General features: G+C 68.1%; 105 protein-coding genes, 1 tRNA gene, 1 pseudogene and 1 riboswitch (1 of these 108 running past the window's edge). Of the genes and pseudogenes, 41 read left to right on the forward strand and 66 right to left on the reverse strand.

The genetic code is table 11. The features are described from left to right. Positions 1-138: 138 nt before the first annotated feature. On the reverse strand, positions 139-273 hold the full coding sequence (locus tag ACWF0M_RS08620) for a hypothetical protein (protein ID WP_452235221.1): 135 nt from the start codon (positions 271-273) through the stop codon (positions 139-141). Positions 274-287: 14 nt separating this feature from the next. Between ACWF0M_RS08620 and ACWF0M_RS08625 the strand changes: the two are divergent. Beyond that, a pseudogene (locus ACWF0M_RS08625) lies at positions 288-617 on the forward strand (pyrophosphohydrolase domain-containing protein); the annotation flags it as partial. Here the strand turns inward: ACWF0M_RS08625 and ACWF0M_RS08630 are convergent. From ACWF0M_RS08630 to ACWF0M_RS08655, 6 genes are all read right to left on the reverse strand, one after another. Continuing rightward, positions 582-1337 (reverse strand): hypothetical protein, encoded by a 756-nt coding sequence (locus ACWF0M_RS08630; RefSeq protein ID WP_452234993.1) that lies wholly within the window; start codon positions 1335-1337, stop codon positions 582-584. The pseudogene ACWF0M_RS08625 and the gene ACWF0M_RS08630 overlap by 36 nt on opposite strands. A 92-nt stretch (positions 1338-1429) precedes the next feature. After that, complete coding sequence (locus ACWF0M_RS08635; RefSeq protein WP_452234994.1) at positions 1430-2962, reverse strand: AAA family ATPase; 1533 nt, start codon at positions 2960-2962, stop codon at positions 1430-1432. Between the two features lie 833 nt (positions 2963-3795). After that, positions 3796-4644, reverse strand: coding sequence for a phosphotransferase family protein (locus ACWF0M_RS08640; protein WP_452234995.1), 849 nt, complete (start codon positions 4642-4644; stop codon positions 3796-3798). Positions 4645-4652: 8 nt separating this feature from the next. Beyond that, the gene (locus tag ACWF0M_RS08645) at positions 4653-5519 is read right to left on the reverse strand and encodes a class I SAM-dependent methyltransferase (protein WP_452234996.1); all 867 of its coding nucleotides are present in this window, start codon (positions 5517-5519) and stop codon (positions 4653-4655) included. 69 nt (positions 5520-5588) lie between these two features. Then, the gene (locus tag ACWF0M_RS08650; protein ID WP_452234997.1) at positions 5589-6245 is read right to left on the reverse strand and encodes a response regulator; all 657 of its coding nucleotides are present in this window, start codon (positions 6243-6245) and stop codon (positions 5589-5591) included. Then, positions 6242-7030 carry a sensor histidine kinase gene (locus ACWF0M_RS08655; protein ID WP_452235215.1) on the reverse strand — a complete coding sequence of 263 codons (789 nt, stop codon included), beginning with the start codon at positions 7028-7030 and terminating at the stop codon, positions 6242-6244. Before ACWF0M_RS08655 ends, ACWF0M_RS08650 begins: the two co-directional genes overlap by 4 nt. Positions 7031-7173: 143 nt before the next feature. Here ACWF0M_RS08655 and ACWF0M_RS08660 point away from each other — a divergent pair, with 143 nt between their 5' ends. The 3 genes from ACWF0M_RS08660 to ACWF0M_RS08670 are packed head-to-tail and all read left to right on the forward strand — an operon-like array spanning position 7174 to position 10982. After that, the gene (locus tag ACWF0M_RS08660; RefSeq protein WP_452234998.1) at positions 7174-7875 is read left to right on the forward strand and encodes an ABC transporter ATP-binding protein; all 702 of its coding nucleotides are present in this window, start codon (positions 7174-7176) and stop codon (positions 7873-7875) included. After that, positions 7872-10187 carry an ABC transporter permease gene (locus tag ACWF0M_RS08665; protein ID WP_452234999.1) on the forward strand — a complete coding sequence of 772 codons (2316 nt, stop codon included), beginning with the start codon at positions 7872-7874 and terminating at the stop codon, positions 10185-10187. The genes ACWF0M_RS08660 and ACWF0M_RS08665 overlap by 4 nt, the downstream gene beginning before the upstream one ends. Before the next feature lie 42 nt (positions 10188-10229). Then, positions 10230-10982, forward strand: coding sequence for a class I SAM-dependent methyltransferase (locus tag ACWF0M_RS08670; RefSeq protein ID WP_452235000.1), 753 nt, complete (start codon positions 10230-10232; stop codon positions 10980-10982). Here the strand turns inward: ACWF0M_RS08670 and ACWF0M_RS08675 are convergent. The 6 genes from ACWF0M_RS08675 to ACWF0M_RS08700 form a co-directional block, all read right to left on the reverse strand. Then, a complete protein-coding gene (locus ACWF0M_RS08675) occupies positions 10979-12472 on the reverse strand; it encodes a S8 family serine peptidase (protein WP_452235001.1) in 1494 nt (497 codons plus the stop codon). The genes ACWF0M_RS08670 and ACWF0M_RS08675 overlap by 4 nt on opposite strands. A gap of 122 nt (positions 12473-12594) precedes the next feature. Further along, on the reverse strand, positions 12595-13431 hold the full coding sequence (locus ACWF0M_RS08680) for a nitroreductase/quinone reductase family protein (protein ID WP_452235216.1): 837 nt from the start codon (positions 13429-13431) through the stop codon (positions 12595-12597). Positions 13432-13798: 367 nt separating this feature from the next. Further along, entirely contained in the window at positions 13799-14692 is an 894-nt protein-coding gene (locus ACWF0M_RS08685) for a carbohydrate ABC transporter permease (protein ID WP_452235002.1), read from the reverse strand. Further along, positions 14685-15623 (reverse strand): carbohydrate ABC transporter permease, encoded by a 939-nt coding sequence (locus ACWF0M_RS08690; RefSeq protein WP_452235003.1) that lies wholly within the window; start codon positions 15621-15623, stop codon positions 14685-14687. Before ACWF0M_RS08690 ends, ACWF0M_RS08685 begins: the two co-directional genes overlap by 8 nt. Then, entirely contained in the window at positions 15620-16894 is a 1275-nt protein-coding gene (locus ACWF0M_RS08695) for an extracellular solute-binding protein (RefSeq protein WP_452235004.1), read from the reverse strand. Before ACWF0M_RS08695 ends, ACWF0M_RS08690 begins: the two co-directional genes overlap by 4 nt. 113 nt (positions 16895-17007) lie before the next feature. Further along, entirely contained in the window at positions 17008-18090 is a 1083-nt protein-coding gene (locus ACWF0M_RS08700; RefSeq protein WP_452235005.1) for a substrate-binding domain-containing protein, read from the reverse strand. 76 nt (positions 18091-18166) lie between these two features. Here ACWF0M_RS08700 and ACWF0M_RS08705 point away from each other — a divergent pair, with 76 nt between their 5' ends. After that, on the forward strand, positions 18167-18784 hold the full coding sequence (locus tag ACWF0M_RS08705; RefSeq protein ID WP_452235006.1) for a DUF624 domain-containing protein: 618 nt from the start codon (positions 18167-18169) through the stop codon (positions 18782-18784). A gap of 60 nt (positions 18785-18844) precedes the next feature. Next, positions 18845-20332 (forward strand): DHA2 family efflux MFS transporter permease subunit, encoded by a 1488-nt coding sequence (locus ACWF0M_RS08710; protein ID WP_452235007.1) that lies wholly within the window; start codon positions 18845-18847, stop codon positions 20330-20332. A 134-nt stretch (positions 20333-20466) separates the two neighbouring features. On the opposite strand, the gene ACWF0M_RS08715 is transcribed toward ACWF0M_RS08710, so the two are convergent. Next, positions 20467-20853, reverse strand: coding sequence for a hypothetical protein (locus ACWF0M_RS08715; RefSeq protein WP_452235008.1), 387 nt, complete (start codon positions 20851-20853; stop codon positions 20467-20469). A gap of 147 nt (positions 20854-21000) precedes the next feature. Here ACWF0M_RS08715 and ACWF0M_RS08720 point away from each other — a divergent pair, with 147 nt between their 5' ends. After that, on the forward strand, positions 21001-23541 hold the full coding sequence (locus ACWF0M_RS08720; protein WP_452235009.1) for a Tex family protein: 2541 nt from the start codon (positions 21001-21003) through the stop codon (positions 23539-23541). 785 nt (positions 23542-24326) lie between these two features. Here the strand turns inward: ACWF0M_RS08720 and ACWF0M_RS08725 are convergent. From ACWF0M_RS08725 to ACWF0M_RS08735, 3 genes are all read right to left on the reverse strand, one after another. Beyond that, positions 24327-26468, reverse strand: a complete 2142-nt coding sequence (locus ACWF0M_RS08725) for a DUF222 domain-containing protein (protein ID WP_452235010.1) — start codon at positions 26466-26468, stop codon at positions 24327-24329. Between the two features lie 496 nt (positions 26469-26964). Beyond that, a complete protein-coding gene (locus ACWF0M_RS08730; RefSeq protein WP_452235011.1) occupies positions 26965-27741 on the reverse strand; it encodes a GNAT family N-acetyltransferase in 777 nt (258 codons plus the stop codon). A gap of 42 nt (positions 27742-27783) precedes the next feature. Beyond that, a complete protein-coding gene (locus ACWF0M_RS08735; protein WP_452235012.1) occupies positions 27784-28188 on the reverse strand; it encodes a helix-turn-helix domain-containing protein in 405 nt (134 codons plus the stop codon). Between the two features lie 62 nt (positions 28189-28250). On the opposite strand from ACWF0M_RS08735, the gene ACWF0M_RS08740 reads away from it, so the two are divergent. Further along, positions 28251-29429: an MFS transporter gene (locus ACWF0M_RS08740; protein ID WP_452235013.1), complete on the forward strand. Its 1179-nt coding sequence runs from the start codon at positions 28251-28253 to the stop codon at positions 29427-29429. Here the strand turns inward: ACWF0M_RS08740 and ACWF0M_RS08745 are convergent. Continuing rightward, positions 29410-29829, reverse strand: a complete 420-nt coding sequence (locus tag ACWF0M_RS08745; protein WP_452235014.1) for a winged helix-turn-helix transcriptional regulator — start codon at positions 29827-29829, stop codon at positions 29410-29412. The two genes, ACWF0M_RS08740 and ACWF0M_RS08745, sit on opposite strands and share 20 nt — an antisense overlap. Positions 29830-29893: 64 nt before the next feature. Between ACWF0M_RS08745 and ACWF0M_RS08750 the strand changes: the two genes are divergently transcribed. From ACWF0M_RS08750 to ACWF0M_RS08760, 3 genes are all read left to right on the forward strand, one after another. After that, a complete protein-coding gene (locus ACWF0M_RS08750) occupies positions 29894-31264 on the forward strand; it encodes an MFS transporter (protein WP_452235015.1) in 1371 nt (456 codons plus the stop codon). Between the two features lie 276 nt (positions 31265-31540). Then, complete coding sequence (locus ACWF0M_RS08755; RefSeq protein WP_130386859.1) at positions 31541-31723, forward strand: hypothetical protein; 183 nt, start codon at positions 31541-31543, stop codon at positions 31721-31723. Further along, positions 31720-32043 carry a hypothetical protein gene (locus ACWF0M_RS08760; RefSeq protein ID WP_452235016.1) on the forward strand — a complete coding sequence of 108 codons (324 nt, stop codon included), beginning with the start codon at positions 31720-31722 and terminating at the stop codon, positions 32041-32043. Before ACWF0M_RS08755 ends, ACWF0M_RS08760 begins: the two co-directional genes overlap by 4 nt. 157 nt (positions 32044-32200) lie before the next feature. On the opposite strand, the gene ACWF0M_RS08765 is transcribed toward ACWF0M_RS08760, so the two are convergent. Further along, complete coding sequence (locus tag ACWF0M_RS08765; RefSeq protein WP_452235017.1) at positions 32201-32953, reverse strand: hypothetical protein; 753 nt, start codon at positions 32951-32953, stop codon at positions 32201-32203. A 424-nt stretch (positions 32954-33377) separates the two neighbouring features. Beyond that, positions 33378-34178, reverse strand: coding sequence for a methyltransferase domain-containing protein (locus tag ACWF0M_RS08770; protein ID WP_452235018.1), 801 nt, complete (start codon positions 34176-34178; stop codon positions 33378-33380). An 88-nt stretch (positions 34179-34266) separates the two neighbouring features. Between ACWF0M_RS08770 and ACWF0M_RS08775 the strand changes: the two genes are divergently transcribed. Further along, positions 34267-35124 carry an aminoglycoside phosphotransferase family protein gene (locus ACWF0M_RS08775; protein ID WP_452235019.1) on the forward strand — a complete coding sequence of 286 codons (858 nt, stop codon included), beginning with the start codon at positions 34267-34269 and terminating at the stop codon, positions 35122-35124. 273 nt (positions 35125-35397) lie between these two features. Here the strand turns inward: ACWF0M_RS08775 and ACWF0M_RS08780 are convergent, their stop codons facing one another. Together ACWF0M_RS08780 and ACWF0M_RS08785 are read right to left on the reverse strand one after the other, a co-directional pair. Further along, the gene (locus tag ACWF0M_RS08780) at positions 35398-35661 is read right to left on the reverse strand and encodes an alpha/beta hydrolase (protein ID WP_452235217.1); all 264 of its coding nucleotides are present in this window, start codon (positions 35659-35661) and stop codon (positions 35398-35400) included. A 16-nt stretch (positions 35662-35677) separates the two neighbouring features. Beyond that, complete coding sequence (locus ACWF0M_RS08785) at positions 35678-36040, reverse strand: nuclear transport factor 2 family protein (RefSeq protein WP_452235020.1); 363 nt, start codon at positions 36038-36040, stop codon at positions 35678-35680. 113 nt (positions 36041-36153) lie between these two features. Between ACWF0M_RS08785 and ACWF0M_RS08790 the strand changes: the two genes are divergently transcribed. Further along, on the forward strand, positions 36154-36957 hold the full coding sequence (locus tag ACWF0M_RS08790) for an MmyB family transcriptional regulator (RefSeq protein WP_452235021.1): 804 nt from the start codon (positions 36154-36156) through the stop codon (positions 36955-36957). Between the two features lie 34 nt (positions 36958-36991). Here the strand turns inward: ACWF0M_RS08790 and ACWF0M_RS08795 are convergent, their stop codons facing one another. Further along, positions 36992-38041 (reverse strand): hypothetical protein, encoded by a 1050-nt coding sequence (locus ACWF0M_RS08795; protein WP_452235022.1) that lies wholly within the window; start codon positions 38039-38041, stop codon positions 36992-36994. After that, a complete protein-coding gene (locus ACWF0M_RS08800) occupies positions 38041-38556 on the reverse strand; it encodes a SigE family RNA polymerase sigma factor (protein WP_452235023.1) in 516 nt (171 codons plus the stop codon). Before ACWF0M_RS08800 ends, ACWF0M_RS08795 begins: the two co-directional genes overlap by 1 nt. Before the next feature lie 154 nt (positions 38557-38710). On the opposite strand from ACWF0M_RS08800, the gene ACWF0M_RS08805 reads away from it, so the two are divergent. After that, positions 38711-39910, forward strand: a complete 1200-nt coding sequence (locus ACWF0M_RS08805) for a hypothetical protein (RefSeq protein WP_452235024.1) — start codon at positions 38711-38713, stop codon at positions 39908-39910. 104 nt (positions 39911-40014) lie between these two features. Then, complete coding sequence (locus tag ACWF0M_RS08810; RefSeq protein WP_452235025.1) at positions 40015-40554, forward strand: hypothetical protein; 540 nt, start codon at positions 40015-40017, stop codon at positions 40552-40554. A gap of 52 nt (positions 40555-40606) precedes the next feature. On the opposite strand, the gene ACWF0M_RS08815 is transcribed toward ACWF0M_RS08810, so the two are convergent. The 5 genes from ACWF0M_RS08815 to ACWF0M_RS08835 form a co-directional block, all read right to left on the reverse strand. Further along, complete coding sequence (locus ACWF0M_RS08815; protein ID WP_452235026.1) at positions 40607-41047, reverse strand: hypothetical protein; 441 nt, start codon at positions 41045-41047, stop codon at positions 40607-40609. Then, positions 41044-41568, reverse strand: coding sequence for a SigE family RNA polymerase sigma factor (locus ACWF0M_RS08820; RefSeq protein WP_452235027.1), 525 nt, complete (start codon positions 41566-41568; stop codon positions 41044-41046). Before ACWF0M_RS08820 ends, ACWF0M_RS08815 begins: the two co-directional genes overlap by 4 nt. Before the next feature lie 21 nt (positions 41569-41589). Then, positions 41590-42906 carry a diguanylate cyclase gene (locus ACWF0M_RS08825; RefSeq protein ID WP_452235028.1) on the reverse strand — a complete coding sequence of 439 codons (1317 nt, stop codon included), beginning with the start codon at positions 42904-42906 and terminating at the stop codon, positions 41590-41592. A gap of 160 nt (positions 42907-43066) precedes the next feature. Beyond that, positions 43067-44611, reverse strand: a complete 1545-nt coding sequence (locus tag ACWF0M_RS08830; protein ID WP_452235029.1) for a helicase HerA-like domain-containing protein — start codon at positions 44609-44611, stop codon at positions 43067-43069. Between the two features lie 58 nt (positions 44612-44669). Continuing rightward, positions 44670-45374 (reverse strand): L,D-transpeptidase family protein, encoded by a 705-nt coding sequence (locus ACWF0M_RS08835; RefSeq protein ID WP_452235030.1) that lies wholly within the window; start codon positions 45372-45374, stop codon positions 44670-44672. A gap of 159 nt (positions 45375-45533) precedes the next feature. Here ACWF0M_RS08835 and ACWF0M_RS08840 point away from each other — a divergent pair, with 159 nt between their 5' ends. Continuing rightward, positions 45534-45827, forward strand: coding sequence for a type II toxin-antitoxin system VapB family antitoxin (locus ACWF0M_RS08840; protein ID WP_133786633.1), 294 nt, complete (start codon positions 45534-45536; stop codon positions 45825-45827). 32 nt (positions 45828-45859) lie between these two features. Continuing rightward, positions 45860-46423 (forward strand): LytR C-terminal domain-containing protein, encoded by a 564-nt coding sequence (locus ACWF0M_RS08845; RefSeq protein ID WP_452235031.1) that lies wholly within the window; start codon positions 45860-45862, stop codon positions 46421-46423. Here ACWF0M_RS08845 and ACWF0M_RS08850 read toward each other — a convergent pair. The 7 genes from ACWF0M_RS08850 to ACWF0M_RS08880 all read right to left on the reverse strand — a co-directional run bounded on the left by ACWF0M_RS08850 (position 46420) and on the right by ACWF0M_RS08880 (position 50195). Further along, positions 46420-46560 carry a hypothetical protein gene (locus ACWF0M_RS08850; protein WP_452235032.1) on the reverse strand — a complete coding sequence of 47 codons (141 nt, stop codon included), beginning with the start codon at positions 46558-46560 and terminating at the stop codon, positions 46420-46422. The two genes, ACWF0M_RS08845 and ACWF0M_RS08850, sit on opposite strands and share 4 nt — an antisense overlap. Before the next feature lie 200 nt (positions 46561-46760). After that, positions 46761-47243 carry a hypothetical protein gene (locus ACWF0M_RS08855; protein ID WP_452235033.1) on the reverse strand — a complete coding sequence of 161 codons (483 nt, stop codon included), beginning with the start codon at positions 47241-47243 and terminating at the stop codon, positions 46761-46763. 44 nt (positions 47244-47287) lie between these two features. Beyond that, positions 47288-48799, reverse strand: a complete 1512-nt coding sequence (locus ACWF0M_RS08860; protein WP_452235034.1) for a potassium/proton antiporter — start codon at positions 48797-48799, stop codon at positions 47288-47290. Between the two features lie 106 nt (positions 48800-48905). Next, positions 48906-48996 (reverse strand) — tRNA-Ser (locus tag ACWF0M_RS08865). A 13-nt stretch (positions 48997-49009) separates the two neighbouring features. Continuing rightward, on the reverse strand, positions 49010-49438 hold the full coding sequence (locus tag ACWF0M_RS08870; protein ID WP_452235218.1) for a nucleoside deaminase: 429 nt from the start codon (positions 49436-49438) through the stop codon (positions 49010-49012). A 31-nt stretch (positions 49439-49469) separates the two neighbouring features. Then, a complete protein-coding gene (locus ACWF0M_RS08875) occupies positions 49470-49955 on the reverse strand; it encodes a tRNA adenosine deaminase-associated protein (RefSeq protein WP_452235035.1) in 486 nt (161 codons plus the stop codon). Between the two features lie 78 nt (positions 49956-50033). Beyond that, positions 50034-50195: a hypothetical protein gene (locus ACWF0M_RS08880; RefSeq protein WP_452235036.1), complete on the reverse strand. Its 162-nt coding sequence runs from the start codon at positions 50193-50195 to the stop codon at positions 50034-50036. A 105-nt stretch (positions 50196-50300) separates the two neighbouring features. Here ACWF0M_RS08880 and upp point away from each other — a divergent pair, with 105 nt between their 5' ends. After that, complete coding sequence (gene upp, locus ACWF0M_RS08885) at positions 50301-50942, forward strand: uracil phosphoribosyltransferase (RefSeq protein WP_452235037.1); 642 nt, start codon at positions 50301-50303, stop codon at positions 50940-50942. 8 nt (positions 50943-50950) lie between these two features. Here upp and ACWF0M_RS08890 read toward each other — a convergent pair whose 3' ends face one another. Both ACWF0M_RS08890 and ACWF0M_RS08895 read right to left on the reverse strand, forming a co-directional pair. Beyond that, positions 50951-53449 carry a right-handed parallel beta-helix repeat-containing protein gene (locus ACWF0M_RS08890; protein ID WP_452235038.1) on the reverse strand — a complete coding sequence of 833 codons (2499 nt, stop codon included), beginning with the start codon at positions 53447-53449 and terminating at the stop codon, positions 50951-50953. Beyond that, positions 53446-62247: an actin cross-linking domain-containing toxin gene (locus tag ACWF0M_RS08895; RefSeq protein ID WP_452235039.1), complete on the reverse strand. Its 8802-nt coding sequence runs from the start codon at positions 62245-62247 to the stop codon at positions 53446-53448. Before ACWF0M_RS08895 ends, ACWF0M_RS08890 begins: the two co-directional genes overlap by 4 nt. Before the next feature lie 145 nt (positions 62248-62392). Between ACWF0M_RS08895 and ACWF0M_RS08900 the strand changes: the two genes are divergently transcribed. Together ACWF0M_RS08900 and ACWF0M_RS08905 are read left to right on the forward strand one after the other, a co-directional pair. Then, a complete protein-coding gene (locus tag ACWF0M_RS08900) occupies positions 62393-63220 on the forward strand; it encodes a hypothetical protein (RefSeq protein WP_452235040.1) in 828 nt (275 codons plus the stop codon). 15 nt (positions 63221-63235) lie between these two features. Beyond that, positions 63236-63556 (forward strand): hypothetical protein, encoded by a 321-nt coding sequence (locus ACWF0M_RS08905; RefSeq protein ID WP_209697058.1) that lies wholly within the window; start codon positions 63236-63238, stop codon positions 63554-63556. Between the two features lie 62 nt (positions 63557-63618). Here the strand turns inward: ACWF0M_RS08905 and ACWF0M_RS08910 are convergent, their stop codons facing one another. Genes ACWF0M_RS08910 through ACWF0M_RS08920 form a run of 3 tightly spaced genes read right to left on the reverse strand, consistent with a single transcriptional unit; the run spans position 63619 to position 69658 of the window. Further along, complete coding sequence (locus tag ACWF0M_RS08910) at positions 63619-68100, reverse strand: FtsK/SpoIIIE domain-containing protein (RefSeq protein WP_452235041.1); 4482 nt, start codon at positions 68098-68100, stop codon at positions 63619-63621. Next, on the reverse strand, positions 68091-69128 hold the full coding sequence (locus ACWF0M_RS08915) for a hypothetical protein (RefSeq protein WP_452235042.1): 1038 nt from the start codon (positions 69126-69128) through the stop codon (positions 68091-68093). Before ACWF0M_RS08915 ends, ACWF0M_RS08910 begins: the two co-directional genes overlap by 10 nt. Next, a complete protein-coding gene (locus tag ACWF0M_RS08920; protein ID WP_452235043.1) occupies positions 69125-69658 on the reverse strand; it encodes a sigma-70 family RNA polymerase sigma factor in 534 nt (177 codons plus the stop codon). Before ACWF0M_RS08920 ends, ACWF0M_RS08915 begins: the two co-directional genes overlap by 4 nt. A 224-nt stretch (positions 69659-69882) precedes the next feature. Here ACWF0M_RS08920 and ACWF0M_RS08925 point away from each other — a divergent pair, with 224 nt between their 5' ends. Further along, the gene (locus ACWF0M_RS08925; RefSeq protein ID WP_452235044.1) at positions 69883-70809 is read left to right on the forward strand and encodes a ricin-type beta-trefoil lectin domain protein; all 927 of its coding nucleotides are present in this window, start codon (positions 69883-69885) and stop codon (positions 70807-70809) included. A 3-nt stretch (positions 70810-70812) separates the two neighbouring features. On the opposite strand, the gene ACWF0M_RS08930 is transcribed toward ACWF0M_RS08925, so the two are convergent. Together ACWF0M_RS08930 and ACWF0M_RS08935 are read right to left on the reverse strand one after the other, a co-directional pair. Continuing rightward, on the reverse strand, positions 70813-71715 hold the full coding sequence (locus ACWF0M_RS08930) for a 1,4-dihydroxy-2-naphthoyl-CoA synthase (protein WP_452235045.1): 903 nt from the start codon (positions 71713-71715) through the stop codon (positions 70813-70815). Positions 71716-71729: 14 nt separating this feature from the next. Beyond that, a complete protein-coding gene (locus ACWF0M_RS08935) occupies positions 71730-72743 on the reverse strand; it encodes a LacI family DNA-binding transcriptional regulator (RefSeq protein WP_452235046.1) in 1014 nt (337 codons plus the stop codon). A gap of 146 nt (positions 72744-72889) precedes the next feature. Between ACWF0M_RS08935 and ACWF0M_RS08940 the strand changes: the two genes are divergently transcribed. After that, the gene (locus ACWF0M_RS08940; protein ID WP_452235047.1) at positions 72890-74821 is read left to right on the forward strand and encodes a Xaa-Pro dipeptidyl-peptidase; all 1932 of its coding nucleotides are present in this window, start codon (positions 72890-72892) and stop codon (positions 74819-74821) included. Between the two features lie 149 nt (positions 74822-74970). Then, positions 74971-75834: a hypothetical protein gene (locus ACWF0M_RS08945; protein WP_452235048.1), complete on the forward strand. Its 864-nt coding sequence runs from the start codon at positions 74971-74973 to the stop codon at positions 75832-75834. Positions 75835-75847: 13 nt separating this feature from the next. Here ACWF0M_RS08945 and ACWF0M_RS08950 read toward each other — a convergent pair whose 3' ends face one another. Beyond that, a complete protein-coding gene (locus ACWF0M_RS08950; RefSeq protein WP_452235049.1) occupies positions 75848-76774 on the reverse strand; it encodes a helix-turn-helix domain-containing protein in 927 nt (308 codons plus the stop codon). A 133-nt stretch (positions 76775-76907) separates the two neighbouring features. Here ACWF0M_RS08950 and ACWF0M_RS08955 point away from each other — a divergent pair, with 133 nt between their 5' ends. Next, positions 76908-77234 (forward strand): PadR family transcriptional regulator, encoded by a 327-nt coding sequence (locus tag ACWF0M_RS08955; protein ID WP_131295191.1) that lies wholly within the window; start codon positions 76908-76910, stop codon positions 77232-77234. Further along, entirely contained in the window at positions 77231-78457 is a 1227-nt protein-coding gene (locus ACWF0M_RS08960; RefSeq protein ID WP_452235050.1) for an HAAS signaling domain-containing protein, read from the forward strand. Before ACWF0M_RS08955 ends, ACWF0M_RS08960 begins: the two co-directional genes overlap by 4 nt. A 318-nt stretch (positions 78458-78775) precedes the next feature. Here ACWF0M_RS08960 and ACWF0M_RS08965 read toward each other — a convergent pair whose 3' ends face one another. Genes ACWF0M_RS08965 through ACWF0M_RS08985 form a run of 5 tightly spaced genes read right to left on the reverse strand, consistent with a single transcriptional unit; the run spans position 78776 to position 84023 of the window. Further along, entirely contained in the window at positions 78776-79750 is a 975-nt protein-coding gene (locus ACWF0M_RS08965; RefSeq protein WP_452235051.1) for an adenylate/guanylate cyclase domain-containing protein, read from the reverse strand. Further along, positions 79740-80138 (reverse strand): cyclic nucleotide-binding domain-containing protein, encoded by a 399-nt coding sequence (locus tag ACWF0M_RS08970; protein ID WP_410788783.1) that lies wholly within the window; start codon positions 80136-80138, stop codon positions 79740-79742. Before ACWF0M_RS08970 ends, ACWF0M_RS08965 begins: the two co-directional genes overlap by 11 nt. A gap of 54 nt (positions 80139-80192) precedes the next feature. Further along, entirely contained in the window at positions 80193-81542 is a 1350-nt protein-coding gene (locus tag ACWF0M_RS08975) for a threonine/serine ThrE exporter family protein (RefSeq protein ID WP_452235052.1), read from the reverse strand. Continuing rightward, on the reverse strand, positions 81532-82509 hold the full coding sequence (locus ACWF0M_RS08980; protein WP_452235053.1) for a sugar-binding transcriptional regulator: 978 nt from the start codon (positions 82507-82509) through the stop codon (positions 81532-81534). The genes ACWF0M_RS08975 and ACWF0M_RS08980 overlap by 11 nt, the downstream gene beginning before the upstream one ends. Before the next feature lie 32 nt (positions 82510-82541). Next, the gene (locus ACWF0M_RS08985; protein WP_452235054.1) at positions 82542-84023 is read right to left on the reverse strand and encodes an apiosidase-like domain-containing protein; all 1482 of its coding nucleotides are present in this window, start codon (positions 84021-84023) and stop codon (positions 82542-82544) included. A 47-nt stretch (positions 84024-84070) separates the two neighbouring features. After that, positions 84071-84238, forward strand: a riboswitch (FMN riboswitch). A gap of 84 nt (positions 84239-84322) precedes the next feature. Here ACWF0M_RS08985 and ribB point away from each other — a divergent pair. Next, a complete protein-coding gene (gene ribB / locus ACWF0M_RS08990) occupies positions 84323-84937 on the forward strand; it encodes a 3,4-dihydroxy-2-butanone-4-phosphate synthase (protein ID WP_452235055.1) in 615 nt (204 codons plus the stop codon). A gap of 55 nt (positions 84938-84992) precedes the next feature. On the opposite strand, the gene ACWF0M_RS08995 is transcribed toward ribB, so the two are convergent. The 7 genes from ACWF0M_RS08995 to ACWF0M_RS09025 are packed head-to-tail and all read right to left on the reverse strand — an operon-like array spanning position 84993 to position 91805. Beyond that, the gene (locus ACWF0M_RS08995) at positions 84993-85952 is read right to left on the reverse strand and encodes a transketolase family protein (RefSeq protein ID WP_452235056.1); all 960 of its coding nucleotides are present in this window, start codon (positions 85950-85952) and stop codon (positions 84993-84995) included. After that, complete coding sequence (locus ACWF0M_RS09000) at positions 85949-86827, reverse strand: transketolase (RefSeq protein WP_452235057.1); 879 nt, start codon at positions 86825-86827, stop codon at positions 85949-85951. The genes ACWF0M_RS08995 and ACWF0M_RS09000 overlap by 4 nt, the downstream gene beginning before the upstream one ends. After that, positions 86824-87819 carry a sugar phosphate isomerase/epimerase family protein gene (locus tag ACWF0M_RS09005; RefSeq protein ID WP_452235058.1) on the reverse strand — a complete coding sequence of 332 codons (996 nt, stop codon included), beginning with the start codon at positions 87817-87819 and terminating at the stop codon, positions 86824-86826. Before ACWF0M_RS09005 ends, ACWF0M_RS09000 begins: the two co-directional genes overlap by 4 nt. 8 nt (positions 87820-87827) lie before the next feature. Next, the gene (locus ACWF0M_RS09010) at positions 87828-88724 is read right to left on the reverse strand and encodes a carbohydrate ABC transporter permease (protein ID WP_452235059.1); all 897 of its coding nucleotides are present in this window, start codon (positions 88722-88724) and stop codon (positions 87828-87830) included. Continuing rightward, complete coding sequence (locus tag ACWF0M_RS09015; RefSeq protein ID WP_452235060.1) at positions 88721-89620, reverse strand: carbohydrate ABC transporter permease; 900 nt, start codon at positions 89618-89620, stop codon at positions 88721-88723. Before ACWF0M_RS09015 ends, ACWF0M_RS09010 begins: the two co-directional genes overlap by 4 nt. 2 nt (positions 89621-89622) lie before the next feature. After that, complete coding sequence (locus ACWF0M_RS09020) at positions 89623-90915, reverse strand: ABC transporter substrate-binding protein (RefSeq protein ID WP_452235061.1); 1293 nt, start codon at positions 90913-90915, stop codon at positions 89623-89625. Beyond that, on the reverse strand, positions 90912-91805 hold the full coding sequence (locus ACWF0M_RS09025; RefSeq protein WP_452235062.1) for a nucleoside hydrolase: 894 nt from the start codon (positions 91803-91805) through the stop codon (positions 90912-90914). The genes ACWF0M_RS09020 and ACWF0M_RS09025 overlap by 4 nt, the downstream gene beginning before the upstream one ends. Before the next feature lie 118 nt (positions 91806-91923). Here ACWF0M_RS09025 and ACWF0M_RS09030 point away from each other — a divergent pair, with 118 nt between their 5' ends. The 6 genes from ACWF0M_RS09030 (at position 91924) to ACWF0M_RS09055 (ending at position 98916) form a co-directional block, all read left to right on the forward strand. Then, positions 91924-93330: an FGGY family carbohydrate kinase gene (locus tag ACWF0M_RS09030; RefSeq protein ID WP_452235063.1), complete on the forward strand. Its 1407-nt coding sequence runs from the start codon at positions 91924-91926 to the stop codon at positions 93328-93330. 128 nt (positions 93331-93458) lie between these two features. Further along, positions 93459-94622, forward strand: coding sequence for a Gfo/Idh/MocA family protein (locus tag ACWF0M_RS09035; RefSeq protein WP_452235064.1), 1164 nt, complete (start codon positions 93459-93461; stop codon positions 94620-94622). Further along, positions 94619-95815, forward strand: coding sequence for a dihydrodipicolinate synthase family protein (locus tag ACWF0M_RS09040; protein ID WP_452235065.1), 1197 nt, complete (start codon positions 94619-94621; stop codon positions 95813-95815). The genes ACWF0M_RS09035 and ACWF0M_RS09040 overlap by 4 nt, the downstream gene beginning before the upstream one ends. Beyond that, on the forward strand, positions 95812-96627 hold the full coding sequence (locus tag ACWF0M_RS09045; RefSeq protein ID WP_452235066.1) for a sugar phosphate isomerase/epimerase family protein: 816 nt from the start codon (positions 95812-95814) through the stop codon (positions 96625-96627). The genes ACWF0M_RS09040 and ACWF0M_RS09045 overlap by 4 nt, the downstream gene beginning before the upstream one ends. A gap of 12 nt (positions 96628-96639) precedes the next feature. Continuing rightward, a complete protein-coding gene (locus tag ACWF0M_RS09050; protein WP_452235067.1) occupies positions 96640-97395 on the forward strand; it encodes a sugar phosphate isomerase/epimerase family protein in 756 nt (251 codons plus the stop codon). 81 nt (positions 97396-97476) lie between these two features. After that, the gene (locus tag ACWF0M_RS09055; protein WP_452235068.1) at positions 97477-98916 is read left to right on the forward strand and encodes a diguanylate cyclase domain-containing protein; all 1440 of its coding nucleotides are present in this window, start codon (positions 97477-97479) and stop codon (positions 98914-98916) included. Positions 98917-99410: 494 nt separating this feature from the next. Here the strand turns inward: ACWF0M_RS09055 and ACWF0M_RS09060 are convergent, their stop codons facing one another. The 3 genes from ACWF0M_RS09060 to ACWF0M_RS09070 are packed head-to-tail and all read right to left on the reverse strand — an operon-like array spanning position 99411 to position 100958. After that, entirely contained in the window at positions 99411-99893 is a 483-nt protein-coding gene (locus tag ACWF0M_RS09060; RefSeq protein WP_452235069.1) for an N-acetyltransferase family protein, read from the reverse strand. 19 nt (positions 99894-99912) lie between these two features. Continuing rightward, a complete protein-coding gene (locus ACWF0M_RS09065) occupies positions 99913-100731 on the reverse strand; it encodes a Fic/DOC family protein (protein WP_452235070.1) in 819 nt (272 codons plus the stop codon). After that, complete coding sequence (locus ACWF0M_RS09070) at positions 100728-100958, reverse strand: antitoxin VbhA family protein (protein ID WP_131295164.1); 231 nt, start codon at positions 100956-100958, stop codon at positions 100728-100730. Before ACWF0M_RS09070 ends, ACWF0M_RS09065 begins: the two co-directional genes overlap by 4 nt. Before the next feature lie 219 nt (positions 100959-101177). Between ACWF0M_RS09070 and ACWF0M_RS09075 the strand changes: the two genes are divergently transcribed. The 5 genes from ACWF0M_RS09075 to ACWF0M_RS09095 all read left to right on the forward strand — a co-directional run bounded on the left by ACWF0M_RS09075 (position 101178) and on the right by ACWF0M_RS09095 (position 104973). Further along, on the forward strand, positions 101178-102053 hold the full coding sequence (locus ACWF0M_RS09075) for an aldo/keto reductase (protein WP_452235071.1): 876 nt from the start codon (positions 101178-101180) through the stop codon (positions 102051-102053). 51 nt (positions 102054-102104) lie between these two features. Further along, a complete protein-coding gene (locus ACWF0M_RS09080) occupies positions 102105-102440 on the forward strand; it encodes a tetratricopeptide repeat protein (RefSeq protein ID WP_452235072.1) in 336 nt (111 codons plus the stop codon). A 208-nt stretch (positions 102441-102648) separates the two neighbouring features. After that, positions 102649-103788: an LLM class flavin-dependent oxidoreductase gene (locus ACWF0M_RS09085; RefSeq protein WP_452235073.1), complete on the forward strand. Its 1140-nt coding sequence runs from the start codon at positions 102649-102651 to the stop codon at positions 103786-103788. After that, on the forward strand, positions 103785-104387 hold the full coding sequence (locus ACWF0M_RS09090) for an FMN reductase (RefSeq protein WP_452235074.1): 603 nt from the start codon (positions 103785-103787) through the stop codon (positions 104385-104387). Before ACWF0M_RS09085 ends, ACWF0M_RS09090 begins: the two co-directional genes overlap by 4 nt. Before the next feature lie 40 nt (positions 104388-104427). Continuing rightward, on the forward strand, positions 104428-104973 hold the full coding sequence (locus tag ACWF0M_RS09095) for a hypothetical protein (RefSeq protein WP_452235075.1): 546 nt from the start codon (positions 104428-104430) through the stop codon (positions 104971-104973). Here ACWF0M_RS09095 and ACWF0M_RS09100 read toward each other — a convergent pair. Then, positions 104939-105709 carry a TetR/AcrR family transcriptional regulator gene (locus tag ACWF0M_RS09100; RefSeq protein ID WP_452235076.1) on the reverse strand — a complete coding sequence of 257 codons (771 nt, stop codon included), beginning with the start codon at positions 105707-105709 and terminating at the stop codon, positions 104939-104941. The two genes, ACWF0M_RS09095 and ACWF0M_RS09100, sit on opposite strands and share 35 nt — an antisense overlap. A gap of 96 nt (positions 105710-105805) precedes the next feature. On the opposite strand from ACWF0M_RS09100, the gene ACWF0M_RS09105 reads away from it, so the two are divergent. Next, complete coding sequence (locus ACWF0M_RS09105) at positions 105806-106744, forward strand: ATP-binding cassette domain-containing protein (protein ID WP_452235077.1); 939 nt, start codon at positions 105806-105808, stop codon at positions 106742-106744. Next, positions 106741-107535, forward strand: coding sequence for an ABC transporter permease (locus ACWF0M_RS09110; protein WP_452235078.1), 795 nt, complete (start codon positions 106741-106743; stop codon positions 107533-107535). Before ACWF0M_RS09105 ends, ACWF0M_RS09110 begins: the two co-directional genes overlap by 4 nt. 3 nt (positions 107536-107538) lie before the next feature. On the opposite strand, the gene ACWF0M_RS09115 is transcribed toward ACWF0M_RS09110, so the two are convergent. Together ACWF0M_RS09115 and ACWF0M_RS09120 are read right to left on the reverse strand one after the other, a co-directional pair. Next, a complete protein-coding gene (locus ACWF0M_RS09115; RefSeq protein WP_452235079.1) occupies positions 107539-107862 on the reverse strand; it encodes a hypothetical protein in 324 nt (107 codons plus the stop codon). A 236-nt stretch (positions 107863-108098) separates the two neighbouring features. After that, a complete protein-coding gene (locus ACWF0M_RS09120) occupies positions 108099-108866 on the reverse strand; it encodes an SDR family NAD(P)-dependent oxidoreductase (protein WP_452235080.1) in 768 nt (255 codons plus the stop codon). A 17-nt stretch (positions 108867-108883) separates the two neighbouring features. Here ACWF0M_RS09120 and ACWF0M_RS09125 point away from each other — a divergent pair, with 17 nt between their 5' ends. Beyond that, positions 108884-109039, forward strand: coding sequence for a hypothetical protein (locus tag ACWF0M_RS09125; protein ID WP_452235081.1), 156 nt, complete (start codon positions 108884-108886; stop codon positions 109037-109039). Between the two features lie 50 nt (positions 109040-109089). Further along, positions 109090-109629 (forward strand): GNAT family N-acetyltransferase, encoded by a 540-nt coding sequence (locus ACWF0M_RS09130; RefSeq protein ID WP_452235082.1) that lies wholly within the window; start codon positions 109090-109092, stop codon positions 109627-109629. An 83-nt stretch (positions 109630-109712) separates the two neighbouring features. Here ACWF0M_RS09130 and ACWF0M_RS09135 read toward each other — a convergent pair whose 3' ends face one another. The 4 genes in view from ACWF0M_RS09135 to gcl are tightly spaced (each overlapping or abutting the next) and all read right to left on the reverse strand, a layout consistent with a single transcriptional unit that may run on beyond the window. Then, the gene (locus tag ACWF0M_RS09135) at positions 109713-110528 is read right to left on the reverse strand and encodes a bifunctional allantoicase/(S)-ureidoglycine aminohydrolase (RefSeq protein WP_452235083.1); all 816 of its coding nucleotides are present in this window, start codon (positions 110526-110528) and stop codon (positions 109713-109715) included. After that, positions 110525-111865 (reverse strand): allantoinase AllB, encoded by a 1341-nt coding sequence (gene allB / locus ACWF0M_RS09140; protein ID WP_452235084.1) that lies wholly within the window; start codon positions 111863-111865, stop codon positions 110525-110527. The genes ACWF0M_RS09135 and allB overlap by 4 nt, the downstream gene beginning before the upstream one ends. Beyond that, positions 111862-112992 carry a glycerate kinase gene (locus tag ACWF0M_RS09145; RefSeq protein ID WP_452235085.1) on the reverse strand — a complete coding sequence of 377 codons (1131 nt, stop codon included), beginning with the start codon at positions 112990-112992 and terminating at the stop codon, positions 111862-111864. Before ACWF0M_RS09145 ends, allB begins: the two co-directional genes overlap by 4 nt. Then, positions 112992-113510 carry the final stretch of a glyoxylate carboligase gene (gene gcl, locus ACWF0M_RS09150; protein WP_452235086.1) on the reverse strand. It continues 1257 nt past the right edge of the window, so the window shows 519 of its 1776 coding nt (coding positions 1258-1776); the start codon falls outside the window, past its right edge; its stop codon occupies positions 112992-112994. Before gcl ends, ACWF0M_RS09145 begins: the two co-directional genes overlap by 1 nt.

Below are 113510 nucleotides of genomic sequence, written 5' to 3' on the forward strand. Positions count from 1 at the left end.
AGTCACCCGCCATAAATAACCCCCCGTTCAGGGCGCTGTGCGGGACTCTTGCGCCACCACCTCCTGGGGGGCCGGACGCTGAGCGTCCGGCCCCTCTTCATGTCCCAGGGTCTCAACGAGGGTCTCAACGGCCCCCTCTCAGGCGGGTACTGGCAGCCCTTCCGGACCATCGTCACGACGGCCCTTCTTCCGCTTCTTGCGCTTCGACTTCTTCCCGGCCTTGGCCTTCGGCTCCGCCCAGAGCAGGCCACCGACCCGTTCGGCAATGTCCATACGAACCGGCGGAAGCAGCTCGGGGTGGCGACCTGGTCGAAATCGCTCACGAGCTGGCGGACGTCGTGTACGCGACGTACGGAACGGCGATCAGCTATGGAATCGACCTTGACGCCGTTCTCGTCGAGATCCACAAAGCCAATATGACAAAGCTTGACGCCGACGGCCGACCGATCGAGCGAGACGGAAAGGTACAGAAGAGCGACCAGTACCGCCCGCCGAACGTCGCGAACGTGATCGCCGGTCAAGGCGCGTCGACGGCGGTCGGCGAAGACGGCCGACGGCACCAGATGCAAGCGACAGGATCGCTAGGTCAGCCAACCACCCGAGCAGAACCAGACTGACGAAGCCATAGCCGAATAGGTCGCAGACTGCCAGCTATTGGAGTGATGCTGGCTGCGACTAGTTGCCTGCCTGCTGAGGTGTGCCTGCATATCTTCGGGCGTGGCTCCAGCCTTCAATATTAGCGTCAAGTCGTACCGAATATTTGCAAATTCCTGAGCTGCTTGAACCGAATACAGCTCAGCGAGTCCGAAGAATCGGAAATGGTGGCTCACTCGGTCACATAAAACCGAACTCCAATTCGCCGGGCGACCCGCGAAGAACTCGAATGCGACAGGGTCCAACTCAGCCACCGTCGCATGGAGCCAAACCTCATTCCCCACGTCGTCAAAATACGGGTTCAAAGTCTGCTGCTCAGCAGTTGCTGGCACAAAGGACCCTTTGCGAATGTTGCACTCGCCACAGGCGGGAATCAAATCGAGTGCCGCAACAGCCAGAGCCGCATAGCGCGCCCGCGGTAGGTGATGATCGAGAGTGCTCACGTCACGATGACCACACAGCGGACAGCGACCAAACCTGGGAGCCAGTTTGATCTCATCATAGATCCTTCTGCCGGCGGAGCCTTTCGCGGCAAACTTGAGCTCATAGAGTTTAGACATTTCAGTCCTAGTGACGCCGGTCAGGTCGAAGTCCGCATCAGTCAGCAAATAGACCGCGGCGACGTTAGCGGCGGCCGCGTAGGCAGCACTCGCTGGCGCTATTTCGTGCACAACAGACAACATCCGACGACGGAGGCCATCATCTCGTATCCGGCGGATACACAACTTGAACACTTCGGTTGGATCTAGGTGGGCTGGCGGCACCAATTTTTGCACTAACTATTCCCCCTCCGACTTACCACCATTGCCTGAATTATCGCCTCTGCCTCACTTCCCAGCGCTCCGCCAAATCTCTGGCGTATTTCGGGAGCACTCAAACCTTGACTGACAAGGTCAGACAACATTCGATGGAATCCAGATCGAGTGACCTCCAAGCCAAAGACTTCACGAGTGAGCGTACCGACATTCTCCCCAAATGTTTCAATATCCGGCTCATCGACCGACACTTGGTACCCGGACCGATGCAGCTTGAATACACAGGTTCTAGGCACCTCCTGAAGCACGACCGGCGAGTGCGTTGCCACGATGGCCGCACCATTTCGATTGATCAATAAGTCAGAGAGCGCTCGAATGAATGCCGAAAGTAGCGGCGGATGCAGGTGCGCTTCAGGTTCATCCAGCAAAACGAGCGAACCCTCGTCCACGTGCTCGATGAGCTTTGTGATCGTCAATAGTACGATCTTGTGCCCTGAGCTAAGGCTCTTATACAACTCGCGGCCACGAACTCTCAACTCGTCTTCATCATCTATGGCCTGCTCGGCGAGGCTTGAGACATCTGCATCGCTGAATATCGGGTCCGATTCGAGTATCTGAAGAGCTCGTCTCCACCGAGGCTTCCGAGCCCCCTGCAAGCAGACGCGGAGGCTTAGTCCAAACTCTCGCGCTAATGCAGTTGGCGCCTTGGGCGGTAGAGCCTTGTCGTCATTGGTGGTACGAACCGGCTTCAAGCCAACATAGACGTAGTCCATGCCACCTGACTTGTTCCTATGCGAAGGTAGAGGTTCAAACAAGTCGAAAGCACTGAAGCTCACCGACACAAGATTGGCGAATGGATTCTTCCGCGCGACCCCCTCGGATGAGAAGTAGCCAACCTCCGTAACTCTGCTTTCAGCGTCAACGGCTGCTCGCGTCATGCATTCCAATAGTCGCGTTTTTCCTACGCCATTCCGCCCTACCAGAACATGGATATTCGTCGGCGGATCTGAGTTCGGCTCCACATTGAATGAGAGCGTCGGTCCCCATGGACGGCCATCCCCAACTGGCGGCATGGTAAATCGGAAGTAGTAAGGCGACAGACGCGCACCCCCGGTGGCGAGGCGCTTAAACTGTCCCTCAACCGTCGCTCTGGTGACCGATCGCAGCAGGGATATACCCGTGACATCTTCGTCAAGTGCGCGCCCAAACAATGATTCATCCGCGGCGATGTCATTGAGGGCAGCCATGATTTCTTGCCCAATATCACCCAGCTCGTCAATGGTTTCGTAGTAGCTGGCATCCTGCCCCACCGAGAAGAAATCCGGCGACAGATCGGAAAACCTCGATGGAATAAGCGGGCGCGGGTCGTTTTCATTCATCCCAAATCGACCGATCTTGACTTGCCCGATCTCGTGCCGCTGCCCCTGACTGTCATCATATACAAGATAGAACTGGGTCTTATATTTGTAATCGTCCCAATTGTCTGAGACCAAGATGCATTCATTAGGGCGGATCTGCGCGTACTGCCTGGGCGGAGTGACTGTGAACCACATTAGGAAATCACATCGCCATCGGGCCGACTGTTGCGTTCGATCATGCCGAACAGGATCGCGCACAGCTGGCGATATGACCACCGGTTGACGTAACCAGTCGGCATGTCCTTGCGGCGAGCCTGGGCCGAGGGACCAAGCCCTGGTCAGGTGCGGCTTCCATGACCGAAGGCCCCACATCACGACAGTCACGGTTACCGAAGCAGCTCACCAGATCGCTTTCGAGTCCAGCGACTGGTTCAGCCTCACCAGGCACCGGCGACGGCCGTACTCGACCGGTCGGGCTCGTCCGGCAACTGCGCCGCTCCCCATGCTTCGAGCCCCTATCGAACTGAAAAGCGGAAGGTCGGCGGTTCGAGATGCCCATCGGGCTGACGGCCCCCCAGCCGTCTCCGATTCGTGTTCCCAAGCTGCGGCTGTCCCAGGTGTCCCACTGTCCCAGTTCTCGCGTTGACCTGCGCAAACGCCTGGGACAGCGCGCCTTGTCCGATGTCCCAGGTGTCCCACCAGGGTTCGGCTGCTGCCAACTCAGCCGGACCCGAACTGCCCCTATGTTCCAGCAGAAGAGCGGCTGAAACATAGGGGCATGGCGACCGCGAAAGGGTCTCAAAGTGGGTCTCATCCGCCATCGTCCAACACCGTCCGCGACAGTCCGCCGGGCAGGAACTCCACGCCTGAACGAGGGCAAGCGATCACCGCCGAATCTCGGATGACGGTCTTGGAAAGCGTGTTGGGGGCAACCCCTCACGAGTTCGAATCTCGTATCCTCCGCCAGTCTCCGGGGCGGCTTCCTGACATGGGAGCCGCCCGGCGTCGTCTTCTGGTGGGTCACCGGCTCATGGCAGGTGGGTGAGGGCCTGGGTTAGGAACTCGTCTCGGCGGGTGGTGGCCCAGTCTGCCAGGGTGGTTGGGGTGTTGAGGGCTGCTACGGCGTCCCAGTAGGCGACGTGGTCGGCCGTGCGGCCGGTGGCCTGTTGCCAGCCGGTGAGGACGTGGGCGGGTGCGTCCGGGCCGAACGTGATGGCTACTTGCTTGCGGAGCTCGGACAGGTCTACGCCGGGGGCGCCTACTCCGGCGGTCTTCCAGTCGATGAGGGCTGCGACGCCATCGCCGTCCCAGACGAGGTTGCCGGGCCAGACGTCGCCGTGGAGGTAGACGGTGTCCTCAGCTGGCAGGCCGTAGGTGGTCACGAGGTCGTCGGCCTTCTGGAGGAGAGGGGTTGTCGGCATACGGCCTGTACGGCGGTCGGCGGCGAAGTCGTCTACGGCTATGGGGCGCGGGCGGAAGGGCAGGTGCTCCTGCGGAGGCATGGCGACAGCATGTAGGCGGGCCAGCGCGGCGCCGGCGGCTCGGAGGCTGGCTGGTGTTCCGACAGGCCAGGCGGTGGTGCCGGAGACGAGGGTCTCGAGAGACGCAGGTACGCCGGCCTTCTCGCCTGAGAGATCCGCGGCGACCAGATGCGGAGCGGGCAGGCTGTGCTTCTCAGCCACCAGTAGTGCGCTGGCGCCGGTGGCGATCATGGGTGCGTCGACGCGCGGTGTGGGCGCGCGTAAGACGTACTGCTCGGGCCGACCAGCGACGTCGAGACGCCACGGGCCTTGGTCGGCGTGTAGTGGGTGGGCTTTGTGGAGTTGTCGGCCGATCGTGGCGGTGGCCCAGGCGAGCAGTTGGTTGTTTTCCTTCACAACCGAGGTTACTTGACCGCTATGACTCGCATGGAGCCGCTGGTGACGCGGATTCGGCGCTTGTTCAGGGCGGGGAGGCGCTCGACGGGTGGGATCAGACGGGACAGCGGGTGCAAGAGTTCACGCACGCGGGTGGCGACGAACGGGAGTGCGTAGTACTGGTAGGCGCTGTCGACGGCGTGGACGGCGAAGCCTGTGCGGTTCAGTAGGTCGGTGATCGTGCGCGGGTCGTAGTAGCTGACGTGTTCGGGGATCTTGTACGACACCCAGCGTCGGCCGGACGCTCGCGACAGCAGGCTTCCGATGTTGGGTGTCACCAGGACGATCACGCCGCCCGGCCGGAGCAGGCGGCCGGCGCGCTCGAGGAATGCGCCCGGTTCGACGAGGTGCTCGATCAGGTGCGATCCGAAGATCACGTCGTACTGCTGCTCCTGGATCTCCGGCACCTCCTCCAGCAAGCCGCAGAAGACCCGGTCCGGCATGCGCTCCGACGCCCACTTGACCGCGGAGGGTGAGAGGTCGATGCCGTAGGCGTCGTACCCGGCCTCCAGCGCGCACTGCAGGAAGTAGCCGTACCCGCAGCCCACCTCCAGCACCTTCCCGGTCGGGACGAACTCGGCGATGCGCCGGATGTCCTCGCGGAAGGTCGCGAGGTACTCCGGCTCCTGGCTCTCGTACTCCGAGTAGCCGGAACCCACGCCGCCGAAGTACGCATCCGTCTCGTACAGGGCGCGGAGGGTTTCCGGAGTCGGCGTGGGCTGGAGTTGCACCAGTCCGCAGGTCAGGCACTCCGCGATGCCGTAGCTTTCCTTGCTGAAGCGACGGCGGAGGGATCCGCGCGCCGCACACAGAATGCATTCAGCTTCATCACGCATGGCGACCCGATTTCGGTGGCTGAGAAAGTCCGGTGAATCTAGTTGATTCGGAAGCCACCCGGCAACCGTTCACCGATCGCCGGGGGTCACCAGGCCGGTTTCGTAGGCGAGGACGACGGCTTGGGAGCGGTCTCGGAGAGACAGTTTGGCGAAGATTCGGGCGGCGTGGGTTTTGACGGTGGCTTCGCTGAGGGTGAGGGCGGTGGCTATTTCGGCGTTGGAGAGGCCTTGGCCCATGAGGGTGAGGACTTCCAGTTCGCGGGGTGTGAGGTTGGAGAGGTCGCGGTGGATGGCGGGTTGGGCGGCTGCGGGGGTGGCGAAGCGTTCGACAAGGCGGCGGGTGATGGAGGGGGCCAGGAGGGCGTCGCCGGTGGTGACCAGGTGGACGGCTGCGGCCAGGTGTTCGGGCGTCACGTCCTTGAGGAGGAAGCCGCTGGCGCCGGCGGCCAGGGCGGCGTACACGTAGCGGTCCAGGTCGAACGTGGTGAGGATCAGGACGCGGCAGTCGGTCGGGGTGGCCAGGATGCGGCGGGTGGCTTCCAGGCCGTCCATGGTGGGCATGCGGATGTCCATCAGGACGACGTCCGGGTGCAGGCGTCGTACGGCGTCCACTGCTTCGGCGCCGTCTGCGGCCTCGCCGACGACCTCGATGCCGCGGGCGGTGAGGATCATTCGGAAGCCGGTGCGTACCAGGGCCTGGTCGTCCGCGATCACCACGCGCGTCACGGGCGTTCCAGCGGGAGCTTGGCGCGGACGCGGAAGCCCCCGCCGAGGCGCCGGCGGGCGTCGAGTTGGCCGCCGTACACGGCAACGCGTTGCTTGAGGCCGAGGAGCCCGCGCCCTTCGCCGTCAGGGACCGCCGAGCGACCACTGCCAGTCAGGACGCTCGGGCCGGAGTTGAGGATCTCGACCCGCAGTGCGTGAGGCGCGTAGCGGACGGTCACGTTGGCCGTGACGCCGTCGCCGTGTTTGAGGGCGTTGGTGAGCGCCTCTTGGATGATGCGGTACGCCGTGACGTCGACGCCGCCCGGTAGCGGGTAGGGGTCTCCGGAGATCCGTACCTCGACAGGTAGACCAGCAAACGCGATGCGGTCGATGAGCTCGCTCAGACGAGTCAGACTCGGCTGCGGCGCCAGGGCGTCGTCGTCGTCACCCGAGGCCTTCGGTGCGAGTAACCCGAGCAGATGGCGCAGCTCAGCCATGGTGTCGCGACCTGCGGCTTCTACTGCGAGTAGAGCAGCCTCAGCCTGCTCTGGCTCGGTTGCCAGCACCTGCCGGGCCGCACCGGTCTGGATGACCATGACACTGACGTTGTGGCTCACGATGTCGTGCAGGTCGTGCGCTATCCGCGCCCGCTCGGCGTCGACCGCGGTGCGCGTCGCCGTCTCGCGTTCCCGCTCCAGCAACCACCCGCGCTCTTCTAGCGCGCGACCATAAACACGCCGAGCCCGGACATAGGCGAGCGCGAGTACACCGGCGACCACCGCCAGCAGCACCACAAGGAACCACATCACGAGACCCACTGTCCCAAAGCCGTTCCCCAAACCGCATCATCCGCCAGGCGCACCGCCGTACATCTCCAGGATGACGCGCCACCGACATTAGCCCGGCAGGCTGACGTCACCACACACTCACCGGCCCTAGCGTGAGCAGCATGACGGAGGACAACGGACAGGCGGTCGTACAGCTCACCGCCGTACGCAAGGAGTACGGCGAATCCGCCGCACTCGACGGAGTGTCGCTGGAGATCCACGCCGGTGAGGCGGTCGCGGTGATGGGACCGTCCGGTAGCGGCAAGTCGACACTGCTCAGCATGGTCGCCGGGCTGGACCGGCCGACGTCAGGGTCCGTCGTGGTGCACGGCGACGACCTGGGCGCGCTGGACGAGAAAGGGCTGGCGCTGTTCCGGCGGCGACGGATCGGGATGATCTTCCAGTTCTTCAACCTGCTGGACGACTTGTCGGCGCTCGACAACGTCGCACTGGCCGCACAGCTCACTGGTACGTCGGCCGCGCACGCACGGACGCGCGCGCTCGAGCTGTTCGAGGAGCTCGGCATAGCCGGTCGCCGCAACACCTACCCCTCGCAGCTGAGTGGTGGTGAACGGCAACGAGTCGCAGTGGCCCGTGCGCTCATGAACCGTCCAGCCATCCTCCTCGCCGACGAACCGACAGGTGCGCTCGACACCCGTGCCGGCGAGCAGGTGATGGACCTGCTCTTGGACCTCAACCAGATCGGCCAGACGCTCCTGCTGGTGACACACGACCAGCAGCTCGCGACACGCTGCGCCAGCAGGGTCATCGACTTCGTCGACGGGCAGATCGACGGCGAACGCAGCCTGGAGCGTACGGCGTGAGCGCCGTGTGGCCTGTAGCGCGTGCAGCCGTACGACGGCGCCGCGTGCAGACCGTGGTGATCGCTGTGGTCGTGCTGCTCTCCACGACGATGATCGTCGTCGCACTGGGCCTGCTGGCTGCGTCGAGTGGTCCGTTCGACCGGGCGTACGCGAAACAGAGCGGTTCGCAGCTGACTGCGTCGTACGACCGCAGCAAGGTGACTGATGCGCAGCTGACAGAGGCGGCGCGCAGTGCGGCGGCTGTGGGCGGACCGTTCCCGCAGGCGACGCTCGAGCTCGCTCAGTCCCAGATGATGGGGTCACTGGTGACTGTGGGGCGTGCGGATCCCGGCGGCTCCGTCGACCGGCTCAACGTGTGGAAGGGCCGCTGGGCGACCAAGCCCCGCGAGATCGTGCTCAACCGGAACCCGACCGAGTCCAGTGGTCGCGGTACGCCGCAGCTGGACGGAACGGTGACCGCCGCCGGTCAGACGCTCACCATCGTCGGGTTCGCGTACAGCGTGAGTCAGTCGGCCGACGCGTGGGTCACGCCGGAACAAATGAACGCACTGCACCCGACGTCGACGCAGATGCTGTACCGCTTCGCCCACGCCGCCACCAACGCGGAGGTCACGGCTGGGCAGAAGGCTGTGACAGCAGGACTGCCCAGCGACGCCCTTCTCGGTACGCAGTCGTACCTGGCATTGCGGGCGCTGACAGCGGGTCAGCCGAACACGTTCGTGCCGTTCCTGATGGTGTTCGGCTGGCTAGGGCTCGCTGTCGCCGTACTGATCGTGGCGAACGTAGTCAGCGGTGCAGTGGTCGCAGGGTTCAAGCACATCGGTGTGCTGAAGTCACTGGGGTTCACGCCGACACAGGTGATGATGGTGTACCTCGGGATGATTTCGATCCCCGCTGTCGTCGGGTGCGCCGGTGGTGTTGTCCTAGGCAACGTACTCGCCACATCCCTTCTGACAAGGGCTTTCGAGAACTACGGCGCCGGCGGAACCAGTGTCCCGATCTGGGTCGACATAGCCACGCTGCTCGGCGTACCTGCGCTCGTTGCGCTCTCCGCATTCCTGCCGGCACTGAAGGCCCGGAGCCTGTCGGCAGCGCAGGCGATCAGTGCTGGGAGCGCACCGCGAGCCGGGAGAGGTCTGCGGGTGCAGCGGTGGCTGGGCGGGACCCGGCTGCCTAGGCCGGTCAGTCTGGGTCTGGGCCTGCCGTTCGCTCGTCCTGGGCGTACGGCGTTGACGCTGGCAGCTGTGGTGCTCGGAGTCACCAGCGTGACGCTGGCGGTGGGGCTGGGGAAGTCGCTGACGACGTACCAGACCGCTGCGAGTCGAGCGGGTGCTACTGATCTGACGATCTTCGCTGGTCCGAACGGCTCCGGGCCAGAGGGACCAGGTGCGCCACCAGGTGCGAAGCTGACCGATGCCGAGGACGAGGCCGTACTACGTTCTGCGCCTGGCGTCACGTCGGTGGCGGCGATGGCCAACCTGGAGATGCGGCTCGCAGGTACGCAGACAGACCTCCACGTGTCGTTCTACCGCGGGGACTTCGATCAGATCGGCTACCGGATGCTCGCCGGGCGCTGGTTCGACGGCCCGGGACAGGTGGTCGTGTCGGAACGCTTCCTGCGGCAGCGCGGTCTGGCGGTCGGCGACACGATCACGCTGCAGTCGAACGGCAAGAGCGTACGGGCGCAGATTGTCGGGAAGGCGATGTACAACTCCGGCGACGAGGTGCTGTCCAACTGGGCGACGCTCGCGCTGATCGCACCCGAGCTGCGGGCGAACATCTACGAGATCAACGTGAAGCCCGGGACGGACCTGAATGCGGTAGTCAAAGCTGTGCAGGCGAAGGATTCCGGGCTGCAGGAGACGGAGGGGCAGGACGCCGGCACGTTCGTGGCCGTCGTACTCGCGACCGTCGTACTGCTCACGCTGATGCTCGGGACCGTTGCGGCGCTCGGTGTGTTCAACACCGTCGTACTCAACACCCGCGAACGCCGCCGCGACCTGGGCATGCTCAAGTCGATCGGTATGACGCCCGCACAGGTCACCTTGATGGTCGTGACCTCGATGATCGCGCTAGGAGCCGTCGGAGGCCTGCTGGGCATCCCCATCGGGATCCTCGCCCACCGCCTGGTCGTCCCCGCCATGGCCAACGGAGCCCAGATAGAACTCCCGGACTTCATGCTCCACGTCTACCCCGCCGGACTCCTCGCGCTCCTGGTCCTCGCTGGCATCCTCATCTCCGCCGCCGGCGCCTACTTCCCCGCCCGCAGAGCCGCCCGCACCACCATCGCCGAAGTCCTCCACAACGAGTGAAATGCGCTTGCTCGAAGTCGGTCTGTCGGGCTGACTATGGGTATGGATGAGGTGGTGGCGGGTAATCGGGCCGCGTGGGAGCAGGCTTCCACGAAGCATGTTCGGGAGTACGACGTACTGCTTGAGGAGGCTCGTGGCGACGGCAGGTTGTTCGCGCGGGAGCAGGAGTTGTTGGCACCTGTGCTGGCCGACGGACCGGTGGTGGTGCACTTCCAGAGCGGACATGGGCTGGATGACGTCGCACTGGTGAAGGCAGGTGCCAGGAGCGTCGTGGGCGTGGACTACAGCTCCGTGGCGGCCGGTGCCGCGCAGCGGCGGGCGCAGGATGTGGGTGTCGCCTGTCGGTACGTCGTGGCCGAGGTTCCCGGCGTACCGCTGCGGGACGCGTCCGTCGACCTCGTCTACACCGGCAAGGGCGCACTGATCTGGATGCGTGACATCGCCGCCTGGGCGCGGGACGTCGCGCGGGTACTGCGGCCGGGTGGCCACCTGTTCGTGTACGAGTCCCACCCGGCCGTCCCGTTGTGGACCTGGGACGAGGACGAGCCGCGGATCCGGCCGGACCGCAGCTACTTCGCCGAGTCACACGTCAACGACACGTTCCCCGGCAACGGTGCCCGCGAATGGCAATGGAACCTAGGCCACATCGTCACCGCGATCACCGCCGCCGGGCTGCACCTGCAAGTTCTCGAGGAGTACGCCGAACCCTTCTGGCGCCCGCAGGACGGCACCAACGCGGCAGCCTGGTCCGGCCGCCTGCCGAACTCGTTCGCTCTCCTGGCCCAGCGGTACTAACTCACAGCCTTCAGTGCGTCGACCTCACCGGAGCCGTACCAGCTGTTGTGGCCGCTGCCTCCCTGGCAGGTCTGCGGTGCGCCGCTGTTCTGCGGGAACGGGGCGTAGATGGACAGATCGGTCGGGCAGCTGAGTGCGTTGGTCGACCGTTGCAGTGATGCGGACAGCGCACCCGGCGGCATGTCACCGTGGGCACTCAGCAGCAGCGCCGCTACACCGACTGCATGAGGTCCGGCCATCGACGTACCTTGCAGGTAGCAGTACTTCGCGCCGTTCTCCACCACCGTCAGGCTCGCAGCACAGATCGTGCCGACACTGGAGAACGTCGAGAGCACGCGCCCACCTCCAGGCTGGAGGATCTGCAGCCTCCGGTCGCCGCCCGGTGCGGCCACGTCGGCGGTCGAGGTGCCGTACGACGAGTAGTAGGACTTGAGCCGTTTGCTGCCAGTGGCTGTCACTCCGACGACACCGGGCACCTCGACAGGCACCACTGCGCACGCGTTGGTGATGTTGCGCTCGACCTCGGAGTTCGGCGGGAAGTCCGGGCTGATGACGTCGGTGGTCGGGTGGGACAGGTCCGTCGCGTCGTTGCCCTCCGACGCGACCACGGTGACCCCCTGGGACTGCGCGTAGCCGATGGCCCGGCGTTCCGCGTTCCAGATGGCCCGCTGACCGGCGTCGTTGCGGCAGTTGAACAGCCACGGGTCGGCGAAGTAGCTGTTGTTGGTGACGTCGACGCCGTGCGTCGCGGCCCAGACGAACGAGCAGATCACCATCTCCGGGAAGAAGAACCCGTCGTCGTTGCTGGACTTGATCCCGGCGATCCGCACGTTCGGCGCGACGCCGACGACGCCGGTACCGTTGGCCGCGGCCGCGATGATGCCGGCCGTGTGGGTCCCGTGCCCGCTCCTGTCATTGCCCACAGCAAGGTTCTGCGGTGCGCCACTGGAACAGTCGGTGCTGTTCGCCGCGTCGAAGTTCGGCGCCAGGTCGGGATGGGTGAAGTCCAGGCCGGTATCGATGTCACCGACGAGGACCGTCCGGCTGCCCGTGGTGATCGCGTGTGCCTGGGGCACGTTGATCTGACGCATGTTCCACTGCGCACCGGACAACGAGTCGCCCCACGCAGCGAGCGGGGTCGGCCCCGCCGCGTCGCCGGCCGAGATGTCGGGAGCCTTGATGCCGAAGCCGCTGGTGACCGCAGCGCTCTCGACTCCCTTGGTACGACTCATCGCAGCCGCGAACCCGCTCTGCGAGGACCTCGCGATGACGACGCCGATCGCCGCGTAACTGGCGACGAGCGTACCGCCCGCGGACGCGACGGCCTTGTCGGCGCCGACGGTCTTCGCGCCGGCTGAGTAGACGACGACGTACGTCGATTGGACTCCGGTGTCGGCCGATGCCGGTGGCAGCGCTGTCAGGCTACCTGCAGCGACAACCAAGAGACTGGCGGCGACGAAACCCTTTCTGCGTAAGACGTAACGGCTCACGGTTCCTCCCCTGGATCGATCTTGTGGACCTCCGTGTGCCGCGGGCAGGCTCCCCCCAGAAAGCCACGCTGGCGGTGGCCGGATCATGTTCCCGCGACCACCCCCAGCGCAAGGGCCCGGCCTCAGAGATAGGGCAGGAGTTCGGCTTCCTCGCGGTCCAGGTGGGCGTTGAGCTGGGCGATCAGCTCGTCCACCTGGTCCAGGACGTCTGTGCCGGCCAACTTCTCGAGCTCAGCGAGCAGTACTGCGATCTGGTCGTGTTCCTCCTGCAGTACTGCGATCACATCCGTCAGTTCCGGATGCTGCTGGAGCAGTGCCGGGAACAACCCGGTTGATTCGCCGGTGTGGTGGTAGTGCAGGCCCTGGCACATGGTCAGGCAGTTGATCCGGAGCTGTGCCCCCAGCGAGGCGGACGTTGCGATCTCGTGCCGGATCAGCGCCAACTCGCGCCGGAACGCGGAGTGGATGGTCTTCAGTACCTCAGCGAAAGAGCCACCACCGTGCGCGGGTGGCCCCGGCTGTTGCACGAGCGCGACGACCGGAATCTTCCGGGTCGTGCCCTTCTGGTACTCGCCCCACCCGGCGTCGGCCTCGACGAGTCGGGCGAAGACCTCGTCGCGCTCGGCGCCACGCAGTACGACTGCCGTTGCCGGATAGTCGAAGAGACCGAGGTCGATGCTGACCTTCGGGTTCGCGAGCAGGTTGTGGTACCAGTCCGGGTGTTTCGGACTGCCGCCGGCGGAGCCGACGACGAGGACCCGGTCACCGTCCGGGTAGTACCCGAGGATCGCGGTGCGCGACTGCCCGGTCCGCGCGCCGGTGGTTGTCAGGAGCAACAACCTGGAGTTCTCGAAGGGACCGCCGACGCGGCCGTCGTTCGCCGTGAACTCCGCAATGAGTTGTGCAGTGAAATCGTTCAGGATTCGCTTCTCTCTGGTGTCGTGAAAGGGTTTTCGCAGACATCAGAGATGCGGGCGGGGCCCGCGCGGCGCTCAGAACGCAGCCGGGGACCCAACTCGGTAATGGCTAGAAGCCGACCCGGCAGTCACGTCGGAGATGTTACCCCATGCACTGAGTGTGCACGAGCCGTCGCAATACGTCGCACTTCCTGCTGTCTTCGGGAAATCATTGCGAGAACCGGCGAAAAACCCTCACGAATGCTGTAACGGGCGGCACACTCCGCCGATAAACGGGTGAACGAACCAGCAGGGGGGACCTAGTGGGGAGTTCCGGTGTTTCTTCGGGACCACCGCATGTGGAGGGGGCCTCGCAGGTGCTCACCCGGGGCGGGGTGAGCACCTGTTCGAGGATCTGCCCCCGGATCCGCTAGCCCTTGATCCCCACGTTCGCCATTCCTTCGACGAACCGCTTCTGGGCGAACACGAACAGCACGATCATCGGCAGCGTCGCGAGCGCCGTACCGGCCATCAGGTACGGCCACTGGATCTCCGCCGGGTTCTGGGAGAAGATCGCCAGCCCGAGCTGCAGCGGCCGCAGGCTGTCCGACGTGGTGATCATCAACGGCCAGAGGAATCCGTTCCAGGCGGCCTCGATCTGGAAGACCGCGATCGTGATCAGCGCCGGCTTGATCAGCGGGGTCATGATCCGCCAGAAGATCCCGAATTCGCCGAGCCCGTCGACCCGGGCCGCCTGCGCCAGCTGCTCCGGCAGCGAGACGTAGAACTGCCGCGCCAGGAACGTGAACAGCGGCGCCGCGCCGAGCGGGATGATCAGGCCCCACCACGAGTTCAGCCAGCCGATCCCGCCCTGGCCGAGGATGTTGTTGCCGCCGAACAACGGGATCGACTTCACGATCAGGAACAGCGGCACCAGGATGATCTGGAACGGCACCAGCAGCAGCACGATGAAGTAGTTCAGCAGCGTCTTGCCGCCGCGGATCGGCAGCTTCGCCAACGCGTAGCCGGCCGTCGTGCAGACCGCCAGCGTGAACGCGGTCTCGCCGATCGCGATGAACAGGCTGTTGCGGAAGTACGTGAGGAACGGCGCGGTCTGCATCGCCTCGACGAAGTTCCGCCAGCGCAGCTCCCCCGGCAGCCAGCCGAATTTCGCAATCTCCAGGTTGCTCTTGAACGCGGTCAGCAGCATCCACACGAACGGCGTGATCATCAGCAGCGCGCCGACCGTGAGGACGACGTACAGCAGGATGCGGCCGGGCCGGAGTACCGGCGGCTTCGAAACCGCGACGGTCAAGCTAGTCATTGGCATCCGCCTTCTGGAGCAGGCGTCCGACGCCGATGAAGAGCGCGATCACGATCATCATGATCACGGTCTCGGCGGACGCGTAGCCGAGTTTCAGGTCCTGGAACGCGTTCTGATAGATGTCCATCACCAGTACGCGCGTCTCCGAGCCGGGGCCGCCCTGCGTCATCACGTACACCAGGTCGAACACCTGGAAGGTGCCGACGATCGACGTGATCAAGACGAAGAACTGGACCGGGCCGATGGCCGGCCAGGTGACGTTGACGAACCGCTGCCAGCGGCCCGCGCCGTCCAGCTCGGCCGACTCGACCAGATCCCGCGAGACGCCCTGGAGCGCGGCCAGATAGATGATGATCTTGGTCCCGAGGCCCTGCCAGATACCGACCACCATCAGCGACGGCAGCGCGGTCGCCGGGTCCGCGAGCCAGCGGTTCGGCGCGAACCCGAACAGGCTGAGGAAGCCGTTCGCCAGCCCGGAGCCCGGGTTGTAGATCCACAGCCAGATGGTCGCCACGGCAACCGTCGCCGTCACGGTCGGGATGTAGAACGCGGTCCGGAAGAAACCCAGGCCGCGCATCTTCTGGTTCAGCCCGACCGCGACCGCGAGCGAGATCGCCATCGAGATCGGGATCACCACGAGCGCGTACAGCACGGTGTGCCACAGCGACGCCAGGAAGTCGACGTCGCGGAACAGGTCGGCGTAGTTGCCGAACCCGACCCAGGCCCAAGTGTCGCCGAAGCTGTAGTCGGTCAGGCTGAGCACGAGGACCGCGATCACCGGGATCACGATGAACACCGCGGAGTGCAGCAACGCGGGCGCGAGGAGGGCCCAGCCGGCCCGCGCCTGACTGCGGATCAGGGTCCGGCCGTCCTTGGACGAGGTCACCTTGCGGGGCGTGGCGAGCGCGGGACGTTCAAGAGTTGTACTCATCGGGACTGTCCTGCCAGGTTGTGCAGCACCTTGGCGGGATCCTTCTGTCCGAGGACCGCCTGGGTGAGCTGGATGTCGAAGTTGCCGCGCATCTCGAGCCAGTTGGCCGGCACTTCGTTCTCGTTGACCGCGTGGACCAGGCCGTCGGCGACGAACTGGCTGAGCGGGTTCGACTTCGCCTGCGGCGAGTTGCTCGCGTCCTTGTAGGCCGGGACCTTCTTGTTCAGCTTGGCCAGGGCGTCCAGCGTCGTCGGTTTGGTCAGCGATTGGATGAAGGACCAGGCCGCGTCCTTGTGCCGGCTCCGGGAGCCGATCGAGGCCAGGTCGCCGCCGACGTACTCGATCTCCTTGCCGCTGTTGAAGCGGAAGAACTTCAGGTCGTCACAGTTCTTCTGCCCGATGCCGTCCGCGGAGCAGTCCACGCCGCCGTTGACGATGCCCATCGCGGCCTCACCAGTCAGCACCAGAGGTTGCTGCGCCGCGTTGGTCTGTCCGTACGGCTGCACGTTGTTGATCATCGACTTGATCCACAGCAGCGTGTCCAGGCCGGCCTTGTTGTCGAAGTTCGGTTCGCCCTTGACGTAGAGCGGCGTACCGGTCGAGGCCAGGAACGTGGTGAAGGACTGGCGGAAGCCGGTCGCCGACGCGAGGTCGAAACCGCTGCGGGTGATGTTGCCGTTCTTGTCCCGCTTGGTGAGTTTCTCGGCCGCGACCTTGAGCTCGGCCAGTGACGCCGGCGGCTTGTCCGGGTCGAGTCCGGCCTCGATGAAGGCGCTCTTACGCAGCGCGACGGCGCGGGCGTCGGCGATCAGCGGGTACGCGTACAGCTTGCCGTCGTACGTCACCGCCGGGATCAGCGCCGGGGTGCTCTTCTGCTTGATCACGTCCGGCGTCACGCCGTAGTTGCCGAGATCCTCGAAGATCCGCTTCGACGCGAACGGCTGCACCCAGCCGACACCGGTGACCATCACGTCGTACGGGATGCCGGCTGCGATCGAGGTCGACATCTTCTCGTTGAGGTTCTTGTACGTCGCGAAGTCCGGCTCGACCTTCATCTTCGGATAGGCCTGATGGAAATCGTCGACGACCTTCTGGAACGCCTCTCGCCCCTTCGTACTGGGCGGGAACGACGGGAGCAGCACCCGCAACGTCCCGGTCGCCTCGGCCGGGGGTACGCCGTCGGTGCTCTTGTCGATCACCCCGTTGCCACAACTGCTGACCAGCACGCTGAGCGCTGCGGCCAGCAGGGTCAGTCCCACTCCACGTCTCACAGGGGAACTCCTTCGCTGACTTGTTCAGCCGGGGCCCGCGGCCCCAAGTGCAGCGAAAGTATGGGAAAGGGCTTTCCTCGTCAATACCTCGGCGCTCGAATGATCACATTCGATCAGAACCGGAACACGGAGAGGTTCTGTTCCGTCGTCGCGGTTCCGCAGGAGGTGCGGATTTTGAGCTTGGGGAGGAGGCTGAGGTGCTGTACGGGCATCCCCGGCGACTGGAGTTTGCGGAGCAACAGGTCGCAGGCGGTCTCGCCGAGAGCACGCCGCGGCGGGCAGACCGCCGTGAGCGGTACGACGGCCAGCGCGGCGGTGACGTCGTTGTAGGCGATGACCGCCAGGTCCTCGGGAACGCGGAGGCCGAGCTCCATCGCGCGTTCGACCAGGCGGGCGCCGTGCTCGTCGGAGTGGACCAGCACGGCGCGACTCCCGAACGACTCGCATTCGGCGAGGAACGCGTCGAGCTGTGCGACCGCGCCGGGGTCGTCGCCGCGCATCGGCAGGTCGACCGGCGAGAGGAACACCTCGACACCGAGCGCCTTCGCGGCCGACTCGATCCCCCGGCGCAGCCAGTACGCCGTGACCGTGGCCTGCAGGTTGATCGCGATCCGGCGATGCCCGAGCGCCACGAAATGCCGCAGTGCCAGCATCGCGCCGTACGCGTGATCGGTGCGGACGTGGTCGTACTCGCGCGCCACCTGCGGGAACCCGAACGCGCGCTCCATCAGCACGACCGGTACGTCGATGTCGTCCAGCCGGGTGTCGAGCCGGTCCGCGTCGCCGTCGCCCAGCGCAGTACTGATCAGCAGGCCAGCGACCCCAATCCCGAGCACCTTGTCGAGCCGTTCACGCTCGGTCGCCACGTCGTACCCGGAGACGCCGAGGACCAGGCGCGCGCCGTACCGGTTCGCCATCGCCTCCGCGCCGCGGATCACGTCGGAGTAGTACGCCGTCGCGCTCGGTACGACGATGCCGATCGTCAGGCGGCTCCCGTGCGTCCCCTGGTCGGCGGTTCCGGTACCGATCGCGCCGCCGTGCACCCGGCGCAGCAGCCCGGCCGAGTCCAGTTCGGCCAGGTCCCGGCGTACTGTGATCGCGGAGACGCCCAGCTCGGCGACCAGGTCGGCCACCCGGAGCCGGCCGTGCCGGCGCAGGCTACGCAGGATCAGCTCGTGGCGCTCCTGTGCAAGCATGCAGTCCCCTGGTCTCTACGTGATTGTTCGTGATCATACGATCAGGACCCGCCCGTACGGAACGAGGAGACGATCGGTGGAGAAGGCCAACCGGACGAGCAGCGTGCTGTCGAAGGTCTCGGTCGTCGGCGACCTGCTGATGCTGCAACTCGTCTTCGTGGTGATCAGCCTGGGCATCCTGACGCTGTTCCCGGCCGCGTTCGCGATGCAGCGGGTGGTGCCGGACGCGATCAGCCAGGAGAGGCCGAAGCTGCTGCGGCGGTTCTTCAAGGAGTTCCGCTGGGCGATGAAGCAGTTCTGGCTGCCCGCGTTCGGTCTGTGGGTCGGCGGAGTGCTGCTGGCGTTCGGCATCTCCTTCTGGGCGAACGCGCACGGTCCGATGCGGATCTTCGCGCTCGCCATCCTGATCCCGCTCACCGGGATGATCCTCGGGCTGTACCTGAGCGGTCTGGCGATCCTGCCGGCGGCGCCGGAGACCTCCACGGTCAAGTCGCTGTTCCGGTCCGCCAACCTGTTTCTGCTGCGCCGCCCGATCCCGGTGGCCGGTGGGGTCGTCGTACTGCTCACCTGGTTCGCGCTGGCGTCAGTGGTGCCGACACTGCTCCTTGTCGGGTCCGGACTGGTCCCGGCACTCACGGCGTACACGCTGTCTTGGTCGCGTCGCGAAAAAACTTCTGACGACGTGTCAATCTGACCCCTCCTGGTTCGACGTAGAGGTGTAAGGCCACTACATCGAACTGCAAGGAGAACCGGAATGTACGCGACGACCGACACCCTGGCGACTGCGCCGGCTGCGCAGGGCGGCCGCTCGCGCCGGCTGGCGCTCTACACCCTCTGCGCGGGCATGTTGATGATCGTGCTCGACGTGACCGTGGTGAACGTGGCTCTGCCGGCCATTCAGGACGACCTGGGCTTCACGAGCTCCTCCCTCGCATGGGTGGTGAACGCGTACCTGATCGCGTTCGGCGGCCTCCTGCTGCTGGCCGGCCGGCTCGGCGACCTCCTCGGTCGGCGGAACGTCTTCACCGCCGGTCTGGTCGTTTTCACCGCCGCCTCTGTGCTCTGCGGTCTGGCTGAGTCGCAGGAGGTGCTGGTCATCGCCCGGTTCGTCCAGGGTGTTGGCGGCGCACTGACCTCCGCAGTGATCCTGGGCATGATCGTGACGCTGTTCCCCGAGCCGCGGGAGCAGGCCAAGGCGATCGGCATGTACGCGTTCGTCGCATCCGCCGGCGGGTCGATCGGCCTGCTGGCAGGCGGCGTACTGACGCAGGCGATCAGCTGGCACTGGATCTTCTTCGTGAACCTGCCGATCGGCGTGCTGACCGTCGTACTGGCCCTGAAGTTCATCGAGAAGGACAAGGGACTGGGGATCGGCAAGGGCACCGACGTACCGGGTGCGGTGCTGATCACCGCAGCACTGATGGTCGGCGTATTCACCATCGTCAAGCCGGCCGCTGAGCTCGGCTGGACCGCTCCGCGGACGCTGGTGCTGACTGCGGTGACGCTGGTACTGCTGGCCGGCTTCATCGCCCGCGAGGCGACCGCCGCCAACCCGCTGGTGCCGCTGCGGATCTTCCGCTCCCGCACCCTGACCGGCGCGAACCTGGTCCAGGCGCTGTCCAGCTCCGGGATGTTCGGCATCTTCTTCCTCGGCTCGCTGTACCTGCAGCGCGTACTCGGGTACGACGCTCTGGAGATCGGACTGGCCTTCCTGCCGACCACCGCGATCATGGGGCTGCTGTCGGTGAAGTACTCCGAGAAGCTGGTGATGCGCTTCGGCCCCCGCCGCCCGCTGATCGCCGGACTGTCACTGATCGTCGTCGGACTGGCCCTGTTCACGCAGGCCCCGGTCGGTGGCAACTACTTCGTCCACGTCCTGCCGGTGCTGGCCCTGCTGGGTCTGGGCGGCGGCATCTGCTTCCCGGCTCTGATGGGCCTGTCGATGTCGGACGTGAAGCCCGAGGACGCCGGTCTGGCTTCCGGCCTCATCGGCACCATGGGCGAGGTCGGCGCCGCCCTCGGCCTGGCCGTCCTGGCGACACTGTCCGCGACCCGTACCGCCTCGGTTGCGGCGACCAAGCCCGCCCTGGACGCCCTGACCGACGGCTACCACCTGTCCTTCGCCATCGCCGCCGTAATCGTCGCCGCCGCGGTAGCCATCGCCGTCACCGTAATGCGCCCCGCCAAGCAGCCGACCGAGGTCACCTCGGAGCCCGAAGAACTCCTCTGCGAAGCCGCCTGACCATTCTGTACGACGAACTCCCCGCGACTGGTCACGGGGAGTTCGTCGTACCCGCGGAGTACCACTTCCACCAGGCCAGCCCGCGCCGCCCCCCAACCACGTAGGCCCCCGCCCCGGCCAGTCGACGTTACCGCTCATCGTGTGGTGCGGGTGCGGGTGCGTTGGCGGACGGCGGCGATGGCAGTGAGTACGGCGCTGGCCGGCGCGGCGACGTACAGGCTGGTGGTGCGGCTCATGAACTCGGAGAGCAGGACGAAGAGCACGCAGAGCATGAGCAAGAACATGAATGCGGCGCTCAGTACCAGGTGTCTGTCCAACGCCGCGAGGCGGGCGCGGTATGCCTTTGGCGCGATACCGGACGGCAAGAACAGCACCGTGGCAAACGCGGCGGTCAGGATGTCTTCGAGGTGGCGGCTGTCGACCGCCTGCACGATCAAGGCGATCGGCGCGATCAGACAGAAGACCCGCATCAGCCTGGGCGGCGGGTCGGCCCTCTCGACGTACTGCTTGAACTGCCCCATGTGGTTCCTCCCCACAGGGATGATCGCACGGGTTGTCCACAGGTGCGGGTGGGACGGGTTTCAGGGTGGGGGGTGGGATGGGGAAGGATGTGGGACCTGGCCGGGGCAGAATGCTCGGTGGTTGTTGGGCGATGAGGGGAACGGACAGTGGTGGTGCAGTCGGTCGAGCAGCGGATCGCCGAAGAGCTTGAGGTCGGAGAGAACCAGGTGCGGGCAGCGGTAGCGCTGCTGGACGAGGGATCGACGGTCCCGTTCATCGCGCGGTACCGCAAAGAGGTTACCGGGATGCTGGACGATGCCCAGTTGCGCACCCTCGAGGAGCGCCTGCGGTACCTGCGGGAGCTCGAGGAGCGTCGGCAGACCGTGCTCGACTCGATCGAGAGCCAGGGCAAGCTCGACGACGCGCTGAAGGCGTCGATCCTGGAGGCCGACACCAAGTCGCGGCTGGAGGACATCTACCTCCCGTTCAAGCCGAAACGCCGTACCAAGGCGATGATCGCCCGCGAGAACGGCCTCGAGCCGCTCGCCGACGGGCTGATGGCCGACCCGGATGTCGAGCCGTTCGCCGCCGCCGCGGTGTTCGTGAACGCCGAAGTACCCGACCCGCAGGCCGCGCTCGACGGCGCCCGGGCGATTCTCGTCGAGCGGTTCGCCGAGGACGCCGACCTGATCGGCTCGTTGCGGGAGCGACTGTGGGAGCAGGGCCGACTGGCCTCCGCGGTCCGTGAGGGCAAGGAGACGGACGGCGCGAAGTTCTCGGACTACTTCGAGTTCGACGAGCCGTTCACGAAGATGCCGTCGCACCGGATCCTCGCGCTGTTCCGCGGCGAGAAGGAAGACGTGCTGACGGTCACCGTTGAGCCCCTGCCTGCGGGCGTGGAGGTGGACGGTCCGACGGAGTACGAAACGACCATCGCCCGCAAGGTCGGCGTCGACAACCTGGGCCGCCCAGCCGACAAGTGGCTGGTGGAGACGGTCCGCTGGGCGTGGCGGACGAAGATCCTCGTGCACCTCGGCATCGACCTGCGGATGCGCTTGCGGCAGGTCGCCGAGGACGAGGCGATCCGGGTGTTCGCGGCCAACCTGCGCGACCTTCTGCTGGCCGCGCCGGCCGGCACGCGCGCCACGATGGGCCTCGACCCGGGTTTCCGCACCGGCGTGAAGGTCGCCGTCGTGGACGCGACCGGCAAGGTCGTCAACACCGGCGTCATCTATCCGCACGTCCCGCAGAACCAGTGGGATAAGTCGATCGCCACCTTGGCCGCACTGGCGGCAGCACACGACGTACAACTGATTGCTATCGGCAACGGTACGGCGTCGCGCGAGACGGACAAGCTGGCGGCCGAGCTGATCGCCAAGCACCCGGAGCTCAAGCTCACCAAGGCCGTCGTGTCCGAGGCCGGCGCATCCGTCTACTCCGCGTCGGCGTTCGCGTCCCAGGAGCTGCCCGACATGGACGTCTCGCTGCGCGGCGCGGTCTCGATCGCGCGCCGGCTGCAGGACCCGCTGGCCGAGCTGGTAAAGATCGACCCGAAGTCGATCGGCGTCGGCCAGTACCAGCACGATCTGCCCGAGAACTCCCTGTCCCGCTCGCTCGACGCAGTCGTCGAGGACTGCGTGAACGCGGTCGGCGTCGACCTGAACACGGCGTCCGCGCCGCTGCTCACCCGGGTCTCCGGCATCACGCCCGGCCTGGCGGACAACATCGTCCAGCACCGCGACGTCAACGGCCCGTTCACGTCACGTACGGCGCTGAAGGACGTCGCCCGCCTCGGACCGAAGGCGTTCGAGCAGGCAGCCGGGTTCCTCCGGATCCCCGACGGCGACGACCCCCTCGACGCGTCCAGCGTGCACCCGGAGTCCTACCCCGTCGTACGGCGGATCCTCGACGCGACCGGCTCCGATGTAAAGGCGCTGATCGGGTCGGCTGAGCTGAAGCGGCTGAAAGCGGCGGACTTCGTCGACGACATGTTCGGTCTGCCGACCGTCACGGACATCCTGGCCGAGCTGGAGAAGCCGGGGCGGGACCCGCGGCCGGCGTTCAAGACCGCGGTGTTCGCCGAGGGTGTGGACAAGATCGCGGACCTGAAGCCGGGGATGAAGCTGGAGGGGCAGGTCACGAACGTGGCCGCGTTCGGCGCGTTCATCGACATCGGCGTGCACCAGGACGGGCTTGCGCACGTGTCGGCGCTGTCGAAGAACTTTGTGAAGGACCCGCGCGAGGTGGTCAAGCCGGGCGACATCGTGATGGTGAAGGTACTCGAGGTCGACATCCCCCGACAGCGGATCTCCCTCACCCTCCGCCTGGACGACGAGGTCGGCTCTCCTGGCCGCCAGCCGGGCGGCCAGGGCCGTAGCCAGGCCGGCAGCCCTGGTGGCGGTCAGGGCGGCGGTCGGGGGCGTGGTCCCGGTGGATCAGGCGGCCAGGGCCGTGGGCCTGGCGGATCCGGGAGTCAGGGCCGTGGTCCGGGCGGCTCGGGTGGCTCCGGCGGTCAGGGCCGTGGTCCGGGCGCTTCCGGTGGTCAGGGCGGTCAGGGTCGCGGGGCTGGTGGCTCGGGTGGCCAAGGTGGTCAGGGCGGGCGTGGCGGCAACCGGGGATCCGGTGGTCGTGGCAACCAGCCCGAGACCCCGATGGACGAGACCTCCCTCGCCGACGCGTTCCGCAAAGCCGGCTTCACCGTCCGCTGACGCCGAGGGGTGACGACCAGCTCCGACGCACCAGGCGAATCCAGCGAGGAGGACCCTGATACACGACCTGCTCGTCACCCAGCACATCACCGTCACCGGCGCGATCGAGCAGACGCGGCTACTGGCGGGCGATCGCTAGGAGGTGCTCGAGATGTGCCGTTCACCTACCGAAGCACCGTCGTAGCCGGTGCCGGCGTACCGAAGCGCGCAACCCGCGCCGCGCCGGGACCGCAGCATCGAGCGAGCCGCCCGTCGCCGATCCGCCTGGCACAGAAGCCATCGCCGCTGATCCACCCGGCGTGAAACGCCGCACCACCGCGTCAGGCGCGCACCCTGCCCCGCTCCACCTCGCGCCACCTCGCGTCACGCCGCGTCCTGACGGCAGCATCGAGCGAGTTGCCCGTCGCCGATCCGCCTGGCGCGGAAGCCATCCCGCTGATCCACCTGGCGCAGCGATCCGCTGCATGGCAGAGCCGCCTGGCGCGAAGCCACCGTGACTGATCCACCTGGCGCGGACGCCCGATCGCGGCCGGATCGGCGTCGGCGCACGAGGCGACGTCGGGCTTGCTGAATTGGCCCCGTGATCTCCTGAGCGGGCTGAGACTGGGAACAAACCCGGCCGATAGGACTCGACTGCGCCCCGCGAGCAGGGGCAGCAACTGGTCGTGATCGCCCTCTCATCTAGGTCTGTGCGGCAACTCGGCTGGTCTGCACGCCTGACCCCTAGGGCGTGCGCGCTGGCTCGACTCGAGCGCGGCGAAACTCAACGGGACCCAGCCGTCGGCTCACGGGTCGACGCGGTGGGTGCCGTCGGGGTCGACGTGGAAGGTGAACCCGTGGGGCGTGGTCCACTCGAGTGTCTTGTAGTCGATCCGGCGCACGTTCCAGCCGCGGGCATGGGTCTTCACCCGGTGCCCGAACCTGCCCAGCGGCGCGAGATTCGTCGTACTGGTCTGGCCGGTGGGTCCGTGCGGGTCGTAGGGCTCGATGTGATCGAGGTCGATGGTGCTGGTGGTCTCTCGGTTGCCGTACGGAAACAGCTCGACCGGGTAGGTGAACCTGACGCGGTCACGGATCCGGGTCGGAATCTCATACGCATCGACACTCACCGCATCGTTCAGATCGATCACCGGCTTCACCGTGTACGGCCCATACCCGATTACTTCGGCCAGTTGCGCCGCAAGCAACGGCCCGATGGTCTCGGCACGCAACACACCGCTCCCGGTAGCCAGCGTGTGGTCGGTGAGATGCACGACCACCTCGGTCTGTCCTGGACGTACCTGTCCCTTGGTCCCGCCGTCCGGTCGGGCCGGCGCACTCGGGTGCGTCAACTCACCTGGACCACCTGGACCATCTGGGTCGCGCGGACCGCCGAGGTTGGCGGGGTGGGTCGGGTAGCTCGGGTTGGCGTAGGCGTCCTGCTTGATCTGCGCGAGCCGCGCGCGGAGTGCCCGCAACGCGGCAGCATCCATCGCCGAACCCTGGTCGGGTTCGTTGCACACGTCCGCGGCCTGGGCTGATGTTCGCCGGTCGAAGGGGTCGGACGGCGGGTCGGGGTCGTAGGGCGCGGCGGCTTCGAGCCACGGATCGTCCGGCGGACCCGCCGGCTCCATCAGATCGAGCGGCTCGGGCAGTTCGAGCGACCCTGACGGCTCGAGGCGGTCCGATCGCCCGGGCGGGTTTGGCAGTTCGACAGACTCCGGCGGTTCGAGCGAGTCGTGGGGTTTGAGCAGGTCATCGGGTTTGAGCGAGCCCGGTGGCTCAGGCGGGTCTGACAGGCGGCGGGCGCCGGGCAGCGGCTGGCCCAGGGGGCCGGCGTGCGGCCCGCCCTCTCTACTCTCACCAACCGGTGCCACCGCATCGCCCGGCAGCACCACGTCGTCCTGCACCACGTCGTCGCCCTGCACCACGTCGTTCTGCACCACCGGGCCGTCCTGCACCGCCGGGTCGTTCGGCGTTGCCGGGTCTTGCCGCGTCACCGGACTGTCCTGTGCCGTCGCGTTGCCCTGCGCCGGCGGGTTGTTCGGCGTCGCTGGGTTGTTTGGTGTCGCTGGGTTGTCGGGGGTTGTGTGGTCGTGGGGTTCGTGGTGGGTGGGTGGCTTGGGGTTGGTGGGGCTGGGTGGTGGGGTGGGCGGGAGGGCTGTTTCGATGTGGGTGCGGGCTTGGGCGAGGAGTTCTTGGGTGTAGCGGGGGTCGGCGTTGATCTCGAGGGCGTCGGCGCGGCGGTGCTGGATGGGGCGGGTGTCGCCGAGGGCTTTGAGGGCTTCGGCGATGTCGGTGATGGTCGCGTTCCAGCGGTTGACGGTGGCGGCGGCGGCTTTGATGTAGATGGTTTTGTTGCCGTGGGCGTCGCCGCGGCTGATGTAGACGCCGCGTTCGTCGGCGGCCTCGGTGGTTTCGTCGGCGGCGTGGGTGGGGTCGGCGTGGTTGCGGGCGGCGCGGGCGATCTTCTCGAGCCGGTGGGGGGAGATGGTGTCGATCACGGCGGCGACCTTGCGGTCGACGTAGGCGGCGGCGAGGCGGTCGAGTTTGGTGCAGGCGCGGACGATCTGGCGGGCCTTCCACGGGGTGGCCTGCCCGGCCTGGATCGCGGTCCAGGTGCGGGGGAAGCGGTGGCGGAGGGCGAGGGCGTCGGCGAGCAGGTCGCGGCCGACCCCGGCCGAGACGCCGAGGACGAGGGCGAGTTCGGCGATCGCGAACTCGGCGATTTCGGGGCAGCCGTCGCCGCCGAGGATGACGGCGCGTTCGCGGCCGTCGACGGCGCGGCGGGTGGGGCGGGTCGGGCAGATGGAGGGGTGGTGGCGGTCGGCGTAGATCTGGGCGCATCCGAGCAGTCGGGCGTCGGCCTGGCTGGCGATGGCGCGGCATTCCGCGGCGTTTTCCAGCAGGTCGCGGGTGGGGAGCGACTCCAGATCTTCCTCGAACATGTGTTTGATTCTACGGCATTTGAGTGGGGGATCCAAGCCTCAGGATGCATGGATTCCCTTATCCACAAGGGGAAACGTCACAGGTCCGGCGTACAGGAAAACGTGTAGGTGGGGTAGGCGGCGACTAGAGCGGGGGCGCTGATCGCGAAGATGCGGTCGGCATGCGTGGCGAGGTCGGGGCGGCAGCCCGAGTCGGGGCCGTGCGTTTCGGGGCTATACGTTTCGGGCGGTGCGCCTCAGGGCCGTGCGCCACGGGGCCGTGCGCCTCAGGGCCGTGCGCCACGGGGCCGTGCGCCTCGGGGCCGTGCGCCTCGGGGCCGTGCGCCTCGGGGCCGTGCGCCTCGGGGCCGTGCGCTTCGGGGTCGTGGGGGGTTGGGCTGCGGGTGCAGGGGTGTTTAGGAAGGCTTGGTGGTCGGCTTGTGGGGAGTGGCGTAGTTCGGCTAGAGGCTCCGCTCGGACCGTCGGCTCAGTCGACCATGCCGTGGCCGTGGCATGGTTAGCGTAGGTCGGATAGGTGGTCGCCGGGGTCGCCGAGGTGGATGGCGGTTGCCTTAGGCCCGTATCCGAGTCGCCGGTACACGCGGTCCGCACCGTCGTCCCCCGGCGTCAGCCAAGCGAGCGTCACGCCGCCGAGCTCGAAGGCCTTCAACGTCGCGTACGCCGTCGCGATGCCACCGAATCCGCGCCGTCGATGACTGTGAACCGTTCCGACCCCGGCAACCTCGGACACCTCGTCCGCGACCGCGGTCCACGCAGCAGTCGCGACTGGTACGTCGTCGGCGTACACGAGAACTGCTCCGCCATCGGCGGGATCCGGCTTGAAGGCGAAGCCGGTGCCGTCCATCTCGTATGCCTCCGCTGCCACCGTGTTCGCCACCTCCTGGTCCTCGTCCGAGGCCACGACCCGCACGGTCACGCCGGCCGGGAACTCGGGAAGGATCAACTCGGCCGGTGAGACGACGAGGAGGGGCAGGCGAGAGACGAGCGTCATCCCGTTCGCGGCGAGGGCCTCGGCCAGGCCGGGGTTCGCCTCTTCGACGAGTTCTGCGCTGAGCCATCGCCCTTCGGCCGCGAAGGCTTGGCGGATCGTGTCGAGCGCCCACGGGAGGTCGTCCGGCGAGAACGGCTGGCCGGGCTCGGCCGCGAGCAGGCCGGACAGGTACCAGTCGTCCTTGTCGTGCAGCAGACCGGCGAGGGGCCCGGCGATCACCTGTCGTTTCGATCGCGCGGCTCCGGTCAGTTGAGCCGCGGCGATCCGCGCACCGATCTCCATGCCAAGGACCCTACGCGCGACCGAGATCACCGTGCGGTCGGGTCAGGCGAGCTGGAGGAGGTCGAGGAGGCGGCTCAGGTCGGCGGGGCCCGGGGGACGGCCCAGGACTACGGCGAGGGCGTCGAGCGTCGCGATCAACTCGCGGCGGGTGGCGGCTCGCGACCTTCCGCCGGCGACAGCGGCGAGCACCGTGTCGACCCGGTCGGAGCCCGCGACGAGGCCGGCGCCGATGGACGGCGACGGCACCGGTTCCTCGTCGCCGATGCGTACGTCGAGCCGCGCGCCGAGCGCCGTGGCGAGCCGGTCGAGTGCGGCGATCGTGGGGTTGCCGCGCCCGTTCTCCAGGTTCGCGATGTACGGCACGGACAGGCCGGCGTCGACGGCGACCGACGCGATCGTCCGCCCGGTCGCCTTCCGCCGGTCGCGCAGGACGTCACCAAGCTCCATGCGATCTATCTTCACAGAACACTCTTGCCGTTGTCTATCTCGACAAGATAGATTCCGGCGCCGTGAGGGACTTTCGGAGGCTCTGGTTCAGCGGCGCGATCTCAGGGATCGGGTCATGGCTCCTCGTGGTCGCGATTCCGTTCCACGTGTTCGCGTTGACCGGATCGGCGGTCGCCACCGGGCTGACCTTGGCGCTGGAGGCTCTTCCGGCGCTCCTCATCGGCCCGTGGGCCGGCGTACTGCTGGACCGCTGGAACCTGGCGCGAGCGATGTGGATCGCCGATCTGGTCAGCGCGGCGGCCGTCGGGCTGATCCTGTTCGCCGACCGCGACCACATCTGGCCGATCTACCTCGCGATCCTGCTCGAGAACACCGCAACAACCGTGTTCCGTCCGGCCGCCCGCGCACTGCTGCCGACCGTCGTCGGAACCGGCAAAGAACTGGCCAGAGCGAACGCGATCAACGCCGTTACCAGCAGCGCGATCCGCCTCGCCGCACCGCCGCTCGGCGCACTGCTGCTCGCCGGCCCCGGCATCAAGTTCGTGCTCGCCGTCGACATCGTCAGCTACTTGTTGTCAGCAGCAACCATCGCGACCGTCCGCACCCGCCGGCACGCGACTGCGAGCGCCCCACCAAGGCCACTCGAAGGACTCCACGCCGCGATCCGGCACCGCGCCCTGCGCGGCGTCCTGATCGGCCAAACGGTCTTCCTCACGGCCAACGCCGGCCTGACGGCGCTCCTCGTACCGTTCACCGTCAACCGCCTACATGCGCCCGGGTACGTCGTGGGCTACCTGATCTCCGGCCTCGGCGCCGGGTACCTGATCGGCGCCGCCCTGAGCACGAAAGCCGCCCGCCTCCTCGGAATCCGCGAACTCCTCGCCCTGACCCAACTCGCCACAGCCGCAGCGTTCTTCGGACTCTTCAACGCCCCGAACATCCCAGTGGCGATCGTCGCCGCGGCCCTCATCGGCCTGCCTGGCAGCATCCTGCTCATCACCGCCGAGACCACGATCCAGCGCACCGCACCACGGGAAGCCCTCGCGAGCGTGGGCGCGATCTTCTTCGCCGCCGACTCACTCGCCCTGTTGATCGGTGCACTGGCTGCACCTGCGGCGACGATTGCGCTCGGCCTACCGATCACGCTCAACGTCATCGCAGCACTCGCCGTCTGCGCCGCGGGCCTGACGTTGCTCGTCGTACCGAAGCACCCGGCGAGCTTCACCCGAGGCCGGAGCTGACCGCATCGTATCGAGCTCGCGCAGTAGCAATCTCCACCTGATGAGTCTCCGTCCAGGTGACGAGCGACTGGATCGTCGCGTGCAGCGTGACGCCGAGCGGGGTGAGCTCGTAGTCGACGCGCGGCGGCACGACCGGGTGGACAGTACGGCGGACCAAGCCGTCCCGCTCCAACTGGCGCAGGGTGACCGTGAGCATCCGCTGACTGATCCCGTCGATCGTCTTCTTCAGCTCGGTGAACCGCATGCACCGGTTGTCCAGCAGCGCGATCACCAGCAGGGACCACTTGTCGCCGATGCGGTCCAGGATCTGGCGTACGTCGCAGTCCTCGCGCGTGTCCCACTGGAACGCCTCCTCGGTACAGCAGGAGTGCCCCGGTTCCTTTGAAGTGCCTTCTTCCACAACTCCCGATGGTTCCTGATGATGGGGTCAGTTACAAGAGGTAACCATGAAAGGGAGTCCCTACGTGTCAACAACAGTCAGGCTGACCGGCCGCGCCTGGGCCGTTCTGTTCGTCCTCTGCGGCGCGATCTTCCTGGAAGGCATCGACGTCTCGATGATGGGCGTCGCGCTGCCGTCCATCCGGGCCGAGCTCGGCCTGACCACCGGCGAGCTGCAATGGATCGTCAGCGCCTACGCGCTCAGTTACGGCGGGTTCGTGCTGCTCGGCGGACGCGCCGCGGACCTGCTGGGCCGGCGGCGGATGTTCGTCGGCTGGCTGGTGGTGTTCCTGCTGTTCAGCGGTCTCGGCGGGTTCGCCACCGAGGGCTGGGTACTGATCCTGGCCCGCTTCGTCACCGGGATCGCGGCCGCGTTCATGACCCCGGCCGGCTTGTCGATCATCACGACGACGTACCCCGAGGGACCACAACGCAACAAGGCCTTGCTGGTGTACGCCGGAACCGCGGCCGGCGGATTCTCCTTGGGCATGGTCACGGGCGGACTGCTCACCGCGATCGACTGGCGATGGGTGTTCTTCGCGCCGGTGATCGTCTCGGCCATCATCCTGGCGGGCGCCGTCGCGCTGATTCCCCGTGACACCGTGCGGGCCGAACGAGAAGGCGGGTTCGATCTGACCGGGGCCCTCACGCTGACCGGCTCGATGTTGTTGCTGGTGGCAACCGTCGTGCGGGCGCCCGACGTACCGACGGCACAGACAGTGGCAGGTGCTGCTGCCGGACTGGTGTTACTCGGGGCCTTCGTGATGATCGAGCGGCGCGTGGACGCGCCCTTGATCAGGCTCGGACTATTGCGGAACACCGCGCTGATCCGGGCGAATCTCGGCGCGATCCTGCTGGTCGGATCGTTCGTCGGATTCCAGTTCATCGCGGTGCTTTACCTGCAGGAATTGCGCGGCTGGTCCGAACTGGAGACCGGACTCGCCCTGATGGTGATCGGCATCGACGCCGTACTCGCCCCGACCCTCACGCCCTGGCTGGTGACCCGGTTCGGCAACGGCCGCGTGGTGCTCGGCGGATTCGTACTCGCGGCCTTCGCCTACACGGCATTCCTGCCGCTGGGGGCGAACTTCGCGGGCATGCTTCCGGCGTTCCTGCTGCTCGGGCTCGCGTTCGCGCTCGCGTATGGGCCGTTGACGATCGCGGCGACCGAGCGGGTCGCCGAGGACGAGCAGGGGCTGGCGAGCGGCGTACTGACGACGTCGTTCCAGTTCGGATCCGCGCTCGGGTTGGCGGCCGTTGCGGCAGTCCTGGCGGCGGGCGACGAACTCACCGCGGGCGGATTCCGCACCGGGCTCGCAGTACCTCTGGCGGCCGCCGTGCTCGGTGTCGTGGTGGCTTGCATTCCGGTGCGTGAGCGAGCTGATGCAAACAGTTAGTAGGACGCTCAAATATCTCTGCCGGTCGCACAATTCGCGACGCCGAATCGTTACTTGCAAATAGCTGCAAACATTCTTGACAGGGTTTCAGTTCCGCCTGACGATCCGGCTGAGAGGGCGTTGACCTGCGCGTTCGTAGGGTTTCCCTACTCTGCGTTAGGCCTCTGTAAAGGTCCCTACCAAAGTGTTCCGAAGGTACCCACCAATGAGGTGTTCTTTATCTCAACGCCGGACAAAGCCGTCCGGGGTAGGACCGAGACTGCCGAAGGAACCGCGATGACCGAGACGCTGGAGACCCCCACAACGCACCGTCGCGTGCGGGTCTGGTTCGGCGCTCACCCGATCGCGGACCACACCGCCATGGCGGAGCAGGCAGTGCAGTACGAGGAAGCCATGCGCCGCCGGTTCGCGTCCCTCCGGGTGACGAGCGAGCCGGTGCTGGTGGACGCAGAGCGATGACCACCCGGCCGACGCTGCTCGGGTACGTACGGGCCGACGCGCTGAGTTGCGCGGAGGAGCTGGCCGCGGCGACGGATTCCCTCGTCGCCTTCGCCAGCGCCGAGGGATTCACCCTCGGGACCGTCTACACCGAGCGCGATTCGGCCGAGTCCGCGGCCTTCCACGCACTGCTCGACGAGGTGAAGCGGTCCGACGTACACGCTGTCGTCGTACCGACCATGAACCACCTCGGGCTCGGCAGCCCCGGCGGCTCTCCGGCCGCGACGCGGCAGCACCTCGAGTTCCACCAGGCGCACGTCTGGGCGGCCGACTCGAGATAACTCCACACAGGCAAGCGGAGCTGACGTCTTGACCCCTGCATCGGCGTCGGTTCCGCTCTCCACCTCCACAGCTGCACCGGGGATGCCCGGGCGGTAGTGGACCACCAAGGCCCCACCGGCTGCTACCGGTGGGGCCTTGTCCATGCTCAGGACATGCTCAGGCCACGATCGTGTAGCCGTAGCGCTTCATCGCAGTGGCCACGGAGGTGTTGAAGATCCCGGTCACCTCGAGCTTGAAGTGCAGCTGCACCTTCCGGATCACCCGCTGGAAATGCAGGTGCCAAGGTACGCCGGCCGGCGGCACGGTCTCGGCCTTCGTGATCGCACCGACCCGCGGGTGCGCCGCCCAGGCGATCACCCGGGCCCGGTCCGCGCCCCACACGCCGGTCATCGCGTCATGTGTCCGCGCGTACTCCATCGCAGCCAGCGAGATCGTCGAGTCCGGCACCGGGTCCTTCGCCGGGTGTGCCTTCAAGTACGCCTCCCAGGTCATCCCGTAGTACCCGGGAGGGCCATCGTCCTTGCCCCGATCGGCCAGCCCGTTGCGCTTGCGGTGGTACTCCGCCACCTGATGCGCGGCGCCGCGGGACAGGTCCTTGTCGCCGACCGCGATCGCGTGCACGTGGTACGGCCAGTTGCCCTGCGCGGGCGTCCGCAACCAGGCGGCGAACCCGACCTGCCGGAGCGCCTTCACCACGGCGACCCGCTGCGCGGCGCTCTTCGTCCGTACGTCGACGTCGACCGCGCCGCCGCCGTCATGGGTCCCGGCCGACGCTTCCACGCCGCCGGCGTTGTACGACCCCTGCAGGATCGCGAACTTCGACTGGTACAGCTGCTCCGCGACCTCGACCATCGCCACGGTGCGCTTGTTCATCGTGACGCCGCGCCAGGAAATCCTTGCCTCAGGCATCTTTCCCACCGGCCTCTACCCCGAGGATCCGCTCCGCATCCTCAGCCGCCCCGAGCGCCTCCAGTTCGTCCAGCTGCTCTTCGGTCAACTCGTCGTCGAACACTTCCGGCATAGCTGTTCCTTCCCCCTTGGTGTCCGCGCACCGACCCCTGGTGCACGAAAATCGCCAACCAGCCTAGGCCGCTGTCAGGTCAGGTACTACCCGGTTAGGTTTGAGGAATGTGAAGTTTTCCGACCGGATCGCGTGCCGGGGTGTGTGCGGATCCGGGATCTGGGGTACCTGTAGGTGGTCCCGCGGTTCGGTCAGTGCCATTCGGGCATGGGTGGTGTTCACCGAGCCGCGAGTTCTCCCACTGAGGGGCGGGAGAACGACCGGCCCGGCGGGTGTGTCTCTCCCAGGACGCACCCGCCGAGGTCGAACACCTCAGAGCGCCGACGCGACGAACAAGTACCTGTTCAGGCTGAAGAAGTACCCCGTGCCGAGACCGCGCAGATCGTCCGCCCAGGCGCGCGCCTCCTCGTGCGTCACGTCGGCGTGACCGGGGACGAAGTCCGACACGATGTCGATCAGGCCGCCGCTGTACGTGCGTTGGTCGTACGCCGTGTTGAGGATCGGCACCACCTGCTGATGGGTCGGCGTGAAACCGGTCTTCACCAGTACGTCGGCCAGCGTCCGCGGCAGATGCGGATCCGCCAGGTGATCCTCGAACGCGGTCAGCACCCGCCGCATCCGCTCGTCGTCGCTCGATCGCCACACCACCGATCCCCAGTCGGTGTCGAGCAGTACGACGCGACCCGCCGGCCGGAGCACCCGTCGTACCTCCTCCAGCGCGTCCGCGACGGCGTCGACGTACTCGAAGACCTGGGTCGAGACCACCACGTCGAAGCTCTCCGCCGGGTGCGGGATCCGCGCGACCGAACCGAGTTCGAGCTCGAGGCCCGGTCCGCCGGGTATGTCGGCGCGGGTGCGGGCGATCGCCAGCATGCTCTCGCTGATGTCGATCCCGCAGATCCGCCCGCTCGGCCCCACCTCGCCGGCCATTTCCGCAGCCAGCAAACCTGGCCCGAAACCGACGTCCAGCACCCGGTCCCCCGGCCGCAACGCCAACGCCGCCCGCACTGCCCGCCGCTGCTCGACCACGTCCGGCGTCGTGTACACCGCCTCGATCTGCCGGGACACCTCCGCGTCGAACTGCAACCCGTCCTCGTCAACCTCTCCGCCCATCCCAACATCATGGTCCCCGATCCCGCCGCCGGGGAGGGCATTTGCAAATCGGATGAATGCCCCGGGTTGCCCCGGATACGGTGACCGCGTGATCGAGTTGCCCGAGGAGTTCCTGCGGATGCCGCGGTGGTGGACCGAGGGCGCGGACTGGCTCCGGGACCTGCCGATGGCGGTTGAGCGGCAGTGCCGGCAGTGGGATCTGACGGTGGTGGGAGCGGTTGCACACGGGTCGAACGCGGTCGTCGTACCGGTTCGGCGGGGTGACGAGGAGTTCGTACTGCGGATGTCGCCGCCCGGAGCGCAAGTCGCCGAACAGACCTGGGCGCTCCGTTGGTGGGCAGGGCGGGGCATGGCCCAGCTGTACGACGTGGACGTCGGGGCCGGTGCGATGTTGCTGGAGCGGTTGTCGACGCCGTTGACGAGCCGTCCCGTCGACGAGGCGGTCGCCGTACTCGGGCAGCTGATGCGCAGACTCGCCGTACCCGGACCGGAGGATGCGCTGTCGACCGGGGACATCGTGACGACTCGATCAGCTGAGCTGGAGCCGCAGTGGGAGCGGCTCGGCCGGCCGTTCGACGCCGCGATCCTGCGTGAGGCGCTCGACATCGCTCCGACCGAGACCACGTCGACCGCTGCGGTCAACGGCGACTTCCACTCCGGCCAGGTCCTCGCGGGACACCGGGAGGCATGGCTGACCGTCGACCCGGCGCTGTACCGCGGCGACATCGAGTTCGACCTCGGTCGTGTCCTGTGGTGGGACCTCGACAAGATGACCGAGATCGTCCCGTACTTCGATCTCGCGGTCCGCGAAGCCGGTCTGGACCGGGACCGCGCCCGCGACTGGGTGATCTGGCGGACCGTCGACTACTGGCTGTGGGGCTTAGCGGCCGGCCTGACCGAGGACCCGGTCCGCTGCGCACGGCTGATCACAGCGCTCTCCAGGTGAAGCGGCTGCGCATCATCCGCGGCACGTCGGCTGGACAGCCCCGGAACTGCCGGCGGGGCTGCCCGGCAAGTGACGGTGGGCTTGGCCGGGTGGGGGGCTCGCGTCGATCGACCGGAAGGCTGGGAAACTAATCGCCACCTGCTGACCATTTCTTTCCCATCCTGAGGGTCGGTGCGGTCGGCTGGTGCTGATCGATACCTGGAGCAGGCCGTTGAGTCTCATCCGGGGCATGACGATCCCATGTCCCCCCGACGGACTTACGGCGCTGACCACTTAGTAGCTCGTGGTCGGCAGCCTGCCCACCAGCAGGTAGTCGGCGATCCGGTCCCGCGCACAGGTTGAGTTGAAGTACGCCGTGTGTCCGTAGGCGTCGGCGGTCAGCAGTCGGCTGCTGTCGATCTGCCGTGCCAGGCTGCGGGCGCCGGTGATCGGCGTCGATCCAGGTCCCGCGCGGGTCGAAGCTGACGAGGTGATCCTTCGCCGGGACCTTGGCGACGTACACGTTCGTCGTCGGCCGGCCGGTTTCGACCAGTCCAGTGCTGTGCCCGAAGGTTCAGTGCGCTGGGGCGAAGTCGTGGAATCCGATCAGCTGCTGGATCTTCCCGTCCGCGTCGAGGACGACGATGTCGGTGCCGCCGGCGACCGGCTCCTGCCCCTCGGCCTTCAGGTGCCAGGTCCAGCGCAGGTAGTTGTGGTGCTCGTCGATGTCGCCGATGCGGACGAACGACAGCCCGGGGAACATCTGCTGCGCGGCGCCGACCAGCTTGTTCAGCTCGTCGTGGCCGGCGGTCTCGAAGCTCGGGTCCTGGAAGGTCGCGTCGTCGGCCCAGGTCCCGGCGATGAGCTCGGCCCGGCGGTCCGCGTCGGCGGCGTTCCATGTGGCGAAGTACTGGTCGGCGAGAGTCGTTGCGTTCATAGCGTTTCCTCCTCGATCGGTTGCGATGACCAGAACCTTGCCGTGCGGTCCGGCGTACCGTCGATGACGTCAGAGGTAATGGAGATGTCTACGCCACCCGCTACGGTCGGAGCATGGCAGCGACGATCGAGGAGACGTTCCAGCGCCCCGTGGGTGAGCTTCTGCGCGATTGGCGGGAGCGCCGGCGGCTCAGTCAGCTCGAGCTGGCGAACCGGGTCGAGGTGTCCACGCGGCATGTGAGTTTCGTGGAGACCGGGCGGTCGAAGCCGAGTCGCGAGATGGTGATGCGGCTGGCCGAGCATCTCGACGTACCGCTGCGGGACCGCAACCAGCTGCTGCTCGCCGGCGGGTTCGCACCGGTGTACAGCGAGGCGTCGCTGCACTCGCCGTCGATGCTCGCGATCCGTACGACGCTGCGCCGCCTTCTGAAGGCCCACGAGCCGTACCCAGCACTGGTCGTCGACCGCTGGTGGAACATCGTCGAGGCGAACGCCGGGATCGCGATCTTCACCGCGGACGTCGACGAGAAGTTGCTCCAGGCACCGATCAACGCACTGCGCCTGACCCTGCACCCGGACGGCCTGGCACGGCGGATCGCCAACATCGCCGAGGTCCGCTCAGCCGCGCTCGCGAGCCTGCAACGCCAGGTCGCCGGCACCGCGGATCCTGAACTCCAGGACCTGTACGACGAACTTCGCGGGTACGCCGCCAACGACAACCCGGCACCACCCGGGCCGGCCGAGGTCGTCGTACCGTTCAACCTCACCCACGACGGGCGGGAACTGTCTTTGCTGACGACGATCGCCACCTTCGGCACACCGCTCGACGTCACGGTGTCGGAGCTGATGATCGAGTCCTTCTACCCAGCCGACGACACGACCGCGGAATACCTCAGGAGTGCTGCCACCGGCGAGTAGGGCTGCGTGACCTACTCGCCGGTGGCCGGATGCCCTACCGGCCTGAGGAGGGGTGGCCGGTCGGGAACGTCGTCGGGAAGCTCGGCGTCGGGAGGCTGGGCTTCTCGGTCGGCGCCGGGAACGTCGGCTTGGTCGTCGGCACCGACGGCTTGCTCGGGAGCGTCGGCTTGACCGTCTGCGGCTTGCCCGGGTCGACGGTCACCTCAACCCCACCGGAGACCGTGACCGTCGGCAGGGACGGGGCAGTCGGCTTGCTGGTCGGCTTGCCCGGCACCGTCGGCAGGGTGGGCTTGCCGGGCAGCGTCGGCTTCGCGGTCGGTACGCCGTTCACGCAGTCCGGCAGCGAGGGCGTCGGGATGGGCTTCGTCGTCGGCAGGCTCGGCTTGGCCGTCGGGACGCTCGGCAGGGTGGGCTTGCTGGGCAGCGTCGGCTTCGTCGTCGGCAGCGACGGCTTCGTCGGCAGCGTCGGCTTCGCGGTCGGCAGCGTCGGCTTGGTCGTCGGCACCGGCGGCTTGCCCGGCAGCGTCGGCTTGCCGGTCGGCTTCGCGGTCGGCCAGCTCGGCTTGGTCGTCGGCAGCGACGGCTTCGTCGGCAGCGTCGGCCTGGTCGTCGGGAAGCTTGGCTTGGCCGTCGGCAGCGTCGGCTTGGTCGTCGGCACCTGCGGCTTACCAGGCAGCGACGGCTTGGTCGGGAGAGTCGGCTTCGCCGTCGGCGGGTTGTTGGGGTCGATGGTCTTGTTCACCGACACCGTCGCCTTGGGCAGTTGCGGCTTCTCCGGCTGCTGCGGCTTCTGCGGCAGGCAGGTCGGGTCCACCGACGGCGCCGTCGGCGTACCGGCTGGAATCACCGCCGACACCGGGGGCTTTCCGCCACCGGCCAGCAGGTTCTTCACCGGCAGGGCCGGTCCGCCCACCGCGGCGGACACCGTCGCAACGGTTCCGGCCAGTGCGGTGACACCCGCCGCGGCCAGTCCCCGGCGCAGCCAGGTCAGCCGCTTGCCGCGCCGCATCAGGTCGCCGGCGTCCGGCTGCCACGGCTCCATCTCGTACGTGAGAGCTTCGTGTACCCGCTGCTCGTCACTCATCAGTTTCCTCCAACTCCGGTATCGATCAGGTCGGGTGCCAGACGCAACTTGGCCAGCGCCCGGGAGGCCGTGCTCTTCACGGTCCCGGCCGCCATGCCGAGCAGCTCGGCGGTCTCGGCCTCGGAGAGATCCTGCGAGTAGCGCAGCGCGACCACGGCTCTCTCCCGGACGGTCAGACCACTGAGGGCCGAGAGCACGGCCTCCCTGGTCTGGACCGCCCCGGCGAAGTCCGCCACCGCTCGCTGGTCCCAGTCGTTCTGCACCGGATCGCTGGGTACTTCGTTGTTCCAGCGCCGGCGGGCCTGGGAGAGGAATCGGTTGACCAGCACCCGCCGGACGTACCGCATCGGGTCGCCCTCCAGCCGGTGCCACTTCGGATAGGACCGCATCAACGCTTGCTGCACCAGGTCCTCGGCGGTATGCCGATCGCCGCACAACATCTCCGCGAAGCGGAGCAAGGGGGTCGACTGCGCCACGACGAATCGCTCGAAGTCGGCGTCCGCGGTCCGGGTCATCGATTCTCCTCAGCCTCTGTCACACCCGTCCAAACCCGCTGGGTGACCGATCGGGTTCTGTGCAGTCACCAGAAATTTATTCACGGACTATGCAGAAGAGGTGTTGGTGAGTCACATTGGGTGCACCAGCCTTCACCGCCCCGGAGTTCCGCCCATGCGTATCACCCGTACGACTGCGCTCACCGCCTGTCTGGCCGTGACCGCCGCGATCTTTACGGCAACCTTGCCGAGCACCGCCGCCGTACCGGACCCCGTCTCAGTCGCAGCTCAACCTGTCGCCGGATCCAGCAACGTCAAGGTCGACGGCAGCCGCATCGTCCTCGGCGACGCCCCGGCCGCGATCGGATCCACCGAGATCAAGCAGCGCTCCGGCCTCGCCGAACTCACGCCGGTCCAGTTCGCGGATCCCACGTCGGCCGTTGTCGTCGGCTACACCTTCGGTACGCCGGACGGTTCGTCGGCGGAGGTCGACGTACGGGCGTGGATCAACAACAGGTGGTCGGAGTGGACGGCCGTCAAGGCCGGTACGCCGACCGCGCTGCCGAGTGCGAGCGACCAGGTCCAGGTCCGCATCATCGTCAGTGCACCGTCCACCGGCGCGAGCCCGTGGGTCGGCGACGTCACGGTGCAGCCCACGGACCAGGCCGCCGTACCGCGGATGGCGATCCAGGCGGCTCCGCTCAAGTCGCACGTCTTCGCGACACGGGAAGGTCTGGTCGGCGGTACTACGGCCAACGGCCACGTGATCGTGAGCCGGGACCACTTCGTCGCCCTGCCGTCACGACGAGGCCTGTCCGGCGCCGGATCCGGTACGTACTCGGTGAAGGTCTGCACCGCCTCACGCTGCGCCTTCGAACCGGTATGGGACGTCGGTCCGTGGAACACCAAGGACGACTATTGGAACCCGAGCGCGACCCGCGAGATGTGGACGGACCTGCCGCAGGGCAAGCCCGAGGCGCAGGCGGCGTACCAGAGCGGGTACAACGGCGGGAAGGACCAGTTCGGCCGGACTGTTGCCAACCCGGCGGGGATCGACCTTGCGGACGGTGTCTTCTGGGACGCGCTCAAGCTGGCCGACAACTCGTGGGTCGACGTCACGTACCTGTGGACGGGCGATGGTGGGCGCGGGACGGTGTCGATCTCGTCCGGGTACCTGAACGTGCGGAATGCACCGAACTCGACCGGTGCGGTTGTTGGGATGGCGGGTAAGTCGGCTCAGGTCTCTGTTGAGTGCCAGACGACGGGCGAGAGCGTCACCGGGTCGCAGGGCACGAGCAATGTGTGGCTGCGGGTCAACGCCGGCATGTACGTCGCGAAGGCGTGGGTGTCAGCGGGGAGCTTCGGCGCCTGCTGAACCTCAGCCACTCACCAACGTCTTAAAACAGCACGGCCGCACGCTCGCGGATTGCTTGGCAGGCGTGCGGCCGGTCGCTTGGTGAGTGTCTGGGGTCCGCCTACTTGCCGCGTGACGGGCCCGTCGGCGGCTGCGACGGGGTTGCCCGCGACTCCGGCGTCCGGGTCGGCGCGGCAGACGGCGTGCCCGGCACGGTCGGCGTCGCCCAGACCGTCGGCGTGGGACGTACCGGACGCGGCGCCCGCGTCGGCGTCGGCGTCGCCCACACCTCAGGCGTCCGGCACGAAGGATCACTCGGCGTCGGAACCACCCGAGGGGTCGGCGTCGCAGTCGGCGGGCGCGATGGCGAGGTGGTTGGGCGGCAAGTGGGGGGCGGAGTTGGTGGGAGGGTCGGGGGCACGGGGCGTGCGGATGGTGAGCGCGTCGGGGTGGTGGGCGCGCTGGGGGTGGCCGCGCTGGGGGTGGCTGCGGTTGGAGTGGCGCTGGGAGTTGCCGCGGAGGCGGCTGAGTTTCCGCTGCGCGCCATCGCCGTGCCGGCGACTGCGACGCCGACCACCGCCGCGGCTGCGAGCCCGCCCAGCAGTATCCGGGTCATCCGCCGCTTCCGGCCTACCTCGTCCATTGTTACCCTCCGCACCTATTGATGTTCGGTCGGGCTGAAGGACGCAGCCGGGTAGCGAAAAGGTTCTGCCGGCCTCAGCGCGGAGTACGAGTCGCCGGAGCGGACGGGGTCGGCAACCCCGTCGGCGTACGCCCCGGCGGCCGGGCAGGCGTGGTCGCCGTCGGAGTACTGGTGGGCCGCGCCGTCGGCGTCCCACCAGGCGATGTGCTCGGAGGAGGCGGAGTCGGAGGAGGCGGAGTCGGAGGAGGCGGAGTCGTAGGCCGGACGGTCGCCGACGGACCAGGGTTCGCAGGCTGCGGTACGTCGCCGCGCAGCTGACCACTGCCCGCGATTCCCGCGACAGCAATCACGCCGACAACCGCAACCGAAGCCCCGACCGCAGCGACCCGCCCCCGCACCCGCCGCCGACGAGCGCCGGCAATCACCCGCGCCGGATCGAGCGGCGCGATCGAGTGGTCCGGTGCCAGCGCGACCCGGAGCTGCTCCTCGGCCGGCGTCCCGCGCTCGTCGTTCATGATCGCTCCCCCACACCGCTCAGCTCCGGCGCGGCCCGCAGCTTGTCCAGGGCCCGCGCGTTGGCGCTCTTCACCGTCCCGATCGCCACCCCGAGGACCGCGGCCGTCTCCCGCTCGGTCAGGTCCTCGACATACCGCAGTACGACGACCGCTCGTTCACGCCGGCTCAGCGTGGCGAGCGCGGCCCCCACCGCGACCCGCCGATGGACCCCACCACTCGGATCGACCTCGGCCTCGAGGAGCAGGTCGAGCTCGGCAGGGTCACCTGTTGGCCGCTCACGCCACGGACGTCGCCGTACCCAGGACAGGTGCTGGTTGACCACCGCCTGCCGGACGTACGCGAACGGGTCGGCCATCTCGATCCGGTCCCAGCGCAGGTACGCCTTCTCCAGCGCGGTCTGCACGAGATCCTCCGCGAGGCCCGCATCACCACACAGCACCCGCGCGAAGTGCACCAACCGCGCGGATCTGGCCAGCACGAACGCCGTGAAGTCGTCGTCACGACTCCCCGTTGCCGCCATCAGTGCTCCGTCCTGCCGTCCTCACCTCACAGGACGCTGGGCGGGCGCCAAAGGTTCTGTCTGTTCCGAGAATTGTGTCGACGCGGTCAGCCGGGGCAGCGGGACGGTGTCGGCGGCCAGGCGGACGCGGTTCCGGCCGGCGGCCTTCGCGGCGTACATCGCGCGGTCGGCGCGGAGCAGCAGGTCGTCGACGGTCGCCCCGTCGGTCGGGTACACCGCGACGCCGATGCTGACGGTCAGGAGGAAGGTGTCCGGGTCGAGGTCCGGGTCGTCGAGTACGCCGGCGCACATCGCGGCCAGCGGGCTGTTGGCGACCGCGTTGCGGAGCCGGTCGGCGGTCACCGTCGCCTCGTCGAGGCCGGTGTCCGGAAGCGCGATCACGAACTCCTCGCCGCCGAACCGGCCGATCACGTCCTTCGCCCGGATCGCGCTGCGCAGGATCGTCGCGACCGCGCGCAGCGCCTCGTCGCCGACCAGGTGCCCGTGCCGGTCGTTGACCTGCTTGAAGTGGTCGATGTCGATCAGCAGCACCGCCATCGGCTCGTGCTGGTTCCGCGAGGTGCGCAGCATCTGCTCGGTCCGGCGGCGCCACCAGTCGACCCGGGTCAGGCTGGTCTTCGGGTCGGTCTGGGCTTCGGTCTCCAGCGTGCCGAGGAGCAGCGCGCGCTGTGCGGTCAGCGTGATCGGGATCGCGACGAACGCGAGCCACGGGCTGATCAGGCAGGCCGCCGCGAGCAGGCAGCCGAAGGTGGCGGCGGTCGCGTCGGTGCACAGGTCGTCGATGCCGCCGACCGTCTCGCGGCGGTTACTGCCCGGGATGATCAGCGAGATCGCGAGCCCGCACAGCAGGGTGTCGGTCACGACGTAGGCGATCGCGCCGCCGACCATCGACACGACCAGGCCGAGGCCGCTGTCGCCGGTCAGGCCACGCGCGGAGACGAAGACCGAGTGCGCGGCGCCCACCGCGAGGACATGGACGGCGGTCGAGAAGGCCCACCGGTACGGGATGCACTTGCCGGCCCGGATCCGCCACCAGATCCGCAGCAGCACCGCGACCAGGATCGCGAGCGCCGGATGCAGGATCAGCGCCGCGGCGATCATCCACGCCGGGGCGAAGTCCTTGTGCAGCGCGCCGCCGCGCCGCCGCCGGCTCTCGACCCGGCGGGCGCCCTCGACGGAGATCAGCGCGGAGACGGTCAGCGCGAACACGACGTCCAGCCCGCGCCAGCTCGGGCGGTCGGTGAACGCGTGCACGCCGTACCCGATCCCGGCCAGGTCGACGAGCACGACGACAGCGAACGCCGGGACCGTCAGGGTCCAGAGCGCCCAGGAACGCATCGCTCGCCTACTCTGTGCAACCATCACCTCACACGGTACGGCGTGTAGGCGTCAGCTCCCAATCGGTGACGGCGCGGCTGTGGATGACGACTTGAGAACGATCCCCGATGCTTCGGCATTCATTCGTTTGATCAACAATTCCCTTGCGGGAAAGGAAAACTCAGCGGCGGCGGGCCGCGCCGAACAGGCCGCGGACGATCTCCCGGCCGGCCGAACGGGCGAACTGCTTGAAGGCCGACGACCCGATGACCTGCTCGACCATCGACTTCTCCTGCTTCTGCGCCCGCGGCCGCGACTCCTCCTGCGGCTTGGCCTGCTCCTGCTGCTGCTTCTCGGCCTCGGCCTGCGCCGCACCGGCCTGCACCTTCGCCGCGAGCAGCTCGTACGCCGACTCGCGGTCGACCGTCTGCGAGTACTTCGCGTTGTTCGCCGACGCCTGCACCGACGCGGTCAGCTGCTCCGCGGACGCCGGCGCCATCAGCGACTGCGGCGCCCGGAGCCTGGTCCACGCGACCGGGGTCGGGGCGCCCTTCTCGTTCATCACGGTCACGATCGCCTCGCCGATCCCGAGCTGGGTCAGCACCTCGCCCAGGTCGTACGACGAGCTCGGGAACGTCGACACGGTCGCCTTCAGCGCCTTCGCGTCGTTCGGCGTGTGTGCCCGTAGCTGGTGCTGCACCCGCGAACCGAGCTGCGCCAGTACGTCGTCCGGCACGTCCTTCGGCGTCTGGGTCACGAAGAACACGCCGACGCCCTTCGACCGGATCAGCCGGACGGTCTGCGCGATCGCAGACAGGAACGCCTTGGATGCGTCCGCGAACAGGAGGTGCGCCTCGTCGAAGAAGAACACCAGCTTCGGCTTGTCCACGTCGCCGACCTCGGGCAGGTCGTGGAACAGGTCGGCGAGCAGCCACATCAGGAAGGTCGAGAACAACGCCGGCCGGTCCTGCAGGTTCGGCAGCTCGAGCAGCGAGATGACGCCCTTGCCGTCGCGCTGCTGCAGCAGGTCCGCGGTGTCGAACTCCGGCTCGCCGAAGAACGCCTCGGCGCCCTGGTCGGCAAACCCGATCAGCGACCGCAGGATCACGCCCGCGGTCGCCGCGGACAGGCCGCCCAGCTCCTTCAGGTCGTCCTTGCCCTCGTCGGACGTGAGGTGCGTGATGACGGCCCGCAGGTCCTTGAGGTCGAGCAGCGTCAGCCCAGCCTTGTCGGCGTAGTGGAAGATCAACCCGAGCGACGACTCCTGGACGTCGTTGAGCCCCAGCACCTTCGACAGCAGCACCGGGCCGAACGAGGTGATCGTGGCGCGGATCGGGATCCCGGTCCCCTGCCCGCCGAGCGCGTAGAACTCGGTCGGGAACCCGGTCGCCGTCCACTCCTGGCCGATCGCCTTCGTCCGGGCGAGCAGCTTGTCGCTGCTCTCACCCGGCTGCGAGATCCCGGACAGGTCGCCCTTCACGTCGGCGGCGAACACCGCGACACCGGCCGCGGACAGCTGCTCGGCCATCAGCTGCAGGGTCTTCGTCTTACCGGTACCCGTCGCGCCCGCGACCAGGCCGTGCCGGTTCATCATCCCCAGCGGGATCCGGACCGCCGCGTCCGGTTTCGGCTCGCCGTCGACCAGCAGCGCACCCAGCTCGAGCGCCGCCCCCTCGAACGCGTACCCCTGCTTCACGGTCTCCACGACGTCGGCTTTCTCGGCCATCTCAGCGTGCCTTTCCCCGGTTGACGGAACTACCCGTCGGCATGCTAGCTCTCCGCAGTCAGCGCATGACGACCACACGCGTTGCGCCGGCCGCGAAGGACCAGATCGCGACCGACATGGAGGCCGAGACCCGGATGCAGCCGTGCGAGGCCCGGTAATTCGTGCCGAGCAGCCAGTCGGCGTGGATCTGCTGCCCGTTCGACTTGTACGTCGGGATCTGGTGGAACCCGACACCGCACGGTGCGAACCGGACGAAATGGTTCAGATAGAGCCGTCCGCCGTCGGTGTTCCGCAGTACCCGCGCCGGCCGCCCGCACTTCGAGCCGCTCGTGTACGTCCCGGCCTTCAGGTACGTCGGGTTGTCGATGATCCCGCCCTGCCGGACCACCCTGCCACGGGCATCGATCAGCCACACCCAGTTCTGCGTCTGACTGATCACGATCCGGCGACCGGTCCCCGAGCGGCCCGGCACCGGGCGGACGTCGCAGCGCTTCGCGGTCGAGGCCATCAGGCGCGCGTACGTCGTACTGTTCAGCGAACCGGTCTGGCTCAAGACGTTGGCGGACTGGAACCGGACCGTGGCGGCCTGGGTCATCGCACCGGCCTGGCCGTCGACCGGGCCCGAGGTGCAGCCGAGACTGTTCAGGCGGGTCTGGGCCGCCTTCACCTGAGACACCGTGATCGCCTCGGCCGGCACCGTCGTACCGAGCGCGACCAGCGTGATCGCCGCGGTCGCGAGGCCCAGTTTCGGAAGAATTCGCATACCGTTCACCCCCATGCTCGTGGACGCGGAACCGCGCTCACCGCTCCCTGTTCCGGTGGGACGTCCGACGGCACCGAAAGGTTGGGTCGATGCAGCGGACTGTTCCGGTGACATTCATGACCTCCTCTTAGGACCTTTCACACCGCTAGACTTCGGGGGGTGATCTTCAAGCGTGTCGGGGACGACAAGCCGTACCCGGACCATGGGCTGCGGCCGAAGGACTGGTCTTCGCTGCCGCCCAGGCAGGTGCGGCTGGACGAACTCGTTACGACGAAGGGCACTCTGGACCTGAACGCGCTGCTCGACGAGGACTCGACCTTCTACGGCGATCTGTTCGCGCACGTGGTGGAGTGGAAGGGCGACCTGTACCTCGAGGACGGCCTGCACCGCGCGCTGCGCGCCGCGTTGCAGCAGCGTCAGGTTCTGCACGCACGGGTTCTGGTAGTGGACTGACCAATGGCTGCCGCTCACGGGGGGTGGAGCAGATGACAGCGATCCATCCGCAACCGAGACCGCACTCGCGGATCCGGTGGCGTACGCCGATCACGATGGTGATCCTGCTGGGGATCCTCGCCGGCGGGGGCTGGTGGGGCTGGAACTCGCTGGTGAACAGCAGCGCCCAGCCGACCTGCACCGAGCAGAAACTGACGAACAACCGCCTGGTTCCGAAACAGGTCGTCCTGAACGTCTACAACGGCGGCGCCCGCGCGGGCTCGGCCGGCCGGGTCGCCGACGCGCTGAAGCAGCGCGGGTTCAACATCGACAAGACAGCCAACGAACCCAAGGGCGACAAGGTCGACGTGGTGGCGCTGCGCGGTGCCACCGCGGACGCGCCCGAGATGCTCCTGGTCGCGGGTCAGCTGAACCAGAAGGCGGTGATGATCGCCGACGGCCGCACCGACCACACCGTAGACCTGGTCATCGGCGCCGGCTTCGGCTCCGTAAAACTCAAGGGCATCCCGTCAGTCACAGTCGCCCCCGGCACCACAGTCTGCCTCCCGGTCATCCACACCCCGAAACCGATCCCGTCCGGCCAGAACCCCAACTAGTCGGTCGCCTTGGGATGTCCCGTACCGGCATACGTGATCCACACCGTCCGCTGATCCACGTCGACGAGGTACCAGATCCGGCCACCACCGGTCACCTCGTACTGCCACTGCTCGAGGCCGTTCTGGGTGGACAGCACGCCTTTCAGGCGATGGTGCCGCGCGCTACTTGGGAATGGCCGCGGCTCCCCACGGATCTCAGCCCAGGCACGTTCGGTGTTGCCCGCTGCCTGTCGGCAAAGCTCCTCCCATCCTTTGGCGGCAGGGGTGTTGAAGAATTTCAGCTCCCAGTGATCGGGGCCTGCCGGTGGAGCGACCCGGTCACCGCGCTTCGCAGGACTCACTCCGCAATCCGCCTGGGCACCGGACCGAGACCGTCCTCGCGGGGCGATCGCAGGATCGCAAGCAGTTCCGGATCCGCCCAGACATCGGCCGTGTTCCGCCACTGGGCAATCAGCGTGAGCACCGGCGCCGAGACACTGAGCTCCGAGCTGGCGTCCATCACATCGATGAGTTCCTGCGCGAAGCCGGCGCGATCCTCCGGCGGCAGGAACGCCACCCAGGGAAAGACCTGCGGGAGGATGTCAAGAAGGTACATCGAGCGGACGGCAGGGTTGCTCATCACCGCACGAAGCATCCGCACCGTCACCTCGGCCACCTCATGCTCCTCGGCCGCCCGGGCGGCAGTGGTCAGCACAAGATCGTCCTGGGAGCCGCGGCGGTGCACCCGCAGCGCCTGGTTCCGGCTCGACTTCAGCTTTTCCACTGTCTCGCTGGGGCGCTGAAGCAGGTCGGAGAAGTTGACTTCCTGCAGATCGGACATACTTCAAAGGTAGTTCAGAACACCAGCGCAGGCAAACGAGCGACTCAGTGCTGTTCGCGGCCGCGTTCGCCGAACCAGCCGGCTAGGCGGCCGGCTCGGGAGACGGCGCGGAGGCGGCGGACGGTTTGTTCGCGGACCGGGCTGGGCGCGACCACGAGCAGGTTGTCGGCGGCCCGGAGCACGGTACGGCGGTCCGGGACGAAGGCTCGTTCGCCGCGGATCACCAGCGACACCGACACGCCGGGCGGCAGCCGCAGTTCACCGATCTCGACCCCGGCCAGCCGCGACTCGCTCGGGACGTACACCTGGAGCATGTCCGCGCCGAGCGACTCCAGCGGCGCGACGTCGATGTCCACCTCGTGCGCGGCGTTCTCGTCGAGGACGTTCAGCCGCTTCGCCAGCCACGGCAGCGACGGCCCTTGCAGCAGCGTGAACAGCAGCACCAGCACGAATACGACGTCGAAGATCCGCGCCGCCTGCGGCACGCCCTCGGCGAGCGGGATGGTCGCGAGCACGATCGGCACCGCGCCCCGCAGGCCCGCCCACGAGATGAACGTCCGCTCCCGCCACGGCAACCGGAACGGCGCCGCCGAGATCGCCACCGACGCGAACCGCCCGACGACCGTCACCGCGACCCCGATCACCAGCGCGACCAGTACGTCGTTCAGCTCGAAATCCCCTGGTGACGCCAGCAGCCCGAGCATCACGAACAGCCCGATCTGCGCCAGCCAGGCGATCCCGTCGACGAAGGACCGGGTCGCCATCCGGTGCGGCAACTCCGCCCGGCCCAGCACCAGCGACGTCACGTACACGGCCGCAAACCCCGACACGTGGAGCAGCACCGAGCCACCGGCGTACGAGATGAACGCCACGGAGAGCACCGCGAGCGGGTACAGGCCGGCGGATCCGACCGCCATCCGGCGGATCAGGCCGACGCTCACCCACCCGATCAGCAGCCCGAACAGCGCGCCGACCACCAGTTCGTAGACGACCATGCCGCTGAACCACAGCAGGCCCTTCTCGCCGATCTCGCCGGTGCTGACGAGCGTGACCAGCAGGACGGTCGGAGCGTCGTTCAGACCGGACTCCGCTTCCAGTGCACCGCGCAGGCGTGGACGGATCGGCACCCGTCTGAGCACGGAGAACACTGCCGCTGCGTCCGTCGGCGACGTCACGGCGCCGAGCAGCACGGACAGCTGCCAGCTCAGCCCCAGGACGAAATGCGCCACACAGGCGACGACACCGACGCTCACCGCGACACCGACCGTCGCCAGCACGAGTCCGAGCGGCATGACCGGCCGTACTTCGTTCCACCGGGTCGTCAGACCGCCCTCGGTCAGGATCACCACCAGCGCCGCGAACCCGAGCGCGTGCGCCAGCTGCGCGTCCTCGAAGTGGATGTGCCCCGGACCCGCCTCCCCCAGGAGCAATCCCATCCCGAGGTAGATCAGCAGCGACGGGAGCCCGACCCGCGCGGACAGCCGCACCGCGACCACAGCGACCAGCAGAATCGCCGCGCCCGCCAGCAGGATCCGGTCGAGCTCCGCAACATCCATAGGGGCCCTCTCGTCGAGCGTCCCGCGTCAGGTCCAGAGAGACGAAAACCCTGACGCATCACACAGCATCAGGGTCTCCGGCCTATCTGCCGCCCCGGAGGGCGGTTGGCGGTGGCGGAGGGATTTGAACCCTCGGACGGGGGTTGCCCGTCACGCGCTTTCGAGGCGCGCTCCTTCGGCCGCTCGGACACGCCACCGCCGAGGACAATATCAAGGTCTGTGGCCGATGAAGAAATCGCGGAGCCGCGCACCGGCCTCGTCGGCCATCACCCCGCCGACCACCTCGGGCCGATGATTGAGACGACGATCCCGTACGACGTCCCAGAGCGACCCCACCGCGCCGGCCTTCTCGTCGTACGCCGCGAAGATCAGCCGGTCCAGCCGGGACAGCACGATCGCCCCGGCGCACATCGTGCACGGCTCCAGCGTCACCACCAGCGTGCAGCCGGTCAGCCGCCACTCGCCGACGTGCCGGGCCGCGTCGCGGATCGCGAGTACCTCGGCGTGCGCGGTCGGATCGCCGGTCGCCTCGCGCTCGTTGTGCCCGCGCCCGATGATGTCGCCGCCCTCGTCCACCACGAGGGCCCCGATCGGTACGTCGGGCAACGCCCGCTCGGCCTCCTCGAGGGCCAGCGTCATCAACCGCGACCACGCCTGCCGCAGGATCGGGCTAGCCAACGGCTTCGATCGCGTCGTGGAACTGGTTGCCGAAGCCCAGTGTCTCGGCGATCTCCTCGAGCATCTCCACCGGGTAGAGGTCGACGTCGTCGCAGAGCTCGCCGAGGTCCATCGCGGGCATGCCGAGGTCGGCGATGATCGCCAGGTCGCCGGCCGGAACCTGCTCGTCGTCGTCATCGGCCAGCGGGATGTCGAGCTCGTCGACGACCTGCCGGGCCAGCGGCCACTCGGTCGCGGCGGTCACGTCGGAGATCAGCAGCCGGGCGCGGCCGCCGAGCACCCGGACCAGGACGAAGAAGTCCTCGTCGACCGACACCAGGCCGAGCACCCCGGCCTCACCGGGATACCGGCGGAGCGCGGACACCAGCGTGGACAGATCGGGTTCACCGCGCAGTACCAGCGGCGTGACGGTCCAGTTCCCGTCCTCGGTGTACGCAGCGACCGCGAAATCCAGGTCGGTAACCGTGGCATCAGACACCGGATCATCGTCGCAGACCTGCGGCGTCCCGGCGATCTCAAGCCGATATCAGATCCGCCAACACCGGTCAACGCCCTCTCAGTGATGGTACGTCGCTCTGCGCATCGCCTCGCGCAGCTGTCGGACCCGGGCCCGCCGCGGCGCGATGCGGTCCCGCAGGGCACGCGCTTCCTCGAGCTCGCGCAGGAACGCCGCACGGCGCCGCAGCCGGTCGAGCTGCTCAGGGGTCTTCTCAGCCATCGGGTCTACTCCCTGGTGGGCGACAGGGCAGATTCCGGTGCACTTTCGATTCTGGCAGCGAGCGCGCTTTCGCGCCGCGAATCGCCGACGGTACCGTTCGGCCTTATGCAGATCCTCGTCGTGGACCACCCGCTCGTCGCCCACAAGCTCACCGCTCTGCGCGACGAGCACACGGACTCACCCACGTTCCGGCGGCTGACCGAGGAGCTCGTCACGCTGCTCGCCTACGAAGCGACCCGGGACGTGCGCACCGGCCCGGTCACCGTGCAGACCCCGGTCGCGGAGGCGCAGGGCGTGAAGCTCGCCGCGCCGAAGCCGCTCGTCGTCCCGATCCTGCGGGCAGGCCTCGGCATGCTCGAAGGCATGTCCCGGCTGCTTCCGACCGCGGAGGTCGGTTTCCTCGGCATGGTCCGCAACGAGGAGACCCTGACCGCGTCGACGTACGCCGAACGCCTCCCCGAGGACCTGTCCGGACGCCAGTGCTACGTCCTCGACCCGATGCTCGCCACGGGCGGCACCCTCGCCGCGGCGATCCAGTTCCTGGTAGACCGCGGCGCCGACCACATCACCGCGATCTGCCTGCTCGCCGCCCCCGAAGGCGTCAAGCGCGTAGAGAACGAACTGACCCACCTCGACGTACCGTGCAACCTCGTCATCGCCGGCATGGACTCCCACCTGAACGAAAAGGGCTACATAGTCCCCGGCCTCGGCGACGCCGGCGACCGTCTCTACGGCGTCGCCCAGTAACTCACCTCTCAGGAGATCTCCGGGATGTCGGGGGACTCCAGGGAGACGAGTTGGGCGGGGGTGGGGGCGGTCAGTTCGGAGAGGCGGTGGGCCTGGCGTTCGGTCATTGCCTGGAAGATCTGGCGGGCGGAGCGGCCGTTGCCGAAGGACTCGCCGCGCGGCATCCGTTCGAAGAGGTCGGACAGGGCGACGCGGGCGTCGGGGCTGACCTCGTACTGGTGGCCGCCGGCCTGGTGCTCGACGATCGCCACGAGCTCGGCCGCGGTGTAGTCCTCGAACATCAGCGTCCGGGTGAAGCGGGACGACAGGCCGGGGTTCGAGCCGATGAACCGGGACATGTCGTTCACGTACCCGGCCACGATGACGACCAGGTCGTCGCGATGGTCCTCCATCAGTTTCACCAACGTGGCAATGGCTTCCGCGCCGAAATCGTTGCCGATGCCAACGGGTGACAGCGAGTACGCCTCGTCGATGAACAGCACGCCGCCGAGCGCCTGGTTCACCGCCGCGGTCGTCTTCGGCCCGGTATGACCGACGTACTCGCCGACCAGCGCCGTACGGTCGACCTCCACCAGATGACCCTTGCGCAGCAGACCGAGCGCCTTCAGTACCCGCCCGTACACCCGGGCGACGGTGGTCTTGCCGGTGCCAGGGTTGCCCGCGAACACCAGGTGGCGCGACAGCGGTGGCGCCGGCAGGCCGGCCTCCTGCCGCATCCGAACCGTTTGCATGAGCTTCACCATCGACTGAACATCCCGCTTCACGCGGTCCAGACCGACCTGCTCGTCCAGTTCGGCGAGCACGTCCTCGAGCGTCTCGTCGTCCGGCGGCATGCTCTCGGCCAGCGCGGCAGTAGTCATCACGTCCGGAGCAGCAGCGGCAGCGGCAACACCGGGGGTCGAGGTAACCATCGGTACGCCGTCAACGGTGCAGTCCTCGAACGTCGGGTTCGCCCCGTCCTCCTGCCCCACCGCGTCCACGCAGTCCCGGATCCGCAGGTGTTGGAACACCGGAGCGGCCGCCTTGCTGAGGTGCACCGCCGGGTACTTCGTCCCGTTCACGTCGCAATCGGCGTACTTCCCGGCCGCCTTCTCCGCCAGATAGATCCCGTTCTTCGCCACACCGGCCACGCGCAACGCCCGTACCGTCGGCGCGGCGGCGGACCACACCACCAGACCGGATCCGCCGCAGTCCTCGATCGCCGACGCCGAGACCTCCGCCGCAGCTCCCGCACCGATCACGATCCCGGCCGCCTTCGAGCCACTCACCCGTACGGCGTCCAGCGTCGCGAGCCCCGCACCGGCCACCTCGATCGCGGTGCCGACCGTCCCGCTGACCGACGAGCCACGCAGCCCGGTGGCCGCACTCGACTCCAGATGTACGCCGGTACCACCGCCGCTGACCCGGCACTCGACGGCCTCGGCGGTCGCCCCGTCGACCACCGACAACCCGGTCAGCCCGACGTCGCTGATCCCACACCTGGTGAGCTCGACCCGCGACGACGCGGTTGCGTGTACGCCGTGCTCCGCTCCCTCACGCACCAGACAGTCCGTCAACCGGACGACCGCCGTACCAGTCAGGTGTACGGCGCTGAACACCGATCGATCGAACCGGCTGTCGGTCAACGTCGCGGTCGCGGAATCCGAGGCCAGCAAGGCGTTTGCGCCCGCGTCGGTCACGATGCAGTCGGATGCCGTCAGGTCGGACTGGTCCTGCGCGACCAGGCCACTCGCCTTCGCGTTCCGGACGCGGCAGTCCGTCAGCTCGACCGTCGCCGTACCGGCCGCGTGGATCCCCGGGCCACCTGAGTGCTCGATCCGTACGTCGGTCAGCGTTGCAGTCGACGAGTCCTCGAGCAGTACGCCGGCCATCGCGGTCTGCCGGATGACGCCGTCGGTCGCTTCCAGCCGGCTCGATCCGCGCAGCCGGAACCCGTACCCGGACGTCGCGTTCAGCCGCAGCCGGGACGCGTCGAGGAACGCGGTGCCCGACAGCACCACGCCGATCCCGTCGATCGTGTCGATCACGGAGTCCTCGACCTTCGCCCGGACCCGCCCGGACAGGTGCAGCGCGGCCAGTCGTCCCTTCTCGACCCTCGTCCCGCGCAGCATCAGCGTGGTCACGCCGTACCCCGTCAGGTCGGAACCGCCGCCTTCGTTGCCGCGGGCATGGATCCGGCCGCCGGTCACGGTGCAGTCGTCGAGCAGCAGCCCGGCACCCGGCGCGACGCCGACGGCCGGCGTACTGCCGTCGCCGTCCGCGGCCCGGATCGCCAGCCCGCGCAGCGTGCACTCCAGCCCTTCGGCCACGACGGCAGGCTCCCCGGGCGGGCCGACCAGCACAACGGCGCCTTCGGCAACGATTGCGACGGAGCGGTCCAGCCGGAGCTGTTCGGCGTACTCGCCGGCGCCGACGACGACGACGTCCCCGGGCGCGGCGGCCCGCAGTGCCTCGGTGATCCGGCGATAGGTACCCCGGCCCTTCGGGGCCACGTAGCGATTCGTCACTGTGCTCCTTCGACAGGAGGAACTTGATACCACGCCGGGTTGATCGACGCGCGGATCGCCGGGGTCAGGAACACCCCGCCGATGCCCTTCTCGAACAGCCGCAGCGGCATCGTCAGCACGATGTCGGCGAAACCGGCCTTCTGGAAGAACCGGCCGGCCCCGAAGTTCCCGCCGATCAGCTTCAGCAGACCGAGGCTGTTGGCGATCGCGTACCCGTTCAGGACCGCGATCCCGCCCTCGCCGACCGCCTCCCAGCCGGACAGCTTGACCGTCTTCCCGTCGGCGTTCGGTACGCCGAAGATCGCAGCGTTCATCGTCCCGTTCACGAAGCCGGTCAGCGGCAGCAGCAACATGTTCAGGCTGTAGTCGAAGATGCCGCCGCGCCAGCGCACCGGGCTGGTGTTACCGGCCCACTCCACGCCCCAGGTGGCGTCGTTGTTGTTCGGCCGTCTGGTGATCGGCTTGCCGCCGTCCAGGTTCCCCATGTTCTGCTTGAGGTTTCGCAGCGACCCGCCGAGCTTGGTCTCGGTGAGTGCCGCGCCGGCGACCGACTTCAGGGTCGCGCCGACGGCCGCGTTCATCAGCGCCTTCAACGCGTCGTTGCCGGTGAACGGCTTGTTCTGCGCCTCCGCGACGATGCCCAGGATCATCAGACTGGCCGCGTAGTCCAGGATGAACTCGGTCCCGACCTGGAGCAGCACCTTCTGCGTGAGCAGCCGCGAGAACGGCGCGTAGGTCGCCTCCCGGAACACGTTTCCGCCCGGCGTCAGCGTCTTGTCACTCAACGTCCAGTCGGACTGCATCAGCCAGGGCTGCCGCTGCGCGTCGGCGATCCGGGTGTTCCAGCCGCGGTACTCCGTCAGCGCGCCACGGAAGTCGAACTCGTTGCCGGTCAGCGTCAGCCGCCCGTCCCGCAGTTCGAACACGAGACCGTTGTCCGACCGCTCCCCGATCACCTGCCCCTGCTGGTCGTAAAGCTTCCACTGACCGTGGATCTTGTCGGTCTCCAGGAAGTTGTTCCCCGACGCCACCCGCTCCCGGACGACCTTGTCGAAGTCGAACTCCTTCCACTGCCCGAGGTCCGTCTGCCCGTTCTCGAGCTTGTACTCGCGGACGCGGATCGGCCGCCCGTCGCCGACGTGCGTCGGCGTCTCGCGGACGAGTTGCGGCATGACCTGCCCGTTCTGCGGCAGGCTGTCGCGGAAGTGCTGCGACCCGGCGGTCCAGTTGTGCTGCCAGTTCCCCTCCGCGTCCAGCCATTGCCGCTCCAGCCGCGTGGTGTCCGCGACCTCGACGCCGGCCTTGTCGAACTCAGCAACCCGCCACTGGTTGCCGTCCTGCCACGACTCGACGAAACGCCGCTCGTCGAGCAGGTGCCGGTCCCGGATCAGGTTGCCCCCGGCATCGAAATCGCGGAACGAGTTGTCCCAGCTGACGCGCTCGTCGCCGGAGCCCTTGAAGTGGAAGCGGTCACCCTCGCGGCCGGCGATCGGTACGCCGTTGTGGTCGAGCTCCTGCCAGCGCCAGTGCGACGAGTCGGCGGTCCCGGTCGCCACGACGTACCGATGGTTGCCGCCGACCGGCGCCGGGGTCCGGTGTGAGCTGCCGACCAGGTTGCCGTGGGGGTCCCGCTGCACCCAGATGTTGCGATCGCCCGGTTGCGTGTACTCGCGGACGGCGCCGCCCGGGTGGCTCTCCCGGACGACGGTCCAGCCTGGGAGCCCGTCGACCTCGGCGACGTCGCGCCAGCCGTTGGTGTTGTCGAACACCCGCCAGCCGTTGACGTCCCCGGCTGTCCATGGCGTGGTCGAGTTCGGGTGGGCGGTCCCCGGTGTGGTGGCGTGGTCGCCGACCTTGAGTTCGGTGCCGTCGTGCAGCTTGCCTTTCGAGCGGACGAACTCGCCGTTCAGGTTCACGTCGACGATCGACTCGTCGGTGCCGACGTACCGGATGCCTTGACCTGCGTCGATGCCGTTGCCGGAGGTGTCCCAGCGGAAGATCTGGAACCGGTTGTCGCCGGAGATGTGGGCGACGCTGCCGGTGGTCGGCGGGTTGTCCAGGAAGTTCTCCCGGACCCAGATCGGCGGCCGCTGATCGCCCTGCCGGACCGTCTTGAGCAGGGCGCCGTTGTCCAGCAGTTCGCCCTTGCCGACCGACTTGAGCTGTGGCGACTGGACCTCGAACTCGCCCGACCTCGTCGGATGCCCGGCGCCGGCCTCGAGCTTGAACTCCTGGTACTGCCGGGCGGTGTCCGGCCCGTGCCAGGTCCCCCATTTCTGCTGGGCGACCCGGGTGACCTCGTTGCCGTTCTCCAGCACCCGGACCGTGTCGGTCCAGCCCTCGCCGATCGCCTCGAGGGTGCGGTTGCCGTCCGCAACATGCACGCCCTGCGCGTCGTACCGGTGCCATGTCCAGTTGCGGCCGTCCTTGATCGCCAGCACGTGACCGGTGATCTCCTTGTCGGCCTTGCCGAGCGGCGTCGGCTGCTCCGCGATCGGGTTGGCGTACTTCTGCAGGCCCTGCTGGTAGTCGCGCACCGAGTTGCCGTGGTGGTCGTAGTCCCGCCAGGAGGCTCCATCGGTGCCGAAATGCCGCTTGCCCCAGTTCGTCAGTACCCCGTTCGCGTCGTACGTCGCCCACGTGGTCCGACGATCGAACGCGCCGTACCCGAGGGTGTCGGTCTTCCGGAAGCTGTCCAGGATCGTGCCGTCCGGCAACCACCGGCGCTCGAAGACCTCGACCTCCTTGGCGGTGGAGCTCTGCAACCGGATCCGGCCGTTGTCGAGACCGGCGATGTCGACCTTTCCGTGCTGGAAGTTCCCCGTGCCGTCGACAGCTGCGTTGTCCACCCGGCGCCACGTGTTGTCGGTGCGGTTGACGACGTACGTGAACTCGGTCGGGCGGCCGTTGCGCACCACCGGGAAGCCCTGCTCGGTGAGGTGTCCGTCCCGGGAGAACACGTGGAACTCACCGTTGCGCGGACTGCCCGGGGCGTTGATCTCGAGCCGTACGACGCCGTGCTGGTCGACCGTGACGCGGTGCGGGGTCGGTACCGCGGCGCCGTTGCGATCGGTCCAGGTGACGATGCCGTTCTGGTCGCGGGTCACGCGGGTGGCGCCGGCGCCGAGACCGTGCCCGTCGAGGTCGGTGATCTGCCGCAGTACGCCGCCCTGCTGGTCGAAGACGTCGTGGCCGCCGGCGCGGGTGACCGTGAACTCGCCGGCGTTGAACGTGACAGTGCGGCCCTGGATCGGCTGGTAGTTGACGTCCAGCCGTCGCGCGGTGTTCCCGGCGATCTCCAGGAAGCCTGTCTCGCCCGGCAGGTCGACGGTGTGACCGTGCGCCTGGAACGCGCCGTCGCCGTCGTACACGTGGTAGTTGCCGCCGTCAACGACCCGGTAGCCGCCGCCCTGCACCGGCCCGATCGTTCGGCCGGCACCGGCCGGGTCGTGCAGCGTGAGGTGGTTGTTGACGTCGTGGATCACGATCTGCTGCGCGTTCGGCGCACCGAGCGGGATCCGGCGGTCGACGTAGATCCCGGCGTCGTCGAAGGTGCGGGCGATCCCGTTCGCCTCGGTGACCCGGAAGCCGCCCTCGAACGTGGTGACCGTGCCGGGCAGTTGCGCGCCGGCGTTGTCGAGCAACACCGGCTCCTGGCCGAGCTGGTGGTAGAGGAAGACCTGACCCTGACGCGCCGGATCGGCGACCCGGATCCCGGAGCCGCGGTACAGACCGTCCTGACCGTGCCACCGGACATCGCCGAGAGCGGTGTCCGCGACCCGGAACTGCCCGTTCGGCAACTGCTCGACGGTCGTGTGCGGCAGCGGCGTCCCGTTGACGTCCACCGCCCGCAACCCGCCGGCGGGGTCCGTCTCAGTGAAGAACGAGCCGCGGAGGTGAAACGGATCGTTGAGCATCGTCCCGTCGCCGAGATGCGCGCCGTCGACGCCGTACCGCTGCATCTGACCGCGTGGCCCGACGACCCGGAACCCGCCGTCCTGCAGGACGTGGACGGTGAAGCGTTCCGCGTTGGGACCGGTGACATGTGGCTGTGCGCCGGTCGGCCGTACGACGGTGTGGTCGTTGAACGCGCCGGTGAGCTGGTGCTGGCGGATCGGTGGGGGCGGCGGGGTGTGCGCGACGTGGACCATGTTGACGATCACCGGCTCCTGGACCAGGCCTTGCCAGGTCTCGGGGCGGTGCGTCAGCAACCATTCGGCCTTCTGCGTGGCACTGGCGAAGCCCACCAGCTTCTCCGGCGGTTTGCCGGCCAGGTTCGGCTTCAGCTCACCGAACCAGCTGGCGAAGTCGTCGCGGTTCGCCGGGTTGTTCAGGACGGTGTCGAGCTGCCGAACCACGTCTGCGCGCCGCGGTCCGAGGCCCGCGAGGGTGTCGGTCACGTTGACGACCGGAGTCGCCTGCTTCGGGACCAGATGCTTCAGCCCGTCCGGTACGGTCCGGAACTCGAACAGCAGCGCCTTCTCGCCCGCGATCGTCGCGTTGTTGATGCCGTGCCCGGCCACCTCGCCGCCGCCCAGCAGGTACTGCCGGACTTCCTTCCAGATCGTGGTGTCGCCGATCGCCGGCGTCTCGCGGAGCAGCTTCAGCGTCGCGGCGCGGTCGGGGCCGGACAGCGACTCCAGCACGATGTTCGGCCGCGTCCGGGGCAGCACCGCCCAGTCGTTCTTCACGGCCGGATCAGTCAGACCGCGGTACGGCGCCTTACCGGCGTAGTCACCGATCGGGATCCCGTGCTTGTCGACCTGCTTCGCGGTGAAGCTCATGATCGACTTCAGGTACGTATAGGCGTTCTCGACCTGCTGCGGGTTGTCGAGCTCGTGCGAGATCGCCCGCAGCGCGTCGTCGGTGCCGAACTCGGGCTTGTACCAGGGGTTGTCGAGCAGCCGGAGATCGTTGCCGGCGGCACCGGCGAAGTCGGTTGCCTGCACGCCGACGGTCAGCTGCTGTCCGCCCGGTGGCATCGAGACCGAGCCCGGTTCGTCCAGGTGCATGCCGTTGCCGCTGGCAATGACGTGCCGGTCGTTGGTGATCTGGAGCGCGAACCGGCCGTCCGCGCTGATCACCGGCTCCATCGGGCGGTGGTTCGCGAGGTTGATGCGGCCCTTGAAGACGTCCAGGAGGAACTGGGTGGCTTCGTCGCGGATGGTGATGCCGGCCTGGTCGCCGACCTTCGCTGGGTAGCTGACGAGCTCGACGGTGTGGGTGCGCCAGTTACCGCCGTTCGCCTGCGGGAGACCGTCCGGGTTGCGGTAGATGCCATTACTCATGTCCTTCGTGACCATGATCAACGGATCGTCGGTACCGACCTCCTTGACGAACGCGAACGTCCGGTTCGTCCCCTCGGGCATGGCGACGACAAACCCGCCCAGCTCACTCTCACTCCCGAACGACGCCCCGTCGAACTCCCGCCCGAACCCAGGAGCAGCAACCGGCCGAGTCCGGCCCGGAGGAGTCGTGTGGCCGTTGTGGCCGCCGAGGAGGCGGGGGCGATCCTTCAGGGACTGGGCGGTGAGGGTGTCCAGTTGGGACTGGATGTCGGCGACCTGCAGGCCGTACCTCGTCTCGAAGGCGGTCTTCGCGGTCGACAGCTCGGCCTGGGCGGCGCGCAGGTCGAGGTGCACCTGCTCGCCGACCGACAGACCGGTCGACGGGCCGTCACCCCGGAGTCCGCGCACCGCGACGTCTTCCAGCGCGGCGTCGACCTTCGCCTGCGCCTGCTGCACCCGGCCGGTGTCCGTCAGCTTCGCGTTCACGATCGCGTCCGTGTCGTCCCCGACCCGGAACACCGCCACCTTCGCCGCCAGGTCCTGCTCCCAGGCGGCATCGAGCTGCTTGCCCTTCCCCGCGGTCTGGTCCCACTGCGCAGGTTTCGGCAGCGCGTGGAACTGGTCCGCGGTCAGGTTCGCGAACTGCGACCCGCTCCAGGTCTTGTCGAACGTGTTCACGCCGTCCGCGGTCCCGATCACCCGGACCGAGTCTGTCTGCGGGTTCCGCAGTACCGTGATCGTCAGCTCGTCCGCGAAGCCCGGCTTGCTGACGTGAACGGTCCGCGACAGACCGTCGACACTCGTCGTACTGCGGCTCACGACGTCGCCCATCCCCTGGAACTGCCGCAGGCCGGCGGCGTCGAAGGTCGTCGCGAGCTGATTGAACGCCGTCTCCGACAACCCTGCCGGCCGCACCGGAACCGCGGAGCCGAGCTCCGGCCGCAGCCCGATATCGTCGCCGAGCTCCTTCTGGATCCCGACCGTGGTATCGAGGTCGTCGGCCTTGCCGAACACACCTGCCTTTCCCGCGACGTCGCCGTTCCAGGACGACGTGACGTTCTGGCCGTCCAGCTTCCCGTTCGCGGTGTAGTGCCAGCTCGCACCGTCCTTGCCCAGGATCTGTACGCCGCCGGTGTCCAGTTGCCGCACGGTGAGGTTCTCGGGTACGGCGTTGCCGTCCAGGCCGGTGACCCGGAACTGACCGTCGGGCTGCTTGACCAGCACGCGGTCGTCGATCCGCGGCATCCCGTCCGCCTTGGTCAGCCGTACGCCGTGATCGACGACGATCCCGTTGCTGTCGAAGCGCGTCGTCGTACCGGTGGAGGTGTCGGTGAACCGCAGGTGGCCGCCGCTCAGCGGGTCCAGCCGCCCGTTCGGCCCGCCGCCGTGCAGGTTGAACTGCGTCATACCGCCGTCGAACCGCTCCACCTTCACCACGACACCGGGATGGTCCGGCAACCCGCTCAACGGGATCTCCGACCTCCCCGGAACGCCAGGGGGCGTGGCGACGTGCTGGGCGCCGCCCACCGGCGGGGTGCCGACGTGAAGGTTGCTGGGGGCACCGATCTTGAGGTTGGCCGGGCCGCCGGTCAGCAGGTCGAGGGCGGCGTTCACGCGGTCGACCGTCGGCGCGCTCACCGCGTGCGTGCTGCCGTGCGCGTTCGGCGCCGGCAGGTTGACGATCTCGTCGATCGAGAGCCGGACGTGGTTCGCCTGGAAGCCGTGCGAGGTGCCTTCGCCGATCGTGGTCGCGAAGTGCGAGGAGATCGTCGGCGGGTTGTTCCGCAACCCGGAGCCGACCAGGTCGCTGATACTCGTCGACCCCGGGGTCGGGAGCGCGTGGTTGACGCCGTTCAGGACCGGCGTACCGATCTGCCCTTGGTTCGGCAGGCCGTGGACGAGTCCGTTGATCGCGTTGTTGCCGCTGGTCGCCGGTACGCCGACGTGCGGCGACGGAATGTTGGTGATGACGTTGACGGCCCCCGGCGTACCGGCGGTGGCCGGGATGTGGACGCCGCCGGTGGTGACCGTGGTCGGCGTGTGCACGCTGACGCCGATGTTCGTACTGCTGATGTTCTGCATCGGTGCAAGGTGCAGTTCGTCGAGCGCGGTGAACACCTGACCGCCCTTGAAGCCGCCCTCCACCGCCACGCCGATGCTGTTGATGTGCACCGAGGGGATCCGGATCTCGGGCTTGACCAGCTGCTGCAGGAAACTGGTCTTGCCGACTCCGGCACCGGCGCCGTGCTCGATCGGGATCGCGCCGATCCCGCGGCCGAGCGCGCCCACCGTCGGCAGGCCGAAAACGTTTTCGGCGAACACGCCGCGCCCGATCACGCCCACCTTCAGCGCCTGGGTGAAGGCCGCGAAGTTCGACATCCCGAGCGCCTTGAAGGCCCGGATCTCGTCCGCGGCGACCGGCAGGATCATCCGGGTCCACTGCAGGCCACCGAAGTGCCCGCTGACGAACTGACCGAACCCTGAGGTCGCGACCCCGTTCCAGGCCGACTTGAACCCGGTCACGATCGAGCCCGGCCGGAACGTGGTGATCCCGGTCTTGAACGAGTTGAACGCGCCGAGCGCGACCTTGTCGAAAGTGCTGACGAACTGGCCGGTGGTGATCGCGAAGTTCCGGATGTTCGAGATCACGAACAGCCCGGTCTCCTTGATCGCCAGGCCGGCCAGCATCGGCATCCCCTTCAGCCCGACCAGCAGGCTGTTGAACAGGAAGTCCTTGCTGAAGACGGTCCGGAAGGTGTTCGCGATGCCCTTGACACCGGCGCCGATCCCCTTCGCGATGCCCTTCAGGATGCTGAAGATCGGCAGCGCCTTGGTGGTCGGCGCGATCAGGCCGAGGCCGGCCAGGAACAGGTCGAGGAAGGTCGCGTCACCGTTCGCGACGTCGACGATGGTCTTGATGAACAGCGCCAGGTTCACGCCCAGCGCGAGCAGCGCGATCGGGCCGCCGAAGATCAGCGCCGGGATGATCAGGATGATCGCCAGCCACTTGAACGCCTCCCAGAACGCCTCGCACTCCGAGATCGGCAGCTGGATGTCGGAGACGCCGTTGATCCGTCCGGCGTACGTCGAGGCCTGGTCGGACTGGTCCCGGCCGGCCTGCTCGGCGATGCCCTTCTGGGTCTCGCGGTTCGGATCGTCCGCGGCCAGACCGCGGCCGGCGTTCAGCGCCCCGTCCGCCTTGCGCTGCTGCTCGTCGACCACACCGCGCCAGTCGCGCAGCGCCTGCGCCGAGGTCTCGAAGGCGGTCGCGACGTCCTCGACGTGACCACGCAGCCGTCCGTCCACCTTGCCGCGCAGTGCCTCCGCGGTGGCGCCGACGAACACGCTGTCGTTGTTGGTGTTCATCACCGACTCGACGGCGGTGACGATCTCCCGCGCCTTGCCGCCGAGCTTCTGCAGCACCTCGGCCAGCTGACCGATCTGCTCGGGATCACCGGGGGTCGGGTCGCCGCCGAGCCCGATGGCGTCCCAGTCGCTCGGCCGTGGCATGCGTTCCCCTCCCTGCTGGATCCGGTGCGATCCCGGTGCCTCTACCCAGACCACGCCGTACCCACCGCTCGGGTTCAGATCGAAATGAACCCGACCGGCTGCTCCGGCGTGGTCAGTACGGAACCATCGACGCCGAGGAGGGGTTGTGCCGGATCGACTCAAGATGGACTACAACCTGCTCAACGACGCCAAGGTCGACCTGGAAGAACTCGCGGGAAACATCAAGCCGACGCTCGACGACAGCCTGTTCAGCACGCTGGCCTACGACGACGGCAGCGTCCTCGGCAGCAGCATCATCGCGTCCGCGATCACCGACCTGCACACGAACGCCGAAGGCACGATGACCAAGGCCGAGAAGGGCCTGAAGGAACTCGCGAACTCGTTCGGCTCGGTCGGCGAGGCGTTCCTGCAGTTCGACGCCGAGATCTCCCAGGGCATGAACGCGACCAACAGCAACCTCGCGCTGTCGAACTACTACCGCGACAAGTCGCAGTGGGACTACTACCAGGCTCACAAGGATCAGTGCACGGGACCCGTCGCGGACCAGCCGGACTTCTGCAGCGCGACGAACCCGGGTGACCACCCGCCGCTGGACCAGACGATCACGACCGACCGCGGCAACATCCACACGCACCTGGACGTCGACGACAAGGGCAACGTCACCCGCGAGGAAACCACGGTCACGTACGACGGCAAGACGTACCACTCGGTGACGACGTACGGCGATGACCGGCACCACATCATCACCGACAGCGAGTACCCGGACGGCAGCACCGTGCACAACGACACCCAGCTGCAGACCAACGGCAGCGGCACGATGAAGACCACCAACAGCGACGGCACCTGGAGCGAGTTCACCCGGGGCCCGAACAAACCCGACGGGTCGCCGGCCGACTGGGTCGAGACCCCGGCCAGCGTCGAGGCCAACAAGCCCGAAGAGGACGACGACTCCTACGTCGCGCCCGCCGTGTAACACCCACCAGAGAGAGTGAGCGCAGCAATGGCCTACGACGGCATCAACCTCGACTACGGCAAGATCGTCGAGGTCACCACCCTGATGACCAACGCCCACGACCAGATCTCACCGATGATCGAGAACCTGCGCACGCGGGTGAACACCCTGGTCGACGACGGCATGGTCTTCAAGCAGTCCAGCGAGGTCATCCGGAACACCTACAACAACTTCGACACCAGCCTGAAGGCCGCGGTCAAGGGCATCCAGGACTTCTCGGACATGTTCAACAGCATCAAGAAGAACGCCGAGGAATTCGACCAAGGCATCAGCAACTCCCTCAACCAGGCCAAGTAGTCCGTCTTTGAGAACCCACCAACCATTTCGCCGCGCGAAAAATGGTTGGTGGGTTCTCAAAGTCAGGCGGGGAGCAGGACGGTGAGGGGGACTTGGACGGTTAGGGGTTGGGACGCGGGGGATGTGGTCCAAGCCCGGCCGGGGCGGGGGGTGGCTCGGATGATGTTCGGGCCTAGGCGGACGCCGATCAGGTCGCCCTCGGAGATGGAACGGGCCTCGAGCAACAGTCCGCGGCGGGCCCGGCGGGCCGCCGACGCCCAGCCGCTCATCCCGGACTGGAACCCGTCCGTGGTGGCGGCGAAGACCACGGCCAGGCCCTGGTCCCGGCCGGACACCACGATCTCCTTCAGCAGCTTGTCCGCGGCGGCCGTCATCACCAGGTCCGCGTCGTCGATCACGACCACCTTCGGACCCGGTACCTGATCGACGGCGGACCGCAGTACGTCCTCGGCCGGATCCGCCTGGCTCATCAGCGTCACGTTCGGATGCCGCGCGAGCATCCGCAGCGGCGACTCGCGGGGCGTGATCACGATCAACGACGAGCCGCCGGCGAGCAGCGACACCGCCAGACACGACAGCACGTTGCTCCGGCCGGAGCCAGGAGGCCCGAGTACCGCGTACGACGATCCGACACCGGCCAGGTCGACGCCGACCGCACCGCCCTCGTCGCCACCGAGTCCGATCAGGCCCCATTGCGGCCGGCGATCCGCCGCCGGCACCCGCTCGAAGGCCTGCGCGAACTCCACCGACGACGGCAGCTCCGCGACCTTGAACGGGCGCCGCGTCGCGGGCACCTTCGCGTCCCGCTTGATCGCCGCGGCCGCGATCGCCTTGATCGCGTCGACCTGCTCCGACCCACCGCCGGCCGCGAGTACGGCGACCTGCGTCTCGGTGGCCGTCAGCACGTGCCACCCGCGACCCGGCAGCACCATCGACGGCACCTTCGCCACCCGCAGGCCGGCCGCCTGGTAGTCCGTCCGATCCGCCTGCCGCAGCAAGAGTTTGTGGTCGTTGTGCGAGGCCAGCCGCCCACCGAGCAACGACCGCTCCGACGTGGCGATCAGGTGGATCCCGAGGCCGCCGCCCTCACGCAGCAGCCGCATCACGTCCTGCAGCAGCTGCCCGTGGTCGTGATCGTCGAGCAACGCCGACAACGCATCCCAGCCGTCGATGAACACCAGAATGTGCGCGGGCCGCTCGGCCTTCGGCAAGCTCTTCCGCAGCTCGTTCAGCCCGGTCGCATTGTGCTGTCCGGCCAGCTCCTGCCGCTCGCTGAGCTCCTGGTTCAGCTTCCGCAGCAGCCGCGTCATCCGCTCCATGTCGTGCCGCGAGACGACCGCACCGCAGTGCGGCAACGTCTCCAGCGGCGCGAGCCCACCGCCGGCCGCGTCGATACCGTAGATGTGCAGATCGGCGACGCTCAGGTTCTTCGCGGCCGACCCGGCCATCGTCCGGAGCGCCTGGGTACGCCCGGACCGCGGCGCCCCGATCACGTACAGATGCCCGAAGGTCTCGAAGTCGATCCCCGCCACCCGCCGCTGCTGCAACGCCGGAATGTCCTCCAGCGCATACGGCACGAACATCGCGCGATCGGTCCCGGGCAACGCGTCGAGCAGGATCTGCGGCTCCAGCGCCGGCTGCCAAGGCTTCGGCTGTACGGCGAAGTCCGGCAACTCACCCGCCGCCGCACGGACCGCCTCGACGAGCGCCTGCAGATCCGTCACCGCGAGCCCGTTCGCCGCCTCGTCGTCAGGATCCGGCAGCGCGTCGCGATCGACCGCCCGTCCGAGCTCGGCCCACGGCAACTCGGTGACCTGCATACTCGCCGGGTCCACGGGCCCGGTTGCGGCTGCCTCGTCGGTCCGCTCGGCACCCACCCACGCGGTCTGGAACAGGTCCGCCAGCCGCGGCCCGCGCCGGATCAGCGCCCGCCCCGGGATCCCCGGGCTGATCGACGCCGCCTCGTTCACGTCCACGACGTCCTGGCTCTCGGACTGGTCGGTGACCCGCAACGCGATCCGCAGGTTCGTGTTCGCGCGAATGTCCGCGGTCACCACACCGGCCGGCCGCTGCGTCGCGAGGATCAGGTGGATCCCCAGCGAACGGCCGCGCTGCGCGATCCCGATCAGGCCCGGGACGAAGTCCGGGATCTCGCGCACCATCGCGGCGAACTCGTCGATCACGAGCAGCAGCCGCGGCAACCGCGCCAGCTCCGGGTCGACGGCCCGCTTCGCCTGGTAGTCCGGGAGGTCCTTCGCGTCGGCGTTCGCCAGGATCCGTTCGCGCCGCCGCAGCTCGGCGTCCAACGACTCGAGTACCCGCTCGACCAGGTGGGCGTCGAGATCGGTCACCATGCCCAAGGTGTGCGGCAGGCCGGCGCACTCCTTGAACGCGCTGCCGCCCTTGTAGTCGACGAGCACGAACGTCAGCTCGTCCGGCCGGTTCACCACGGCCAGCGACGCGACGAGCGTCTGCAACAGCTCGGACTTGCCGGATCCCGTCGTACCCGCGATCAACCCATGGGGGCCGTCGGCAACCAGATCGACGACGAACTTCCCGTCGAAGTCGGTGCCGAGGACGAACGACGTACTCGCAGGCCGTCGCTGCCACCGGGTGAGCAGGGCCTCCGGCGTCGGCGGCTCCAGTTCGAGCTCGTCGAGGAGCTTCACCAGCTTCGGCAGGCCCGCGTCGTGGTCCGGGCTGATGTCACGCACCGGCGCCAGCGCGCGGGCGATCTGCTCACACCACTCCGGCGACACCAGATCCGCACGGACCGCCGTCTGGTCCGGCAGCCCGGGTCGCCGTACGGTCAGCGTCTCGGCAGCCGCCGCGACCACCGCGCTGCATTCCTGCGGCAGCAGGCGCTCGTCCTTGTCGAGGCACACGGCGTACACGCCGACCGCGGGCCCGTCCGTCAGCACCTGCACGAATCCCGGTACGTCGCGCAGCCGCCGCGACCCGTCCGCGATCACCACGATCTCGGTGTCGACCGGGTCCGGCGTACTCGACGCTGTGGCCTTCCGGTGCCGGCCCTGCACCTGCGACACCAGTTCGCCGATGCGCGCCGCGGTGGTCGCGTCGTCGTTGGCGATCAGCACCGCCGCGGGAGCCTTGTCGGGCCGCAGGTGCGGCAGCCACCGCACCCAGCCCCACTCGTGCGCAGTGTCCGCCTCCGCCAGTACGACGATCCGCAGCGCCTGCGGCGAATGCAGTACGGCGGCCTGGATCGTCAGCCACCGCGCCAGCGCATGGGTCGTCGCGGGCTTGCCGGAGATCCCCAGTACGCCGTGACCACGCAGCGGTACGGCGATCGGCGCATCCGGAATCGTCCAGCGGATCGTCCGGTGGTTCTCCTCGCGGCCCTGGTCGTCGAGTTCCTTCAACGACGCCTGGTCCGCCGTACCGAGCCGCAGCAGCAGGTAGTCCGGGTCGCTGCGCCGGCGCTCCCACAACCGGCTGCCCGGCCGGGTCGCGAGCTGCGCGATCCGCACCGGGTCCGGCGCGGTCAGGTTGCGGATCAGCCGCTCGCGGGTGACCGCGGCGGAGATCTCGTCCTCCAGGGCCGCCTTGCGGGCGAAGTACTTGCGCCGGGCCTCGATGTGGTCGGCGCGGTTGGTCTTCCGGCTGGAGAAGAAGTTCATCCCCATCATCATTGGGCTGAGCAGCGTGAAGACCAGGAAGTAGTACGAGTTGAACAACCCGACCATCACCAGGCCGAGCACGACCGGCGCCAGCACGACGGGCCACGGGAACGGCCTGCGCTGTGGTGGCGCCGGCGGCGGTGGCAGCCGGACCTTCTCGTCGTCGAGGTGCGGCGCGAGCCGCGGCGGCCGGTTGTAGTCGAGCGTGAACCCGTCGTCGGCCAGCCGTACGGCGGCCGGCGGCTCGAGCGACCCGCTGCACCGCAACAGCACCGGTCCGACCACGAGGTCCTCGTCCGGCGCCCACGTGTTCACCTGACCGATCGGCACGTCGTCCGGGTCGATCACCACCGGCGGCTCGTGCGCGGTCTCCTCGTCGTACACCCGGATCGCGCTGGTCGCCGCGTCGTCCTCCGGCGGCCCGATCTGCCGACTCGACACCAGCCCGCCGACATCCTCGGTGCGGTGCCAGAACGCGTCACCACTCGGCCCGACAGTCACCCACAACCCACGCTCGGGTACGCCGGTACCTTCGAGCCGGATCGCACACTGGGGGTCCGCACCGATCTCGTGACTACCCGGACCGACCCGCCAGACCCGCCCGGCCTGCGGCCCGGAAACCGCATGCAACTCGACGACGACAGGCGCGTGCCCGGTCGGCGTTCCCTGCAGCAGATCCGGTACGTCGACCGCTCCGCCGAGCCCGATCACGCCGCCTTCGCGGACCCCGGACCTGGCGAGCGGCAGCGCCGGGTCGAGGCGCCGGCGTCCGAGGAAGAGCGTCGTACCGGGTTTGCCGAGACCGTCGGCGAAGCCGCCGACCGACAGGCCGCGCGGGATCCGGACGACCTGGTCGGAGCGGGAACCGGAGCGGGAGTCGACGGTGGTCAGGTTCAGCTCCACGACGCCTCCTTCCGGTCCGGGACCGCGGAGACTCCGACCGACCCAGCCGGCAGTTCCAGGTCACTCAGGTCGTCGGTGCTCACGGTCTCCGGACCGAACGGCACGCCGCTCTCGAACTCGTGCGGTGGCAGCCGCCGGATCGACCGCGCCACGGCCTTTGCCAACGGCAACGGATCGATCCGCAGCCAGGTCGCGCCGCCGTGCAGCCGCAACGTCTGGTCCGGCAGCGCCTCCAGCAGGCGGCTGCTGCCGCGGGCGACGCCGAGGCTGAGCATCCGGCGACCGGCCTGCAATGGCCCGGCCAACGGTCCGGCGCCGACGACGAACCAGGCGCCCAGCCGGCGCGCGGCCTCCTCGAGCGGCATCCCGTCGTGCCGCGGATGGATGCCCTCGGCAACCTCGATCGCGCCGACCGGCAGCCGCACGTCGAGTTGCGCGGCCATGGCCTGGACGACGGCACGGGCCGTCCGGTCCACGCCGTACACCGAGAGCGTCCGCGGACCGGAGAGCAGGTCGAGCATCAGCACGTACCCGCCGGTGCTGTCGGTGCCGATGCAGACCAGCAGCGGCATCTCCCGAACCGAGCCGGTTTCCGGGAGTTCCGAGCGATCGATCCACCACAGCCGCGAATCCCGTGCGTCCGCGCTCCACGGCTCCGGCGGCTCCAGGTCCGACGCCGCGGCGACCAGGACCCCGATCCGGCGCTTCGCCAGCGCGACGGCGTACGGCGCCACACCTGGGCTGATGCCCGCGGCGGCGATCATGGCCCGCTCCGCCTCGGCCCAGCCCTCGCTGTCGCGCAGCGCCTGGATCAGGAGGCGGAGCCGGCGACGGTAGCGACGACGGGCAGCGATCGGCTCGGCGAACGCGCGGACGGTCTGCTTGATCTGACGGCCGATCCAGCCGATCAGCTTCTGCCAGCCGCCGAGTCGCCGGACCAGGAGGTTGAGCAGGACGAGGAAGAGCAGGACCAGACCGGCATACCCGAGATATCCGCGAATCCCACCGCCGCCTCCCATGCCGGTCATGCGGCGGCTCCGGCCCAGTCGGTACGGGCGAGCTCGGCGCGGATCTGCCGGACCGCGTTGTGCGCCCGCGACTTCACCGTGCCGATCGGTACGCCGAGCACCGCCGCCACGTCCTCGCCGGCGTGACCGAGCAGATGCACTCGGGCGACGACCTCACGATGCGCCGGCGACAACCGCTGCAGCACCTCGACCAGCACCCGCCGGTCGATGACCTGCTCGGCCGGGTCGGGCTGACTGCGCGGCTCCTCCAGCTCCGTCGCGCCGAGCCCAACGGGTACGGCGCGACCGGCGCGGCGATGGTGGTCGATGACGAGGTTGCGGGCCACGCGGAACATCCACATCCGCACCGGGCGGTCCTGCCAGTCGATCCGCTCGGCCAGCTGCCACGCCCGCAGCAGCGTTTCCTGGACCACGTCCTCGACGGCGTGGGTGTCCCGGCCGAGGAGGCTCGCGACGTACCGGCGAAGGCTTTCCCGTTCTGCCAGACAGAGCTCGATGACGGTGGTCCGGCGGACAAGCTCGTCGATCATGGATCTCCCTCGTGGGCGACGCAGAAGCGGAGAACCTGGCGGATCCGAAAATAGGTTGAGAACGCTCTCATGGCAATGCCAAAGGATGAACACTCAGCAACAATCTGATCTCGCGCAGTGATCGCAGTCACCTTTTCGCCCACCGTTTGACGGCAGCGGGGTGGCCGGGTCATCCTCGGCCACAGACACGCTCACCGCCCCCGTCGCAGAGCTGAGGAGCAGACGTGCGGTCACGCCGATCCCCCGGATCGTCCCGGTTCTCGGACACCTTCGCCAGCCGCCCCGGGTTGCCCCGGATCAGCCGGCTGCCCGACCGGCGCGCCTGGTCCACCACCGCGGTCGTCGCCGCCCTGATCGGCGGGATCGCGATCGGCGCGTCCGCGATCACGGGAGGCGGCTCCGGTCCGACGTACACCACCGATGTCGCGTACGTGCCGCAGAGCCGGCCGACGGTTACGCCGACGGTGACCTTGACGCCGCAGCCGGTCACCGGCCCGACGAAGACGACGACGGTGAAGGGCGATCCGCAGCAGGTCGTCAAGACCGTCATCATGCCGGGTGTCACCATCACGCTGCCGCCGGCCACTGTCACCGCGAAGCCGCCCGCCGGCAAGCCGCCGACAGTCACCGCGACCACAACCGCGACCGCTACGACGACCGCGCGTACCACGACGACTGCGACGGTGACCGCTTCCGCCAAGCCGCCGACCAAGACGACTCAGCCGCGCGGCATCACCACCCAGGCACCTCCGGCCGTGGCCGCCCCGCCGGTCGTCCTGAAGAGCGATCAGACCAACCGCTGCATCGACGTACCGAACGCGACCGACGGCATCGGCCGGGACGGATCCCCCTTACAGGTCTGGGACTGCGGCGGAAACGCCAACCAGCAATGGGTGTTCCAGCCCGACGGCACGGTCCGCTCGATGGGCCTGTGCATGGACCTCGCCTGGGCGTCGACCGCCGACGGCACTCAGGTTCAGCTGGTCAACTGCAACGGCGGCTGGGCCCAGAAATTTGCCCTGAGCAACGAGCACGAACTGGTCAACCCGAGCGCCGGCAAGTGCGTGACCGCCGATGCCCCCGGCAACGGCGGCCGCCTGACGCTGCGCGGCTGCTCCGGCGCCGCCAGCCAGAAGTGGCACAAACCCTAAGATCTAAAAGGCATACGGGTACGGCGACCAGTCGGGGTCGCGCTTCTCGAGGAACGCGTCGCGGCCCTCGGCGGCCTCGTCGGTGCCGTACGCGAGCCGGGTCGCTTCGCCGGCGAACAACTGCTGCCCGACGAGCCCGTCGTCGATCAGGTTGAACGCGTACTTCAGCATCCGTTGCGCGGTCGGCGACTTCGCGCAGATCTTCTTGCCCCACTCCAGCGCCACGGCCTCGAGCTCGGCGTGCGGAACGACCTTGTTGACCATGCCCATCCGGTACGCGTCCTCGGCCGAGTACTCGTCACCGAGGAAGAAGATCTCGCGCGCGAACTTCTGCCCGACCTGCCGCGCCAGGTACGCCGACCCGAACCCGCCGTCGAACGACGCCACGTCCGCATCCGTCTGCTTGAACCGCCCGTGCTCCGCGGACGCCAGCGTCAGGTCCGCGACCACGTGCAGGCTGTGCCCGCCGCCCGCGGCCCAACCCGGAACGACACAGATCACGACCTTCGACATGAAGCGGATCAGCCGTTGGACTTCGAGGATGTGCAGCCGGCCCGCGCGCGCCGGGTCGATCGAGTCGGCCGTCGCACCCTCGGCGTACTTGTAACCGTCCTTGCCGCGGATCCGCTGGTCGCCGCCTGAGCAGAACGCCCAGCCGCCGTCCTTCGGTGACGGGCCGTTGCCGGTCAGCAGCACACAGCCGACGTCGGTGGACATCCGGGCGTGGTCCAGCACGCGGTACAGCTCGTCGACGGTCTGCGGCCGGAACGCGTTGCGCACCTCGGGCCGGTTGAACGCGATCCGCACCACACCGGCGTCGACTGCGCGGTGGTACGTGATGTCGGTCAGCTCGAAGCCGTCGACCTGTTTCCAGGCCGACGGGTCGAAGATCTCGGAGACGGTCACCGCATGAGCATATTTCAGCGGCGTGCGGTGCTCTCCCGCAGTACTACTTCCGCCTTGAACGTCTCGGTCGTCGCGTCGCCGCCTTCGATGGCCAGCTCCAGCGCGCGACGGCCCATCTGTTCCAGTGGCAGCCGTACGGTCGTGAGCCCCGGCCACACGTCCCGCAGCGTCGCGATGTCGTCGAACCCGGCGACACCGAGCCGGCCCGGTACGTCGACACCACGCGCCCGCAACGCCGACATCGCACCGACCGCCATCACGTCGTTCACCGCGAACACGCAGTCCACATCGGCCTTGCGGTCGAGCAACTGCTCCGCGGCGGCGTACCCACCGTCGCGAGTGAAGTCGCCGGACTCGACCGCCACCGGCTGCACCCCGGACTCGGCCAGGCCCGCGACGAAGCCGTCGCGCCGGTCCCGTGCGGTCGCAAGCGTTTCCGGCCCACCGAGTACGGCGAACTTGCGCCACCCGAGCCCGACGAGCGCGCGGGCCAGGTCCGCCGATCCCGAACGGTTGTCCGGTTCAACGGTGTGCGCCGGCATCCCGGACTGGCTGACCAGGGCGAGACCTGCGCCGGAGTCGAGGAAGGTCTGCACCTCGGTCGCCGTCCGCGCCAGGCTCTCGCTATCGGTCCGCCGGCTGCCGATCATCACCGCGGCCCGCGCTCGTTGCGCGCGCAACGACGACAGGTAGGCGATCTCGCGGTCCGAGTCACGGAACGTGCTGGCCAGCATCACCAGCAGGTTGCGCTCGTCCGCGGCGCGCATCACGCCGTTCGCGATCGCGGCGAAGTACGGGTCCTCGATGTCGTGCACCAGGATGCCGACCACGTTCGTCGACGACTTGGCCAGCGCCTGCGCCTGCGCGTTCGGCGTGTAGCCGAGCTCGTCAGCGGCGGCCTTGACCCGTTCCTGCAGCTCTGGGCGGGGCACGCGGTCCCCGCCGTTCAGCACACGGGAGGCGGTCGCGACCGACACACCCGCGCGCTGCGCCACGTCCAGCAATGTCACCGGTGCTCGCAGATTCACTGGCCTACCCTTTCGTGCGTCCCCCCGGGGGCGGTGGCGGTCACCCTACCGAACCCCGGCCCTTCTCACGCTGAGTATCGGGCAGGTCGCTGCCAATCCGGTCAGAACCTGGCTTTGCGGCGCGGGAGTGACTAGCCTTCCCAGCCATGAGGACCGTCCGCGCCAGGGTGACGATCCTGGTCTCGTCCGCCGTGCTCAGCCTGACGACTCTCACCGGTCCGGCCATGGCTGCTCCGATTCCGGACGGGCCCGGTACGTCGGTCCCGGCTGCTCCCAGTGTGCCGCAGCACGTCGACGCGCGCACCAAGAGCACGCAGCCGGTCTACGACTACGCGAACGCGATCCGCGAGTCGGTGTACGTCGACACCACGATGGACACCGACTCCGACGGCCAGAACGATGTGATCGCGGTCGACATCGTCCGGCCGAGCGAGACCGTCCTCACCGGCACGAAGATCCCGGTCATCATGGACGCCTCGCCGTACTACTCCTGCTGCGGACGCGGCAACGAGAGCGAGAAGAAGACGTACGACGCCGACGGCGTGATCCGGAAGATGCCGTTGTTCTACGACAACTACTTCGTCCCGCGCGGCTACGCGATGGTCGGCGTGGACATCCTCGGCACCGGCCGCTCCACCGGCTGCGGTGACGTCGGCGGCCGCAACGAGGTCCAGTCCGTGGTGGACGTGATCGACTGGTTGAACGGCCGCAACACCGCACACACCGCCGACGGGCAGAAGGTGTCGGCGTCCTGGACGAGCGGCGCGGTCGGGATGATCGGCAAGTCGTACGACGGGACGCTGGCGAACGCCGTCGCGGCGACCGGGGTGAAGGGCCTGAAGACGATCGTGCCGATCTCGGCGATCTCGTCGTGGTACGACTACACCCGGTCCGGCGGCGTACCGTACTCGGACGACTACATGCCCTGGCTGGGCGGGTACGTCGGTCACGACAGCGCCGCCTGCGACGAGGTCCGCGGCGAGCTCGGCGACAACGACGACGATGACACCGGCAACTACACGTCGTTCTGGGCCGAACGCGACTACACGAAGAACGCGTCGAAGGTGAAGGCCTCGGTCTTCATGACGCACGGGCTCAGCGACTACAACGTGCAGACCAACCACTTCTCGCAGTGGTGGTCGGCGCTGTCGCGGAACAACGTGCCGCGGAAGCTGTGGCTGGGCCTCGAGGACCACGTGGACCCGTTCGAGTTCCGCCGCGATGAGTGGGTGGACGAGCTGCACAAGTGGTTCGACTACTGGCTGCAGGGCCTGCAGAACGGCGTCATGAAGGAGCCGGCCGTCTCGATCGAGACCTCGCCCGACGTCTGGCGCGACTACAAGACCTGGCCGGCCGTGAACCGCCCGGTGTCGGTACCGCTCGCGGCCGGCAAACTAGGTGCCGCAGGCAAGGGTTCGCTGATGGTCACGGACGATCCCGACCTGACCGAGGACGCCATCGTCGCGGACCCGTCGGAGGTGATCGCGGGACGGCAGATGTTCCTGTCCGCACCGCTGACGGCACCGCTGCGGATCAGCGGCACGCCGTCGGTCACGCTCCGGTTGAAGTCCGACTCGCCGACGACACCGGTCACCGCGCGCCTGATCGAGTACGGCGACGCGGCGCGGTACGCCGGCGTACGCCGTACCGACGAAAGCACCTGTGAAGGGTCGAGCACCGACTACGACGACAGCTGCTACTACACCGTCGACAAGGTCACCACCCAGAGCGATCACGGCATCGTCAGCCGCGGCTGGATCGACGCCGCGCACAGCAAGTCGCTCTCGAAGCCGACCCCGCTGAAGCCCGGCCAGTGGACCACCGTCAACGTCCCCCTCCGCGCCCAGGACCAGATCATCCCCAAGGGCCGCATCGTCGGACTCGCCATCACCCTGTCCGACACCGAATGGACCACCCCCAACACCACCGGCGCCACCATCGACATCGACCTGGCCGGCAGCAAACTGAACATCCCGATCTCCTCCGGCAAACTCACAGCCCCCACCAAAATCCCCGCCATAACCGTCCAAATCAAAACCCCCACCCAACGCCCCAACCTCCACGACCCCAAGAACTGACCTCCCCCGACCGCCGAGTCGTGGAAAACGGCTGTGAAAACCAGCCACGATCCACGACTCGAGGAATGGGCCCGGAGCCAATCGCCACGACTCGGTGGGGTTGTGGATAACGGACGTCGTGGAGTGACGGAAATCGGGACAATGGTGGGGTGTTGTTCACGGTGGCGGATGCCCAGGCGTTGGGGATCTCGCGGGGCGTGCTGCGCGGTACGCAGTACCGGCGGGTGCTGGGGTCCGTGTACGTCGACGGGTCGGTCGCCGTCACGCCCCGGTTGCAGGCCGAGGCCGCGTTGCTGTTGACGCCTGGTGCGGTGGTGAGCCATCAGACCGCATTAAGTCTGTGGACCGCCAACGACCGCGCCGACGACTTGGTACACGTGACGGTGCAGCGCGATCCGCACCGAAACCTTCCGCGCGTGAACGGTCTGCGCGTGCACGAAGTACAACAGCTCGACCGCGCGCTGCGTGACGGGCTGCCGCTGACTCCACCCGAGCGAACATTCCTCGACCTGGCGCCGTACCGCGATCTCACCAACCTCGTCGCCGCGGGAGATTCCCTGGTACGCCGTACCGACGTCGAGCCTCACCACCTGGTCGAGGCGGTGGCCGCGGCGAGCGGCGTACGAGGCGTCCGGCGCGCCCGCGAAGCGGCAGCCCTCGTCCGCGCCGGCGTGGACTCCCCGATGGAGTCCCTGCTCCGCCTGCTGATCGTCTTCGGCGGCCTCCCCGAACCTCGGATCGGCCACGTGATCACGGACGCCGCGGGCGGCTGGCTGGCGGAGCCGGACCTGAGCTACCCGGAGGTCGGGCTCGCGATCGAGTACGACGGGCGGCACCACCTGGTGGATGCCCGTCAGTGGCGCCAGGACATCCGCCGCCGCGAGAACCTCGAACGCGAAGGCTGGCTGGTCCGCGTCGTCACCGCCTACGACCTCCTGAACATCCCCCAAACGGTCGTCGCCCGCATCGCCGAGGACCTCCACACCCGCCGCCACCCCCAACTCGCCGCCTGACCGCCTCGGGGGATTAGTTGCCTTCGGCTACGAAGTGCATTGGGTCGCCGAAGGAGAGGTCTTTGATGTTGGCGGTGTGGAAGGCTCCTATTAGGAGGGATCTGCGGTGGGCGGCGAAGGTTAGGACGTGGGCGACCATTCCGCCGTACGTGAAGACTCTTGGGGGTTCGCAGGTGGTGTCGACGAAGCTTTCGTCGAAGCGGCCGTCTTCGTTGAGTTGGTTGACCAGGGCGACGAAACGCGCGCCGGCGTCGGCGTGCCGGGTGCGGAGTTCGGGGATCGGGGTGACGACCTGGCGGCCGCATTCGGGGACCTGGAAGGGGCGGTCCTCGACGGATGCCAGCCACATCTCCTCCTGCCAGACCAGGCGGTCCAGCAGGTAGCGGATCGAGATGTCGTCGTCGATCCCTTCGACGGACAGCTCGATCGGCCGGTCCAGCGTGGCGGCGTCCAGCCGGGCGCCGCGTTCGATCATCTCGCCGGTCAGCCACACGTGGTGCTCGACCATCTTGACGAGTACGTCCATGCCTCTCACCTTTCTACGGGCCGGCAGCCGAAGTCCGGCCGGCGGCTGGAAATGCACTCCACTCGGCGCCGCGAGGAAGAACACCCGCGACGCTTCCCGCCGCCACTCCCGTGGCGACATCCCGTACGCCCTGGCGAAGGCCCGCGTGAACGCCTCGTGCGACCCGTACCCGGCCTCGATCGCGACATCGAGTACGGCGACCGGCTCGGCCAGCAACCGGTACGCCGCACGCTCCAGCAGCACCCGCCGCCGGAACGCGAACGGCGACTCACCAGCCACCGCCCCGATCACCCGGTCGAAGTGGAACCGCGACAGATGCACCCGTCCCGCCAGCCCGGCACCGTTCACCGGACCGTCGGAACCGCGCAGACCGGCCGCGACCACTGCCACGAATTCCTCGAACACATCCGCCATGCCCACCACTGTGCCCCCAGCACCCGGTCCCCGACTTGATCGAAATTGCGGAACGTGTAAGTGGTTAACGGAGTACTCCACAATGTGTAGTAGTCTTCTCAGCGGAGCACCGCCGGTGCCGGAGGAGGTCGCGATGGATACGAGCCAGCTGCTCAAGGGCGTACTGGATCTCGCAGTGCTGGCCGTGCTGCGGGACGCCGACGGCTATGGGTACGACGTACTTCGCCGGCTGCGCGCCGCGGGACTCGAGGACGTCGCGGACGCCTCCGTGTACGGGACGCTCCGCCGGCTGTTCCAGGCCGGCGCGCTGACGTCGTACGTGCAACCGAGCGAGGAAGGCCCGCACCGCAAGTACTACGGGCTGAACAAGACCGGCCACGAACTGCTGGCCCGATCGACCAAGACCTGGAATCACTTCGCCGACACGATGTCGGTGCTGCTGGAGGAGGAGGCCGCGTGAACAGCACCCTGACCGGAGCGGTCGCGATCTACCTGACGCAGGTGCGCGCCGAGCTCAGCGACCTGCCGCCGGGTGAGCTGGAGGACGTGCTCCAGGACGTCACCGACCACCTCACCGAGGTAGCGGGCGAGTTCGACGCCGAGCCGACCCTGAGCGACCTGCAGGTGCGTCTCGGTACGCCGCGGCAGTACGCCGACGAGCTGCGGACCGCGGCCGGTTATCCGGCACGCACCGAGCCGGTCAGCCAGGACTACCTCGCGTCCGGCTGGAGCGCGCTGCGTTGGGGCCTGATCGCCGGTACGGTCGGCCCGTTCTTCGTTGCCGTCAGCATCTTCGCGTGGTCGCGCGACGAGACGACGTTCTTCGGGCTGCTCGGGCTGGGCGTGCTGTTCGTCGCGGCATTCCTCGGCGTACGGGCGTTGCACGGCAACGACCCCCGGATCGTCCTGGACACCCCGCGCGGCGCACGGTGGGCGACGGCGGTCCGTGGCTGGATCGACCAGATCCCGCCGAACGTCCGGCACGAACTCGCGACGATCGGCCAGCCGGTCTGGTGGGTCGCGCGGGGGATGATCGGCGCGGGCGGGTTCTTCGCGCTGTTCGGCGCACCCTCGGTGACCGTGGTCGGAGCCATCGCCGGCGCGGCGGTCTCGATCTGGATCGGTCGCCGGACCCAGCAGGACAGGCGGTGGCTGTGGTACGTCGTACCGCTCAACGTCGTCGCGGCGGTGGCAGTCCCGGCGTTCCTGGCCGCGGCGTACGTCGGCGCGTCCTTCGGGTTCCTCGAGAACTACAACGACTACCGCGGCACCTCCCGAGGGTACGAACCTCCGACCAAGGGAGTTGTCGTGGACGGGGTCACGGTCTCGAACATCTACCCGTTCGATGCCCAGGGCAAGCAGATCGCGGTCCGGCTGTACGACCAGGACGGCAACCCGATCAGCATGGAACTGCAGGACTGCGCGACCAACTACGGGCAGCAGTCACGCGACACCACCAGCAACCTGTTCCCGCAGCCGGTGGTCGTCCCCGACGAGAACGGCGACATCGGCCCGGACAACTGCAAGGAATCCACGAAGGCCCCCTTCATCCCACCGCCCGCCCCAGCCACGCGGACCACACCGCCGCCCGCGAGCAGCACACCGAAGCCCGGCGCTGCCCCAACCTCCGTTAAGCCCACAGGCACGCCGGGCGTAACCCTCACCGTGCAGCCAACCAGGTGAGCTACAGATGCGCCGCGGCGACGTGGCGGTAGGTGTAGCCCAGGCGGTGGTAGACGGCGATGGGGGCGGGGTTGCCGCCGTCCACCATCAGGCCGGCACAACCGTGCTGCTTGATAGCGAGTCGACGCGCGCGTCGCCGTGCAGCCAGGCCGGATCTCCCGCACTCACCAACCCTTCGCCTTGAGGCTGCTGCGGCTCCGGCTGAGCGTGCGGCGAGGACGGACCTGGGGTTTGGTGAGTGGCGGAGGTCCGGGTGTCCATCCATCCGAAGGCCGCGACGTTGTCAGCGCTGCGGTCGTCAGAGGCTCGGGCACGTGGTCATTCTGCTCGTTGGATTGCGTACGGGACGAGGTGGCGGTAGCCGCGGACGGCGACTCGGCGGAGGCGGTGGATCGCGTACGACGAGTGGCCGTCGAGGGCTGCGGCGAGTTCGCGGTCGGCTAGGACGCGCCCGGGTTTGCATTCCGTGGTGAGACGGGCGGCCAGGTTGACGACCTCGCCGTACACGTCGCCGAGCCGGATCAGGATCGTGCCGTACGCGAGCCCGATCCGCAGCTCCGGAAGGTCCTCGTCGGCGTTTACCGCGTCCTGCAGCGCGAGCGCCACCGCGGCGCCCTGCGCGGCGGTATCGGCCACGAACAGCACCTCGTCGCCCATCGACTTGATCACCCGGCCGCCGTTCAGCGCAACGACGTCGGCAGCCGTGCCCTCGAAGCGCTCGATCAGCTCACCGAGCTCGACCTCGGTCAACCGCCGCGTCAGGCGTGTGTAGCTGACGATGTCCGCGAACCCGACCGCCCGCACCCCGCGCGCCAGCTCGTCGGAGCCAGCCACCGCCCGACCGGCCGCCGCAGCGAGGTGCCGGCGCCAGACGTACGTCTGCAACCGCTCCATGGCCGGCAGCAACAGGCCCGCGACCTCGATCGCCTCGTCCGCGGACAGCTTGGACCCACCGAGGAACTCCAGGAACATCGCCGACTGCCAGGACGCCAGCCGGGACTGCGTCTGGCCGAGTTTCCGGGCCAGCGACGACTCCATCTCGGGCTCGATGAACCCGTCGTCCTCGAGCGCCGCGACCAGCCGCAGCGCCTCGACGTCGTCGTCGGTGAAGGCCACCTCGTCGTCGGGAACCGTCGCGAACCCGAGCGCGCGCCACATCCGCTCGGCGCGCTGGTTCGAGATGCCGGCCCGCTCGGACACCTGGATCCGGGTGAACTTCCGCTCACCGCCCAGCAGCGTCCGCTCGAACTCCCGCGTCAACCCGGCCAGATCCGGCCCAGGCTCAGTGGCCACCGCGGCGCTCGGCGATGGTGGCGTCGATGGCGTCCCGGAACGCCGGCAGCCGGCGGGTCAGGTCGTCGAACTTCTCCCGGGTGAAGTGCAGCAGCTGCAGCCGCGACTTCGCCGTGACGGTTGCCGTTCGCAACGTGTTCTTCCGGACCGCGACCTCGCCGGCGATATCGCCGGGCCCGAGCTCGGCGATCTCCTGGCCCTTCTCGCGCACGGCCGCCGTACCGCTGAGGATCAGGTACGCCGCGTCCGGTGGCGTCTGCTCCAGGATCAGCGACCAGCCGGCCGGAACCGAGACCTCCTCGCCGGCGCGGAAGATTTCCCTGATGTCGCGTCCGGACAGGTCCGCGAACAGCGGCAGGTCCCGCGGGGACGTCCTACCCAGTGCCACGTCGATCCTCCTCGCCGATGTTTCCAGTCAGTAACTCTAACGCACACGTCGCGATCAGGAGGATGTACGGCGGCGACGGGTGCGGCGTGGGCCGGAGCGGCGGCGTACCGGGCGGCGGGGGCCGACGAGGCGGGGGCCGGCCAGGCGGTCCTCGAGGCGGCGGGCCTCGCGGCGGATGGGTTGGGCGACGTACTCGCCGAGGATCAGGCCCGAGGCGAGGGCGACGCCGATCGCGACCGCGGTCGTGAGGCTGACGATGCCGATCAGCTGGCCGACGGCCATCAGCTCGTAGAGCCCCTTGTAGATCGTGAGCCCGGGCAGCAGCGGGATCGAGCCGGCGACGACCACGACCAGCGGCGGTACGCCGGTACGCCGACCGACGGCGTACCCGCCGAGACCGACGACGAACGCCGCTGCGGCGGTGGACCAGGCGGGACCGAAGGACGCCCTGGTCATCAGCGTGAAGACCAGCGACCCCAGCGCACCCATCACGGCGACGGGCAGCAGGGCCCGCAGCGGCGCGTACGACGCGTACCCGAACGCGACCGCCATCACCGCGCCGGACGTGACCATGAGCGGCAGGTTCCCCAACTGGATCGTCTGCGCTTCGATGCCGACGTGCAGACCGAACTTCAGGCCCAGCGCAAGCCCCAGTGAGACACCGGCGATGATCCCGCCGGTGAGCAGCATCGCCTCCAGAAGGCGGGCCGCGGCGGTCACGTAGTACCCGGTGATCGCGTCCTGCACGGCACCGGTGAGGGCGATCCCGGCCAGCAGCATGATGATGCCGGCGGCAACGACCAGGGACGGCTTCACCGGCGCGTGCACGGCGTACAGGATCAGCGCGACCGCGGTCGCCACGAACGCACCGGCGACCTGCTGGTAGAACGCAGGGAGTCGCTGCCGGTTGAACCACCGGTTGCTCAGGTCGATCACGATCGCGGTCAGCACCGCCACCAGCGTGATCAGCCATCCGCCGCCGAGCAGCAGCGTCGCGCCGCCGGCCATCACGCCCCAGGCGAGCACCGCACTCCACCGCGGGTACGGCGGACCGGCCGACGTCAGCCGGGCGAGTTCGCGGGAGGCCTCCTCGCGGGTCACGTCGCCGCGCGCGAACCGTCGTACCAGCTGGTCGACGTCGGTCAGCCGAGAGAAGTCCTGGGACCGGTAGCGGACCAGGCGGATGTGTGTTTCGGGCGCGACGTCCGGTGCGGCCTGGTACGAGACCGCCATCGAGGTGAACGTGATGTCGACCTCGCAGCCGCGCAGTCCGCCGGCCGCGGTGACACCGAGGATCGTCGCGGTCGCGTCCGCCGTACCGGCACCGCTGGACAGCAGCACCTCACCGACCCGCAGCGCCAGGTCGATGGTGGCGTAGACCTCCCGCTGCTCGTCAGGCTCCATTTAAGAGCCGGTGAGCCATCGCGAGGTCGGTGATCAGGATGTTGACCCAGCCGCCGAGCAGGGCCGCGCGGATCGCGGAGTACTTGCGGTCGCCGCCGGCCACCCCGATCCGGCGCGGCACCGCCAGCAACTCCTTCGCGGTCACCCCGATGACCCGCTGGTCGAACGTCGAACGCACGAGCTTTCCCTCTTCGTCGAAGAACCGGAAACACACGTCCCCGACGGCACCGAGCCGGCGCAGCTCGTCCTGGTCGGCCTCCGCGACCGCGTTCCCACTGCGCTGCAGCAGCGGCGAGGGCTCGAGGCTGCCGATCCCGACCAGGGCGTCGGTGAGTTGCCCCCACGTGCCCAGAACGTCCCGAACGGACACGTCGTTCATCATCGCCCGGCGTACGGCGGGCGTCCCGACCAGCCCGGGAGCGGGCAGGTACACCGGCATCCCACCAGTCAGCTCAGCGAACCGCGCGGTCAGCCGGGTGGCCTGCATCTGCACCGCGGCATCACCCAGTCCGCCGACGATCTGGACCACCTTGTCCACCACCGGCACGCTCTTGCGCGGCATCCGGTCGACCGCGCTGATCAGCGTCTCGCTCCAGGACGAGATCCCGACCACGTGCCCGCCCGTCAGCGTCATGTCCAGGTACGCCGCCGCGCCCGAGCCGAGCGCAGGCAGTACGTCGTCCCCCACGCCGAGAGTGTCGACGACGACCGCGTCGCGCAGCCCGTACCGCCCCTGCAGTTCGTCCTCGAGGTCACTGTGTACGCCGCTCGGCATAGTCACCACGGTGTGCACGATCCCGACCTCGACGGCCTGTTTCAGCATCCGGGAGACGCGCGCCTGGGAGAGGTTCAGCTCGGCGGCGATCTGCGGCTGGCGGATGCCCTTCTCGTGGTACATCCGCGCCACCTTCGCGAGCAGCCGCAGCTCGTCCAGCCCCGGCCGGCGCACCGCGCGGTTCGCGTTCACCTCGACCCCCTCGCAACGTTCAGGTCTACGGACTATAGGTCAGGCAGACACAGGTACACGCGGGGCGCTCCACCCTCGTCCGGGATCGGGGAGAGCGGAGTATCGCGTTTGCCGGTGGCGACGACCGAGCCGTCGCGGGGATCGACGATCGTGTAGCTGAGCGGCACGGTGTCGTCGAACACCATCACGGGCCCGCCGTTCTCGCGGTACACGATCAGCATCCCGTCCGCGCCGCTGAGCGCACGCCCGGAGATGACCCGGGTCCAGTCCGGCACCATGTCGGTGGTCGGTAACCCGTCGAGGATCTTTCCGAGCAGTCCGACGTACGTCGACCCTTCGAAGCCGATCGCCTCACGCCAGCCCGCGCCGGGTGCCAAGAAGAACTCGGAGTGCCCCGGCTCCTCGGGATGCAGCCGCCACTGCCACAGGCTGCCCGCGCCGTAGACGACGCCCATCGTGCCGCCCGCGCACAGATTGCTCCACGCCTCGTGCCCCTGCCACCAGCCCTCGGCCACGCCGGTCCGGCCGGTGTGTTCGTACGTCGGTTCGCCGTTCGCGACCGCCTTCACCGGTTCGTTCCGCCACATGTCCGCGACCCGCTCCGGCACGTGCTCGCCGGTGTGCCCGGTCTGACACCACTGGAAGTCCAGCCAGTCCGCGTCCTGGTGAGCGAGCGCGCGGATATGCGGCCGGTAATGGATGCCGGTCGGCTGCTCGTAGCAATCCACCGCGTGCACCTCTGCACCACCCGCAGCAGTCTGAGGCTCCGCACCGGAACCGTCCCCACCAACCAGGTAGATCGCCGGCCTCGCTCCGTAGCGCGCCACGAGGTAGCGGCAGTAGGCGGCGTACTCCGATGGCGGTACGACGGTGCCCGCGACGTCGAGACCCTTCCAGCCGAAGCCCTGGAACACGGGCTGCAGCACCGGGACAAGACCGTGCTCGACCAAGATGTCGAGCAGCTCGTCGAGGTACTGGAAGTACTCGACATTCATCCGGTTCAGGTGACCGTCGGCGAGATCCTCGAAGCCGACCGCGAACCCTTCGTCCTGGGTCCGGTCGCGCGGTCCGACGGCGCGCATGTCCGGTTGGACGGTCATCAGCAGGACCGCGTTGAAACCCTTCGCCCGCCGGTCGGCGGCGTACTCACGGACCTGGTCGGGGGTCGCCCGCCACGGCAGCGCCCACGCGGTGTCGGCGACGAGGATCGCGGGCGTCCCGTCGGCGTGCACCAGGCTCCGGCCGCCGGGCGACATCCGCCAGAACCCGTGGGCGTAGAACGGATTGGCCTCGTCTTCAGGCGCCGGGGACACGTCGACGTCGAGGTGACCCGACGTGGGGCTGCTCGTCCATCGCCAGTGCCCGGGCATCGGCGCCGCGAAGCGGACCTTTCGCACCTCGCCGCCGTCCCAGAACGTGGGCCGCCGGAGCACGACACCGCTCTCGTGCTCGAACTCGACCCATTCGGCGGTGGTGGGCAGTTCGATCTCGCGCCAGACGGATGAGATGGACATGACACTCCAGGGATGCTCGTTGCCGTTAAGCTGATGCTGAGAAGAACACACGTGCTCTGGGGTCGGTGAAATTCCGAGCCGGCGGTGACAGTCCGCGACCCGTGACTTCGTGTTCTGACCGGGGCGGTGGGGTGGGCCTCGCAAGGACACGGGACGGTTGACCTGGTGGAACTCCGGGACCGACGGTGAAAGTCCGGATGGGAAGACGCACGTGGCAGCTGCACGTCCCTGCAATGGGGGCGTGGAGCTTGTCGTTGCCCCGGAGTGCTCACGAATGCATTTCCGAGAGGACAACGATCGTGGACACCGTGACCAGCCTGGACACCATCGACCATGCGGTCGCCGAGCTCGCCGCCGGACGGCCGGTCGTGGTCGTCGACGACGAGGACCGTGAGAACGAAGGCGACCTGACCTTCGCAGCGAGCCTCGCGACGCCCGAGTTGATGGCCCTGCTCGTCCGTCACACCAGCGGCTACGTCTGCGCGCCCGCGGCGCCGGAGATCCTGGACCGGCTCGAGCTGCCGTTGATGGTGCCGAACAACCAGGACAGCCTGCGTACGGCGTACACCGTGTCGGTGGATGCGGCGACCGGAGTCGGGACCGGTATCTCCGCCGCGGACCGGGCGCGGACCGTCCGTGTGCTGGCCGATCCCTCGGCGCAGCCCGCGGACCTGATCCGGCCCGGTCACATCCTCCCGTTGCGCGCGGTCGACGGCGGCGTCCGGCAGCGGCCCGGTCACACCGAGGCCACCGTCGAACTCGTCCGGCTGGCCGGGCTGCCGCCGGTCGGCGTGATCGGCGAGCTCATGAACGACGACGGAACCCTGATGACCGGCGCCGACCTCCACCGCTTCGCCACCACCCACAACTTCGCCCTCATCTCCATCGCCGCCCTCATCACCCACCTCGCCTAGTTGCTTGCGTCCGAAGAACTGGAGGGGTGTCTCGCCAGTTCTTCGGACGTAAGCGTCAGTGGACGAGGTTGCGGGCGGCGTCGGCGATGCCTTCGGGGGAGAGTCCGTAGCGGTCGAGGAGGTAGGCGGCCGACCCGGTGGGGGCGAACTCGGGGAAGCCGAGGATCGTCACGCGGGCCGGATGATGCTGTACGACGGTCTCGGCGACCGCACCGCCGAGGCCGCCGCCGGACACCGCTTCCTCGGCGGTCACGATGCCGGCCGTCTCCCGCGCGGCCGCGACCACGGCGTCGGTGTCCAGCGGCTTCACCGTCGGCATCGACAGCACCCGGGCCGAGATCCCTTCCTCCGCGAGCCGTTCGGCGGCGGCCAGCGCCCGCCACAGCACGGTCCCGTTGCTGATCACCGTGACATCGTTGCCCTCTCGCACCGTGATCGCCTTGCCGAGCTCAAAGGAGTAGTCCTCGGCGTACACCTTCGGCACGCTCATCCGACTCACCCGGATGAACACCGGCCCCTCCGATGCGGCAGCCCAGCGCAGCGCGGCCGCGGTCTCGATCGGGTCGGCGGGCACGATGACCTTCATGTTGGCGATCGCCCGCAGCCAGGCGATGTCCTCGATCGAGTGGTGCGTCGGGCCGAGTTCGCCGTACGCGACGCCGGGGCTCATACCGCAGAGCTTCACGTTGGTGTTCGAGTACGCGACGTCGGCCTTGATCTGCTCGAGCGCCCGGCCGGTGAGGAAGCAGGACGCCGCCGAGACGAACGGGATCCGGCCGCCGTTGGCCAGCCCGGACGCGACGCCGACCATGTCCTGCTCGGCGATACCGACGTTGATCAGCCGGTCCGGGAACGCCTTGCGGAAGCTGTTCAGCTTGCTCGACCCGACCGAGTCGTTGACCACGCCAACGATCCGGTGATCGGCCTCGGCCAGCTCCGCGAGCGTCTCGACGTACGCATCCCGGCAGTCGTACCGCGGCTGATCCGCGATCGAACGGGTCTCCACCACTGTCATGCCAGCTCCTTCAGTGCCTGCTGGTACTCCGCGGCGTCCGGCACGCGGTGGTGCCAGGCGACGTTGTTGCTCATGAACGAGATCGGATGGCCCTTGTGGGTGTGCGCGATCACGAACGTCGGCTTGCCCGGCCGGAACGGTACGGCGGACAGCACGTCGAGCAGCTCGCCGTGGTCGTGACCGTTCACCTCGACCACCGCGAACCCGAACGCGGCCGCCTTCTCCGGCAACGGGTCGAGGTCGTTGGTCTCCTTGGTGGTCGCACCCTGCTGCAGCCGGTTCCGGTCGACGATCACGGTCAGCCGGTCCAGCTGGTACTGCGAGGCCGCCATCATCGCCTCCCAGTTCGAGCCCTCCTGCAGCTCGCCGTCGCCGACGAGGACATAGGTACGGCGCAACGAAACATCGAGCTTCGCCGACAGCGCATGACCGACCGCGACCGGCAGGCCGTGCCCGAGTGGACCGGTGTTGGCCTCGACGCCGGCGACCTTGGTCCGGTTCGGATGCCCGTTCAGCGCGGACAGCGGCTTGAGGAACGTAGCGAGCTCCTCGACCGGCAGGAACCCGAACGCGGCCAGCGTGGTGTAGAGCGCGCCCGCGACGTGCCCTTTGCTCAGGATGAAACGGTCCCGCTCGGGGTCGTTCACCGTCGCGGGCGAGATGTCGAGCACAGCGCCGTACAGCGTGGCCAGGATGTCGATCGAGGAGAAGTCGCCGCCGATGTGCCCGGCGCCGGCGTGGTGGACCAGCGTGAGGTCCTGGATCCGGATCTGTTTCGCGGCCTCGGCGATGTGCGCGACCTGCTCGGCGCGACTGGAGTGGACCGGCAGGCGTCCGAGCACCGGCATCGTGGTGTGTTCGACGGTCAGCGTCATGCCAGCTCCGCCATCGAACTCAGCAGGACCTTCTGGACCAGCTTCTGAGCGGCCAGGGCGTCGTGCGAGGCCTGCGCTGCGGCGAGGGCTTCGTCATCCAGTACGTCGAGCGCATGGTGGATCGCCTTGAGGAACGTGATCGCCTGCTTCGCGGCCTGGACGCTGTCCTCGCGGAATGGGAACTGATCGAGCTGCCAGACGCCTTCCCAGTTGTTCTTGCGCAGCGTGTGGAAGAACTCGAACGTCTCCACCAGGTGCACCGAGCCGACCACCATGTCGTCGTCCCAGCCGCGCAGGTTGTCGTTCACGTCGATCGCGAACAACCGGCCGTAGTCGATCGCAAGTTGCGCCGCGTCGGCCGGCGTCTCCTGCCCGTACAGCGAATGCCCGAAGTCGAGCAGGATGCCGAGGTTGGGCAGGCCGATCTTCTCGATGCCGAGCAGCGTGCGGGCGACGTTCGGGAAGATGATCTTCACCCGCGGTTCGCGCGGCTTGTACTCGATCACGAAGTTGATGTCCGGATGCGCGCTCACCAGTTCCTTCAGCCCGTCCAGCGCCAGGTTCCAGATGTCGTGGTAGTTGACCTGGAACGGATAGTCCCAGCCGTCCTGCCCCGGCCACAGCTTCACGTACGAGCAGCCCAGGTCCTTCGCGAGTTCGGTTGCCTGATGCAACAGCTCCAGCGCCTGCTTGCGGACGGCGGGATCCGGGTTCGTCAGCGATCCCTTGACGAAGTCGCGGGTGTAGATCTCCGGCGTGATCGCGATCGCCTTCAGGTTGTTCCGCTGCAGCGCGGACTTCACCTCGTCGAGCGTCCCGTCGTACCCGGCGAACGGCCAGTTCAGGTCGACGACGGACAGGTCGCCGACCGCACCGGCGCGGTCGATCTGCTCGAGCAGCCCGACGGGTTCGCCGTACCCGTCCGTGGCGTAGCGGTCCTTGTAGGTGGCGAAGTGCCAGATACCTGCGCCGAAGACCGGCATGTCAGTCATATGCGTTCCTAACCTTTGAGAGAGCCGGCGGTCAGACCGCCGACGATCCAGCGCTGCAGCAGCGTGTAGGCGATGAGGATCGGCACCACGGCGATCAGGATGCCCGCCGCGAGACCGGTGTTGTTGTTGGCGAACTGGCCCTGGAAGTTCAGCAGCCCGACCGGGATCGTCTTGTGCGCGTCCGAGTTCAGCAGGATGAGCGCGAACAGGAACTCGTTCCAGGTCGCGACCGCGTCCAGGATCGCCACGGTCACCAGAGCCGGGACCGACAGCGGCAGGATCATCGTGAAGAACACCCGCCAGTCGCCCGCGCCGTCCACCCGGGCGGCCTCGATGATCTCGTCCGGGAGCTGCCGGAAGAACGACTGCAGCACCAGCACCTCGAACGGGATGCCGAACGCCAGGTACGGCCCGATCAGCCCGAAGATGCTGTCGGTCGCACCGGCCGAGCGCATCATGATGAAGACCGGCACGATCGTGATGTAGATCGGGATGGTCAGCCCGAGGAACACCGTGAACATCACCGTCCGGCGGAACTTCATCCGCAGCTTGGCCAGCGCGAACCCCAGCATCGCCGACACCAGCACACCGAGCGGCACCTTGATCAGGGCCAGGATCGCGCTGTTCTTGTACGTCGTGGCGAAGTTGCCGATCCCCCACGCGTCCTTGAAGTTCTCCCAGGTCAGCTGATCGGGCCACGACAACGGCCCGTTCCCGATGAAGTCGGCCAGCGGGCGGACGGCGGTCACAACTAGCAGTGCTAGCGGCGAGATCCAGAAGAGTGCGATCACCGCTAGGACGAGCGTCATCACCAGGCCGCGACGCCCCTTGGGCCCAGGACTGATGGGTTCAGTGGTGGTGGCCGAAGCGGGAGCGGTCACCTGGGCTGGGGCTATGGCGGTCATGAGGCCTCCCTGGTTTGGGAGCGGACGTAGGGGATGCCTACGGCGATGGCGACGAGCGTGATCACGACGGCGATCGCGGTGCCGTAACCGGCCTGGTAGTACTGGAAGACGTTGAAGTACATCCACGTCCCCATCACCTGCGTCGACGTACCCGGGCCGCCGTACGTCATCGCGTAGATCATGTCGAAGACCTTGAACGAGTCGATCAAGGACAGCGCCAGCACGATGTAGTGCGCCGGCCGCAGACTCGGCATCGTCACGTGCCAGAACTGCTGCCACTTCGTCGCACCGTCGACGGTCGCGGCCTCGTAGAGCTCGTTCGGGATGCCCTGCAGCGCGGCCAGATACAGCAGCATCGGGAAACCGGTCCGCAACCAGATCGCCGGGATCATCACGGCCCACAACGCCGTCGAGTCCTGCCCGAGCCACGGTTGCGCCAGTCCGTCCAGCCCGATCAGCCGCAGGAACGAGTTGATCGCGCCGTACTGCGGGTTGTAGAGCCAGCCCCAAATGCTCGCGATCGAAACCAGCGGCAGGACGGCGGGCGTGTAGAAGATCAGCCGGAGGATCGGTTTGCCGTGCACCTTCCCGTTCAGCGCGATCGCCAGCAGCAGACCGATGACGGTCGGTACGGCGATCGTGACCACGGTCCAGATCAGGTTGTTCTTCACCGCGGTCACCACGACCGGGTCACTGGGCAGCTTGAGGTAGTTGTCCAGGCCAACGAACTTGTACGTCGCGCTCAGGCCGTCCCAGTTGGTCAGGCTGAACCACAGTGACGACACCGCCGGGTACACCAGGAACCCGACGTACACGATGAGCGCGGGCAGGGCGAACAACCACGGGGACCAGCGGCCGCCGCGTTGGGGCTTGGAGAGCACGACTGTCGTTGCCATGCTCAGCTCTTCGCCCAGGCGGAGACGATCTCCTGCATCTTCTTCGCCGCCGCGTCCGGCTTGACCGAGCCCTGCAGCAGATCGCTCTGCACGCTGAAGTACTGGTCGGCCTGCTTCTTCGGGAACGCCTGGTCCTGAATCGTGTAGAACGGGTTGGACCCGTACTTCTGCGCCCATTCCGAGGCCAGCGGCAACGTCTTCGGGTCGGGCTCGGCGCCCTTGACCGTCGAGGCGGTGATGTTCATCGCCTTCTGCGTCGCGGGCTGGACGATGAAGTCGATCAGCGCGGCGGCCTTGTCGGCGTTGCCGGTCCGGGCGTTGATCATGTAGCCCTCGACGAAGCCCGAGTGCCGCGCCGGGGTCTTGTCGGTGGGCAGTTCGAAGTTGCCGAACGCCGACGAGCTCTTCTTGGCCGACAGGATCGCCGCCGCCTCGGTCCACGGCCCGGTGATCGTGTACGCCGTCTTGCCCTGGACGTACCACGGCTCGACGTCGGACGGGTCGAGAGCGAGAGCGCCCTGCGGCAGCCACTTCTTGTCCTGCCACTTCTTGAACAACGTGAACGCCTCGACCACCTCAGGCCGGTCCCAGCTCTCGGCGCCGGTCAGCAACTTGTCGTGCAGCTCCGGGCCGGCCGTGTGCTCGAGCAGGTACTCGAACAGCCGCATGATGTCCCAGCCGTACTTGCCGCCGAGCCCGCACGGCGTGACACCGACAGCCACCAGTTTGTCGTTCACAGCCTCGAGCTCGGCGTACGTCGTGGGCGGCGCGCTGACACCCGCCTTCGCGAACAGCGACTTGTTGTACCAGGCACCGATCCCGAGCGAGATGAAAGGTACGCCGGACTTCACGCCGTCGAAGGTCATCCCGCCGATCGCCGTGGTGTTGATCTTCGAGTCCCAGCCGTACTTCGAGTAGTACGGCGACAGGTCGAGCGACTGCTTCGCCTTCGCGAACGGCGCTCCGATCTGACCGCCCCAGATGCGCCAAACGTCCGGGCCCTTGCCGCCGAGCAGCTCGGTGCGCAGCTTGTCCGGGTACACGGCGGCGCCCGACCCGGGCAGGCTGTCGACGGTGGTCGTCGTACCGTTCTGCTCGTCGAACTTCTTCACCTGTGCCTTCAGCAGGCCGATCGTCGAGTCGTCCTCGTACGTGAACAGGCGGAGGTTGTTCGACGCCGCCTGGGTGGCTCCCGCGCCGGTCGACGTACCGCCGCCGGTGCAGGCGGACAGACCGGCGCCGAGTGCGGCGGCGGACGTGAGACCGAGGAAACCACGGCGGCTGAACGTGTTCATGAGTTGCTCCTTTGGCGGGCAAAGCGGCGGATCTTGGCGAACATGTCCTCCAGCAGGAAGCGCACGTCGACCTGCTCGCAGACCTGGATGGGGTTGTCGGTGCCGGGCAGATACCAGCCGTCGACACCGAAGCGCGGCGCCGGACGGGTCCGGAAGTTGCCGCTGTGCGGGTAGAGCATCAGGGAGATCGCAGGCGAGTCGCCGAGGGAGCGGGACTCGATCGGCTCGCCGTGGTACGTCGCGTTCCACTCGATCAGCTGCTCGATCAGGTACTTCCCGAGCGGGCCCGCGTCACCGATCTTCTCTTCGAGCTCCGCGTAACTGACCGAGACCTTCGTGTACACGTCGCTCGGGACCTGCCAGACCGTGATCCCGGAGCCGAAGACCACGTTGGCGGCGTGGATGTCGTTGGACAGGTTGAACTCGATCCGGTGGTCGGCCGCGTAGCCGTTGTAGCCACGACCGCCGATCCAGACCACGATCACGTCCCGGTGCACGAGCTCCGGGTCGAGCAGGATCGCCGACGCCATGTCGGTCAGCGGGCCGAGGAACGACACGAACAGCGGGTCGCCCTCGGAAGCCGGCTTGGACTCCTCGATGATCAGCCGCGCGCCGGGCGAGTCGAGCGGGGTCTGCTCGTCCGGGATACCGGTGGCGGCGCCGTTCGCAACGGTGACCTGCCCGGTCAGGTCCATCAGGTCCAGCAGCAGATCGATCTCCTCGCGGGATTCCTCCATGCTGCGGTCCGACCGGCGGGTGCCGAAGTGCGCGGGGATCAGGCCACGGACGTCGAAGGTCGGCGACAACAGCCCGTGCACGATCGCGAACTGGTCGTCCGCCTCGTTCTTGGCATCGGTATTGATGATCACCCGGCGTCTACTCGACCTCACGCGCTCTCGCCTCCAGCTTGATCAGTGACTAGATATTCACTACTGCATAGCCTGTCGCCATGAGTGTCTCCACGCGGCTAGAGTCACGTCAAGAGCTCAGTTGAAACTTGGAGGGGCGATGGTCCAGGCGGTACTCGCGATCGACCAGGGCACGACGAACTCCAAAGCCGCGCTGGTCACCGCGGACGGCCACGTCCTCGCAACCGCCTCCGCCCCGGTCGGCCTCTCCACACCACGCCCAGGCTGGGTCGAACAGGACGCGACCGCCCTGTGGCAGAGCGTTCTCACCGCAATCACCACCTGCCTGACCTCCGCGACGCCGGTCGAGGTTGTCGCCGTTGCGCTGTCCACCCAACGAGAGTCCGTCGTCGGCTGGAATCGTTCGAGTGAGCCGGTCGGACCTGTCCTCGGCTGGCAGGACGCGCGGACCGCCGAATGGTGCGCCCAACTCCCTTCGGCCGTTGACGATCTGGTCCGCCGACGAACCGGACTGCGCGTGGACGCGATGTTCTCCGCACCCAAGATGCGCTGGCTCCTCGATCGATCCGACGCGTACGTCGGCACCGTCGACGCCTGGTTGATCCATCGGCTGACTGGTTGCCAGGAGCACCTGACCGAGGCCGGGAACGCGTCCCGCACCTTGCTCTACGACACGATCGAGCTCGACTGGTCCGCGGAGCTCATAGAAGCGTTCAACATCCCGCGGGCAGCGCTCCCCGACGTACGGCCGTCGAACGCCGGATTCGGAACCACGAAAGGCGTACCCGGGCTGGCCGACGGGATCCCGATCGTGGCCGTGCTGGCGGACTCACATGCGGCGATGTACGGGCAGGGCTGCACGCAGGCGGGGATGGCGAAGGCGACGTACGGGACCGGTACGTCGGTGATGACGCCGGTCGCAGGTTTCGTGCCGAGTGGATGCACGCTCGCGTGGCTGACCGAGCGGCCGATGTACGCACTGGAAGGCAACATCGTGTCGTCGGGGGCCGCGCTCGCCTGGACGGCCGAGCTCCTCGGCCTGGCAGATGTCGGCGCGCTGACCGCGCTCGCGGCGACGGTCCCGTCGGCCGAGGGCGTCGTACTGGTGCCGGCCTTCGCGGGACTCGGGGCACCGCACTGGGACCGCGAGGCGCGGGCAGCGCTGACCGGGATGAGCAGCTCGACCACGCGGGCCCACATCGCGCGGGCGGCCGTCGACGCGGTCGCTCATCAGATCTGCGACATCACGGACACCATCCCGGGCACGCTCAGTAGCCTCCGCGCGGACGGCGGCGCGACGGTGTCCGACCTGCTCATGCAGACGCAGGCGGATCTGCTCGGTCATCCGGTCGAGGCTGCCGACGTACCGGAGATCTCCGCCCTCGGGGCGGCCGAGCTGGCCTGGACCACGCTCGGTGAGACGACCGGGTGGGCCGGCAAGCGGTCCTACCGGACGTTCGAGCCCGGACTTGACGCCGGCGAACGTGGGCGGCGTCGAGCCGAATGGGCCCAGGCGGTCGCGTCGGTGCGCGTCACGCCGGCCTGATCCACCTGCCGTCTCGGTGTGGGACATCGCTTTCCGTTACAGGTTGACGGGAGGTTTTCGCACACCTATGGTTACGCTCACAAGCTGCGGAAAGCCCTTTCCAAGCCTGGAGCGCGAGAGGTAAGACTGTGAACGAGCGACGCATCGGCATCGTGATGAACGGCGTCACCGGCCGGATGGGCCTGCGCCAGCACCTCGAGCGTTCGATCGTGGCGATCCGGGAGCAGGGCGGAATCCCCGCTGCCGACGGCACGATGATCATCCCCGAACCGATCCTGGTCGGCCGCAACGAGCTGAAGCTGCGCCGGATCGCCGAGCAGTACGGCCTGGAGCGGTACACCACCGACCTGGCCGAGGCGCTGGCCGCGCCGGACGTGGAGATCTACTTCGACTCCCAGCTCACCCAGCTGCGCGAGAAGGGCGTCCGGGCCGCGGTCGAGGCCGGCAAGGCGATCTACTGCGAGAAGCCGATCGCCGAGAGCCTGGACGCGGCCGTCGACCTGGCCAAGCTGGTCCTCGACTCCGGCCTGAAGAACGGTGTGGTGATGGACAAGCTGTCCCTGCCCGGCCTGCGGAAGCTGAAGCGGCTGGTCGACGGCGGGTTCTTCGGCCGGATCCTCTCGGTCCGCGGCGAGTTCGGGTACTGGGTCTTCGAGGGCGACTGGCAGGAGGCGCAGCGGCCGTCCTGGAACTACAAGTCCGAAGAGGGCGGCGGCATCATCCTGGACATGTTCTGCCACTGGCGGTACGTGCTCGACCAGACGTTCGGCTCCGTGAAGTCCGTGTACTGCCAGGGCGCGACGCATATCCCGACCAGGGTCGACGAGAACGGCGAGTCGTACACGGCGACCGCGGACGATGCGGCGTACGGCGTGTTCGAGCTCGAGGGCGGGATCATCGCGCAGCTGAACTCGTCCTGGGCCACGCGGGTGTTCCGCGACGAACTGGTCGAGTTCCACGTCGACGGGACCGAGGGGTCGGCGGTCGCCGGCCTGCGGAACTGCCGCGCCCAGCACCGGTCCGCGACGCCGAAGCCGGTCTGGAACCCGGACCTCCCGGTCACCGAGAAGTTCCGCGACCAGTGGGCGACTGTCCCGGACAACGAGCCGATGGACAACGGGTTCAAGGTCCAGTGGGAGATGTTCCTGCGGCACGTGGTCGACGACGCCCCGTTCACCTGGGACTTCGTCGAGGCCGCCAAGGGTGTTCAACTGGCCGAGCTCGGCCTGAAGTCCTGGCACGAGGGCCGCAAACTCGAGGTCCCGGCGCTCGATCTCGGAGCCAACCGGTGACGCTGGAACTACGCCTACCGGCGAGCCTCGCCGCCTCGGGCGGCGCGGCGGACGCCGGTGCGGGTGGCGTGCTGGAGACTTATCAGCTCGCCGGTCAACCGGTTGCTCAAGGCACCTACTCTCCGGCGAGCTCGCGGTTGGCGTTCGCGGCCGCGCATGTTGTCGCCGACCCCTTGGGCGACAACTCGCCGGGGGCGCCCGCGGTGATCGACTGGGAGCACACGCTCGAGTTCCGGCGGCACCTGTGGTCGCTCGGGCTGTCGGTCGCGGAGGCGATGGACACCGCGCAGCGCGGGATGGGCCTCGACTGGCCCGCCACGCAGGAACTGATCCGCCGCTCAGCAGCAGAAGCCCCCGACGGCCAGATCGCCGTCGGCGTCGGCACCGACCAACTCGCGTCCGGCAGCGCCGGTCCCCTCGACGAGGTCATCGCGGCCTACGAGGAGCAGCTGGCTGTCGCCGAAGAGGTCGGCGCCCAGCCGATCATGATGGCGAGCCGGGCCCTGTGCGCCGCGGCGAGCTCGCCTGACGACTACCGCAAGGTCTACGACCGCCTCATCACGCAGTCGTCCCGCCCGGTCATCCTGCACTGGCTGGGCTCGATGTTCGACCCTGCGCTCGAAGGCTATTGGGGCAGTACGTCGGTGGACGCGGCCACGGACACCGTCGTCGAACTCATCACCGACAACGCGTCGAAGATCGACGGTATCAAGATCTCGCTCCTCGACGCCTCGAAGGAAGTTGCCCTGCGCAACCGCCTCCCCGAGGGCGTCCGGCTCTACACTGGAGACGACTTCAACTACCCCGAACTGATCCGCGGCGACGGCGAACGGCACAGCGACGCACTGCTCGGGATCTTCGCCGCGATCGCCCCGGCGGCAGCAGCCGCGCTCAAGGCACTGGACGACGGTGACCTGGAGACCTACGAAAACGTGTTCGCGCCGACGGTTCCGTTGGCCCGGCAGATCTTCTCCGCGCCGACGTACTACTACAAGACCGGCATCGCGTTCCTGGCCTGGCTGAACGGGTTCCAGCCAGGGTTCACGATGGTCGGTGGCCTGCAGACCGGACGATCGCTGCCGCATCTCGCGGACACGTTCCGGCTCGCGGACCAGGCCGGTGTACTGACGAATCCCGAGCTGGCCGTCGACCGGTTCCGGCAGTTGTTGCGCGTGAGCGGGATCGACGCGTGAACAGGTACAGCCTCAACCAGGCGACCACGAAGTACTGGCCGCTCGAGGACGTCGTCGGAGCGAGCTCGAAGGCGGGGCTCGAGTGGATCGGGCTGTGGCGCGAGCCGATCCAGGAGTACGGCGTGGAGAACGCGGCTCGTCTGGTCGCGGATGCAGGTCTGAAGGTCTCCTCGTTGTGCCGCAGCGGCTTCTTCACCGCGACCGATCCGGTCGAGCGGAAGGCGAAGATCGAGGACAACCGGCGCGCGATCGACGAGGCCGCGACGGTCGGTACGTCGGTCCTCGTGCTGGTCAGCGGCGGGCTCCCGGCCGGATCACGTGACCTCGACGGTGCCCGCGGCATGGTGCGGGACGGGCTCGCGGAGCTGGCGCCGTACGCCGAAGAACGCGGTGTCACGCTGGCGGTCGAAGCCCTGCACCCGATGTTCTGCTCGGACCGGTGTGTGGTGTCGTCACTCGGCGGCGCGCTCGACCTGGCCGAGCAGTTTTCTCCGACGCAGGTCGGGGTAGTGGTGGACGCGTACCACCTGTGGTGGGACGCGGACGTGTACCGGCAGATCGAGCGGGCCGGTGAGCGGATCGTGTCGTACCAGGTCAGCGACTGGGTGGTGCCGCTGCCCGAGGACACGCTGCTCGGGCGCGGCATGATGGGCGACGGTTCGATCGAGCTGCGCCGGCTGCGCGAGGCCTGCGACGCGGCCGGGTACGACGGACCGATCGAGGTCGAGATCTTCAACCAGCAACTGTGGGACGCGCCGGGACAGGAGGTCTTCGACCTGGCGCTGGCGAGGTACCAGGAACACGTTTTCTGACAAGGAGCCTGTATGACTGACCGGACCATTCCTGCCGACGGAATCGGAATGCACCTCTACACGATGCGGGACGTGCTGGCCGAGGACTACCCGGGGACGCTGAAGCGGCTCGCCGGGATCGGGTACCGCACGGTGGGCGTGAGCGGGCGGTTCGACCACAGCGCTGCGGAAATCCGCGGATTCGCGGACGATTCCGGGCTGTCGATCGTGCTGGAGCATGTCGGGTACGCGCGGATGAGCGACGACTGGGCCGGCGCGCTGGCCGGCGTACAGACGCTCGGGGCGCAGTGGGCCGTCGTACCGTCGATTCCTTCCGAGCTGCACTCGGTCGAGGGCTTCAAGACCGCCGCGGCCGCCTTCACCGAGGCCGGGAAGGCGGCGCGGGACGCCGGGCTGAAGCTGCTGTTCCACAATCACGGGCGGGACTTCGACGAGGTCGACGGGCAGGTGCTGTACGACATCCTGCTGGACGTCGACCCGGAGCTGCTCGGGTTCGAGCTGGACCTGTACTGGGCGGTCGACGGCGGGCACGACCCGGCGAAGCTGTTCCAGGAGCACCCCGGCCGGTTCCCTGCGCTGCACGTCAAGGACATGGCCGAGGACGGGTCCTGGGAGGACGTCGGGGCCGGAAAACTCGACTTCGGCGCGATGTTCACGCACGCGGAATCAGGTGGCGTGGAGCAGTACCTGGTCGAGCACGACAAGCCCACGGACGCCTGGCAGTCGGCCGAGCGCAGCTACCGCGGACTGACCGAACTGCGGTACTGAATCCGGTGACAACAAACGCTTAACCGGGTCAGCTGTGGATACGCCTGCTCACACCTGGTGAAATCGGCCTATCCTCAACGGGTGCAGAACGAGCCAATGGTCCGGCTGTCTGCCGTCCGTCGCCTGTACGAGGTGAGTGCGCGGATGGGCGCCGGGCGCAGCCTTGCCGAGACGCTGCAGGCGGTGGTCGACGGTGTCGTCAACGGGCTCGGGTTCGGCATCGCCGTACTGAATCTGCGGCACCCGGACGGCAAGTTCGAGGTGATCGCCGTCGCCGGGTCGCCGGAGGCCCGGGCGGCGCTCCTCGGAAAGGTGAGCGCGGCGGACCTGTTCGACGCCGAGTTCGCGATCGCGGACGCGTGGGGCAAGCTCCGGTTCGTGCCGCACGAGCGGCTCCCGGAGGGCGAGGTGACCGGCTGGGTGCCCGACGTACCGGTGTCCGACGCACCGGACGCCTGGCATCCGCTGGACGCGCTGTTCGCGCCGCTGTACTCGTCCGAGGGCGAGCTGGTCGGGATGCTGTCGGTCGACCTGCCCGAGGACCAGCGCCGGCCCGGTCCGATCCATCGGGAGCTGCTGGAGATCTTCGCCACCCAGGCCGGGCTGGCGATCGACAAGGCGCGGCTGACCGATCGGCTGCTGGCCGAGAAGACCCGGCTGGAGGCGAGCGAGGCGACGTTCCGGCTGGTCTTCGAGGGCGCCGGGAACGGGATGGCTACGGTCGCCTTCGACGGGCCCGAGCTCGGCCGGATCCTGCGGGTGAATGACGCGTTCTGCCGGATCACCGGCTACACGCCGGACCAGTTGCTCGGGACGCGGCTGGTGAGCTTCCTGCGGGACGAGGAGCCGGACCAGACCCGGGTCGATCTGGAAGACGCTGCCGCCAGCAACGGTACGTATCGCTTCGAGCGGGTGTTCACGCAGCCGAGCGGGAACGCGATCTGGCTCGCCGGTACGGCGGCGATCGTCACCCAAGGCGCCGGGCTGCCACGGGTCCTGCTCGTCCAGATCGACGACGTGACCGCCCGCAAGGACGCCGAGCGCGAACTCCGCCACCACGCCGCCCACGACCCCCTCACCGGCCTGGCGAACCGCCGGCTCCTGCAGCACCGCTTCACGAAGGTCCTCGAACAGACGCGCACCACCGGCCGCCCCGGAGCCCTGCTGTTCTGCGACCTCAACCACTTCAAACTCGTCAACGACGGCTACGGCCACGAGGCCGGCGACCGCGCACTCCGCGAGATCGCAACCCGCCTCAGTACGGCGGTCCGCCACGGCGACACCGTCGCGCGCCTGGGCGGCGACGAGTTCGCCGTACTGGCCGGAGACATCACCGGCGACGACCTCACCACCCTCATCACCCGCCTCGAAACCGCCGTCAGCCGCCCCCTCCCCAACATCGCCGTCCAAGTAACCACCAGCGTCGGCACAGTCCCCATAACCCCCACCACCACCGACCTGGACACCCTCCTCCACGAAGCCGACCAGGCGATGTACACCGCCAAGAACCAGCGCTCGTAGGAGCCCGTAAGACAGGTTCTGGTGGGCTAGGACCTGATTTTCGGCTCTCCGGTCCGATGTGCGGGTGTTGGCGGCGGCATCCGGGGACCTGAGACAGGCCGTGGAGGCCTGCAACCCGACATTCGCCGTCTCGGCCCACCAGCTCCTGTCTCCCGCCCCCACCACACCGCGCCACCGCTCGCTCGCACGCCCCACCGCACCACCGCACCACCGCAGGCATCGCCCAGTCCGGCCGGCCGGCCGGCGCCGACCGAGCGCGACGCGAGCCTTGCACACCAGGGGATATCCGTCGGTGTTGTGGCTTCTCCGTTGGTACTAGAGGGGAGAACCCACAACACCAGGGGATATCCGGTCTTCTGCCGGATGGGTGGGTGTTGTGGTGCCGGACAGCGGGTTATGTGTGCGATGGCGGGAAGTTTGGGGCCAGCGGTGACATAACCCGCTAGTGGTGACCTACCGACGGGCTGGATGGGGGGCGCGGGAGTTTCCTCAGGTCATGAGCCCGGGGTTGTGAGGGCTTTGTCGGTTAGGCGGTACACGGTCCATTCGTCTTGGGGTTTGGCGCCTAGGGATGTGTAGAAGTCGATGGCGGGGGTGTTCCAGTTGAGGACGGACCATTCGAGGCGTTCGTAGTTGTTGCGGACGCATTCCTGGGCCAAGGCGGTGAGGAGGGCTTTGCCGAGGCCGGTGCCGCGGGTTTCAGGGCGGACGAAGAGGTCTTCCAGGTAGATGCCGTGGACGCCGCGCCAGGTGGAGAAGCTCAGGAACCAGATCGCGCAGCCGACGACCTGGCCCTCGTGTTCGGCGACGTGGCAGAAGACGGCGGGGGTGTCTCCGAACAGGGCGGTGTGCAGCTGGTCGGCGGTCAGGTGGCATTCCTCGGGAGCACGTTCGTACTCCGCGAGCGCGTACACCAGTTCCACGAGCGCCGGGATGTCCTCCGGCCGGGCACGGCGAATCCGTTCGTCGGTCTGCATGCGGCCTATCCTGCACCGGTCAGGTCTGGTGCTCGGTCTCCGCCTCGGCTTCCAGCTCGACGGCATGGGTGCCTGGGCGTTTGTCGTCGATGTCGATCTGCTCGGACTCGTCGACTCCGGCGTACGTCTCGTTCTGCAGTTGGAGAGCGGCTGCCAGTTCCGGGTCGGCGCGGAGGACGGAGCCGCGTTCGACGGTCAGTTTGTCGAAGACGGCGTACATCTTGCGTGGGTCCGGGTCCGTGCTCTTCTCCAGGTCCGCCGGGTACGCCGCACTCGAGGCGGCGTTCCACTCGTCGCGCTCGACCCGGTCGAAGTCGAGGCGGTACGGCGACATCTCGGACACGTGGCTGATGAACTGCTTGGCGGTCGCGCCGTTGCCTTCGCGGAACGGGTGCGTGAGGTTCTGGTAGCTGTACACCTCGGCGATGCTCTGCACGAACTCCTCGCGCGGCATCGTCGACCAGTCCTTGTCCTTGACCTTGGCGCTGACCTTGTCGGTCCACTTGTCCAGGAGCTCGGCCGGCACGAACGGGTTGCCCTGCTTGGAGATGTCGACGTTCCGGAACTGCCCGGCCCAGTCGTACACGTCCTGGAACATGTGTTTGTGGATCGCCTGCAGGTGCGCCTTGTCGTACGTGCGCGGGATGTCGACCTCGCCGCGGTCGATCTCGCCCTGCCGGACGGCCCGCAGCTTGTACTCGGCGAAGGGCAGGTCGAACGGGTTCTTGATGTCGAGCTTGTTCTTCAGGCAGCTGCCGGGTTCCCAGAAGTAGGCGTCCCAGCGCTGCTTGCGCGCGGCGTCCTCGGCGGCCTCGTCCGGCGAGACCTCCGGGGTCACGCGGGTCCGCCGCCGGTCACCTTCGACAGCGTTCGGCGGATGTACTCCGCGGTGTCGATCCGGCCCAGTTCGCGGTCGATCAGATCGGCGACGTCGTCCCGGCCGGGCTCCCAGCCCTCCAGGCGGTTGTTGGCCAGCGCGTCACTGACCCGCTGCTTCTGCTCGTCGTCGAGTTGGTCGAACAGGTCCGGCCACCGGCGCGCATAGCGGCACGGTTCGTACGGCATGAGTCAGCTCCCCGTGTAGTCGGCAATTCCGGCCAGCCTAGCGAACCGCCCAGGGTGGTCAGGTCCCCGAACCGCGCTCCTGGGCGGACTTCGCACCCGCGGGTGCCGGGTGTCACGGTCCTAGGTCAGCGATGGGCCTAGTGATTAAGCAGTCGGAGTACTCACTGTGTGCGGATATTCCTGTTGGAATTGTCGCTATGCGCGCGGGACGTTGGATGTATGGCAACTGACACGAACAAGACCCGCCGGATCGGTGATGTCGAGGTCTCCGCGATCGGGCTCGGCGCGATGCCGATGTCGATCGAGGGGCGGCCCGACGAGGACCGCTCGATCGCGACCATCCACGCCGCGCTGGACGCCGGGATCACGCTGATCGACACCGCCGACGCGTACCACCTGACCGCGACGGACGACGGTCACAACGAGAGCCTGATCGCCAAGGCGCTGGCGTCGTACGGCGGCGACACCTCGAACGTCCTGGTGGCGACGAAGGGCGGCCACCTGCGGCCCGGCGACGGGAGCTGGACGCAGGACGGATCCCCGAAGTACCTCGCCGCGGCGGCCGAGGCTTCGCTGAAGCGGCTCGGGGTCGAGGCGATCGGGCTGTACCAGTTCCACCGGCCCGACCCGAAGACGCCGTACGAGGACTCGATCGGCGCCATCCGCGACCTGCTCGACGCCGGCAAGATCCGGATGGCCGGCATCTCGAACGCGAACGTCACCCAGATCGAGCAGGCCAACGAGATCCTCGGCGACCGGCTCGTCTCGGTGCAGAACCAGTTCTCGCCGGCCTTCCGTTCCAGCGAGGTCGAGCTCGACGTGTGCGACGAGCGCGGCATCGCCTTCCTGCCGTGGTCCCCACTCGGCGGGATCTCGCGAGCCGGCGACCTCGGCTCTCAGCACCCTGCCTTTCACAAGCTGGCAGCGGAGCTCGGCGTCTCGCCGCAGCGCCTGACGCTGGCGTGGATGCTCGCGAAGTCGCCGTACGTGATCCCGATCCCCGGCTCCAGCCGCCCGGAAACCATCCGCGACTCGTACGCCGCGGTAGACCTGCAGCTGACAGCAGACCAGGTCGCGACCCTCGACGCCGCCTGATCCGTCAGGAATACGGTTCCGGCCTACGGCGTTGGGCGGGCCGTGGAAGACATGCGAGCACTGAGTTACGGACTGGCGCAGCAGTACTTCGAGGGGCGGGATTATCGAGGTGCGATCCGGGCGCTCAAGCCGGTGGTCGACGAGACTCCCGACGATGTCGGGACGCGGCTGCTGCTGGCGCGGGCGTACTACCACGCGGCCTTGCTGAAGCCCGCCGAGGAGCATCTCCTCGAGGTGATCGAACGCGAGCCGACTGAGTATTACGCCCACCTGATGCTGGCCCGCACCCTCGAACGGCTGTCCCGCCGCGACGAAGCCGGCAAGCACCGCCGGATCGCCGCCGCCCTGACCGGTGACGACGAACTGCTCAAGCCACATACCGTTTGACGGCGGACCGCCGCCACTCACCAACCTCCACAAGCAGCGCCGATCCGGCCACGCCTGAGCGTGGCGCCGGGTCGGCGTTGCTGGTTGGTGAGTGCTGCAGGTCCGGGGAATGACTCGCCGAGGATTGGCGTTCTGCTCGACATCAGTAGTTTAATAGTTAACTACCAGCTCGCCGGTGGACCGGCGGCTCGGGCCTGAAGGAGGACGGATGCAGTTCGGGGTGTTCAGCGTCGGGGACGTGACTACCGACCCGACGACGGGAACCACGGTCAGCGAGGGTGAGCGGATCAAGGCGATGGTCCGGATCGCGCTGAAGGCCGAAGAGGTCGGGCTGGACGTGTTCGCGCAGGGCGAGCACCACAACCCGCCGTTCGTGCCGTCGTCGCCGACGACCCAGCTCGGGTTCATCGCGGCGCAGACGTCGAAGATCATCCTGTCCACCTCGACGACCCTGATCACGACCAACGACCCGGTGAAGATCGCCGAGGACTACGCGATGCTGCAGCACCTGGCCGACGGCCGGGTGGACCTGATGATGGGTCGCGGCAACACCGGCCCGGTGTACCCGTGGTTCGGGCAGGACATCCGCAACGGCATCCAGCTCGCCGTCGAGAACTACGCCCTGCTCCGCCGGCTCTGGCGCGAGGACGTCGTCGACTGGGAAGGCAAGTTCCGTACGCCGTTGCAGGGCTTCACGTCGACGCCCCGGCCGCTCGACGACGTACCGCCGTTCGTGTGGCACGGCTCGATCCGGTCGCCCGAGATCGCCGAGCAGGCGGCGTACTACGGCGACGGGTTCTTCCACAACAACATCTTCTGGCCGATCTCGCACACCAAGCAGATGATCGACCTGTATCGCCGGCGCTTCGAGCACTACGGACACGGCGCCGCCGACCAGGCGATCGTCGGACTCGGCGGGCAGATCTTCATGCGGAAGAACTCGCAGGACGCGGTGCGCGAGTTCCGGCCGTACTTCGACAACGCGCCGGTGTACGGGCACGGTCCGTCGCTCGAGGACTTCAGCCGGGAGACGCCGCTGACAGTCGGGAGCCCGCAGGAAGTGATCGAGCGGACGCTGTCGTTCCGGGAGCACTTCGGTGACTACCAGCGGCAGTTGTTCCTGATGGACCACGCCGGGTTGCCGCTGAAGACCGTGCTGGAGCAGCTGGACATCCTCGGCGAAGAGGTCGTTCCGGTACTGCGGAAGGAGTTCGCTTCTTTGAAGCCGGCCCATGTTCCGGACGCGCCGACCCACGCATCCCTGAAGGCTGCGGCCGAGCGGGCGCACGACCTGGAGACGATCCAAGAGCCGTCGGCGGTCGCGACAACGGAGGAGTCGGCCCGATGAAGGACAAAGTGATTGCCGTGGTGACGGCCGGGTTGACGACACCCTCGTCGTCCCGGCTGCTCGCCGACCAGTTGGCCGAAGCGGTCCGCGACGACCTGTCCGGCCGCGGCATCGGCACCCGGATCGAGGTGATCGAGGTCCGCGATCACGCGCACGACCTCACCAACAACCTGCTCACCGGTTTCCCGTCGGCGTCGCTGCGCGAGGTCCTGGAAACAGTCGCCGACGCCGACGCCCTGATCGTGGTCAGCCCGACGTTCAGCGCGTCGTACTCCGGCCTGTTCAAGATGTTCTTCGACGTACTCGACGACAAGGCGCTAGCCGGCAAACCAGTCCTCCTCGCCGCCACCGGCGGCACCGAGCGCCACTCGCTGGTCCTGGAGTTCGCCCTCCGCCCGCTCTTCGCGTACCTCAAGGCCCTCCCCGTCCCCACGGGTGTCTACGCAGCCTCCACCGACTGGGGCCCGAACGCCGCGAACCTGCGGCCCCGGATCAGTCAGGCAGCAGGCGAACTGGTCGCCGCCCTCCACCACGAGACGCCCACAGCGACCGACCCGTTCGAGAACCCCACCCCATTCGAGGACCTGCTGAACGGCTAACTCCGTGGATCCGGCGCGGCCGCCGCCGGATACTGGAGGCATGTTGATCGTCGGCGGGTACGTCGTGGCCGCACCGACCACGATCGGCCCACCCGAGCTCCCGCGGCCGCTCCGGACGATCAGCACTTGCCTCCTGGAGACCTTCTCCCGGCCGATCGAAGGCGACTGGTACGTCGAACGCACCGAGGCGGAGCGCGCTGTGAGTGGCTCGACCGAGGTCATCACGGTCGCCTTCGACGACGAACTGGCCGCAGGTTTCCGCTCGGAGTTTGAGGAGACAGACGACTTCTTCTCGTTGCTCGACGAGGGCCGGCCGTTGGACGTGCCGGTTCTCGGCTACGAGGTGGTCGGGCTGGAGCGGAGCCTCACCTTCCACTCCTGGCACTGCCACGGATTCGCCGGGCAGGTCCACCACGAGCTCGGGATCGGGATCGACGAGAGCGGGCTCCTCGGCAGCCCGGAGGACGGCCGGCAGGTGCTCGAGTACTTGCGGACGCGGCCGGCCTGGGATGCGCCGTACCAGATTCCCTGGACGGTCGTCGCGCTGGCAGCTACCGCTGCGAGCGGGACTCGATCAGCGGGGTGAGGCCGTCGAGGATGGTGGTTAGGCCGAAGGTTAGGGCGTGGGCTGGGTTTAGGGCGGACTGGAAGTGTTCGCCTACTGCGGTGCCTACGCGGCCGGCGGTGGGGAAGTGGGTGCCGGACATGACGGTGGTGAGGGTTGGGGAGATTTGACGCCACCATTCCTCGTCCGAGAGGCCGGAGTCGCGTTGGGTGCGGAGTTGTTCGGCGCCGGCGCGGGCGGTGCCCTGGACGTGGGTGAGGACGAGGGTCAGGGCCGAGTCCATCTCGACGTCGGTGAGACCCAGGCCGTCCAGGGGACGTAGCTCGGTCTCGTACTTGCGCGTGATGTTCGGGCCGAGCGCCGTACGCATCGTCGGAACCTCGTGGATCCACGGGTGCGCGGTCAGCACCTCCCAGTTGCGGAGGGCGATGAACTCGAGGGCGCCGCGCCAGCCGCCGGGCTGATTCAGCGGCTCGTCCGGGTCCGCGTACAGGTCGCCGTACACCTGGTCGAACATCAGGTCGGTGAGCTCGCCCTTCCCAGGGACGTGCGTGTAGAGCGACATCGTGCCGACCTTCAGCCGCTCGGCGACGGTCCGCATCGAGAGCGCCTCGAGCCCGGAGGAGTCCGCGAGCGCGATCGCCGCGTCGACGATCGCGCGCACCGTGAGGCCGGAGCGGCCGGGCTTGGTGTGACTCCCCCAGAGCAGCGCCAGACTGCGCGCCGGATCGGGCGCAGCCGCCTTCCTTCCCGCCACCCGGAACCTTCTTCCACCGCTCGTCGTTGGTAGCATCGTACCTGAGCCGTACAATGTACGGTACACTCTACGGCTCAACGGCGCGAGAGGTGGGAAGTGACGACGGAGCGAGTGATCGAGGCCGCCGGCGTACGGAAGAACTACCAGGGCGGTACGGAGGGTGCGGGGCTGAACGGCTTCGACCTGGAGGTCACGGCCGGCACGGTGACGGGCCTGCTCGGCCCGAACGGCGCCGGTAAGACGACAGCGGTGCGGATCCTGTCCACGCTGCTCGAGATGGATTCCGGTACGGCGACGATCGCGGGGTTCGACGTACGACGGCAAGGCGCGGAGGTGCGGCGGCGGATCGGCCTGGTCGGGCAGTACGCCGCGGTGGACGAGGTACTCACCGGGCGGCAGAACCTGCTGATGTTCGGGCGACTGAATCATCTGAAGAATGCCAAGAGCAGGGCGGACGAGTTGCTGGAGCGATTCAGCCTGACCGGGGCGGGGCAGGCGGTGAGCAAGTACTCCGGCGGGATGCGGCGGCGGCTCGACCTGGCCGCGAGTCTGATCGTGGCGCCGCGGGTGCTGTTCGTGGACGAGCCGACGACGGGGCTCGACCCGGCCGGGCGGCTCGAGGTGTGGTCCGCCGTACGGCAGCTGGTCGACGGCGGTACGACGGTGTTGCTGACGACGCAGTACCTGGAGGAGGCGGATCAGCTGGCGAACCGGATCTCGATGCTCAAGGACGGAAAGGTCGTCGCGGAAGGGACACCGGACGAGTTGAAGACGCAGCTGGGGTCGGACTGGCTGGATCTGGTCCTCGCGGATCCGGCCGACGTGCCGCGGGTCGTGGAGCTGGCCGCGCCGTACGCGGACGGGGAGATCCGGGTGCACGACGTACGGGTGAGTGTGCCGGTGAAGGATCGTACGAAGGCGCTGGTGGCGATGGCGAACTCGTTGCACGAGGCAAGGATCGAACCCGAGGACCTGACCTTGCGGCGGCCGACGCTGGATGAAGTGTTCCTGCACCTGACGGGAGCCGTGGCATGACGGGCCTCGGATGGGCGCTCGCGGACAGCTGGACGATCGCGCGGCGGACGCTGATGCACTGGCGGATGCAGCCGGGACTGGTGATCTTCCAATGGTTCTTCCCGGTGCTGATGCTGCTGATGTTCGGCGGACTGCTTGGTGGCGCGATGGAGTTCCCGGACGGTTCGTCGTACTACGAACTGCTCGTGCCCGGGATCTTCGCGCTGTCGATGCTCTTCGGGCTGGAGGGCACGATGACCGCGGTCACGACCGATGTCTCGAAAGGGGTGACGGATCGGTTCCGGTCGCTGCCGATGAGCTCGGCGGCGGTGGTGCTCGGGCGGTGTATCGCGGACATGCTCGACTCGGTGGTGACACTCGCCGTACTGGCCGCGACCGGCCTGGCGCTCGGCTGGCGCTGGCACGAGGGGTTACCGTCGGCGCTGGCCGCGTTCGGGCTGCTTTTGCTGCTGCGGTTCGCGTTGCTGTGGGTCGGGATCTTCATCGGCCTGACGGTGAAGAATGCGCAGAGCGTGACGATGGTGCAGGTGTTGGTGTGGCCGGTCGGGTTCCTCTCCAGCGCGTTCGTCGCGACGTCGACGATGCCGGACTGGCTGGGCACGATCTCCCAGTGGAACCCGCTGTCCGCCACCGCCACGGCATCCCGCGCACTGTTCGGCAACCCCGATCCGTCCGCCACCGCCACCTGGATCGGCACCCACGCAGGCCTCGCCGCACTCATAGCTCCCGCGCTGCTGACAGCAATCTTCCTACCCCTATCGGCCCACCGCTTCCGGACGCTGTCGCGCTAGTCGTCACCAGGGCCGACGAAGGCTGCCGCCTCGGGTAGGCAGCCGGGTCGGCTCGACGGGCTCTGGTGGTGGAATCGCAGCCGCCAGAGCCCGCTGCCGGTCCAGATCCGCCAGAGCGGCTGCCTTCGATGGGTAGCGGACCTTCCGGTACGTCCCGTTCGCCGAGACGTGCAGCGTCCACCCGCCCCGGAAGACCAGCAAGTGCGTCAGCAGGTTGCCGACGAAGGCGACGACCGCGAGAGGCCACGTGATCAGGTGGTCGAACACGTAGTCGTACGCCCATTCCGTGAACCCGGAGCGGCGTATCTCGATGTCGACCTCGTCCACCTTCCGAGTATGCCTGCTCAAAGCTCTCTCGCAGCAACCGTCGTGCGGCTGCCGAGGGTCACGACTTAGTTGGCGTAGGTGGTGAGAGTTGGGTCGTGGGCGATGAGGTTCGTGGTGCGGTCGTGGGTCAGGGATTGGAGGGGAGTGATGATTTGGTGAGCTGATGTGGGGTCGAGGCGAGCCTGGCGAAACCGTCTGTCCTTGCTGGCAACAACCTCCGAACCACTGGATGTTGCCTACGGCATCAATTGGCCGCCGTTGATCTCGATGATCTGGCCGGTGACGTACGACGCCATCCGTTCGGAGGCGAGAAACAGGACGGTTCCTACGCACTCGTGCGGGGTGCCGGTGCGGCCCATCGGGATCGTGGTGAGCATGGCCTGCATCTGGGCGTCGCCGGTATGGCGGTCGTGGAACGGAGTCTTGATCACGCCCGGGGCGATCGCGTTCACCCGGATGCCTTCCGGTGCGAGTTCCTTGGCGAGACCGCGGGTGAACGTGCTGACCGCGCCCTTCGACGTCGCGTAGACCACCGACCCGCCGGCCCCGCCGGTCCGCCCGGCGATCGACGTGACGTTGACGATCGAGCCGCCGCCCTGCGCCCGGAACACCGGCACGATCCGTCGGGAGAGCGCGAACACCGAGGTCAGGTTGACGTCCAGGATCCGGTGGAACTCCTCGTCCGGTACGTCGGCGATCGCGGACCGGTTGACCAGGTCGCCGGCGTTGTTCACGAGTACGTCGATCCGCCCGTGTTGCGCGAGCACCTCGTCGACGAACGCGTCCGCCGACTTCGGGTCGGCAAGATCCGCCTGATGCACAGACGCCGTACCGCCGGCCGTCTGCACCGCACCCACGGTGTGCTTCGCGCCCTCCTCGTTGCGGTGGTAATGCAGCGCGAGAGTCGCCCCGGTCTCCGCGAACCCGACCGCCGCCGCTGCCCCGATCCCACTACTGGCCCCGGTAACCACCACGACCTGATCCCTGAAATCCAGATATGCCATACGCATATCCTCTCCTAGTGCCGCGTTCCGTTCTGCTCGCCGCGTATGTCGCCTGGCCCGCCGGCGCGGTGCTGCTCCGCCTGGTGGCACGCGCCCGCGCGCGATGCCTGATCGGCACCGGGCTCGGCTATCTGGTCGCGGTCCTCGGGGTCGGGGCGTTGCCGTTGGACTGAACGCGCCGTACGGCGGCTTGCGCGCGGCGGGGCGGGGGTATTTTCGAGGGATGGGATACGCGCTCGGGGAGCTGGGGCTCCGGCGGTGGCGGACTGGTGATGCGCTGCGGCTGGTGACGGCTCATGACGATCCGGAGATGGTGAACCAGGGCGGGATCGTGGACCGGGCGTCCGCGGTCGACTGGATCGGGCGGGTCGCGGACCTGGACAACGGGCACGTGTACGCCGTGGCGGACGCGGACGATCATCCGATCGGATGCGTGGGGGTGACGAACATCGACCGGCACCGGGTCGGCTGGACCTGGTACTGGACGCTCGCCGACGTCCGCGGTCACGGGGTCGCGCGGGACTCGCTGCGCGCGCTCGCGGACTGGGCCCACCACGACGCCGGCCTATACCGTCTCGAGCTCGGCCACCGCCTCAACAACGCGGCCTCATGCGCGGTCGCGGCAGGCGCCGGCTTCCTCTCCGAAGGCGTCGAACGCCAACGCCTCACCTACGACGGCACCCGCTACGACGTGGAACGCCACGCCCGCCTACTCACCGACCCGCTCATTCCACCGGAGCGCCCGGTCCGGATCGCCGACTAGGGCGGACGGCTACGCATGCATAACCCCGGTCACGGCCGGGGTGCGCCCGTGTTTCCTGGGGTTATGCATGCGCGCAGATCCACCTAGAGCATGAGCTTCGGGTGGCGGTTGACATCCTTGTAGAGGAGGTAGCGGAACGGGCCGGGGCCGCCGGCGTAGCAGGCCTGGGGGCAGAAGGCTCGGAGCCACATGAAGTCGCCTTCCTGCACCTCGACCCAGTCCTTGTTCAGCAGGTAGACGGCCTTGCCTTCGAGCACGTACAGCCCGTGCTCCATCACGTGCGTCTCCGGGAACGGGATCACCCCGCCCGGCTGGAACGACACGATGTTGACGTGCATGTCGTGCCGTACGTCGTCCGGGTCCACGAACCGCTGCGTCTTCCAGCGGCCCTCGGTGCCGGGCATCTCCCGGCCCTCGACGTCGGCCTCGTTGGTGACGAGCGCCGGCGGTACGTCGATCCCGTCGATCTGCTCGTACGCCTTCCGCACCAGGTGGAACGTCGCGACCGCGTCGCTGGTGTTCCGCACCGTCCAGTCGCCGCCCGGCGGCAGGTACGCGTACCCGCCCTCCGCGAGTGTGTGCTTCTCCCCCGCGACCGTCAGCACAAGGTTGCCGGAGACAACGAATAGCACAGCCTCAGCGGCTGGGTCCGTCTCCGGCTTGTCGCTTCCGCCGCCCGGCGCGACCTCCACGATGTACTGCGAGAACGTCTCCGCGAACCCGGACAGCGGCCGCGCGATCACCCACAACCGGGTGTCGTCCCAGAACGGCAGCCGGCTGGTGACGATGTCGCGCATGGTGCCGCGCGGCAGGACGGCGTACGCCTCGGTGAAGACCGCGCGGTCGGTGGTGAGGTCGGTCTGCGCGGGCAGTCCGCCCTTCGGCGCGTAGTAGCTCATCGTTCTCCTCGGGTCAGCAGGCGGCCGCGCGGGTCGGCGGTGATGTCGACGGGTTCGCCGCGGAGCCAGGTGCTCCGGACGACGCCGGTCAGCGTGCGTCCGTCGTACGGCGTGATGGCGTTCTTGTGCTGGAGCTGCCGCGCGTCGACGGTGAAGGTCTCGTCGGGGGCGAGGACGCAGAAGTCGGCGTCGTACCCGATCTCGATCCCGCCCTTCGTGGTCAGGCCGGTCTGCGCGGCCGGGGCGGCGGCCATCCAGCGGACGACGTCGGACAGGGCGAAGCCGCGGCGGCGGGCCTCGGTCCAGACGGCGGGCAGGCCGAGCTGGAGCGATGCGATCCCGCCCCAGGCGGTACCGAAGTCGCCGGTGTCGAGGTGCTTCAGGTCGATCGTGGACGGCGAGTGGTCGGACACGACCTGGTCGATCGTGCCGTCCCGCAGCCCCTCCCAGAGCAGCTCGCGGTTCGACGCCTCGCGGATCGGCGGGCAGCATTTGTACTGCGTGGCGCCGTCGGGAATGTCCTCTGCGGCGAAACTCAGGTAGTGCGGACAGGTTTCCGCGCTGATCCGTACGCCGTCGTTGCGGGCCTTCGTGAGCAGCGGGAGGATGTCGGCGCTCGAGACGTGCAGGATGTGCACGCGACAGCCGGTCTCACGGGCGAGATCGATGACCTGGGCGACCGCCTCGTTCTCGGCCACGCGCGGGCGGGAGTTGAGGAAGGCCTCGTAGCTGGCGCCGTTCGGCTCGGTCGCCTCGTCGATGCGGTGGGCGTCCTCGGCGTGCACGATCAGCAGGCCGTCGAACCTCGCGATCTCTCGCATCGCGTCGGCGAGCTGCACCGGGTCGAGCGGCGGAAACTCGTCGACGCCGGAGTGCAGCAGGAAGCACTTGTACCCGAAGACGCCGGCGTCGTGCAGCGGGCGGAGGTCAGGGAGGTTGCCCGGGATCGCGCCGCCCCAGAACCCGACGTCGACGTACGACTGGGTCTCGGCGGTCTTGCGTTTGAGCGTGAGCGCCGGTACGTCGCAGGTCGGCGGGATGCTGTTCAGCGGCATGTCGACGATCGTGGTGACGCCGCCTGCTGCCGCGGCCCGGGTCGCGGAGGTGAAGCCTTCCCAGTCGGTACGGCCGGGATCGTTGACGTGCACGTGCGAGTCGACGAGGCCGGGCAGCAGCACTTCGTCGTCATCGAGCCGTAGTTCGGTGGCGGCGTCGAGTTCCACGTCGTACGGCGAGATCGCGACGATCCGCCCGCCGCGTACACCGACCGCGGCCGGCTGCTCCGCCCCGGCCCGCACCACTCTGCGGGCCCGAATCACGAGATCCAACGCGCTCATGTGATCCCTTTCGCCGTTCGTGCCATCGTAAGGTGGTCCACCGCGATCCGTTCGCCGAGCTCTTCGAGCAACGGACGCGGCTCGGCGATACATCGCCGTACGTCGGGCTCCACGTCGGTGAGCGCGTACGCCGCCGACAGCCCGATCTGCTCGAGTTGCGGTGGTTCGAGGCGGTTGACGCCGCAGACGGCAACGGTCGGGATACTGCCGGCTGCAGCGGCCACTCCGGCCACGGCTTTCCCGTGCAGCGTCTGCTCGTCGAGAGCGCCTTCGCCGGTGACAACGAGATCGGCGCCGGCCAGTTGGTCGCGGAAGCGGACGAGGTCCAGGACCAGGTCGATCCCTGGGCGGAGCTCGGCGGCTAGCAGTGCTAGCGCCGCGAACCCGACCCCGCCGGCCGCGCCCGCACCGGGTACGTCGCGCAGGTCGCTGCCGGTTTGCTCGGCGACGAGGTCAGCCCACCGAGTGAGCCGCTCATCCAGCTCCGCGACCTGCTGCGGACTCGCACCCTTCTGCGGCCCGTAGACAGCCGCCGCACCCCGAGGCCCGGTCAACGGATTGTCAACATCACACGCCACCACCACCCGGACCCCGTCCAGCTTGGCTGCGACAAGCGCCAGGGACTGGGAACAAGCAATGGCCTGTTCCGAGTCCCCGGCGGTTGTGATCGACTTCGGGGAGTGCGTCAGGGCGGCGATCAGGCCGGCGCCGCCGTCGGTGGAGGCGCTGCCGCCGATGCCGAGGATGATCCGGGTAAAGCCGGCGTCGACCGCCGCGGCGATCAGTTCGCCGGTGCCGTATGACGTCGCGGTGAGCGGAGCCGGGACGCCGCCGGGGAGGCGGACCAGGCCGGAGACGTCCGCCAGCTCGACCACCGCGGTCTCGCCCAACCTCGCGTACCCGCTGGGGACGGGCTCGCCGGTGGGGCCGGAGGCGACGATCGGGACGCGGGTGTAGCCGGCAGCGACGGCGGCGGCGAGGGTGCCGTCGCCGCCGTCGGCCACCGGTACGGAGACAACGGTCGCGTCGGGGCAGACTCGTCGTACCCCGGCGCCGACCGCGTCCGCGACCTCGGCGCTCGTCAAGGTGCCCTTGAACTTGTCCGAGGCAACAACCACGCGCACCATCAGTCCAGCAAGGCGAGAGCGGTGGGCGCGTCCTCCGGCGAGATGGCCAGGTCCTCGAACTCGATGACGTTGTCGATCTCGACACCCATCGACACGTTCGTGACCCGCTCGAGGATGACCTCGACGACGATCGGGACCTGATGCTCGACCATCAGCTTCTTCGCCTGCTCCAGCGCGGGCAGGATCCCGTCCGGCTCGGAGACCCGCAACGCCTTGCAGCCCAGGCCTTCCACGACCTTCACGTGGTCGACGCCGTACCCGTTGACCTCGGGGCTGTTGATGTTCTCGAAGGACAGCTGCACACAGTAGTCCATGTCGAAGTTCCGCTGCGCCTGGCGGATCAGGCCGAGGTACGAGTTGTTCACCACGACGTGGATGTACGGGATGTTGAACTGCGCCCCGACCGCGAGCTCCTCGATCAGGAACTGGAAGTCGTAGTCGCCCGACAGCGCGACCACGGTGCTATCCGGATCCGCGACCGCGACCCCCAGCGTCGCCGGGACGGTCCAGCCGAGCGG

It is taken from the genome of Kribbella sp. NPDC055110, from assembly GCF_053607525.1.

Bases quoted from the DNA above. Each gene is read 5' to 3' on its own strand.
- ACWF0M_RS08620 (WP_452235221.1), bottom strand. From the start codon at position 273: ATGGACATTGCCGAACGGGTCGGTGGCCTGCTCTGGGCGGAGCCGAAG.
- ACWF0M_RS08630 (WP_452234993.1), bottom strand. From the start codon at position 1,337: ATGTTGTCTGTTGTGCACGAAATAGCGCCAGCGAGTGCTGCCTACGCG.
- ACWF0M_RS08635 (WP_452234994.1), bottom strand. From the start codon at position 2,962: ATGTGGTTCACAGTCACTCCGCCCAGGCAGTACGCGCAGATCCGCCCT.
- ACWF0M_RS08645 (WP_452234996.1), bottom strand. From the start codon at position 5,519: ATGCGTGATGAAGCTGAATGCATTCTGTGTGCGGCGCGCGGATCCCTC.
- ACWF0M_RS08655 (WP_452235215.1), bottom strand. From the start codon at position 7,030: ATGTGGTTCCTTGTGGTGCTGCTGGCGGTGGTCGCCGGTGTACTCGCG.
- ACWF0M_RS08660 (WP_452234998.1), top strand. From the start codon at position 7,174: ATGACGGAGGACAACGGACAGGCGGTCGTACAGCTCACCGCCGTACGC.
- ACWF0M_RS08670 (WP_452235000.1), top strand. From the start codon at position 10,230: ATGGATGAGGTGGTGGCGGGTAATCGGGCCGCGTGGGAGCAGGCTTCC.
- ACWF0M_RS08685 (WP_452235002.1), bottom strand. From the start codon at position 14,692: ATGACTAGCTTGACCGTCGCGGTTTCGAAGCCGCCGGTACTCCGGCCC.
- ACWF0M_RS08690 (WP_452235003.1), bottom strand. From the start codon at position 15,623: ATGAGTACAACTCTTGAACGTCCCGCGCTCGCCACGCCCCGCAAGGTG.
- ACWF0M_RS08700 (WP_452235005.1), bottom strand. From the start codon at position 18,090: ATGCTTGCACAGGAGCGCCACGAGCTGATCCTGCGTAGCCTGCGCCGG.
- ACWF0M_RS08710 (WP_452235007.1), top strand. From the start codon at position 18,845: ATGTACGCGACGACCGACACCCTGGCGACTGCGCCGGCTGCGCAGGGC.
- ACWF0M_RS08715 (WP_452235008.1), bottom strand. From the start codon at position 20,853: ATGGGGCAGTTCAAGCAGTACGTCGAGAGGGCCGACCCGCCGCCCAGG.
- ACWF0M_RS08725 (WP_452235010.1), bottom strand. From the start codon at position 26,468: ATGTTCGAGGAAGATCTGGAGTCGCTCCCCACCCGCGACCTGCTGGAA.
- ACWF0M_RS08730 (WP_452235011.1), bottom strand. From the start codon at position 27,741: ATGGAGATCGGTGCGCGGATCGCCGCGGCTCAACTGACCGGAGCCGCG.
- ACWF0M_RS08735 (WP_452235012.1), bottom strand. From the start codon at position 28,188: ATGGAGCTTGGTGACGTCCTGCGCGACCGGCGGAAGGCGACCGGGCGG.
- ACWF0M_RS08755 (WP_130386859.1), top strand. From the start codon at position 31,541: ATGACCGAGACGCTGGAGACCCCCACAACGCACCGTCGCGTGCGGGTC.
- ACWF0M_RS08760 (WP_452235016.1), top strand. From the start codon at position 31,720: ATGACCACCCGGCCGACGCTGCTCGGGTACGTACGGGCCGACGCGCTG.
- ACWF0M_RS08765 (WP_452235017.1), bottom strand. From the start codon at position 32,953: ATGCCTGAGGCAAGGATTTCCTGGCGCGGCGTCACGATGAACAAGCGC.
- ACWF0M_RS08770 (WP_452235018.1), bottom strand. From the start codon at position 34,178: ATGGGCGGAGAGGTTGACGAGGACGGGTTGCAGTTCGACGCGGAGGTG.
- ACWF0M_RS08785 (WP_452235020.1), bottom strand. From the start codon at position 36,040: ATGAACGCAACGACTCTCGCCGACCAGTACTTCGCCACATGGAACGCC.
- ACWF0M_RS08790 (WP_452235021.1), top strand. From the start codon at position 36,154: ATGGCAGCGACGATCGAGGAGACGTTCCAGCGCCCCGTGGGTGAGCTT.
- ACWF0M_RS08795 (WP_452235022.1), bottom strand. From the start codon at position 38,041: ATGAGTGACGAGCAGCGGGTACACGAAGCTCTCACGTACGAGATGGAG.
- ACWF0M_RS08800 (WP_452235023.1), bottom strand. From the start codon at position 38,556: ATGACCCGGACCGCGGACGCCGACTTCGAGCGATTCGTCGTGGCGCAG.
- ACWF0M_RS08805 (WP_452235024.1), top strand. From the start codon at position 38,711: ATGCGTATCACCCGTACGACTGCGCTCACCGCCTGTCTGGCCGTGACC.
- ACWF0M_RS08815 (WP_452235026.1), bottom strand. From the start codon at position 41,047: ATGAACGACGAGCGCGGGACGCCGGCCGAGGAGCAGCTCCGGGTCGCG.
- ACWF0M_RS08820 (WP_452235027.1), bottom strand. From the start codon at position 41,568: ATGGCGGCAACGGGGAGTCGTGACGACGACTTCACGGCGTTCGTGCTG.
- ACWF0M_RS08825 (WP_452235028.1), bottom strand. From the start codon at position 42,906: ATGCGTTCCTGGGCGCTCTGGACCCTGACGGTCCCGGCGTTCGCTGTC.
- ACWF0M_RS08830 (WP_452235029.1), bottom strand. From the start codon at position 44,611: ATGGCCGAGAAAGCCGACGTCGTGGAGACCGTGAAGCAGGGGTACGCG.
- ACWF0M_RS08835 (WP_452235030.1), bottom strand. From the start codon at position 45,374: ATGCGAATTCTTCCGAAACTGGGCCTCGCGACCGCGGCGATCACGCTG.
- ACWF0M_RS08845 (WP_452235031.1), top strand. From the start codon at position 45,860: ATGACAGCGATCCATCCGCAACCGAGACCGCACTCGCGGATCCGGTGG.
- ACWF0M_RS08855 (WP_452235033.1), bottom strand. From the start codon at position 47,243: ATGTCCGATCTGCAGGAAGTCAACTTCTCCGACCTGCTTCAGCGCCCC.
- ACWF0M_RS08860 (WP_452235034.1), bottom strand. From the start codon at position 48,799: ATGGATGTTGCGGAGCTCGACCGGATCCTGCTGGCGGGCGCGGCGATT.
- ACWF0M_RS08870 (WP_452235218.1), bottom strand. From the start codon at position 49,438: ATGACGCTGGCCCTCGAGGAGGCCGAGCGGGCGTTGCCCGACGTACCG.
- ACWF0M_RS08880 (WP_452235036.1), bottom strand. From the start codon at position 50,195: ATGGCTGAGAAGACCCCTGAGCAGCTCGACCGGCTGCGGCGCCGTGCG.
- upp (WP_452235037.1), top strand. From the start codon at position 50,301: ATGCAGATCCTCGTCGTGGACCACCCGCTCGTCGCCCACAAGCTCACC.
- ACWF0M_RS08895 (WP_452235039.1), bottom strand. From the start codon at position 62,247: ATGCCACGGCCGAGCGACTGGGACGCCATCGGGCTCGGCGGCGACCCG.
- ACWF0M_RS08915 (WP_452235042.1), bottom strand. From the start codon at position 69,128: ATGACCGGCATGGGAGGCGGCGGTGGGATTCGCGGATATCTCGGGTAT.
- ACWF0M_RS08920 (WP_452235043.1), bottom strand. From the start codon at position 69,658: ATGATCGACGAGCTTGTCCGCCGGACCACCGTCATCGAGCTCTGTCTG.
- ACWF0M_RS08940 (WP_452235047.1), top strand. From the start codon at position 72,890: ATGAGGACCGTCCGCGCCAGGGTGACGATCCTGGTCTCGTCCGCCGTG.
- ACWF0M_RS08950 (WP_452235049.1), bottom strand. From the start codon at position 76,774: ATGGCGGATGTGTTCGAGGAATTCGTGGCAGTGGTCGCGGCCGGTCTG.
- ACWF0M_RS08955 (WP_131295191.1), top strand. From the start codon at position 76,908: ATGGATACGAGCCAGCTGCTCAAGGGCGTACTGGATCTCGCAGTGCTG.
- ACWF0M_RS08975 (WP_452235052.1), bottom strand. From the start codon at position 81,542: ATGGAGCCTGACGAGCAGCGGGAGGTCTACGCCACCATCGACCTGGCG.
- ACWF0M_RS08985 (WP_452235054.1), bottom strand. From the start codon at position 84,023: ATGTCCATCTCATCCGTCTGGCGCGAGATCGAACTGCCCACCACCGCC.
- ACWF0M_RS08995 (WP_452235056.1), bottom strand. From the start codon at position 85,952: ATGACAGTGGTGGAGACCCGTTCGATCGCGGATCAGCCGCGGTACGAC.
- ACWF0M_RS09000 (WP_452235057.1), bottom strand. From the start codon at position 86,827: ATGACGCTGACCGTCGAACACACCACGATGCCGGTGCTCGGACGCCTG.
- ACWF0M_RS09005 (WP_452235058.1), bottom strand. From the start codon at position 87,819: ATGACTGACATGCCGGTCTTCGGCGCAGGTATCTGGCACTTCGCCACC.
- ACWF0M_RS09010 (WP_452235059.1), bottom strand. From the start codon at position 88,724: ATGACCGCCATAGCCCCAGCCCAGGTGACCGCTCCCGCTTCGGCCACC.
- ACWF0M_RS09015 (WP_452235060.1), bottom strand. From the start codon at position 89,620: ATGGCAACGACAGTCGTGCTCTCCAAGCCCCAACGCGGCGGCCGCTGG.
- ACWF0M_RS09020 (WP_452235061.1), bottom strand. From the start codon at position 90,915: ATGAACACGTTCAGCCGCCGTGGTTTCCTCGGTCTCACGTCCGCCGCC.
- ACWF0M_RS09030 (WP_452235063.1), top strand. From the start codon at position 91,924: ATGGTCCAGGCGGTACTCGCGATCGACCAGGGCACGACGAACTCCAAA.
- ACWF0M_RS09050 (WP_452235067.1), top strand. From the start codon at position 96,640: ATGACTGACCGGACCATTCCTGCCGACGGAATCGGAATGCACCTCTAC.
- ACWF0M_RS09060 (WP_452235069.1), bottom strand. From the start codon at position 99,893: ATGCAGACCGACGAACGGATTCGCCGTGCCCGGCCGGAGGACATCCCG.
- ACWF0M_RS09070 (WP_131295164.1), bottom strand. From the start codon at position 100,958: ATGCCGTACGAACCGTGCCGCTATGCGCGCCGGTGGCCGGACCTGTTC.
- ACWF0M_RS09075 (WP_452235071.1), top strand. From the start codon at position 101,178: ATGGCAACTGACACGAACAAGACCCGCCGGATCGGTGATGTCGAGGTC.
- ACWF0M_RS09080 (WP_452235072.1), top strand. From the start codon at position 102,105: ATGCGAGCACTGAGTTACGGACTGGCGCAGCAGTACTTCGAGGGGCGG.
- ACWF0M_RS09085 (WP_452235073.1), top strand. From the start codon at position 102,649: ATGCAGTTCGGGGTGTTCAGCGTCGGGGACGTGACTACCGACCCGACG.
- ACWF0M_RS09090 (WP_452235074.1), top strand. From the start codon at position 103,785: ATGAAGGACAAAGTGATTGCCGTGGTGACGGCCGGGTTGACGACACCC.
- ACWF0M_RS09095 (WP_452235075.1), top strand. From the start codon at position 104,428: ATGTTGATCGTCGGCGGGTACGTCGTGGCCGCACCGACCACGATCGGC.
- ACWF0M_RS09110 (WP_452235078.1), top strand. From the start codon at position 106,741: ATGACGGGCCTCGGATGGGCGCTCGCGGACAGCTGGACGATCGCGCGG.
- ACWF0M_RS09120 (WP_452235080.1), bottom strand. From the start codon at position 108,866: ATGGCATATCTGGATTTCAGGGATCAGGTCGTGGTGGTTACCGGGGCC.
- ACWF0M_RS09130 (WP_452235082.1), top strand. From the start codon at position 109,090: ATGGGATACGCGCTCGGGGAGCTGGGGCTCCGGCGGTGGCGGACTGGT.
- ACWF0M_RS09135 (WP_452235083.1), bottom strand. From the start codon at position 110,528: ATGAGCTACTACGCGCCGAAGGGCGGACTGCCCGCGCAGACCGACCTC.
- allB (WP_452235084.1), bottom strand. From the start codon at position 111,865: ATGAGCGCGTTGGATCTCGTGATTCGGGCCCGCAGAGTGGTGCGGGCC.
- ACWF0M_RS09145 (WP_452235085.1), bottom strand. From the start codon at position 112,992: ATGGTGCGCGTGGTTGTTGCCTCGGACAAGTTCAAGGGCACCTTGACG.